This window comes from Pseudoflavonifractor intestinihominis (assembly GCF_040096055.1).
GTDB classification, from domain to species: domain Bacteria; phylum Bacillota; class Clostridia; order Oscillospirales; family Oscillospiraceae; genus Pseudoflavonifractor; species Pseudoflavonifractor intestinihominis.
Genome location: NZ_JBBMFK010000001.1, coordinates 1 through 113,647, shown reverse-complemented (window position 1 = coordinate 113,647; position 113,647 = coordinate 1). Strand labels below are relative to the sequence as shown.

Annotated in this window: 108 protein-coding genes, 4 tRNA genes and 1 pseudogene (1 of these 113 cut by a window edge); 56 read left to right on the top strand and 57 right to left on the bottom strand. The window is 62.6% G+C overall.

Going from position 1 to position 113,647, the window contains the following annotated elements:
• From WMO64_RS00570 to WMO64_RS00485, 18 genes are all read left to right on the top strand, one after another.
• Positions 1-826: the 3' portion of an AfsR/SARP family transcriptional regulator gene (locus WMO64_RS00570; RefSeq protein WP_349230656.1), read on the top strand. Its footprint begins 374 nt before the window's first position; the window shows 826 of its 1,200 coding nt (coding positions 375-1,200); its start codon lies off the left edge, out of view; its stop codon occupies positions 824-826.
• Between the two features lie 42 nt (positions 827-868).
• On the top strand, positions 869-1,633 hold the full coding sequence (locus tag WMO64_RS00565; protein WP_349230655.1) for a sortase: 765 nt from the start codon (positions 869-871) through the stop codon (positions 1,631-1,633).
• Positions 1,630-2,547: a transglutaminase-like domain-containing protein gene (locus WMO64_RS00560; RefSeq protein ID WP_349230654.1), complete on the top strand. Its 918-nt coding sequence runs from the start codon at positions 1,630-1,632 to the stop codon at positions 2,545-2,547. The genes WMO64_RS00565 and WMO64_RS00560 overlap by 4 nt, the downstream gene beginning before the upstream one ends.
• A 107-nt stretch (positions 2,548-2,654) precedes the next feature.
• A complete protein-coding gene (locus WMO64_RS00555; RefSeq protein WP_349230653.1) occupies positions 2,655-3,704 on the top strand; it encodes a type II secretion system F family protein in 1,050 nt (349 codons plus the stop codon).
• Positions 3,705-3,734: 30 nt separating this feature from the next.
• The gene (locus WMO64_RS00550; RefSeq protein WP_294518775.1) at positions 3,735-4,052 is read left to right on the top strand and encodes a hypothetical protein; all 318 of its coding nucleotides are present in this window, start codon (positions 3,735-3,737) and stop codon (positions 4,050-4,052) included.
• 41 nt (positions 4,053-4,093) lie between these two features.
• On the top strand, positions 4,094-4,591 hold the full coding sequence (locus WMO64_RS00545; protein ID WP_294518777.1) for a DUF4860 domain-containing protein: 498 nt from the start codon (positions 4,094-4,096) through the stop codon (positions 4,589-4,591).
• Positions 4,588-4,953: a type IV pilus modification PilV family protein gene (locus tag WMO64_RS00540; RefSeq protein ID WP_294518780.1), complete on the top strand. Its 366-nt coding sequence runs from the start codon at positions 4,588-4,590 to the stop codon at positions 4,951-4,953. The genes WMO64_RS00545 and WMO64_RS00540 overlap by 4 nt, the downstream gene beginning before the upstream one ends.
• The gene (locus tag WMO64_RS00535) at positions 4,950-5,330 is read left to right on the top strand and encodes a hypothetical protein (protein ID WP_294518783.1); all 381 of its coding nucleotides are present in this window, start codon (positions 4,950-4,952) and stop codon (positions 5,328-5,330) included. Before WMO64_RS00540 ends, WMO64_RS00535 begins: the two co-directional genes overlap by 4 nt.
• A gap of 13 nt (positions 5,331-5,343) precedes the next feature.
• Positions 5,344-6,408: a type IV pilus twitching motility protein PilT gene (locus WMO64_RS00530; RefSeq protein WP_294518786.1), complete on the top strand. Its 1,065-nt coding sequence runs from the start codon at positions 5,344-5,346 to the stop codon at positions 6,406-6,408.
• Between the two features lie 18 nt (positions 6,409-6,426).
• Positions 6,427-6,858: a hypothetical protein gene (locus tag WMO64_RS00525; RefSeq protein ID WP_294518789.1), complete on the top strand. Its 432-nt coding sequence runs from the start codon at positions 6,427-6,429 to the stop codon at positions 6,856-6,858.
• A 184-nt stretch (positions 6,859-7,042) separates the two neighbouring features.
• Positions 7,043-9,112 carry a single-stranded-DNA-specific exonuclease RecJ gene (gene recJ / locus WMO64_RS00520; RefSeq protein WP_349230652.1) on the top strand — a complete coding sequence of 690 codons (2,070 nt, stop codon included), beginning with the start codon at positions 7,043-7,045 and terminating at the stop codon, positions 9,110-9,112.
• Between the two features lie 45 nt (positions 9,113-9,157).
• Entirely contained in the window at positions 9,158-11,383 is a 2,226-nt protein-coding gene (locus tag WMO64_RS00515) for a RelA/SpoT family protein (RefSeq protein ID WP_349230651.1), read from the top strand.
• 28 nt (positions 11,384-11,411) lie between these two features.
• Complete coding sequence (locus tag WMO64_RS00510; RefSeq protein ID WP_349230650.1) at positions 11,412-11,615, top strand: hypothetical protein; 204 nt, start codon at positions 11,412-11,414, stop codon at positions 11,613-11,615.
• A gap of 39 nt (positions 11,616-11,654) precedes the next feature.
• On the top strand, positions 11,655-12,866 hold the full coding sequence (locus tag WMO64_RS00505; RefSeq protein WP_294518800.1) for a carboxylate--amine ligase: 1,212 nt from the start codon (positions 11,655-11,657) through the stop codon (positions 12,864-12,866).
• A 13-nt stretch (positions 12,867-12,879) separates the two neighbouring features.
• The gene (gene cuyB, locus WMO64_RS00500) at positions 12,880-13,587 is read left to right on the top strand and encodes a cysteate racemase (RefSeq protein WP_294518804.1); all 708 of its coding nucleotides are present in this window, start codon (positions 12,880-12,882) and stop codon (positions 13,585-13,587) included.
• A 100-nt stretch (positions 13,588-13,687) separates the two neighbouring features.
• Positions 13,688-15,211 (top strand): Mur ligase family protein, encoded by a 1,524-nt coding sequence (locus WMO64_RS00495; RefSeq protein ID WP_349230649.1) that lies wholly within the window; start codon positions 13,688-13,690, stop codon positions 15,209-15,211.
• A complete protein-coding gene (locus tag WMO64_RS00490) occupies positions 15,201-16,037 on the top strand; it encodes an epoxyqueuosine reductase (RefSeq protein ID WP_349230648.1) in 837 nt (278 codons plus the stop codon). The genes WMO64_RS00495 and WMO64_RS00490 overlap by 11 nt, the downstream gene beginning before the upstream one ends.
• Positions 16,038-16,174: 137 nt before the next feature.
• Positions 16,175-16,603, top strand: a complete 429-nt coding sequence (locus WMO64_RS00485; protein WP_294518816.1) for a CBS domain-containing protein — start codon at positions 16,175-16,177, stop codon at positions 16,601-16,603.
• A gap of 39 nt (positions 16,604-16,642) precedes the next feature.
• Here the strand turns inward: WMO64_RS00485 and WMO64_RS00480 are convergent, their stop codons facing one another.
• The 9 genes from WMO64_RS00480 to WMO64_RS00440 all read right to left on the bottom strand — a co-directional run bounded on the left by WMO64_RS00480 (position 16,643) and on the right by WMO64_RS00440 (position 27,051).
• Positions 16,643-17,182, bottom strand: coding sequence for a hypothetical protein (locus tag WMO64_RS00480; protein ID WP_349230647.1), 540 nt, complete (start codon positions 17,180-17,182; stop codon positions 16,643-16,645).
• Between the two features lie 3 nt (positions 17,183-17,185).
• A complete protein-coding gene (locus tag WMO64_RS00475) occupies positions 17,186-17,530 on the bottom strand; it encodes a helix-turn-helix domain-containing protein (RefSeq protein WP_349230646.1) in 345 nt (114 codons plus the stop codon).
• Between the two features lie 161 nt (positions 17,531-17,691).
• The gene (locus WMO64_RS00470; protein ID WP_349230645.1) at positions 17,692-19,551 is read right to left on the bottom strand and encodes a glycoside hydrolase family 13 protein; all 1,860 of its coding nucleotides are present in this window, start codon (positions 19,549-19,551) and stop codon (positions 17,692-17,694) included.
• 35 nt (positions 19,552-19,586) lie between these two features.
• The gene (locus WMO64_RS00465) at positions 19,587-20,177 is read right to left on the bottom strand and encodes a lactate utilization protein (protein ID WP_349230644.1); all 591 of its coding nucleotides are present in this window, start codon (positions 20,175-20,177) and stop codon (positions 19,587-19,589) included.
• Positions 20,178-20,233: 56 nt separating this feature from the next.
• Entirely contained in the window at positions 20,234-21,109 is an 876-nt protein-coding gene (locus tag WMO64_RS00460; protein ID WP_294518828.1) for a YitT family protein, read from the bottom strand.
• 59 nt (positions 21,110-21,168) lie between these two features.
• Positions 21,169-23,412, bottom strand: a complete 2,244-nt coding sequence (locus WMO64_RS00455; protein ID WP_349230643.1) for a DNA gyrase subunit A — start codon at positions 23,410-23,412, stop codon at positions 21,169-21,171.
• A 17-nt stretch (positions 23,413-23,429) separates the two neighbouring features.
• Positions 23,430-24,200: a DUF1266 domain-containing protein gene (locus tag WMO64_RS00450; RefSeq protein ID WP_349230751.1), complete on the bottom strand. Its 771-nt coding sequence runs from the start codon at positions 24,198-24,200 to the stop codon at positions 23,430-23,432.
• A gap of 15 nt (positions 24,201-24,215) precedes the next feature.
• Positions 24,216-24,992 (bottom strand): stalk domain-containing protein, encoded by a 777-nt coding sequence (locus tag WMO64_RS00445; RefSeq protein WP_349230642.1) that lies wholly within the window; start codon positions 24,990-24,992, stop codon positions 24,216-24,218.
• Positions 24,993-25,068: 76 nt separating this feature from the next.
• Complete coding sequence (locus tag WMO64_RS00440; RefSeq protein ID WP_349230641.1) at positions 25,069-27,051, bottom strand: DNA gyrase/topoisomerase IV subunit B; 1,983 nt, start codon at positions 27,049-27,051, stop codon at positions 25,069-25,071.
• A gap of 471 nt (positions 27,052-27,522) precedes the next feature.
• Here WMO64_RS00440 and WMO64_RS00435 point away from each other — a divergent pair, with 471 nt between their 5' ends.
• From WMO64_RS00435 to WMO64_RS00400, 8 genes are all read left to right on the top strand, one after another.
• Positions 27,523-27,774 carry a YaaL family protein gene (locus WMO64_RS00435; RefSeq protein ID WP_294521537.1) on the top strand — a complete coding sequence of 84 codons (252 nt, stop codon included), beginning with the start codon at positions 27,523-27,525 and terminating at the stop codon, positions 27,772-27,774.
• Positions 27,775-27,829: 55 nt separating this feature from the next.
• Positions 27,830-28,096, top strand: a complete 267-nt coding sequence (locus WMO64_RS00430; RefSeq protein WP_294521542.1) for a pro-sigmaK processing inhibitor BofA family protein — start codon at positions 27,830-27,832, stop codon at positions 28,094-28,096.
• 104 nt (positions 28,097-28,200) lie between these two features.
• On the top strand, positions 28,201-28,821 hold the full coding sequence (locus tag WMO64_RS00425) for an S-layer homology domain-containing protein (RefSeq protein WP_294521546.1): 621 nt from the start codon (positions 28,201-28,203) through the stop codon (positions 28,819-28,821).
• Between the two features lie 142 nt (positions 28,822-28,963).
• Complete coding sequence (locus WMO64_RS00420; protein ID WP_349230640.1) at positions 28,964-29,674, top strand: LytR/AlgR family response regulator transcription factor; 711 nt, start codon at positions 28,964-28,966, stop codon at positions 29,672-29,674.
• The gene (locus WMO64_RS00415; RefSeq protein WP_349230639.1) at positions 29,674-30,942 is read left to right on the top strand and encodes an ATP-binding protein; all 1,269 of its coding nucleotides are present in this window, start codon (positions 29,674-29,676) and stop codon (positions 30,940-30,942) included. Before WMO64_RS00420 ends, WMO64_RS00415 begins: the two co-directional genes overlap by 1 nt.
• Before the next feature lie 262 nt (positions 30,943-31,204).
• On the top strand, positions 31,205-34,156 hold the full coding sequence (locus WMO64_RS00410) for a glycoside hydrolase family 3 protein (protein WP_349230638.1): 2,952 nt from the start codon (positions 31,205-31,207) through the stop codon (positions 34,154-34,156).
• 4 nt (positions 34,157-34,160) lie between these two features.
• Positions 34,161-34,559: a hypothetical protein gene (locus WMO64_RS00405; protein WP_294521554.1), complete on the top strand. Its 399-nt coding sequence runs from the start codon at positions 34,161-34,163 to the stop codon at positions 34,557-34,559.
• A gap of 2 nt (positions 34,560-34,561) precedes the next feature.
• On the top strand, positions 34,562-35,749 hold the full coding sequence (locus tag WMO64_RS00400) for a hypothetical protein (RefSeq protein ID WP_349230637.1): 1,188 nt from the start codon (positions 34,562-34,564) through the stop codon (positions 35,747-35,749).
• A 160-nt stretch (positions 35,750-35,909) separates the two neighbouring features.
• Here the strand turns inward: WMO64_RS00400 and WMO64_RS00395 are convergent.
• The 10 genes from WMO64_RS00395 to WMO64_RS00350 all read right to left on the bottom strand — a co-directional run bounded on the left by WMO64_RS00395 (position 35,910) and on the right by WMO64_RS00350 (position 45,382).
• A tRNA-Gly gene (locus tag WMO64_RS00395) sits at positions 35,910-35,985 on the bottom strand.
• Positions 35,986-36,052: 67 nt separating this feature from the next.
• The gene (locus tag WMO64_RS00390; protein ID WP_349230636.1) at positions 36,053-37,318 is read right to left on the bottom strand and encodes a transglutaminase domain-containing protein; all 1,266 of its coding nucleotides are present in this window, start codon (positions 37,316-37,318) and stop codon (positions 36,053-36,055) included.
• A gap of 32 nt (positions 37,319-37,350) precedes the next feature.
• Complete coding sequence (locus tag WMO64_RS00385) at positions 37,351-39,444, bottom strand: penicillin-binding transpeptidase domain-containing protein (RefSeq protein ID WP_349230635.1); 2,094 nt, start codon at positions 39,442-39,444, stop codon at positions 37,351-37,353.
• 45 nt (positions 39,445-39,489) lie between these two features.
• Positions 39,490-39,999, bottom strand: coding sequence for a rod shape-determining protein MreD (gene mreD / locus WMO64_RS00380; protein WP_294521566.1), 510 nt, complete (start codon positions 39,997-39,999; stop codon positions 39,490-39,492).
• A gap of 12 nt (positions 40,000-40,011) precedes the next feature.
• Positions 40,012-40,854: a rod shape-determining protein MreC gene (mreC, locus tag WMO64_RS00375; RefSeq protein ID WP_294521569.1), complete on the bottom strand. Its 843-nt coding sequence runs from the start codon at positions 40,852-40,854 to the stop codon at positions 40,012-40,014.
• 60 nt (positions 40,855-40,914) lie between these two features.
• Complete coding sequence (locus WMO64_RS00370) at positions 40,915-41,508, bottom strand: Maf family protein (protein ID WP_294521572.1); 594 nt, start codon at positions 41,506-41,508, stop codon at positions 40,915-40,917.
• A 16-nt stretch (positions 41,509-41,524) separates the two neighbouring features.
• Positions 41,525-41,974 (bottom strand): dUTP diphosphatase, encoded by a 450-nt coding sequence (gene dut, locus WMO64_RS00365; RefSeq protein ID WP_349230634.1) that lies wholly within the window; start codon positions 41,972-41,974, stop codon positions 41,525-41,527.
• Positions 41,975-42,041: 67 nt separating this feature from the next.
• The gene (locus WMO64_RS00360) at positions 42,042-44,114 is read right to left on the bottom strand and encodes a U32 family peptidase (protein ID WP_349230633.1); all 2,073 of its coding nucleotides are present in this window, start codon (positions 44,112-44,114) and stop codon (positions 42,042-42,044) included.
• Between the two features lie 89 nt (positions 44,115-44,203).
• Positions 44,204-44,521, bottom strand: coding sequence for a cell division protein ZapA (locus tag WMO64_RS00355; RefSeq protein ID WP_294521579.1), 318 nt, complete (start codon positions 44,519-44,521; stop codon positions 44,204-44,206).
• Between the two features lie 222 nt (positions 44,522-44,743).
• Positions 44,744-45,382 carry a ferritin-like domain-containing protein gene (locus WMO64_RS00350; RefSeq protein ID WP_349230632.1) on the bottom strand — a complete coding sequence of 213 codons (639 nt, stop codon included), beginning with the start codon at positions 45,380-45,382 and terminating at the stop codon, positions 44,744-44,746.
• A gap of 190 nt (positions 45,383-45,572) precedes the next feature.
• On the opposite strand from WMO64_RS00350, the gene WMO64_RS00345 reads away from it, so the two are divergent.
• Both WMO64_RS00345 and WMO64_RS00340 read left to right on the top strand, forming a co-directional pair.
• The gene (locus tag WMO64_RS00345; RefSeq protein WP_294521586.1) at positions 45,573-46,310 is read left to right on the top strand and encodes an ABC transporter ATP-binding protein; all 738 of its coding nucleotides are present in this window, start codon (positions 45,573-45,575) and stop codon (positions 46,308-46,310) included.
• On the top strand, positions 46,307-47,224 hold the full coding sequence (locus tag WMO64_RS00340) for a SufB/SufD family protein (RefSeq protein WP_294521589.1): 918 nt from the start codon (positions 46,307-46,309) through the stop codon (positions 47,222-47,224). The genes WMO64_RS00345 and WMO64_RS00340 overlap by 4 nt, the downstream gene beginning before the upstream one ends.
• Before the next feature lie 58 nt (positions 47,225-47,282).
• Here WMO64_RS00340 and WMO64_RS00335 read toward each other — a convergent pair whose 3' ends face one another.
• Entirely contained in the window at positions 47,283-47,789 is a 507-nt protein-coding gene (locus tag WMO64_RS00335) for a SprT-like domain-containing protein (protein ID WP_349230631.1), read from the bottom strand.
• 210 nt (positions 47,790-47,999) lie between these two features.
• On the opposite strand from WMO64_RS00335, the gene WMO64_RS00330 reads away from it, so the two are divergent.
• The 8 genes from WMO64_RS00330 to WMO64_RS00295 all read left to right on the top strand — a co-directional run bounded on the left by WMO64_RS00330 (position 48,000) and on the right by WMO64_RS00295 (position 54,633).
• On the top strand, positions 48,000-48,569 hold the full coding sequence (locus WMO64_RS00330; protein ID WP_349230630.1) for a glycerol-3-phosphate responsive antiterminator: 570 nt from the start codon (positions 48,000-48,002) through the stop codon (positions 48,567-48,569).
• 125 nt (positions 48,570-48,694) lie between these two features.
• Positions 48,695-50,131, top strand: coding sequence for an NAD(P)/FAD-dependent oxidoreductase (locus WMO64_RS00325; RefSeq protein ID WP_349230629.1), 1,437 nt, complete (start codon positions 48,695-48,697; stop codon positions 50,129-50,131).
• Positions 50,124-51,380 (top strand): NAD(P)/FAD-dependent oxidoreductase, encoded by a 1,257-nt coding sequence (locus WMO64_RS00320; RefSeq protein ID WP_349230628.1) that lies wholly within the window; start codon positions 50,124-50,126, stop codon positions 51,378-51,380. Before WMO64_RS00325 ends, WMO64_RS00320 begins: the two co-directional genes overlap by 8 nt.
• Positions 51,377-51,721 carry a DUF1667 domain-containing protein gene (locus WMO64_RS00315; protein WP_294521599.1) on the top strand — a complete coding sequence of 115 codons (345 nt, stop codon included), beginning with the start codon at positions 51,377-51,379 and terminating at the stop codon, positions 51,719-51,721. Before WMO64_RS00320 ends, WMO64_RS00315 begins: the two co-directional genes overlap by 4 nt.
• Positions 51,722-51,751: 30 nt before the next feature.
• Positions 51,752-53,242 (top strand): glycerol kinase GlpK, encoded by a 1,491-nt coding sequence (gene glpK, locus WMO64_RS00310; protein ID WP_349230627.1) that lies wholly within the window; start codon positions 51,752-51,754, stop codon positions 53,240-53,242.
• A gap of 149 nt (positions 53,243-53,391) precedes the next feature.
• Positions 53,392-53,829, top strand: coding sequence for a hypothetical protein (locus WMO64_RS00305; RefSeq protein WP_349230626.1), 438 nt, complete (start codon positions 53,392-53,394; stop codon positions 53,827-53,829).
• Between the two features lie 197 nt (positions 53,830-54,026).
• Positions 54,027-54,239: a cold-shock protein gene (locus WMO64_RS00300; RefSeq protein ID WP_294522247.1), complete on the top strand. Its 213-nt coding sequence runs from the start codon at positions 54,027-54,029 to the stop codon at positions 54,237-54,239.
• 151 nt (positions 54,240-54,390) lie between these two features.
• On the top strand, positions 54,391-54,633 hold the full coding sequence (locus tag WMO64_RS00295; RefSeq protein WP_349230625.1) for a hypothetical protein: 243 nt from the start codon (positions 54,391-54,393) through the stop codon (positions 54,631-54,633).
• 150 nt (positions 54,634-54,783) lie between these two features.
• Here the strand turns inward: WMO64_RS00295 and WMO64_RS00290 are convergent, their stop codons facing one another.
• Positions 54,784-55,572, bottom strand: coding sequence for a peptidoglycan recognition protein family protein (locus tag WMO64_RS00290; RefSeq protein WP_294522242.1), 789 nt, complete (start codon positions 55,570-55,572; stop codon positions 54,784-54,786).
• 166 nt (positions 55,573-55,738) lie between these two features.
• Between WMO64_RS00290 and WMO64_RS00285 the strand changes: the two genes are divergently transcribed.
• From WMO64_RS00285 to WMO64_RS00250, 8 genes are all read left to right on the top strand, one after another.
• On the top strand, positions 55,739-56,872 hold the full coding sequence (locus WMO64_RS00285) for an aldo/keto reductase (RefSeq protein ID WP_294522239.1): 1,134 nt from the start codon (positions 55,739-55,741) through the stop codon (positions 56,870-56,872).
• 541 nt (positions 56,873-57,413) lie between these two features.
• Complete coding sequence (gene larE / locus WMO64_RS00280; RefSeq protein WP_294522236.1) at positions 57,414-58,166, top strand: ATP-dependent sacrificial sulfur transferase LarE; 753 nt, start codon at positions 57,414-57,416, stop codon at positions 58,164-58,166.
• Positions 58,167-58,171: 5 nt separating this feature from the next.
• Positions 58,172-58,966, top strand: a complete 795-nt coding sequence (gene larB / locus WMO64_RS00275) for a nickel pincer cofactor biosynthesis protein LarB (protein ID WP_294522233.1) — start codon at positions 58,172-58,174, stop codon at positions 58,964-58,966.
• A complete protein-coding gene (larC, locus tag WMO64_RS00270) occupies positions 58,963-60,330 on the top strand; it encodes a nickel pincer cofactor biosynthesis protein LarC (protein WP_349230624.1) in 1,368 nt (455 codons plus the stop codon). The genes larB and larC overlap by 4 nt, the downstream gene beginning before the upstream one ends.
• On the top strand, positions 60,323-60,850 hold the full coding sequence (locus WMO64_RS00265; protein WP_349230623.1) for an FmdE family protein: 528 nt from the start codon (positions 60,323-60,325) through the stop codon (positions 60,848-60,850). The genes larC and WMO64_RS00265 overlap by 8 nt, the downstream gene beginning before the upstream one ends.
• 96 nt (positions 60,851-60,946) lie before the next feature.
• Positions 60,947-62,068 (top strand): iron ABC transporter substrate-binding protein, encoded by a 1,122-nt coding sequence (locus WMO64_RS00260; RefSeq protein WP_349230622.1) that lies wholly within the window; start codon positions 60,947-60,949, stop codon positions 62,066-62,068.
• Entirely contained in the window at positions 62,061-63,137 is a 1,077-nt protein-coding gene (locus WMO64_RS00255; protein ID WP_349230621.1) for a FecCD family ABC transporter permease, read from the top strand. Before WMO64_RS00260 ends, WMO64_RS00255 begins: the two co-directional genes overlap by 8 nt.
• Positions 63,134-63,889: an ABC transporter ATP-binding protein gene (locus WMO64_RS00250; protein WP_349230620.1), complete on the top strand. Its 756-nt coding sequence runs from the start codon at positions 63,134-63,136 to the stop codon at positions 63,887-63,889. The genes WMO64_RS00255 and WMO64_RS00250 overlap by 4 nt, the downstream gene beginning before the upstream one ends.
• 51 nt (positions 63,890-63,940) lie before the next feature.
• On the opposite strand, the gene WMO64_RS00245 is transcribed toward WMO64_RS00250, so the two are convergent.
• Both WMO64_RS00245 and WMO64_RS00240 read right to left on the bottom strand, forming a co-directional pair.
• Positions 63,941-64,657, bottom strand: coding sequence for a Bax inhibitor-1/YccA family protein (locus WMO64_RS00245; protein WP_294522215.1), 717 nt, complete (start codon positions 64,655-64,657; stop codon positions 63,941-63,943).
• 136 nt (positions 64,658-64,793) lie between these two features.
• Positions 64,794-65,039: a hypothetical protein gene (locus WMO64_RS00240; RefSeq protein WP_294522212.1), complete on the bottom strand. Its 246-nt coding sequence runs from the start codon at positions 65,037-65,039 to the stop codon at positions 64,794-64,796.
• A 175-nt stretch (positions 65,040-65,214) separates the two neighbouring features.
• Here WMO64_RS00240 and WMO64_RS00235 point away from each other — a divergent pair, with 175 nt between their 5' ends.
• Together WMO64_RS00235 and WMO64_RS00230 are read left to right on the top strand one after the other, a co-directional pair.
• Positions 65,215-65,538, top strand: coding sequence for a PadR family transcriptional regulator (locus tag WMO64_RS00235; RefSeq protein WP_148318009.1), 324 nt, complete (start codon positions 65,215-65,217; stop codon positions 65,536-65,538).
• A complete protein-coding gene (locus WMO64_RS00230) occupies positions 65,535-66,911 on the top strand; it encodes a DUF2812 domain-containing protein (protein WP_349230619.1) in 1,377 nt (458 codons plus the stop codon). Before WMO64_RS00235 ends, WMO64_RS00230 begins: the two co-directional genes overlap by 4 nt.
• Positions 66,912-67,190: 279 nt before the next feature.
• Here WMO64_RS00230 and WMO64_RS00225 read toward each other — a convergent pair.
• The 9 genes from WMO64_RS00225 to secA form a co-directional block, all read right to left on the bottom strand.
• Positions 67,191-67,266: transfer RNA gene (locus tag WMO64_RS00225), tRNA-Val, on the bottom strand.
• A 35-nt stretch (positions 67,267-67,301) separates the two neighbouring features.
• Positions 67,302-67,376: transfer RNA gene (locus WMO64_RS00220), tRNA-Glu, on the bottom strand.
• 38 nt (positions 67,377-67,414) lie between these two features.
• A tRNA-Met gene (locus WMO64_RS00215) sits at positions 67,415-67,491 on the bottom strand.
• Between the two features lie 100 nt (positions 67,492-67,591).
• Entirely contained in the window at positions 67,592-68,281 is a 690-nt protein-coding gene (gene vanR / locus WMO64_RS00210; RefSeq protein WP_349230618.1) for a VanR-ABDEGLN family response regulator transcription factor, read from the bottom strand.
• Between the two features lie 92 nt (positions 68,282-68,373).
• Complete coding sequence (locus WMO64_RS00205) at positions 68,374-68,604, bottom strand: phage-shock protein (protein WP_294522206.1); 231 nt, start codon at positions 68,602-68,604, stop codon at positions 68,374-68,376.
• Between the two features lie 127 nt (positions 68,605-68,731).
• The gene (locus tag WMO64_RS00200; RefSeq protein WP_349230617.1) at positions 68,732-72,433 is read right to left on the bottom strand and encodes a phosphoribosylformylglycinamidine synthase; all 3,702 of its coding nucleotides are present in this window, start codon (positions 72,431-72,433) and stop codon (positions 68,732-68,734) included.
• 81 nt (positions 72,434-72,514) lie between these two features.
• A complete protein-coding gene (locus tag WMO64_RS00195) occupies positions 72,515-74,074 on the bottom strand; it encodes a peptide ABC transporter substrate-binding protein (protein WP_349230616.1) in 1,560 nt (519 codons plus the stop codon).
• Positions 74,071-74,889, bottom strand: coding sequence for a peptidoglycan editing factor PgeF (gene pgeF / locus WMO64_RS00190; RefSeq protein WP_294522535.1), 819 nt, complete (start codon positions 74,887-74,889; stop codon positions 74,071-74,073). The genes WMO64_RS00195 and pgeF overlap by 4 nt, the downstream gene beginning before the upstream one ends.
• A gap of 356 nt (positions 74,890-75,245) precedes the next feature.
• Complete coding sequence (gene secA, locus WMO64_RS00185) at positions 75,246-78,005, bottom strand: preprotein translocase subunit SecA (RefSeq protein WP_294522537.1); 2,760 nt, start codon at positions 78,003-78,005, stop codon at positions 75,246-75,248.
• Between the two features lie 314 nt (positions 78,006-78,319).
• Here secA and WMO64_RS00180 point away from each other — a divergent pair, with 314 nt between their 5' ends.
• The 8 genes from WMO64_RS00180 to WMO64_RS00145 all read left to right on the top strand — a co-directional run bounded on the left by WMO64_RS00180 (position 78,320) and on the right by WMO64_RS00145 (position 86,797).
• The gene (locus tag WMO64_RS00180) at positions 78,320-79,213 is read left to right on the top strand and encodes a DUF3298 domain-containing protein (protein ID WP_349230615.1); all 894 of its coding nucleotides are present in this window, start codon (positions 78,320-78,322) and stop codon (positions 79,211-79,213) included.
• A 24-nt stretch (positions 79,214-79,237) separates the two neighbouring features.
• A complete protein-coding gene (gene rlmD, locus WMO64_RS00175) occupies positions 79,238-80,599 on the top strand; it encodes a 23S rRNA (uracil(1939)-C(5))-methyltransferase RlmD (RefSeq protein WP_349230614.1) in 1,362 nt (453 codons plus the stop codon).
• Between the two features lie 17 nt (positions 80,600-80,616).
• A complete protein-coding gene (locus WMO64_RS00170) occupies positions 80,617-81,171 on the top strand; it encodes a GNAT family N-acetyltransferase (RefSeq protein ID WP_349230613.1) in 555 nt (184 codons plus the stop codon).
• Entirely contained in the window at positions 81,168-81,866 is a 699-nt protein-coding gene (locus tag WMO64_RS00165; RefSeq protein WP_349230612.1) for a LytR/AlgR family response regulator transcription factor, read from the top strand. The genes WMO64_RS00170 and WMO64_RS00165 overlap by 4 nt, the downstream gene beginning before the upstream one ends.
• Positions 81,867-81,871: 5 nt before the next feature.
• Positions 81,872-82,534 carry a sensor histidine kinase gene (locus WMO64_RS00160; protein ID WP_349230611.1) on the top strand — a complete coding sequence of 221 codons (663 nt, stop codon included), beginning with the start codon at positions 81,872-81,874 and terminating at the stop codon, positions 82,532-82,534.
• Between the two features lie 91 nt (positions 82,535-82,625).
• Positions 82,626-84,449, top strand: coding sequence for an ABC transporter ATP-binding protein (locus WMO64_RS00155; protein ID WP_349230750.1), 1,824 nt, complete (start codon positions 82,626-82,628; stop codon positions 84,447-84,449).
• Positions 84,439-86,310: an ABC transporter ATP-binding protein gene (locus tag WMO64_RS00150; protein ID WP_349230610.1), complete on the top strand. Its 1,872-nt coding sequence runs from the start codon at positions 84,439-84,441 to the stop codon at positions 86,308-86,310. Before WMO64_RS00155 ends, WMO64_RS00150 begins: the two co-directional genes overlap by 11 nt.
• A gap of 19 nt (positions 86,311-86,329) precedes the next feature.
• On the top strand, positions 86,330-86,797 hold the full coding sequence (locus tag WMO64_RS00145) for a GNAT family N-acetyltransferase (protein ID WP_349230609.1): 468 nt from the start codon (positions 86,330-86,332) through the stop codon (positions 86,795-86,797).
• A gap of 56 nt (positions 86,798-86,853) precedes the next feature.
• Here WMO64_RS00145 and WMO64_RS00140 read toward each other — a convergent pair whose 3' ends face one another.
• The 4 genes from WMO64_RS00140 to WMO64_RS00125 form a co-directional block, all read right to left on the bottom strand.
• A complete protein-coding gene (locus WMO64_RS00140) occupies positions 86,854-88,785 on the bottom strand; it encodes an S-layer homology domain-containing protein (RefSeq protein ID WP_294520301.1) in 1,932 nt (643 codons plus the stop codon).
• A gap of 286 nt (positions 88,786-89,071) precedes the next feature.
• A complete protein-coding gene (locus WMO64_RS00135; protein WP_294520305.1) occupies positions 89,072-89,290 on the bottom strand; it encodes a hypothetical protein in 219 nt (72 codons plus the stop codon).
• Between the two features lie 222 nt (positions 89,291-89,512).
• Positions 89,513-91,024 carry a hypothetical protein gene (locus WMO64_RS00130; protein WP_349230608.1) on the bottom strand — a complete coding sequence of 504 codons (1,512 nt, stop codon included), beginning with the start codon at positions 91,022-91,024 and terminating at the stop codon, positions 89,513-89,515.
• On the bottom strand, positions 91,011-91,553 hold the full coding sequence (locus tag WMO64_RS00125) for an RNA polymerase sigma factor (protein ID WP_349230607.1): 543 nt from the start codon (positions 91,551-91,553) through the stop codon (positions 91,011-91,013). The genes WMO64_RS00130 and WMO64_RS00125 overlap by 14 nt, the downstream gene beginning before the upstream one ends.
• Before the next feature lie 202 nt (positions 91,554-91,755).
• Here WMO64_RS00125 and rlmD (WMO64_RS00120) point away from each other — a divergent pair, with 202 nt between their 5' ends.
• Positions 91,756-93,207, top strand: a complete 1,452-nt coding sequence (gene rlmD / locus WMO64_RS00120) for a 23S rRNA (uracil(1939)-C(5))-methyltransferase RlmD (RefSeq protein ID WP_349230606.1) — start codon at positions 91,756-91,758, stop codon at positions 93,205-93,207.
• 235 nt (positions 93,208-93,442) lie between these two features.
• Here rlmD (WMO64_RS00120) and WMO64_RS00115 read toward each other — a convergent pair whose 3' ends face one another.
• The 14 genes and pseudogenes from WMO64_RS00115 to WMO64_RS00045 all read right to left on the bottom strand — a co-directional run bounded on the left by WMO64_RS00115 (position 93,443) and on the right by WMO64_RS00045 (position 104,032).
• Positions 93,443-94,297 (bottom strand): pPIWI-associating nuclease domain-containing protein, encoded by an 855-nt coding sequence (locus WMO64_RS00115; RefSeq protein WP_349230605.1) that lies wholly within the window; start codon positions 94,295-94,297, stop codon positions 93,443-93,445.
• 68 nt (positions 94,298-94,365) lie between these two features.
• On the bottom strand, positions 94,366-94,755 hold the full coding sequence (locus WMO64_RS00110) for a hypothetical protein (RefSeq protein ID WP_349230604.1): 390 nt from the start codon (positions 94,753-94,755) through the stop codon (positions 94,366-94,368).
• 106 nt (positions 94,756-94,861) lie between these two features.
• Entirely contained in the window at positions 94,862-96,526 is a 1,665-nt protein-coding gene (locus tag WMO64_RS00105) for a recombinase family protein (protein ID WP_122644337.1), read from the bottom strand.
• Between the two features lie 5 nt (positions 96,527-96,531).
• Entirely contained in the window at positions 96,532-96,729 is a 198-nt protein-coding gene (locus tag WMO64_RS00100) for a hypothetical protein (RefSeq protein WP_009249963.1), read from the bottom strand.
• A 253-nt stretch (positions 96,730-96,982) separates the two neighbouring features.
• Positions 96,983-98,281 carry a virulence-associated E family protein gene (locus WMO64_RS00095; protein ID WP_122644338.1) on the bottom strand — a complete coding sequence of 433 codons (1,299 nt, stop codon included), beginning with the start codon at positions 98,279-98,281 and terminating at the stop codon, positions 96,983-96,985.
• 24 nt (positions 98,282-98,305) lie between these two features.
• Positions 98,306-98,944 (bottom strand): annotated as a pseudogene (locus WMO64_RS00090) (CHC2 zinc finger domain-containing protein); the annotation flags it as partial.
• A 70-nt stretch (positions 98,945-99,014) separates the two neighbouring features.
• Entirely contained in the window at positions 99,015-100,607 is a 1,593-nt protein-coding gene (gene mobQ / locus WMO64_RS00085; RefSeq protein ID WP_101692542.1) for a MobQ family relaxase, read from the bottom strand.
• Between the two features lie 108 nt (positions 100,608-100,715).
• Positions 100,716-101,033 carry a DUF3784 domain-containing protein gene (locus WMO64_RS00080; protein ID WP_101692541.1) on the bottom strand — a complete coding sequence of 106 codons (318 nt, stop codon included), beginning with the start codon at positions 101,031-101,033 and terminating at the stop codon, positions 100,716-100,718.
• Positions 101,034-101,269: 236 nt separating this feature from the next.
• Complete coding sequence (gene rlmN, locus WMO64_RS00075; RefSeq protein WP_002590581.1) at positions 101,270-102,259, bottom strand: 23S rRNA (adenine(2503)-C(2))-methyltransferase RlmN; 990 nt, start codon at positions 102,257-102,259, stop codon at positions 101,270-101,272.
• Between the two features lie 123 nt (positions 102,260-102,382).
• On the bottom strand, positions 102,383-102,556 hold the full coding sequence (locus tag WMO64_RS00065) for a hypothetical protein (protein WP_164690050.1): 174 nt from the start codon (positions 102,554-102,556) through the stop codon (positions 102,383-102,385).
• Between the two features lie 332 nt (positions 102,557-102,888).
• Positions 102,889-103,209, bottom strand: a complete 321-nt coding sequence (locus WMO64_RS00060; RefSeq protein ID WP_087418069.1) for a transposon-transfer assisting family protein — start codon at positions 103,207-103,209, stop codon at positions 102,889-102,891.
• On the bottom strand, positions 103,206-103,505 hold the full coding sequence (locus WMO64_RS00055; protein ID WP_087418070.1) for a DUF3847 domain-containing protein: 300 nt from the start codon (positions 103,503-103,505) through the stop codon (positions 103,206-103,208). The genes WMO64_RS00060 and WMO64_RS00055 overlap by 4 nt, the downstream gene beginning before the upstream one ends.
• A complete protein-coding gene (locus tag WMO64_RS00050; RefSeq protein WP_101692539.1) occupies positions 103,502-103,840 on the bottom strand; it encodes a replication initiator protein A in 339 nt (112 codons plus the stop codon). The genes WMO64_RS00055 and WMO64_RS00050 overlap by 4 nt, the downstream gene beginning before the upstream one ends.
• A complete protein-coding gene (locus tag WMO64_RS00045; RefSeq protein ID WP_172455309.1) occupies positions 103,841-104,032 on the bottom strand; it encodes a hypothetical protein in 192 nt (63 codons plus the stop codon).
• A gap of 533 nt (positions 104,033-104,565) precedes the next feature.
• Here WMO64_RS00045 and WMO64_RS00040 point away from each other — a divergent pair.
• Complete coding sequence (locus tag WMO64_RS00040) at positions 104,566-105,378, top strand: helix-turn-helix domain-containing protein (RefSeq protein WP_101692538.1); 813 nt, start codon at positions 104,566-104,568, stop codon at positions 105,376-105,378.
• Between the two features lie 66 nt (positions 105,379-105,444).
• On the opposite strand, the gene WMO64_RS00035 is transcribed toward WMO64_RS00040, so the two are convergent.
• The 7 genes from WMO64_RS00035 to WMO64_RS00005 all read right to left on the bottom strand — a co-directional run bounded on the left by WMO64_RS00035 (position 105,445) and on the right by WMO64_RS00005 (position 113,524).
• Positions 105,445-105,711: a helix-hairpin-helix domain-containing protein gene (locus WMO64_RS00035; RefSeq protein ID WP_097786544.1), complete on the bottom strand. Its 267-nt coding sequence runs from the start codon at positions 105,709-105,711 to the stop codon at positions 105,445-105,447.
• A gap of 3 nt (positions 105,712-105,714) precedes the next feature.
• Positions 105,715-106,362, bottom strand: coding sequence for a flavin reductase family protein (locus WMO64_RS00030; RefSeq protein WP_101692537.1), 648 nt, complete (start codon positions 106,360-106,362; stop codon positions 105,715-105,717).
• A 33-nt stretch (positions 106,363-106,395) separates the two neighbouring features.
• The gene (locus WMO64_RS00025) at positions 106,396-106,815 is read right to left on the bottom strand and encodes a nuclear transport factor 2 family protein (RefSeq protein ID WP_015527898.1); all 420 of its coding nucleotides are present in this window, start codon (positions 106,813-106,815) and stop codon (positions 106,396-106,398) included.
• A gap of 18 nt (positions 106,816-106,833) precedes the next feature.
• A complete protein-coding gene (locus tag WMO64_RS00020; RefSeq protein WP_015527899.1) occupies positions 106,834-107,058 on the bottom strand; it encodes a helix-turn-helix domain-containing protein in 225 nt (74 codons plus the stop codon).
• Positions 107,059-107,194: 136 nt separating this feature from the next.
• Positions 107,195-110,221 (bottom strand): DUF499 family protein, encoded by a 3,027-nt coding sequence (locus WMO64_RS00015; RefSeq protein WP_349230603.1) that lies wholly within the window; start codon positions 110,219-110,221, stop codon positions 107,195-107,197.
• Positions 110,222-110,224: 3 nt separating this feature from the next.
• The gene (locus WMO64_RS00010; RefSeq protein ID WP_349230602.1) at positions 110,225-112,456 is read right to left on the bottom strand and encodes a DUF1156 domain-containing protein; all 2,232 of its coding nucleotides are present in this window, start codon (positions 112,454-112,456) and stop codon (positions 110,225-110,227) included.
• 30 nt (positions 112,457-112,486) lie between these two features.
• Entirely contained in the window at positions 112,487-113,524 is a 1,038-nt protein-coding gene (locus tag WMO64_RS00005; RefSeq protein WP_349230601.1) for a DUF8807 domain-containing protein, read from the bottom strand.
• Between the last annotated feature and the right edge of the window lie 123 nt (positions 113,525-113,647).

Here is a 113,647-nt window from a genome sequence, read left to right as displayed (position 1 = left end):
CAACGACGGCCGCCTGTCCGACGAGAGCCGCCTGTCCCTCTACCGCCAGGCCGAGCAGCTCTACCGGGGGGACTTTCTGCCCAAGCTGGAGGGCTCCCTGTGGATCATCCCCTACTCGGTGGAATACCACAACCTCTACCTCCAGATGATCAAGGACTACGCCGCCCTGCTGGAGAAAAAGGAGCTCTTTGAGGAGATGACCGAGGTCTGCACCCGGGCCAGCCATCTGGACTCCCTGGATGAGAACCTGCACATCCTCATCGTCCGCTCCCTGCTGCGCCAGGGCAACGACACCGCCGCCCTGGCCCACTACGAGTCGGCCACCGACCTGCTCTACCGCAACCTGGGCGTGCGCCCCTCCCAGGAGCTGCGGGAGCTGTACAACGAGATCATGAGCGTGGAGAAGTCGCTGGAGACCGACCTGGAGTCCATCCAGGACGACCTGCGGGAGGCCGCCGCCCGCCCCGGGGCCTTTGTCTGCGAGTACGGTTTCTTCCGGGAGGCCTACCGGCTGGAGGCCCGCCGGGCCGCCCGCAGCGGCACTTCGGTCCACATCGCCCTCATCACCGTCTCCCTGCCCGACGGGGGCGTGCCGCCCCTGAGCGTGCTGGCCGCCACCATGGATCAGCTCCAGGAGGTGCTCACCGGCAGCCTGCGCCGGGGCGACGTGGTGTCCAAATACTCGGGCGCCCAGTTCGTGGTGATGCTGCCCGCCGCCAACTTTGAGAACAGCACCATGGTCATGGAGCGCGTGGTCTCCGCCTTCTACCGGCAGCACCGGCGGAACTTCCTCAAGCTCTCCTACAAGATCCGGGCGCTGGACTGACCCCTATCCACATATTTCAGAACATTTCCAGGTACATCTGCCATGAAAAGACATCCCATCGGCGCCGTCATCGCGGCGGCGGCCGCCGTCGTGCTGCTGATTGCAGCGGCGGCGCTGTTCCTCTGGGGCAGAGAGCCCCAGTACGAGATCGTGGCGCCCTCCACAGCGCCGGTGATCTCCTCCACCCCCACGCCCTCCCCCACGGCGGAGGACTCCGAGACCCCGTCTCCCACCCCCACGGCCCCCGTCTATAAGGCGGTCCTGGAGGAGCCGGAGGACGGCCTGCCCACCGACAAGGTCTTTGTCACCGACACCCGCAAGAGCTACCAGAGCGGCGACCTGCGGCTCATCATCCCCAAGCTGGAAGTGGATGAGCCCATCCTGAACGGCGTGGACGAGCAGACCCTGCTCCAGGGCGAGGGCCTGTACGACTACGCCCAGCTCCCCGGCGAGGGCCGGTCCAACACCTCCATCGCCGGGCACCGCAACTGGATCCGGGGCGGCAAGATCACCCTGGACCAGCCCTTCTCCTACCTGGACACCCTGGGGGAGGGGGATTGCCTCTACCTGGTGTACGGGGAGAACATCTACCAGTACCTCTTTGAATACCAGGAGGTGGTGGAGCCCGACGACTGGGGCCCCATCTACAAGACCGACCACTCCTGCGTCACCCTGACCACCTGCACCCCCGTGGGCGTCTCCGACCACCGGCTCATCGTCCGGGGCGCCCTGGTGGACATCATTCCGTTGTCTGACGACTATGCTTATCCCGCCAACGCGGAAGAGGAGGCTTCACTCAATCCATGAAATTCTTCAAGTCCATGAAAAAGACCACCCGGATCATCTGCGCCGTGCTGGCCATCGTGCTGGTGGCGGGGGTGGCCATCCCCCTGCTGGCCCAGGCCGGCGTCATCCCCCACAAGGAGGCCGTCCAGAGCGGCGTCACCGTGTATAAGAACGGCAAGGCCACCGTGGATGCGTCCAACCTGGCCCTGGGCTTTGTGTCCGTGTCCTACACCGGCGGCAAGGACGTGCGCATCAAGGTCCAGATCACCAAAACCGGCGGCACCACCTACACCTACAATCTGAACAACAAGGGCACCGCCGAGACCTTCCCCCTCACCGAGGGCGACGGCAAGTACACTGTGAAGGTGTTTGAGAACACCACGGGCACCAAGTACGCCCAGGCCTACTCCTGCCCCCTGACCCTGAAGCTGACCAGCGAGTTCTCCCCCTTCCTGTACGCCAACCAGTACGTCAACTTCACCGACGACTCCAAGGTGGTGGCCAAGGCCGCCGAGCTGACCAAGGGTCTGACCACCGACCTGGACAAGGTGACCGAGATCTACCACTACGTCATCAACAACATCACCTACGACTACCAGCTGGCCGCCACCGTGGCCTCCGGCTACCTGCCCGACGTGGACAAGGTGCTGGAGAGCGGCAAGGGCATCTGCTTCGACTACGCCGCCGTCATGGCCTCCATGCTCCGCAGCCAGAATATCCCCTGCAAGCTGATCGTGGGCTATGCGGGCACCGTGTATCACGCCTGGATCAATGTGTACATCGAGGGCGTGGGCTGGGTGGACCACCTGATCTACTTCAACGGTGAGGACTGGTCCATGCTGGACCCCACCTTTGTCTCCAACGGCAAGAACAACCCCGCCGTGCTCCAGTACGTGGGCGACGGCACCAACTACACCGAGAAATACGCCTATTGATCCCTCTGCCCTGAGTCAGCGCTGCCGCGCGGGCTCAGGGCATGCGCCATTCCATCCGTCTCAGGCGGCAGGCCGCCTGGGTCATTTCCATCCGGAGGTGTTGCCCCATGGCAAAGCAACGGAGTACCGCACCCCTCAGCGCGGACGCGCTGTCGGTGTTCTGCTATCAGCTCTCCCTGATGATGCACGCCGGCATCGGCTCTGAGGAGGGCGTGGAGGTGCTGGCCGAGGACGCCGCCGACCCCGGCAGCAAGGCCCTGCTGACCGCTCTCCACGCCGACCTGCTGGACGGCGCGCCCCTGTCCCAGGCACTCAGCGCCAGCGGCGCCTTCCCCGGGTACATGGTGCGCATGGTGGAGATCGGCCAGGCCGCCGGCCGGCTGGACCAGGTCCTCTCCGCCCTGGCCGCCTACTACCGCCGGGAGTCGGAGACAGCGTCGGCCATCCGCCGGGCCGTCCTCTACCCCGCCGTTATGGCAGTGCTGGTGGCGGCGGTGTTCCTGGTGCTCATGACCCGGGTGCTCCCTGTGTTCCAGCAGGTGTTCCGGCAGCTGGGCCTGACTCTGTCCCCCGCCGCCCAGGCCCTGATGACCGCCGGCGCAGCCGGGCAGTATGTCGGCGGCGTGCTGGTGGCGCTGCTGGCCGTGGGCGCGGTGGTTCTGCTGGTGCTGTCCCGGCGGCAGAGCGCGGGGGCCCAGCCCATGGAGGCCCGCCTGCTGGGAAAGGGCAGGGCTGCCAAAGCGGTGGACCGGAGCCGCTTCGCCGCCGCCATGGCCCTCATGCTCTCCAGCGGCCTGCCCCTGGACGAGGCCATGGAGCGCACCGTCCACCTGCTGGAGGGCTCTGCCCTCTCCCCCGCCCTGAAGGACTGCCAGTCCCGCATGGAGCAGGGGGAGGACTTCTATAAGGCCGTCACCGCCTGCGGGCTGCTGGACGGCCTCCAGGCCGGGCTGCTGGGCGCCGGGTTCCGCTCCGGCGTGCCCGAGCAGGCCATGGAGGAGCTGGCCTCCCGCTGCCAGGAGGAGGCCGACGAGCGGCTGTCCTCCCTGCTGTCCCGGCTGGAGTTTGCCCTGGTGCTGCTGCTGTGCGTGGCCGTGGGCCTGGTGCTCCTGTCGGTCATGCTGCCCCTGCTGGGCGTGCTGACCGCCATCGGCTGACCGATCTCATCGTGAAAGGGGGTCTCCGCCATGGGCGGCAGACGTGCCTCATTCCTGCGGCGGGTCCTGCCCGCCGCCGTGTTCCTCATCGCCCTGGCGGCGGCCGGGCTGCTGTTCACCAGGGTCATCAGCGTCCGCACCGACGCGGAGGTCCTCGCCCTGGCCGAGGAGAGCGTCCGGCGGGCGGCGGTGGAGTGCTACGCCCTGGAGGGCTTCTACCCCAGGAGCCTGGACTACCTGGTGGAACACTACGGCGTCACCGCCGGCGACGACCGGTACATGGTCTCCTACCAGTACGTGGCCTCCAACCTGATGCCAGACATCACGGTGCTGGCCCTGGGAGAATAGGCTTTTCCCGTAAAAAACGCTTTTTGTAAGGGGGTGTCCCCATGAAAACCCATTCCGGCGGCGCCGGGCTGCGGCGGGTGGTCATCGTGTGTCTGGCGGCGCTGTTTGCCCTGCTGGCCATGGGCGTGACCCTGATGGGTACCGGCGTGTACCGCGCCGTGGCCGACGACGCCGCCGCCAACTCCGCCCAGCGCACCGCCCTGTCCTACGTGGTCAACCAGATCCGCCGGGCGGACGGGGGAGGCGTGGCCGTGGGCACCTTCGGCGGCGGGGACGCCCTGCGCCTCACCGAGACCGGTGAGGACGGCAGCGTGTACGTCACCCTGATCTACTGCTTTGAGGGCTCCCTCCGGGAGCTGTACATGGAGGAGGGCACCGGCCTGGCGCCCGAGGACGGCATGGAGCTGCTGCCTCTGTCCTCCCTGACCCTGTCCGTCACGGAGCGGGGCGGGCTGGACATCTCCGCCGGCGACGGGGAACACCAGTGGTCCGTGACCCTGTATCCCCGCACCGGCGTGGAGGAGGTGGGGACGCTGTGAAGGAATCGGGCAGCCGTTTTTCCCTCTTTCTCATGGAGCTGGTGATCGACCTGTTCCTCTTTGTGCTGTGCGCCGCGGTGTGCGTGGGGCTGCTGCTCCACGCCCGGAGCATGAGCCTGGAGAGCACCCGGCTCACCCAGGCGGTGTACCTGGCCCAGAGCGCCGCGGAGGCCCTCCGGGCGGGCGACGCCCTGCCCCAGGCCCCGGAGGGGTACCGGTGCCAGGTCAGCCAGGGGGAGGAGGACGGCCTCTCCACCGCTGAAATCGAGATCTTCTGGGGCGACACGTCCCTCTACACCCTGGAGACCAGCTGGGTCCCCGCCCTGGGCGGGAACAGCGGTGAGGAGGTGGCCCTGCCGTGAAGAAATCTCCGCCGCCCATCGGCATCGGCGTGGTGTCCATCATGACGGTGCTGCTGGTGCTCACATTGTCGGTGTTCTCCGCCCTCACCCTCACCTCGGCCCGGGCCGACCTGTCTCTGTCCCAGACCAACGCCGGCACAGTGTCCGCCTACTACGCCGCCGACGCCCAGGCCGCAGCGCTGTACGCCGGGTTTGCCGCCGGCACGGACGCCGAGCTGGACACCTATATTCCCATGACCGACACCCAGTCCCTCCACCTCCACCTGGTGCGGAGCGGGGACGGGGTGGAAATTCTCGCCTGGCAGACCGTCCCGGTGGAGGACGACGGCGGAGACGGGGACCATCTGCCCGTCTTTGACGGCACACTGCCGGAATAGGAAGGGGTTTGCCATGAATTTAGTTGATATTCTCACCCACGCGGTGGAGCGGGAGGCCTCCGACATCCTCCTGATCCCCGGCCTGCCCGCGGCCTACAAGATCAGCGGCGTCATCACCCGGGAGGGGGAGCGGCTCCTGCCCGACGCCCTGGACGCCCTGGTGCGGGAGGCCTACTCCCTGGCGGGAAACCGCTCCATGGACCGGCTGGAGCGCACCGGGGACGACGACTTTTCCTTTGCCGTGGCCCATCTCTCCCGGTTCCGGGTCAACGCCCTGCGGCAGAGGGGCTCTCTAGCCCTGGTCATCCGGGTGGTGTCCTTCTCCCTGCCCGACCGGACGGCCCTGGGCATCCCGGACAGCGTCATGAACTTCGCCGCCTGCTCCCGGGGTCTGGTGCTCTTCACCGGCCCGGCGGGCAGCGGCAAGACCACCACTCTGGCCTGCATCGTGGACGCCATCAACTCCTCCCGCAACCTCCACGTCATCACCATCGAGGACCCCATCGAGTACCTCCACCACCACAAGATGAGCGTGGTCACCCAGCGGGAGCTGGCCACCGATACCACCAGCTATGACGCCGCCCTCCGGGCCGCCCTCCGGGAGGCCCCCGACGTGATCCTGGTGGGCGAGATGCGGGACGCGGAGACCATCAAGGCCGCCGTCACCGCCGCCGAGACCGGCCACCTGGTCATCTCCACCCTCCACACCCTGGGGGCGTCCAACACCATCGACCGGATCGTGGACTCCTTCCCCCCGGAGCAGCAGCAGCAGATCCGCACCCAGCTGGCCCTGGTCATCGAGGGCGTGGTGTCCCAGCAGCTGGTACCCACCAAGGACGGCTCCCTGATCCCCGCCTTTGAGGTGATGACCGTCACCCCCGCCGTGCGCAACATGATCCGGGAGTCCAAAGCCCACCAGCTGGACAATGTGATCTCCTCCTCTGCCGCCGACGGCATGATCTCCATGGACCAGAGCCTGCTCCAGCTGGTGAAAGCGGGCCGTATCGGTCCGGACGCCGCCCTGGGCCACTGCGTCAACAGTGACTGGCTGCGCAAGCGTCTGGCCATGAATTCTTGAACAAGGGAGGTTTGATACATGTCCTTTTCCAACCTGAACAGCCCCAGCGCGGTCCTGCGGGTGTGCGTGGACCGCTCGGACAACGGCCGGATCTCCGGTATGGTGTACAGCCAGCGGCTCACCCGGCCCATGGCCTTCTCCGACATGGGCAGCCTGATCCTCCGGCTGGACGACGTGCTGGAGAAGCAGAACTTCCCCCAGGCCTTCCAGCACTCCCGCACCTTCCGGGAGCATGAGAGCCACGTCCCCGCCGCCGCCGACCCCAGCGAGGGCATCCCTCTGGATGAGGTGGAGGGCTCGGCCGGTTCCCTGGCCACCTTTACCCTGTGTGTCATCTCCCGGCGCAACGCCTCCTGGCAGGGCTGGGTGGACTGGATGGACGGCTCCCCCAAGCAGCAGTTCGCCAGCGCCCTGGAGCTCATCCGCCTGGCGGAGGAGCGTTTCCTCTGAGGCCTCGCTTTTCCATATCCTGTGCCCTGCCGCATCCGGTGCGGCAGGGCTTCTTTTTATCCTGGGTCAAATGACGGGGCGGAACCATTTCCCGCCGCGGGATATTTCCCGTTTCAACTTGTATCTTTCTGCTATCTTTGTTATAATGAAAAGTAATTTTCTATCCAATTTCGGGGGCACACCCATGAAGTACAGACAATGGAATCTACGCGCACCGTCTCCCGCGGCCCAGGCGGCCATGGAGGCGGATGGGGTCCCCCCGCTGGCGGCCGCGGTGCTCTGCGCCCGGGGCCTGGACACCGTGGACAAGGCAAAGGACTTTCTCCGCTCCGACGAGGGCCTGCTGTGGGACCCCTTTCTCCTGAAGGACATGGACCGGGCGGTGGGGCGTATCGCCGCCGCCCTGGACCAGCGGGAGCACATTGCCGTGTACGGCGACTACGACGTGGACGGCATCACCTCCACCTGCCTGCTCACCGACTACCTCCGCAGCCGTGGCGCCAAAGTCACCCCCTACATCCCCGACCGGATGGAGGAGGGTTACGGCCTGAGCTGCTCCGCCGTCTCCGCCCTCCAGGCCAAGGGCGTGAGCCTGATCATCACCGTGGACTGCGGCATCACCGCCGTGGCCGAGGCGGAGTTTGCCGCCTCCCTGGGCATCGACCTGGTCATCACCGACCACCACGAGTGCAAGGACCGCATCCCCGCCGCCGCCGCGGTGGTGGACCCCCACCGGCGGGACTGCGGCTACCCCTTCAAGCATCTGGCGGGGGTGGGCGTGGCCCTCAAGCTGGTGCTGGCCCTGGGGGACAGGGCGGAGGAGCCCGCCCTGCTCCGCCGGTACGCCGACCTGGCCGCCGTGGGCACGGTGGCCGACGTGATGCAGGTGGTGGGGGAAAACCGGACCATCATCCGCATGGGCCTGACCGCCCTGAAGGACACGGCCCGGCCCGGCCTGCGGGCCCTGCTCCATGAGGCAGGCCTGACCGAGCGGCCCCTCACCTCCGTATCCATCGGGTACACCCTGGCCCCACGGATCAACGCCTCCGGGCGGATGGGCTGCGCCGGACTGGCCGCCGAGCTGCTCCTGACCTCCGACCCGGCCCGGGGCGAGGCTCTGGCCCGGGAGTTGTGTGCCCTCAACCGGGAGCGGCAGGCCGTGGAGCTGGACATCTATGAGGAGTGCGTGGCCATGGCCGACGCCATGGCCCCCGAGGACCGGCCCGCCCTGGTCCTGGCCCGGGAGGGCTGGCATCAGGGCGTGGTGGGCATCGTGGCCTCCCGCCTGAGCGAGAAGTACTCCTGCCCCACCTTTATGATCTGCCTCCAGGACGGCAAGGGCAAGGGCTCCTGCCGGTCCTTCGGCGGCTTCAACCTGTTCGCCGCCCTGGAGCAGTGCCGGGACCTGCTGGAGGGGTTCGGCGGCCACGAGCTGGCCGCCGGGTTCACCATTCTGGAGGGGAATATCCCCGCCTTCCGGGTGCGGATGCTGGAGCTGGTCCGCTCCTCCACCGGCGGCGCGGCCATGGAGTCCTCCCTGGAGGTGGACGCCGAGGCCGATCCCGCCCTGCTGACCCAGGAGGGCGTGCTGTCCCTGGACCTGCTGGAGCCCTACGGCACCGGCAACCCCAAGCCGGTCTTCTCCATGTCGGGCTGCACCGTCACCTCCGCCACCGAGGTGGGCGGCGGACGGCACCTGAAGCTGAAGGTGTCCAAGGGCGGGCGCAGCTTTGACGCCATCTTTTTCTCTGTCTCCCTGGCGGAGGCGGGCCTGGCCCCCGGCGACCGGGTGGACCTGGCCTTCTCCCCCCAGATCAACGAGTTCCGGGGCTGGCGTTCGGTGCAGCTCCAGCTCATCGACCTGCGCCCCGCCCTCACACGGGCCCAGGCGGAGCGGGCGCTCTACGAAAAGCTCCACTCCGGCGCCGCCCTCACCCCCCAGGAGGCCGCCGCCCTCACCCCCAGCCGGGAGGAGTTCGCGGCGGTGTGGCGGTACCTGAAGAACCGCAGCTCCGCCGGACGGCTGGAGGAGACGGCGGGCCGCCTCTCCCGGAACATTGCCCGCTCCTTCGGCCTGCGGGAGACCTTTATGCGCACCATGGTGTGCCTGGAGGTGCTGGACGAGCGGGGCCTCATCCGGGTGGAGCACTCCACCGACCACCTGTGCATCGACCTGACCCCGGTGGAGGGCAAGGTCAACCTGGAGGACTCATACATCATGCGCCGCCTGCGCAAACTGACCGAAGGCGTGTGACCCCTTATGTTCCCACCCCCCCGCGACATTTTCGGAGGTGATTTTATGGACCCCATCCTGGAGCGCTATCAGGCGCTGGAGGATAAGATCAAATCCTATAACCCGTCTCTTGACACCAAGCGGCTCTTCGACGCGTTTACCTTCGCGGATAACGCCCACTCCAGCCAGCTGCGCAAGGACGGCTCCCCCTATATCACCCATCCCCTGGCGGTGGCCGAGATCGTGGCCGACCTGGGGCTGGACACCGACTCCATCATCGCCGCCCTGCTCCACGACACCATCGAGGACACCGGCGCCACCCATGAGGAGATCGCCAAGCGGTTCGGCCCCACGGTGGCCGACCTGGTGGAGGGCGTCACCAAGCTGACCCGGGTGCAGTACACCTCTAAAGAAGAGGAGCAGATGGAGAACCTGCGCAAGATGCTCATGGCCATGGTCAAGGACATCCGGGTGATCCTCATCAAGATCTGCGACCGGCTCCACAACATGCGCACCATGGAGTACCAGTCCCCCAAGAAGCAGCGGGAAAAGGCCCTGGAGACCATGGAGATCTATGCCCCCATCGCCCACCGGCTGGGCATGCAGCGCATCAAGTGGGAGCTGGAGGACACCTCCCTCAAGTACCTGGACCCCATCGGCTACCAGGAGATCGCCGACGAGCTGGCCGCCCGCTCCTCGGCCAACGAGGAGTTCATGGCCTCCATCCAGAAGAAGATCCAGGACCGGCTGGCCGAGGAGGGCATCAAGTGCACGGTGTACGGCCGGGTCAAGCACATCTACTCCATCTACCGGAAGATGTACGCCCAGAACAAGACCCTGGATGAAATTTTTGATCTCTATGCCTTCCGGGTGATTGTAGACGACATCCCGGAGTGCTACAATGTGCTGGGCTGCATCCACGACCTGTTCCGCCCGGTGCTGGGCCGGTTCAAGGACTATATCGGCACCCCCAAGCCCAACGGCTACCAGTCCCTCCACACCACCGTCATCGGCCGGGAGGGCATCCCCTTTGAGGTACAGATCCGCACCCAGGAGATGCACAACACCGCTGAGTACGGCATCGCCGCCCACTGGAAGTACAAGCAGGGCCTGGCCAACGAGAAGCTGGGCACCGAGGCGGCCTTCGAGTGGGTGCGCAAGCTGCTGGAGAACCAGCAGGACACCGACGCCGAGGAGTTCGTCCGCACCCTGAAGGTGGATATGTTCGCCGACGAGGTGTTCGTGTTCACCCCCCGGGGCGACGTGATCAACCTGCCCGCCGGCGCCACCCCCATCGACTTCGCCTACTCCATCCACTCCGCCGTGGGCAACAAGATGACGGGCGCCAAGGTCAACGGCCGCATGGTGCCCTTTGACACCCCCCTGAAAAACGGCGACATTGTGGAGGTCATCACCTCCAAGTCGGCCCATGGCCCCAGCCGCGACTGGATGAACATCTGCAAGTCCAACGAGGCCCGCAACAAGATCCGCCAGTGGTTCAAGAAGGAGAAGCGGGAGGAGAACATCGCCACCGGCCGCGCCTCCTTCGAGGCCGAGCTGAAGCGCGCCGGCATCACCCTGGCCCAGATCACCGCCGAAGACGCCCTCCCCTCCATTCTGAAAAAGGTCCGGTTCAACTCTCTGGACGAGCTCTACGCCGCCATCGGCTACGGCGGCATGACCGCCGTCAAGTCGGTGGTGCGCATCAAGGACGAGCTGACCCGCCTGGGCCGCCTGAAAGAGGAGAAGGCGGCGGCCGAGCGAGCCGCCAACGAGGTGGTCTTCCCCGCCTCCCCCGCCCCCGCGCCCGGCCAGGTCAAGGCCCCCCGCAAGTCGGAGTCCGGCATTGTGGTGGAGGGCCTGGACAACTGCCTGGTCAAGTTCGCCAAGTGCTGCACCCCCGTGCCCGGTGACCCGGTGGTGGGCTTTATCACCCGGGGCTTCGGCGTGTCGGTCCACCGGGCCGACTGCCCCAACGCCGCCCCCGAGAAGCGCCGCCCCGAAGAGGCCGGCCGCTGGGTGAATGTGGCCTGGGTGGGCAGCGATCAGGCCGCCTACCCCACCTCCCTGGAGATCTCCGCCAAGGACCGGGACTGCCTGGCCATGGACGTGACCATGGCCCTGTCCGCCGCCAAGGTGAAGGTGGACTCCTTCTCCGCCCGGGGCATGCCCGACGGGTATGCCTCCGTGTCCATCGTCCTGGAGGTCAAGGACCGGGACGAGCTCAACAACGTCATCAACAAGCTGGGGCAGATCTCCGGCGTGTACCAGGTCAAGCGGGTGTCCGGCTGACCCCGCTCCCGTCTCAGGAGGCTGGAATATGACTGATAGAGAGATCGCCGCCCTGGAGGCGGCCCTGTCCTCCGCCTTTCAGGGCGGAGAGCTGCGCCGGCGGGAGCTGCGCCTCACCGCCGAGGAGGCAGAGTACCTGGCGCTGCGGTGGGAGCGGGTGCGCCTCACCGCCATGTCCCCCTCGGGGGACAAGATGTGGTATACCGTGGAACTGAACGTTCTGCCCGCCTGAATCCCCCTGATCCATTATAATAAAAGGAAGTAATTCGACATGAGCCAACAGCCCTTTGTCCCCCTGCTGCTGGGGGCAGACATCAACGTGTACAGTATGGCCCGGGCCTTCCACGAGGCCTACGGCGTCAAGACCGTGGCCTACGGCATGTATCCCTCCGGCCCCTGCTACGGCAGCGACATCATCGACTACCGGGTGTGCCAGCACAACGACGAGCCCCAGGTGGTGCTGAAGAACGTCACCGAGGTGTCCCGGGAGTTCCCGGACAAGAAGGTCATCGTGCTGGGCTGCGGTGACAACTACCTGACCTCCATCGCCGTCAACCTGCCCAACTTCCCCGAGAACGTGGTGGCGCCCTACATCGACCTGGCCCTGATGGAGAAGCTCATCCACAAGGAGCGGTTCTACCAGCTGTGCGACCAGTACGGCATCGACCACCCCGCCACCTATGTCTACCACAAGGGGGAGGGCCACGGCTTCCAGCTGCCCTTCTCCGGCCCCTTCGTGGTCAAGCCCGCCGAGAGCGCCACCTACTGGGATCACCCCTTCGACACCCAGAAGAAGGCCTATGTGCTCCAGACCCGGGAAGAGGTGGACCAGGTCATCGACGACATCTACAACCACGGCTATGAGGACTCCCTCATCATCCAGGACTTCATCCCCGGGGACGACTCCTACATGCGGGTGGTCACCAACTACTCCGGTGAGGACGGCAAGGTGGAGCTCATGTGTGTGGGCCACGTGCTGCTGGAGGAGCACACCCGCCACGGCATCGGCAACCACGCGGTCATCATCACCGAGGAGGCCCCCGAGCTGTGCGAGAAGCTGCGGGCCTTCCTGGAGGACATCAAATTCACCGGCTTCTCCAACTTTGACGTGAAGTTCGACCAGCGGGACGGCAAGTTCAAGGTCTTTGAGATCAACTGCCGCCAGGGCCGCAGCAACTACTATGTCACCGGCGCGGGCCACAACCTGGCCAAGTACCTGGTGGAGGACCGGATCTTCCACCGGCCCGCCCCTCTGACCGTCACCAAGAACCGCCACCTGTGGCGGGTCATCCCGGCCAAGGTGGCCTACGACTACATCCCCAGCAAGTACCACCAGGAGATGAAGGCCCTCACCGCCGCCGGCGCCTGGGTCAACCCCCTCTTCTACAAGGCGGACCGGAACCTGATCCACAAGCTGCGCATCATCAAGGACCAGTGGCGGTACAAGGAGCGGTACGCCAGCTCCATGGAGAAGGCCAACTGAGAGGATTTACCATATGAACGAAGCAAAACTCGGCATCTTAGGCGGAATGGGCCCCCAGGCCACCCAGGATTTCTACCAGCGCATCCTGGACCGGACCGACGCGTCCTGTGACCAGGAGCACCTGCCCACCGTCATCCTCAGCGACACCCGCATGCCCGACCGCACCTCCGCCATCCTGGGCGGGGACGCGGAGGGCTGCTACCGCCGCCTCCTCCAGGACGCCAGGACCCTGGAGCAGGTGGGCTGCACCGCCATCGCCATCCCCTGCAACACCTCCCACTTCTTCGCCGACCGGCTCCAGGAGGAGCTGTTCATCCCCATCATCCACATGGTGCGGGAGACGGTGAAGGTGCTCTCCTCCGACCCGGGCGTCCACAAGGTGGGCATCCTGGCCACCGACGGCACCGTCCGCACCGGCGTGTACCAGCGGGAGTGCGAGGCACAGGGCCTGGTGGCCTACTCCCCGCCCCCCGAGGTGCAGAAGGTGGTCATGAGCATCATCTACGACGAGATCAAAAAGGGCGAGAAGGGCAGCCGGGAGAAGTTCGCCGTGATGGACAAGTGCCTGCGGCAGGCCGGGTGCGACGCGGCCATCCTGGGCTGCACCGAGCTGTCGGTCTACCGCACCTACCACCCCCTGCCCGACTTCTACGTGGACGCCATGGACATCCTGGCCGAGCGGTGCATCACCTACTGCGGCTACAAGCTGCGCATGGTGTGACCCGCGCCTCTCCCCAAGGGAGAGGCGCCCATAGTGCCGTCCCCACCCCCTATATTCCCCCGCCCCGCCGGCGCCCGGCGGGGCTATTTCCTCTCTGGAGGTGTTTGCCTTGTCCCGTCCCCACTTTCCCCTGGGCGACTACTACCAGTTGCTGCTGAAAAACGGCCTGCTCGCCGACGCCGCCCCCCTGCCCGCCGACCTGACCCGGGAGGTCCGGCTGGTGTCCTGCGACTCCCAGACCGTGGTACCCGGCACCCTGTTCATCTGCAAGGGCGCGGCCTTCAAGCCCCAATACCTGCTGGACGCGGCGGAAAAGGGCGCCTTTGTGTACGTCAGTGAGCGCCGGTGGACGGAGTGCGCCCTACCCTGCATCCTGGTGACCGACATCCGCCGCGCCATGGCCCTGCTGGCCGACCGGGCCTGGGACCACCCCTCCGGGCGGCTCCGCATCACCGGCATCACCGGCACCAAGGGCAAGACCACCACGGCCTACTTTCTCAAGTCCATCCTGGACGAGTGGCGGCGAAGCCAGGGCAGGCACGAGAGCGCCATTTTGTCCACCATCGTCACCGACGACGGCGTGGAGCGCCGTCCGGCCAAGCTGACCACCCCGGAGCCCCTGGACCTGCAGCGGCACCTGTGGAACGCGGCGGAGTGCGGCGCGGAGTACCTGACCATGGAGGTGTCCAGCCAGGCCCTCAAGTACCACCGCACCGGGGGTGTGGACTTTTCCGTGGGCGTGTTTTTGAACATCGGAGAAGATCACATCAGCCCGGTGGAACACCCGGATTTTGAGGATTATTTTGCCTCCAAGCTGATGATTTTCCGCCAAAGCGCCGCCGCCTGTGTGAATCTGGACAGCGATTTTGCCGAACGAATCCTGACCGCCGCAGAAAGTTGCAGCAAAATATACACATTTTCCACCAAGTTTTCCACAGCCCATATCTTCGCCAGCGAGATCCGCCGGGAGGGGGACGCCACCCGCTTCCTGGTGCGCACCCCCCGTTACACCCGGGAGCTGTCCATAGGCCTGCCCGGCTCCTTCAACGTGGAGAACGCCCTGGCCGCCGTGGCGGCTGCCGAGGCCCTGGGCGTGCCCGAGTCCGACGTGGCCGCCGGTCTGGCGGAGGCCGCGGTGCCCGGCCGGATGGAGACCTTCAACACCCCCGACGGCAAGCTGACCGTCATTGTGGACTACGCCCACAACGGCATGAGCCTGGAGGCGCTGCTCTCCTCGGTCCGGCGGGACTTCCCCGGGCGGCAGCTGACCGTGGTCTTCGGCTGCACCGGCGGCAAGGGCCTGGACCGCCGGGAGGGCATGGGCCAGGCAGCGGGCCGCTGGGCCGACCGGATCATCCTCACCGAGGACGACCCCGGCCCCGAGGAGGTGGCCGACATCTGCGCCGACATCGGCGGGTACATCGCCCCCTCCGGCAAGACCTGGATCGTCATCCCCGACCGGGAAGAGGCGGTGGAGCGGGCCATCCTGGAGGCCTCCACCCCCGCCGTGGTGGTGCTGGCGGGCAAGGGGGCCGAGCAGCAGCAGAAGCGGAAGCACGGCCCCGAGCCCTGTGTGCCCGACGGCCTGCTGGCCCGGCGGGCGCTGAAGCACTATGACCCCTGAGCTGGACAGGGCCTTTGCCGCCTGCGGCGCGGCGGCCTGGGGCGGGCTCGTCTGGGCGGACGCCCTTCCACATCTCACCCCTCAGGCTGTGGAAAAAACGCTGGCCCTCTGTCCCACGCCTGGGGCGGTGCTGGTGGCGGCCTTCCCCTACTTCGCCGGGGACGAACCGGGCAATCTGTCCCTCTACGCCCGTGGGCGGGACTACCACCTGGTTTTGACCGAAAGATTGAATACAATTTGCGATGTTCTTCGGCAGAAATACCCCTCGTATTCGTTTTTCCCCGGTGCGGACAACTCTCCCCTGCCCGAGCGGCAGCTGGCCTGGGCCTGCGGCATGGGCCTGCGGGGGCGCAACGGCCTGCTCATCCTGCCCCCCTGGGGGTCCTATGTGTTCCTGGGCACCATCCTCACCGACTGTCCCCTGGAGTTTTCCACACAGCCGCCCTCAAATGTGTGCATCTCCTGCGGAAAATGCGCCGCCGCCTGTCCGGGCGGCGCACTGAGCGGCGAGGTTTTCCACCTCTCCCGCTGCCTGTCGGACATCTCCCAGAAGAAGGGGGAACTCTCGCCGGAGGAGACCGCCCTGCTCTCCGCCCAGGAGTGCCTGTGGGGCTGCGACCTGTGCCAGCGGGTGTGCCCCTACAACGCCCATCCGTCCATGACCCCCATCTCCGACTTTCGGGAGGATTTGATCCCCTCCCTCACTCCCGCCGACCTGGAGGGCCTGACCAACCGCACTTTTCGGGAGAAGTACGGCCACCGAGCCTTTGCCTGGCGGGGCCCCGCCGTGCTGCGGCGGAACCTGGCCCTGAAAGCGCACGGATAGCAGCAGCGGAGCGCCGGAAAACCGGCTGCTCCGCTGTTTTTTGTCCCCGGATGTATCACCGCCCCATTTTCCGGCTATACTGGACTGTGAAGGGAGGCGGGCCCGCCTCCCAGCCTGAAGAAAGCGGTGGAATTGATATGCAGGTACGCGACCTGATGAGCAGCAGCGTGGTATCCATTGCGCCGGGAGAGTCGGCGGCTCTGGCAGCCCGGCTCCTGTCCCGGCACAACATCGGCTCTCTGCCGGTGTGCGGGGCGGACGGACGGCTCCGTGGGATTGTCACCGACCGGGACATTGTGCTCCGGTGCGTGGCGGCGGAGGAAAATCCGGCCAACACCCCGGTGCGGGACATTATGTCCCGCAACTGTGCGGTGGTCTCCCCGGAGGACGACCCCCGGGAGGCCTCCCGGATGATGGCGGCCGCCCAGGTGCGGCGGCTGCCCGTCACCGAGGAGGGCAAGGTGGTGGGCATGGTCTCCCTGGGGGATCTGGCCCTGAGCCAGGCCTACGACATGGAGGCCAGCAAGGCTCTGGCCGACATCTCGGACAACATCAAGCGGCTGTAAAAAAGCGCGTGGACGATATCGTCCACGCGCTTTTTGTATTTACTGGTCCCACAGGGTCTCCGCATTCCAGCTGTCCTCTGTAATATCGGAGATTTTGACCAGGGGCTGGGTGTACTGCCGGTCTGTCTTATCCAAAAATACCGCCGAGACGGTGAAGCCGCTGGCCACCTCCTCATCAGTGCAGATCATGGACAGGGTGTAGGCCGAGCTGTCATCCAGCTGAGATGCAGGGTGACTGCGGGCCGCCCCTCCGGGGCAGGTAATCTGAAAGCGTACCCGCATTCCCTCAGCGCTCTGAGCCGGAACCAAATTCAGCTTCAGGGCTCTTGTGCCATACTCCGTGGTCTCAATGGTGAAGTCTACATGGGAGACCAGGGGCAGGGCAGGGTCCAGTTCCGCCTCTGTCTGCCCGCTCTGGCTGCCGTCCGCCTGCTCCAGCCGGCTGATGCGGCTTCCCAGACTGCCCAACTGTCCGGTGAGGTTATCCGTCAGCTCCTCCAGCTGTTGGATCTTGGCCTCCTGGCCGGTGAGCGCATCCCCCTGCTCCTCCAGCTTCTCATTCAGCCGGAACAGCACCACGCCCTAGACGCACACCGCCACAGCCAGCGCCACGCACAGCGCTTTCCACCACCCGCTATTCCGACGGGGAGGTTCGTCTTTTTCCGGCGGGTTCTCTGCCTCTTCCTCCGGAGGCTGCTCCCCTGAGTCCTCCGGCTCCTCCCGGGGCGTCCCCTCCGCCTGGAGCAGGTCGTGAAGATTTACCGCAAAGAGACGGGAGAGTGCGATGAGCTTGTCCACCTCGGGCACCGCGCCGTCGGCCTCCCACTTGCTGATGGCCTGACGGGATACCCCTAACTTCTCTCCCAGGCCCTCCTGAGAGAGCCCGGCATCGTGACGCAGCGTCTGAATTTTCTGTCCCAGCGTCATGGCGTTCACTTCCTTTCATGGCCACATTCTAGCATCCGGACCCGTTTTCCGCAATCAAGCCGCCCTTACCCTCTGTCAACCGCTGGTTGCGGCCAAAAAAACAGCGCCCCCACGCCGATACAGGCCCGGGGACGCCGGTGATCCCGCCCTAAAAGCGGGTTTTATTTCTGTTCCGGTGTGGCCATGAACCGCCCGGTAAAGGGGGGCAGCTCCAGGGTGAGGACGCCGTCCTCCGCCTCCATGGCCTGGCCGCCCAGCAGGTCCACGGCCTCCCCCTCCCAGGGGATGGCCACAGTCTCGCTCTCCTGTCCGGCGTTGACGGCGCACAGCACCGTCTCCTCCTCCAGGGTGCGGGTAAAGGCCAGCACCCGGCCGGCCGCCTGCACGTACCGGATATCGCCCCGGCGGAGGGCTTTCCGGCTCTTCCGGGCGGCGCCAAGGGCGGTGAACAGCTCCACCAGCTCCTTGTCCTCGTGGCCCCAGGGGAAGGTGCGGCGGTTGAAGGGGTCCTCAAAGCCCTCCATGCCCGCCTCATCCCCGTAGTACACGGTGGGCGCGCCCGGGAAGGCGAACAGGATCATGGCCCCCAGGGCCAGCCGCTCCTTGCCCCGGGAGCGGTCGTGGTCGTTGAGCCGGGCGTGGGCCCGCCAGTCCCGGCTCTGGCCCCGCTGCTCGCTCTTCTCCCCCAGCAGGGTGAGGATGCGCATGGTGTCGTGGGTGCCCAGGGTGTTCATGGCCGAGTACCAGGCGAATTCCGGGTAGTTCTCCCGCAGGGTCTCCATGGAATCCCGGAAGCGCTCGGCCCCGCCCCCCAGCAGGTAGTCCACCACGGCGGTGCGGAAGGGGTAATTCATCAGCCCGTCGCAGTGGCCGCCCAGGATGTGCTTGCGGCGGACGCCATAGGCGATCTTATTGGAGCCGTCCTCCCACACCTCGCCGATGATCACCGCGTCGGGGTTCTCCGCCCGGGCGGCGTCGTGGATGGCGGCCACCACCCGGTCGGGCAGCTCGTCGGCCACGTCCAGCCGCCAGCCGTCCGCCCCGGCCCGCAGCCAGGAGCGGATTATGCCGTCCTTGCCGGTGATGTACTCCAGCCAGGTGGGGCTGTTCTTGTTGGTGGTGGGGAGGGAGTAGATGCCCCACCAGGAGGTGTACTGGTTGGGCCAGTGCTGGAAGCAGAACCAGTCGTAGTAGGGGGACTGGGGCCCCTGACAGGCGCCGGGGTTGGGGTAGGACCCGTCGCCGTTGAAGTATTTGCTGACAAATGCGGTGTGGTTGAACACGCCGTCCAGCATGATCCGCATGCCCATGGCGTGGGCCTGGGCGCACAGGTCGGAGAACTCCTCCTTGGTGCCCAGCATGGGGTCCACCTTCTCGTAGTCGCCCACGCCGTACCGGTGGTTCTCCGGGCCCTCAAAGATGGGACAGAGGTAGATGGTCTCCACCCCCAGGTCCCGCAGGTAGGACAGCTTGGAGCGGATGCCCGCCAGGCTGCCGCCGAAAAAGTCCCGGTTGCGGATCTCCCCGTTCTGGTCGGGGCGGTACTCCGGCTCCTCGTCCCAGCCCTGGTGGACCCAGCGTCCCCCCACCATACCGGCGGGGTTGGGCACCGACAGGCGGCAGAACCGGTCGGGGAAGATCTGGTAGGCCATGCCCTCGCCGAACCAGCGGGGCACCTTGTCGTTCTCGTCGTATACCGTCAGCTGATACTCCCCCGACTCCTTGCCCGACTTGCCGTCCAGCCGCTCCAGGCGGAAGGAGTACCAGATCAGGCCCATGTAGCCGTCGGTGTTCAGGGAGCCGGTGAACATATCCCGGGCCCCGTCCAGGCCGCTCCACACCATGGGCACCTCGATGCGCCTGTTGTCCCAGGACTCCAGCCGGGCGGTGAGCACGCCCCGGGAATAGCCCTCGGCCCGGAGGGGCCGGAGGGTGAAGGTCACCTCCGTGCCGCCGGGCACTGCGCCGTATGGGGTTTTGAAACGGAGGTCCCTTGCGTCATAAGTCTGTGGATCTATCATGGAATCATCCTAACTGGGTTCAGAATTGCCGCGCCTTACAGCCCCAGCTCCTGATTGATCAGGATCACTTCGGCGTAGGGGATGCCGTTGGGCTTTTTCCACAGCACCGTGAGGGCCCGGCAGATCCGCTCGGGGCTGTTGCAGTTGTAGCAGCGGTCCCCCTTCTGGGCGCAGGGGGTCTTGCGGCCCAGGCGCTGGGCGTTCTTGGGGGCGGCGATGTTCCGGGCACGCCAGAGGGCCTTGTCGTAGTCAGGCGCAATCTTGTTCACGCCCACCAGCAGATAGAGCGCCTCATGGCCGCAGATGGTGCCCACCACCCGGTTGCCGGTGCCGTCGATGTTGACGATCTCGCCGGTCTCAGCCAGGCCGTTGACCGAGCTGATGTATACCTGGGCCGTGGCGGCGTCCTGGGCGCTGCCCCCCAGCCAGTGCCAGTAGACGGTGTTGTGGGCGGGCAGCAGCTTGTCCAGACCCATCTGCTGGGCGGTCATGCACCCGCCGATGCCGATGCTCTTGCCGTCCAGCTTGCCGTCCAGATAGCGGGCGGCCTCCTCAGCCGTCTCAAAATAGCTGGTGGCAAAGCCGTTGTCCTCCAGATTCTTGCGCAGTTTTTCAATGTCTGCCATATGTACCGCTCCTCTCTATTTTATGCGCCCGGGCCGCAGCCCGGAACGCTTTTTTCTCACAGGTCGTTCTGCTTGTACTCCCGGAAGCCGTCGCCCAGCACCTCGTAGGCGTCGCAGACGATGATAAAGGCGGAGGGGTCCAGCTGCTTGACCATCCGCTTGATGGACACGATCTGCCGCTGCTTGAAGGCGCACATGAGCACCTTCTTCTCCGCCCGGGAGTAGGCCCCCTGGCCCTGGAGGATGGTCACGCCCCGGTCCAGGTCGTTGACCAGTGCGTCGGCGATCTCCTTGAAGTGGTCGCTGATGATATAGGCCACCTTGGCGCTGTCCAGACCGTAGAGCATCCGGTCCATGACGATGGAGGCGATATACAGGGCCACCAGGCCGTACAGGGCGCTGTAAATGCTGCCGAAGGCGATGGCGGTGGCCACGATGACCACCAGATCGGTGGCCATGAGCAGTCTGCCCATGGGCAGCCAGCTGATCTTCAGCTTGAGCAGCCGGGCGATCAGGTCGGTGCCGCCGGTGGTGGCTCCCTGCTGGAACACCAGCCCCAGGGAGGCGCCCATCAGAATGCCGCCGAAGATACAGGCCAGCAGGGAGTCCATGGGCTCAAAGGTCCAGAAGCTGTTCACCAGGTCGATGAACACCGAGGACACGGCCATGGCGTACAGGGAGGAGAGCAGCAGGTGCCCCCCGTACAGCCGCCAGCCCAGGATGAACAGGGGGATGTTCAGGATGATGACCACCGTGCCGATGGGGGCCCAGGGCAGGATGGCGTTGATGATCTGGCCCACGCCGGTGATGCCGCCGAAGGCGATGTCGTTGGGCATATAGAACCAGTTGAATCCCACGGCGTAGATGGCCGAGGCCACGGTGATCATGAAGTAAGACCAGAGCAGGGAAAGCACTTTGGATTTGGGTTTCATACATACCTCTCACAGGCGCCGGGGGCGTACCCGGCTGGGTTTATGGTTTCCACTTCGGCTCAGAGCAGGCTCATCTGCTCCTCGCCCCTGTCCTCTCCCTTCAGCAGGGCGCCGGCCACGGGCAGGCTGCGGGCCCGGTAGCGGGCGGTGTTGACGATGGGCGTCCGCTCCACCGGCTCCACCCGGTCCACGGAATACTTGGGCTTGAGGGTCATCACGTTGACGCCCTGGGTGGTGCGGGTGGCCTTGGGGGCCAGGAGGGCGGTATGGAAGATGAGGCAGCGGCCCTCGGTGGAGATCACCGCCAGCTCCAGGTCCTCCCGCAGCAGCAGAGCGGCGGCCAGGGGGGACTTGTCGGAGTAGGCGCCGGTGAGCTTCCGGCGGCGGGTCTGGGTCTGATAGGCGGAGAGCTCCACACGGGCGGCCTTGCCGTTGCGGAAGAAGAAGAGCAGGTTGCCCGAGTAGTCCCCGGGGACGCAGGCCCACACCACGCTCTCCCCCGCCTCCATCTCCAGCTTGGTGGGCAGATAGTCGCCCAGCACGGAGGCCTTGGCGTCGTCGAAGTCGCTCATGCGGGTCTTGTAGCACTGCTGTTTGTCGGTAAAGACCAGCAGCTCGTCCCGGTTGGTACACTCCCACTGGAGCCACGCCCCATCCCCCTCCTTGTACTTCTGCTCGCTGTTCATGCGCAGAGAGGCGGGGGTGATCTTCTTGAAGTATCCTTCCCGGGAGAGGAAGGCGGTGACCGGGTAGTCGGGGATCTCCTCCTCCGGCTCGGGCTCGGACAGGCGCTGGTGCTCGTAGACGATCTCGGTGCGGCGGGGCTGGGCGTACTTCTTCTTCACCGCCCCCAGCTCGGAGATGATGATCTTCTTGATGCGGGAGGGATTGCCCACGATGTCCTGGAGGTCGGCGATCTCCTCCTCCAGTGTAGAGGTTTCCTCGATCCGCTTGAGGATATACTCCTTGTTGATGTTGCGCAGCTTGATGTCGGCCACGTACTCGGCCTGGATATTGTCGATGCCGAAGCCGATCATCAGGTTGGGCACCACCTCGGCGTCCTCCTCGGTCTCCCGGATGATCTTGATGGCCCGGTCGATGTCCAGCAGGATCTTCTTCAGGCCCTTGAGCAGGTGGAGCTTCTCCTGCTTCTTCTTCATGACGAAGTAGGTCCGCCGGCGTACCCCCTCCATCCGCCAGGCCGTCCACTCCTCCAGGATCTCCCGCACGCCCATGACACGGGGCATGCCGGCAATGAGGATGTTGAAGTTGCAGGCAAAGGAGTCCATCAGGGGGGTGGCGCGGAACAGCTTCTGCATCAGCTTGTCCGGGTCAGTGCCCCGCTTCAGGTCAATGGTCAGCTTCAGGCCGGTCAGATCGGTCTCGTCCCGCATGTCGGCGATCTCCTTCACCTTGCCCGCCTTGATGAGCTCGGCCACCTTGTCCATGATGGCCTCCACGGTGGTGGAGTAGGGGATCTCGTAGATCTCAATGAGGTTCTCGCTCTTCAGGTAGCGCCACCGGGCCCGGACCTTGAAGGAGCCCCGGCCGGTGTTGTAGATCTGGGCGATCTCGGCGGCGTCGTAGAGCAGCTCGCCGCCGGTGGGGAAGTCGGGGGCCTTGAGCACCGCCGTCAGGTCGCAGTCGGGGTGCTTCAGGTACTCCACCGTGGCGTCGCACACCTCGGCCAGGTTGAAGCCGCACAGGTTGGAGGCCATACCCACGGCGATGCCCTGGTTGGCGGACACCAGCACGTTGGGGAAGGTGGTGGGCAGCAGGGTGGGCTCCTGCATGGTGCCGTCGTAGTTGTCCACAAAGTCCACGGTGTCCTGGTCGATGTCCCGGAACAGCTCGGCGCAGATGCCGTCCAGCCGCACCTCGGTGTAACGGCTGGCGGCCCAGGCCATGTCACGGGAGTAGACCTTGCCGAAGTTGCCCTTGGAGTCCACCAGGGGGTGGAGCAGGGCCCCGTAGCCCCGGGAGAGACGCACCATGGTGTCGTAGATGGCGGCGTCGCCGTGGGGGTTCAATTTCATGGTCTGGCCCACCACGTTGGCGCTCTTGGTGCGGGCGCCCCCCAGCAGCTTCATCTGGTACATGGTGTACAGCAGCTTCCGGTGGCTGGGCTTGAAGCCGTCGATCTCCGGGATGGCCCGGGAGACGATGACGCTCATGGCGTAGGGCATGTAGTTGATCTCCAGCGTCTCGGTGATGGGCTGCTCCAGCACCTCGGGCCGCAGGCCCATGACGTTGGGGTTGTTTTTGTGCTTCGCCCCCTCCTCGGGGTTTTTTTTCTTAGCCAATGGTGATCAATCCTCTTTCAGTTTCCGCCGGGCAGTCCGATCACGCCGTCGCGGAACAGGGTATCGTCCAGAATGTGGGCCATGGCCGGGTCCTCCAGGATGGTCTGATAGAGCTGGCCCCGGCTGGTCTGCCACACGTCGGACGCGGTCTGGCCCGACCAGTTCACCCAGCCGGTCAGGTAGTCCGTATAGGCCTCCTTCCAGCTGCCGTACAGCTGGCACACCTTGCGTGCCGCGGGCTCCACCACCTCCAGGGCCTCCCGGTAGGTCACAAAGCCCGCCAGATAGCCCCACTGTGCCAGGGTGCTCACCCGGAACAGGTCCCAGGCGTCGCTGCCGGTACTCAGCGTGCCGGCGGTGTCCAGCAGGGCGGCCCGGTCGGTGATGCCCCAGCCCTCCCGCAGGATCTTGCGGCCCATGTCCGGGCCGGTCATCCCCAGCTGGTTGGTGCTGGTTCCCCCCACCGGGTCGGTGCCGAAGCGCTGCTTGCCGCCGAAGAGCATGGCCTCGTGGGGGTTGTTCTCGTAGTTGAGCACGGCGCTCATGGCCAGGGCCCAGTGTTCCAGGTTGGAGCCCTCCGCCACGCTCTTGTCCTCGGTGATGCGCACGTGCTGCTGCTCCCCAATCCACTCCACCTTCTGGCCGAAGAACTCGGCGATGTAGCGGATGGGGATATAGGTCCGGTTGTTCTCGGCGTAGGGGGCCACGTCCATCTGGAAGGGAACGCCGTTGCGGGTGGCCTGGGTGCTGCCCAGGGTCATGACGAACACGTCCTCCGCCCGGCGGATGGTGATGTCCCCCGTCTAGGCGTCATAGTCCACCGTGGAGCCCATCAGCTCGGCCAGCCGTCGGACGGGGACCATGGTGCGCTGGTAGCGGGCCTGGGCGGTGGTGGTGTCCAGGTAGTCGGCGCTCAGGCGCACCGCCTTGGGGTGGACCACCGCGCCGTCCAGAGTGACGAAAATCAGGCTTTTGGCGTAGCTGAGCCGCTGGGCCGGGATGATGCCGGTGAGCACGCTGTTGTAGACGTCCTCCATGGTGAACTGCTCATAGGACAGCAGGTACTCCAGCGCCCCCACGTACACGCCCAGCCCTCCCTCCAGGCCGGTGGTGATATCCCGGGATGCCAGGGCCAGCCGGGCGTTCCACAGGTGGCATAGGTAGGTGGCGGGCTCCTGGCCGCCGGCGTAGGTGGCCGCCATCTCAAAGTCGGTGCTGTAGGGCACCTTCTCCCCCTTGGCGGCGGCGTTGAGGGCAAATTTGACCGCCAGCAGGCCCAGCTCGAACTGGACGCCCGGGTCCTTGGTCATCCGCTGGAGCTCCCGCAGCCGGTTGAAGAGCACCGTATCCACGCCGCTGACCGGCTCCAGGTTGCCCGCCGCCGCGTGGGCCCGCAGGGACAGGATTTTCTCCCAGGTGTCGGCCTCATAGGCCTGGCTGTCGGGGAACACCACGTACTCCTCCGCCGGACACCAGTCGGGCGGCGTGGGCTGCACATCGGCCGCGGAGGCGGTCAGGGACGGCGCGATCAGGGTCAGCGCCAGTGCCAGGGACAGGAACAGCGCGAGGGTCTTTTTCATCACAAAAATCTCCCCATTTCCGTTTGTCCTTTCGGTGACCGCTTCCCGACGGTCTGCTGTCTGTAAACTTGTCCCCTTAAGAAATATCCGCCAGCTCCAGATATTTATACCCGTTTTCGGCAATGTGGTCCTTTCTGCCCTGGAGATTGTCCCCCAGCAGCATATCGAAGACCTGGGCGGTGCGCTCCACGTCCTCGGGCATGACCTTGATCAGGCGGCGGGTCTCCGGATTCATGGTGGTGAGCCACATCATGTCCGGCTCGTTCTCGCCCAGGCCCTTGGACCGCTGGACGGTAAACTTCTTCCCCTCCAGGGAGGCCACAATGTCGTTCTTCTCCTTGTCGGAGTAGGCGAACCAGGTCTTCTCCTTGCAGTTGATCTCGTAGAGGGGGGACTCGGCGATATACACATACCCCCGCTGGATGAGGGTGGGGGTGAGGCGGTAGAGCATGGTCAAAATCAGGGTGCGGATCTGGAAGCCGTCCACGTCGGCATCGGTACAGATGACCACCTTGTTCCACCGCAGGTTCATCAGGTCAAAGGTAGCCATGTCCTTGGCGTGCTTGTCGTTGACCTCCACGCCGCAGCCCAGCACCTTCAAGAGGTCGGTGATGATCTCGCTCTTGAAAATTTTGGCGTAGTCGGCCTTGAGGCAGTTGAGGATCTTGCCCCGGACGGGCATGATGCCCTGGAACTCGGCGTCCCGGCTCAGCTTGACCGCGCCCATAGCCGAGTCGCCCTCCACGATGTAGAGCTCCCGGCGCTCGGTGTCCTTGGTGCGGCAGTCCACGAACTTCTGCACCCGGTTGGAGATGTCCATACTGCCGGTCAGCTTCTTCTTGATGTTGAGCCGGGCCTTCTCCGCGTTCTCCCGGGCCCGCTTGTTGATGAGCACCTGCTCGCCGATCTTCTGGGCGTCAAAGGGGTTCTCGATGAAGTAGACCTCCATCTGGCTCTTGAGGAACTCGGTCATGGCCTCCTGGACGAACTTGTTGTTGATGGCCTTTTTGGTCTGGTTCTCGTAGGAGGTCTGGGTGGAGAAGTTGTTGCTCACCAGGATGAGGCAGTCCTGGATGTCGTTCCAGGTGATCTTGCTCTCGCTCTTCTGGTACTTGCCCTGGGCCTTCAGATAGCCGTCGATGGCGGAGACAAAGGCGGAGCGCATGGCCTTCTCCGGGCTGCCGCCGTGCTCCAGCCAGGAGGAGTTGTGGTAGTGCTCGATGATCTGCACCGCGTTGGAGAAGCAGAAGGACACGGACAGCTTCACCTTGTACTCCGGCTTGTCCTCCCGGTCCCGGCCCCGGCGCTCGGTCTGCCAGAACACGGGCTGGGTCAGGGGATTCTCCCCCGCCAGCTCCTTTACATAGTCCTCGATGCCGTTGTCATATTTGAACTCGGTGGTCTCGAACTTGCTCCCCACCTGGTTGCGGAACCGGAAGGTGACCCCCGCGTTGACCACGGCCTGCCGCTTCATCACGTCCAGGTAGTAGTCCACCGGGATGTTGATGTCGGTGAACACGTCCAGGTCGGGCTTCCAGCGGAACTTGGAGCCGGTCTTTTTGCCGCTCCAGGGCTCCTTTTTCAGTCCGCCGATGTTCTCGCCCTTCTCAAAGTGTAGGGTGTACTCAAAGCCGTCCCGGTGGATGACCGCGTCGAAGTATTCGCTGGCGTACTGGGTGGCGCAGGAGCCCAGGCCGTTGAGGCCCAGGGAGTACTCGTAGTTGTCGCCGTCGTTGTTGTTGTACTTGCCGCCGGCGTACAGCTCGCAGAACACCAGTTCCCAGTTGTATTTCTGCTCCTTCTCGTTCCAGTCCACGGGGCAGCCCCGGCCGAAGTCCTCCACCTCGATGGACTTGTCCTCGTACCGGGTGACGGTGATGACGGTGCCGTGGCCCTCACGGGCCTCGTCGATGGCGTTGGACAAAATTTCAAATACGGCGTGTTCGCAGCCCTCCAGCCCGTCGGAGCCGAAGATGACAGCCGGGCGCTTGCGCACACGATCGGCGCCTTTAAGGGCGGAAATGGACTCGTTGCCGTAGGTTTTGCTGGCTTTGGCCATTGCTTTCTCCTCGCATTACACAGTTTTACATCATATTATTTTATCTCTAATTTGCCCCTCCTGTCAAGAAAAGGGCGGTATACCGGACCGGGAGCAAAAAGGCCGGCACCGTCTCCTATAGACGGCGCCGGCCCGGTGGGACATCGTCCGGGGGGAGGAGCCCTTGTCTCCCCCTCCGCCGGGCGGGACAGGGCTGCTTTTTCTGCGGGAGGGGCGGTCTTGCGGCCGCCGCCCCCCGGCACGTCCTGCTCTTTTCGCCTTTCGCCGTGGGGCAGGGGTCCGCCCGATTGGGCGGGCCCTGCCGGGCACCGGCTTAAAAAGAGAGGAGGTGCGCTATGCCTTGTCCGAGGGTAGTATGTGCGCCCTGCCGCCCGGTATGTATGGTTATTTTTGGTATAGAGCCTGTCATATTTGTCCAGAATGAACATACAATGCACCAGTACCTCACCATACGGAAAGGAGGCCGGTCTTATGGCCCAATCCGCCAGGACCCTGCCGTTCTGCAAAAAGCACCCCACCCCCCGGGAGGAGGAGCGGGACGCCCTGCTGGAGGGGCTCTCCCGCACCCGCACCCTCATCGCTCAGGCCTATTCCGGCTTCAACTCGGCCCGGGACCCGGACCTGATCGAATCCTACGTGTTTGAGATCAACTCCCTCCAGGCCCGCTACTCCTACCTGCTCCGGCGGGTCAAGGAGATGGACGGCGCACCGCTGAGAAGATAGGGGCTCCCCGCCCCGCCGCCCGGGTTCCGGCAGACTTTGCGCAGAGGTGAACGCTGTGGAATCCCTGGTGAATATGCTCCCCTGGCTCCTGGGCGGGCTGGTTGTGGTGGTGGCCATGGCCGCCCTTCAGAGGCCCCTCCGGGGCCTGGTCCGCCTGGTGGCCCGCACCGGCGTGGGGCTGGCAATTCTGTGGCTGCTGAGCAAGGTGGGCGGGCTCATCGGCGTGACCCTGGGGGTCAACCTGTTCAACGCCCTGGTGCTGGGCGTGCTGGGCGCGCCCGGCTTCGGGCTGCTGCTCATGCTCCCCTGGGCCCTGCGGTAGCCCCGCTCGACGGCGCGCCGACAAAATGCGCCGCTGTTCACAGAATTGTAAAATTGATGTGGTATGCTTGCTCTGATTTTAATGGAAGCAGGTGTACCACCCCGATGAAACGCAGAATTCTCTCCGCCCTGTGCGCCCTGAGCCTGGCGCTGTGCCTCACGCCCCTGGCCTGGGCTTCCGACTATGCCGATGTGAAGGACGGCTCCTGGTATGCCGAAGCGGTGCAGACCGTGACGGACAAGGGCCTGATGAACGGCACCAATTCCACCTCCTTCGCCCCCAACGCCTATGTGACCCGGGCCACGGTCATCACGGTGCTGTGGCGTCTGGAGGGCTGTCCCGAGCCCGCCAGCCAGACCGGCTTCCCCGACGTGGCGGCGGGCAGCTGGTGCGACAAGGCCACCCGCTGGGCCAGGGAGACCCAGATCGCCGACGGGTACAGCGACGGCCGCTTCGGCGCCGACGACCTGGTGACCCGGGAGCAGCTGGCCCTGTTCCTCAGCCGGTACACCTACTATAAAGGCCACACCCTGGCCCAGGGCGTGCTCAGCCTCTACCCCGACGGGGACAAGGTGTCCAAGTGGGCGGTGGACGGCATGAAGCACGCGGTGGGCGCCGGACTCATTACCGGCACCAGCGCCGGCACCCTCAGCCCCCTGGGGTACACCACCCGGGCCGAGCTGGCCGTGATCCTGGTGCGGCTGATGACCCCCGCCGCCGGCTGATCTCCCCTATTTTGTTTCCGAAACGCCCCGAAGGACGACCCTTCGGGGCGTTTTTCTTCTCCTCTCTCAAGTACGCTTGTGCTATTTTCTCTTCCATATTATAATATCGGCAGAGGATACAACGAGAGAGGAGGCGCTGATCTTGATTCGCGTTGCCATTGTGGAGGACGACCCCAAGGCGGTGGAGCTGCTCCGCTCCTACCTGGAACGCTACGAGAAGGCGGCGGGGATCGCCGTGGATGTGACGGTCTATTCCGACGGAGCCGAGGCGGTGGAGTGCTACACCCCCATCTACGACGTGCTCCTGCTGGACATCGAGATGCCCCATCTGGACGGCATGACGGCCGCGGGCCGCATCCGGGCGGTAGACCCGGATGTGATCATGATCTTTATCACCAATATGGCCAAGTACGCCATCAAGGGCTACGAGGTGGGCGCCCTGGACTTTGTGCTCAAGCCGGTGAGCTACTTTGCCTTTGCCCTGAAGATGGACAAGGCGGTGGCCACCCTGGAGAGCCGGGAGCAGCGGAGCCTGCTGGTGCCCACGGAGGACGGCATGCTCCGGCTGTCCACCCACGAGATCACCTACATCGAGGTTATCGACCACCAGCTCCAGATCCACACCGAGGGCAGGGTGTACACCATGCCTGGCACGCTGGCGGGCATGGAGGAGACCCTGTCCGGGGCCAATTTCGCCCGGTGCAACAAGGGTTACCTGGTGAACCTGCGCCATGTGGCGGAGATCAAGGGCAATTCGGTGGTGGTGGGCGGCGACGAGCTGCTCATCTCCCGGCGGCGGCGGGAGGAATTCCTGGCCGCCGTGGCGGCCTACTACGGAGGTGGCGGACGGTGATGCCTCTGGCGGACTTTCTGGACCGGTCCAAGTTCACCATGGAGCTGCTCTTGTGCTGCATGCTGTTCTTCTGGCCCCTGAAAAAGCGCAGCCACGCCCCCTGGCGGATGGGCCTGGGCTTTCTGGCCTGCGTGGCGGCGGTGGCCCTGCAGCCCCTCTCCTCCCTTCAGTTCCCGGTGGGCTTTCTGTTGGCGGGGTGCTATGTGCTCTTCTGCTGCGACATCTCCCTGACCGACGCCCTCTACTGCATGGCCTGCGCCTACGCCACCCAGCACTTCATGTTCCTCACCCACACCGTGATCCACTATCTCCTGGGCCGGCCCCAGCCCGGAGCGGAGGATCTGGGGCCCTGCTACTTCCTGGTGGCGGTCGTGGTGGGCGCGGCCTTTTATCTGCTCTTCGCCCGCAGGCTGGCCGGCGACGCCCGCTACCACCTGGACACCCGCCGGGTCCTCTTCTCGGTGGTGGTCATCCTGGCGGTGGTGCTGGTGCTCAGCCTGGCCGCCAGCCGGGCCGCCGCCGCCGGTAATCCGGACCTGCTGCTCATCTGCCGGCTGTACGCCATGTTCTGCTGCCTGTTCTTCCTGTGGGTCCAGGTCAGCCAGGTCAACCAGCTGCGCCTGGAGCGGGAGGTGGTGCTCCAGCAGTACCTGCGCAGCCAGCAGAAGGACCAGTACCGCATCACCAAGGAGAACATCGACATCATCAACCGGAAGTGCCACGACCTGAAGCACCAGCTCTCCACCCTGCGCCCCGGCGGCGGCGCCGACCGGGAGCGGTATCTCTCCGAGCTGGAGGAGTCCATCCACATCTACGACTCCACCCTGGAGACGGGCAACGAGGTGCTGGACACCGTGCTCACCGAGAAGAGCCTGTACTGCGAGGCCCACCAGATCAACCTGACCTGCGTGGCCGACGGCCGCCCCCTCGCCTTCCTGGACAGCACGGACATCTACACCATCTTCGGCAACGCCCTGGACAACGCCATTGAGAGCGTCATCCAGCTGGCCGACCCGGAGAAACGGGTCATCGCGGTGTCTGTGTGGGCCAGAGGCGGGCTGCTGCTCTTCCAGTTCGAGAACTACTACGAGCAGGCCCTCACCTTTGAGGACGGCCTGCCCGTCACCACCAAGGAGGACAACGGCTACCACGGCTTCGGCATCAAGAGCATCCGCTACACCGCCAAAAAGTACGGCGGACAGCTGTTTATCAGCACGGAGCGCAACCTGTTCCTGCTGCGGGTGACCATCCCCATCCCCTCCAAGTAGATCCTGCTTCCCAGCCCCCGGGCGGCCCCGTGCCGCCCGGGGGCTTTTGGTTTCGCCGCGCCGTTTCGGGGGAAATTGAGACCGTTTGCGGAGGATTCCAAATTTTTTCTCTTGAGGCTGATATACTTCTCTACGAAGTGTGCACGGACACAATCCGTCAGCGCCAGAGGGAAAGGAGGCGAAACACCGCAAAACATGCGGCACCCGTCCCCGCCGCACACAGGCGGCGGCGGACAAAAATTCCGGAATCTGGGAGGTTACTATGAAAAGAAAGGCATCCATCACACGCGGCCTGGCCGCAGTCATGGCATTTCTCATGCTCCTGACCATTTCGGCGTCCACCCTGATGTTCGAGTATGCCGGCGCCATCAACAGCGCCCTCAACGTGAGCACCAGCGAGATCATCACCGTGGACGACGGCACCGAGGTGGACACCGACTACTACACCAGCGAGTTCGGCACGGACTACACCAACAAGCAGTCCGCCCTCAAGCTGGAGATGGCCGTGGCGGCCGAAAACGTGCTCCAGGCCGAGGAGGGCACCGTCCTCCTCCGCAACGAGAACGCCGCTCTGCCTCTTGCAGCGGGCAGCCAGGTCACCATCTTCGGCAACGGCTCCTACAACTCCAACTCCAGCGCGTCCTCCATCTCCTCCATCCCCACCATGACCTTCATCTCCGCCATGCAGAAGGTCCTGGGCGCGGAGAACGTGAACACCACCCTGGCGGACAATGTGTACAGCAAGCTGAGTCAGACCACCAACACCGAGGTCATCGAGGCCCCCATCTCCGATGTGAAGGCCTATGAGTCCTCCTGGCAGAGCGGCTACAACGACGCGGCCCTGGTGGTCCTGACCCGAGTGGGCGGCGAGAGCAACGACAACGCCCTCTACGGCACCGACGGCAACCACATGCTGGGTCTGAGCACCAATGAGGAGGCTCTCATGTCCTACCTGAAGGACCAGAAGGACGCCGGCGTGTTCGGCTCCATCGTGGTGGTCATCAACTCCGAGGCCATGATGGAGCTGGGCTGGCTGGCCGACTACGGCGTGGACGCCTGCCTGCTGTGCGGCGACCCGGGCGCCGTGGGCTTTGAGGGCGTGGCCAACGTGATCGCGGGCAACGTGAATCCCTCCGGCCACACCGTGGACACCTACGCGGTCAACTCCCTGTCCGCCCCCGCCGTCACCTACGCCGGCGACAACACCCAGATGTGGGGCAACGTGGACGAGGTCAACGCCACCTGCACCGACACTACCAACGACGGCCGCGAGATCGACTACTACGTCATCTACGCCGAGGGCATTTACGTGGGCTACAAGTACTACGAGACCCGGTACGAGGACGCGGTCATGGGCAGCGGCAACGCCGGCAGCGCGGCGGGCTCCTCCACCGGCAGCGGCTGGAACTACGCCGACGAGGTGGCCTACACCTTCGGCCACGGCCTGAGCTACACCACCTTTGACCAGGTGCTCCAGGGCGTGGAGTTCGACGCCGACAGCGACAACTACATGGTGACCGTCCAGGTGACCAACACCGGTTCTGTGGCCGGCAAGAGCGTGGTCCAGGTGTACGCCCAGACCCCCTACGGCGACTATGAGAAGCAGAGCGGCGTGGAGAAGGCCGCCATCCAGCTGGTGGGCTTCGGCAAGACCGACGTGCTGGAGCCCGGCGCCAGCGAGACCGTCACCGTGCCTGTGGAGCGGTACTTCCTGGCCAGCTACGATACCAAGGGCGCGGCGGGCTACATCCTCTCCGCCGGCGACTACTACCTGTCCATCGGCGACGACGCCCATGACGCCCTGAACAACGTCCTGGCCGCCAAGGGCTACACCACCGCCGACGGCATGACCGCCGACGGCAACGCCGACAAGACCTACACCTGGAACCAGGCCGAGCTGGACGCCGAGACCTACAACCTGTCCCGGTTCACCGGCGTGGAGGTCACCAACCAGTTCGACCACGCCGACCTGAACTACTACGGCATCGACTTCACCTACCTCTCCCGCAGCGACTGGGAGGGCACCTACCCCGCTGAGCCCGTGGTGGTGGACGCCACCGACCAGATGATGGAGGACCTGAATCTGGACTGGTACGAGACCCCCGCCGACGCCCCCGCCGTGTCCGACTTCACCCAGGGCGCGGAGAACGGCCTGTCCTTCATCGACATGCGCGTGGTGGACTATGACGACGACGAGACCTGGAATTCCTTCCTGGATCAGTTCACCGTGGAAGAGATGGCCTCCCTCATGCCCGACACCTTCGGCGTGGCCGGCATCGACCGGCTGGGCATCCCCGCCCAGGCCCGCGCCGACGACTGCCGCGGCGCCGGCACCCTGACCGCCACCGGCGAGAGCTCCCTGACCTGGGTGTCCGAGCCCACCACCGCCCGCACCTGGAACACCGACCTGTGCTCCTCCCGCGGCCGCTACCTGGCCCTGGAGTGCGCCTTCTGCGGCCTGAACGAGCTGTGGTACGGCGCCGGCAACCTGCACCGCACCCCCTTCGGCGGCCGCAACCACCAGTACGTCTCCGAGGACGGCAACCTGTCCTACATCGTCACCTCCTATGAGGCCGCTGCCATGCAGGAAAACGGCGTCAACTACGCCGTGAAGCACTTCGTCCTCAACGACCAGGAGTCCCACCGGGAGAGCCTGGCCACCTTCACCAACGAGCAGGCCCTCCGTGAGATCTACCTGCGGGTGTGCGAGGGCGCCTTCTGTGAGGGCGGCGCCCAGAGCGTCATGACCGCCTTCAACCGTCTGGGCGTCATCTACGCCGCCACCGACAAGGCCCTGCTGACCACCGTGCTGCGGGACGAGTGGGGCTTCACCGGCCACATCACCACCGACGGCTTCTCCAAGAGCTCCCTCTACAAGACCCACTACGAGGAGATGTTCGACGCGGGCCTCACCTTCTTCTGCCTGGACCCCGGCGAGACCGCCGCGGCCATCCAGTCCTTCATCGACGCCGGCGACGGCTACATGCTCCAGTGCCTGCGCCAGATGACCAAGCACAACATCTACGTGGCCGTCAACTCCGTGTCCGCCAACGGCCTGAGCAGCAACAGCGTGGTGGTCACCGTGGTGCCCTGGTGGCAGACCGCCATGCTCTCCGCCACCGCCGTGTTCGCCCTGGGCTTTGTGGTGTGCACGGTGATCTGCGTGGTCTCCATCTGCAAGGACAAGAAGCGCACCGCTGTACAGGAGGGTTGAGTTTATGAGTAAAGTAAAGAGTCTGAGCGCAAAGGCCAGTCTCCTGAGCGCGGCATTGAACCTGGTGACCCTGGTCATCTTCTGCATCTACGGCGCCGTGTACGACTACTTCGACACGGTGGTGTTCCTGGCCCTGGCCCTGGGCGTGGTGTGCGCCGTGCTCTACGCCCTGATGGACAACAAGGTGGCCCAGGTGCTCAATCTGGCCGCTGTGTTCTGCGTGTCCTTCGGCGTGGGCCTGTTCTTCCTCAACAGCTACCCCGTCTGGGCCGACCGGCTCAACAACATCACCATGTACGGCTCCCGGGGCACCCTGTTCCCCGTCATCTCCATCATGATCCTGTGCTTTGTCACCGTGATCATCGAGATCATCTCCTGCTTCACCAGAAAGGAGAGAAACTGACCATGAAAAAGCGCAAGCTTCTCCTGGGCCTGCTGGCAGGCCTGCTGTGCGTGAGCTGCACCGCCTGCGGCTCCTCCCTGGCGGAGAACACCGAGACCTACTTCTCCACCACCTCCGCCATCCTGAAGACCCTGTTCGCCTCCGGCCAGACCGACAAGCCCGCCGCCACCCCCGGCGCGGACAGCGACGCCGTCCAGCTGGACGCCCCCACCGACTTCACCGTGAGCGAAGACGGCAGCTACTCCTTCACCGGCGTGGACAACGCGGAGTACTACCTCATCTACTTCTGCGCCCCCGACGCCACCTCCGACGACGACACCTTCATCTACACCAGCGACCCCATTGAGGCCAACGACAGCAACACCTACTCCGGCCTCTTCTCCGACGCCTTCCAGTACGCCTTCGGCGACTACCTGGTGAAGGTGTACGCCTTCCCCGACCTGACCGACAACACCCACCGGATGTCCACCGCCGCCACCGCCGAGTACGTCTACACCGGCGACCAGAGCGCCCCTGAGATCAACTACTACTGGAACACCTTTGACGGCACCATGGGTGTGCAGGTGGCCAATCTGGACGCCTACCTGTACGAGGCCTATCCCGACAAGGTGGACGTGACCTTCACCAACACCGCCGACAGCAGCGACACCGTCACCCTGACCATCGACGGGGTCTCCGCCGACAACTTCGGCACCGAGACCGACGCCCTCACCCGGGGCGCCACCTACTCGGTCACCGCCGTGGCCACCAGCACCAACAGCTACGTGCTCAACCCCACGTCGGACACCACCACCGTCAGCGACGGCCTGACCCTGGGGGACAACCATCTCTTTGTGGACGGCTACTCCTACACCGACGGCTTCGCCAACAACATCTTCAACTGGCCCATCATGGCGGAGAACTTTGACCTGGCCAACGGCGGCGAGGCCGGCCACGTGACCAGCCTCCGGGGCGCCACCCCCTTCATGACCACGCCCACCGCCGCCTCCGCCGGCTCCTCCTACACCTACACCCTTCAGGCCGGCAGCTTTGCCGCCGGCACCCTAGAGCTGTACCCCGACGGCACCTTCCTGGCCAATGAGACCGGCGGCGGCCCCGTCAACGCCAGCCACATCGGCGGCACCTGGACCGACAACGGCGACGGCACCGCCACCCTGAACTACGACCACAGCACCCTGGTCATCGAGTGATCCCCTCTCCTCCCTATTATAAAGCCGGACCCCCTCTGCTTCAGGCAGAGGGGGTCCGGCTTTTGCCGTATGGCGGAGCTGTGTTTTTCCCGGAATGTGCCGGGCTATCTCATGGAGAAATAAAAAAAGAAGGGCACGATTTCATCGTGTCCTTCTTTCCTGGAGCGGGTGACGAGGCTCGAACTCGCTACCTCCACCTTGGCAAGGTGGCGCTCTACCAGATGAGCTACACCCGCAAGCGACAGATGCTATTATAGCCGAAGCTCCTCCATCTGTCAACTCTTTTTTTCATTTTTTTCGAATTTATTTTTCCCGCTCTCCGGAGACCACGGACATCAGGGCGCCGCTCCCTCCGGACGGGGAGGCCTCGGCGGTCACCGGCGGCACATCGGTGGGCACGGGGATCAGGGGCACCGGGATGTCGGAGGGCAGGATGGTCTCCTCTGCCGCGGGCTGGAGGCCGCAGCTGGGGAACTCCTCCCGGTCCCACTGGTAGCCCTGCTCCGCCATCTCCGCGTCCTGGAGGGCAAAGCCGTCGGCCCGGGTGGCGTCCACGTGGCGGCTCTCCCCGTCGGACAGGGTGACGATGTTCCAGTACCAGTCGGCGCCGTCCAGGGTGCCGGACACCACGGTGCACTCGATGCCCGTGTACTGGCACAGCAGCTGGTAAGCCAGGGCCATGCCCTCGCTGTCCGCCCGGCCCTCCACCAGGGCGGCGTAGGCGGTGTTGGCCCTGCGGCCGTCCTCGTCCCGCAGGCTGTACTGGGCGGTGCTCCGCAGCAGGTCAAAGAGGGTCCTGGTGCCCGCCTGGTCGGCCTTCACCTCCAGGTGGGCGGCGGCGCTGCTGAGCTGGGACACCAGCTTCTCCTTTTTCTTCTGGAGCAGCTCCGGGTCCTCCGGGTAGCTGAGCTGGATCTCCACAATCCGCACGCCGCCGGGGGCGGTCTCCTCCCCCTCCGGCAGGCCGGGATAGAGGGAAACCGTCACCTCGGGCATGCCCAGGGCGGACTCGGGGGTGTCGTAGTAGGCCTGCCGGACCAGCTCCCGGATGAATTCCTCATCCTCGTTGAAATAGGTCACCCGCAGCACCGCCTCTGCGCCAAAGGACCGCAGGGTGTCCTGGAGCTCCTCCCGGATGGCGCTGGTGCCGGTGACCGAGACGATGCTCTTCACCTGGTCCTGGGTGCGGCGGTAGCTGATGTACACGCTGACCTCGTAGTAGGAGACGATGTAGGAGGTCTGGGGCTTGATATAGCTGACGGCGTAGGCCCCCAGGGGGTACTCCTGGACGGCGTAGAGACAGGCGGCGTCCACATCGGCCTCCACGTCCCCCCGGTCGGGGTCATAGTTGGACAGGTGGACCACCCCGTAGGACATGCCCTGGTCGATGAAGTAGATCACCGCGTCCTCCAGCTGCTGGTAGGTCTCGGCGGTGATCACGTCCCCGTCGGAGGTCGGACCGTCCTCGTGGGGCTGGACCACGGTGTAGTTGTGGTCCAGCATGGAGGCGCAGCCGCACAGCCCCAGGGCCAGCAGCAGGGCCAGGACCGCAATCAGTGCACGCTTCAAGGCCGCAGCCTCCTTTCCCGTTTCAATGCCGCTCAGTGGAGCAGCTGGTTTTCCCCGTCCACCGCCTCCATGGTGGTGCCGGTGCTGAAGTAGTAGGACAGGATCTCGGCGGCGATGCCCGCCAGGTCGGTGCCGCTGCCGCCGTGCTCCACCACCACGGAGACGGCGATCTCCGGGTTTTCGTAGGGCGCGAAGCAGACCAGCACGGCGTTGGACTCGCTGTCCACCTGGCCCACCTGGGCGGTACCCGTCTTGGCGCCCACCTCCACCGGCAGGTCGGCAAAGGCGTTCTTGACGCTGCCCTCGTTGGCCATCAGGTACATGCCGTACTTGACCGCCTCCAGGTTCTCCTGGCTGATGTCCACGCTGTCCAGCAGCTGGGGCTCGTACTCATAGACCACCTCAGAGAAGTCGCTGGACTTGACGTTCTGGAGAATGTGGGCGGAGTACCGGTTGCCGCCGTTGACCAGGGTGGCGACGTAGTTGGCCAGCTGGAGGGGGGTGACCTGGGTGTTGCCCTGGCCGATGGAGGCGGACAGCAGGTCGCCGCCGTACCAGGTGGTGCCCAGGGCCTCGCTGGTGGCGGGGCCGGCCACCCGGCCGCTGTACCCGCCCAGCTCAAAGCCGGTGCTCTCCCCCAGGCCGAACATGGCGGCGTACTGGTCGATCAGGTCAATGCCCAGCCGGTCGCCCAGGGTGAAGAAATAGATATTGCAGGAGTCCTTGATGGCGTGGGCCATGTCCTCCATGCCGTGGCTGCCGCCGTACTGGAGGTAGTACCAGCAGGCGGGATGGTAGTCGCCGTAGGGGTACTTCTCCCCCTCCGGGTACTGGAAGCGGCCGGTGTCCCGGATCTTCTCCGAGGGGGTGGTGAGCCCCTCCTGGAGGGCGGCGGTGCCCACGATCATCTTGAAGGTGGAGCCGGGGGAGTACAGGCCGTAGATGGCCCGGTTGTTAAAGGGCTTGAGGGGGTTGTTGAGGGCCTCGTTGTAGAGGGCCGTGTTGCTGTAAATGGTGGTCAGGTCGTAGGTGGGATAGGAGGCCATGGCCAGCACGCCGCCGGTCATGTCGGTCACCACCACGGCGCCGCCCTCGGTGTACTCCGACTCCAGGCCCTCAATGCCGTTGGCCAGGGCCCGCTCCGCCACCTCCTGGAGGCGGATGTCGATGGTCAGGCTCACGTTGCCCCCCGGCTCGGGCTCCAGCGTCTCGCCGGTCTCGCTGTCGGTAAGCCAGTACTGGGAGACGATCTTGCCGTTTGTATTGGTGTTGGTGGCCCGCTGTCCCGCGGTGCCCTTCAGGTAGGACTCAAAGGCCAGCTCCACGCCGTCCTTGCCCACGGTGTCGTCCATGGCATAGCCGTCGATGTTCTTGTAGTACTCCCACTCGTCGGGGTCCATGCTGCCCACCCGGCCCAGCAGATGGGCGGCGTAGGTGGTGTTGTACTGACGGACCGTGGTGGGCTCGATGGTGACGCCCACCAACCCCTCCTCTTTGACCCGGGAGATAAAGTCGATGTCCACGTCCTGGGCGAACACGTAGGAGGTGCGCAGGAGGTCCAGGGAGCGCATCTTCAGCTCGCACAGCACCCCCACCAGGGCCCGGCCGTCCTCGGGGGAGACGCTGTCGTCCACCTCAAAGAACTCCCGCATCTTGGCCAGCAGGATGTCGGGCCCCTGCGCCGCCGCGTCGGTCCACTTCATCTGCTCCAGAAACTTCTCATACCGGGCCTGGCCCGTCTCGGTGAGGGTGTCGGTGTAGGTAAAGGGCTCGGTCATGGAGATGGGCAGCACCTGGTCGGTCCACTCCACCCCCTCCTCCCGGCAGATCTGCAGCAGAGCGAGCAGATTGGGGTTGCGCTTGGCCTCCTCCCCCATGAGGGAGGTGTCCAGGGTGACCTGGTAGACCGTCTTGTTGGACACCAGCACCCGGCCGTACCGGTCCAGGATCTGGCCCCGGGCGGCCTCCACGGTCTCGGTCTTGGTGATGTTGCGGACGGATTTCTCCCGGTAGTCGGCGCCGTGGACAACCTGGAGGTTGTGGAGCACGGCGGTAAAGACCCCGATGACCAGCACCAGGATCAGGACGACAACACGGAGACGGGCATGGAACTGTCTGGCTTCCAAGGGGTACCTCCTTACAGGCGGCCCGGGACCAAGGGGTTCCCGGGATCAGAACAGGGTTGCGAACTGGGTCCGGCTCCAGACCCAGTGGAAGATGGCGTAGATCAGGGGGGTGAAGACGATGGAGAAGAGGAACTCGGGGACCGCCACCTTCAGCAGGGCGGTCAGGTCGGCCACCTGGAACAGGAGCCGCCACCCCACCCGGAAGAGTTCGATGATAAAGAGCCCGGCGGCGGAGCAGATGATGCTGCCCACCAGGTTCTGCCGCACCAGGTACTGGGCGGTGATGCCCGCGGCAGCGCCCAGCAGGGTGAGGGACAATGTCATGGCGCCGTTGGTGCCGTACACCGCATCGCAGATCACGCCCACGGCCAGGCCGAAGCCCGCGCCGGGGGCGCCCCCCTCCAGCACGGCCACTGTGATGGCCGCCAGGGGCAGCAGGGTGGGCGACACGCCGAAGAGGTGGACCCGGCTGAGGACGTACACCTCCAGAAACCACACGGGTAAAAGGGCCAGGCCGTAGATCAGCCATTTTGTGAGGAAATCACGCTGTGTCATCTGCCCGCCCCCTTACTCCACGATGTCAAAGTCGGTGATGACAAACACCTGCTGCAGGTCGTTCAGGTCGGCGGAGGGGGTGATGATGGCGTACCGGGTCATGCCCGAGTCGTCGGTGTGGACCGTGTCCACGGTGCCCACCAGCAGCCCCGCCGGGTACACGCCGCCCCGGCCGGAGGTGAGCACCTCGTCCCCGGACACCAGCTCGGTGTTCTCGGGCAGGTAGCTCAGCTTCAGCTTGCCCTCCCCCATGAGGGCGAAGTCGCCCTCCAGGATGGCGGCGGTGTCGGTGCGGGCCAGGATGCCGCCCATCTCGGTGTCCGTGTCGATGATGGTGGTGACGGTGGCCCAGTTCAGGCCCACATTGGTGACCACGCCCACCAGGTTGCCGTACTCGTCGATGACGCAGTCCTCGGCGGCGATGCCCATGTTCTCGCCCTTGCTGATGGTGAAGGTGGAGTACCAGTTGGTGGCCTCCACTGCGGTGACCGTGGCCGACTCCAACGTCAGGTCCTTCCGCTGCTCCCGCAGGCCCAGCAGGTTGCGCAGCCGCTCATTCTCCCGGCTGTCCTCCTCGGCCTGGCGGACCTTCTCCTCCATCTCAGAAATCTGGATTTTCAGCTGCTTGTTCTCCTCCACCAGCTGGTCGTACTGGAAGGCGTAGTCGTACACCCCCTCGGCCCAGCCCACAAAGGCGTTGATGCCGTTGCGCACCGGCGTGGTGACAAAGCCCACCGCGTTGGCGATGGGGTTGGCCGTGCCGCCCAGGAGGACGGAGGTCACCAGCGTGATCAGGGCCAGCAGCACCGCAATAATGAGAATCAGCACGCCGTTATGGCGGAAAAAGTCTTTCAAAGCAACCTCCACCCCCGTCAGAGCGGGGCTTTCCAGCAGTTGTGTTTCTGTGCGGGCGTCTTACCCCTGCCGTGCGGCCAGCTTGAGGCAGTCCACCCCGAAGCGGGCGAGCATGCCGCTCAGGCGGCACACCGGCAGGCCCATCACGTTGTAGTAGTCGCCGCTGATGCCCTGGATGAGCAGGGCGCCGTAGCCCTGGATACCGTAGGCCCCGGCCTTGTCCATGGGCTCGCCGGTGGCGATATAGTCCTCGATCTCCCGCTCGCTCAGCTCCCGGAAGGTGACGTCGGTGACCTCGTGGGCGGTCTGCTTCTCCCCGCCCCGGCACACGGTGACGCCGGTGTGCACCTGGTGGCGCACGCCGGAGAGGGCGGAGAGCATCTTGAAGGCGTCCAGCTCGTCGGCGGGCTTGCCCAGCACCGAGCCCTCCAGGGCCACCACCGTGTCGGCGGCGATGACGATGGCGTCCTCCCCCGCCTTGCCGGCCACGGCGGCCGCCTTCTCGGCGGACAGGCGGCGGACCAGCTCCTCGGGGGGCAGGCCGTGGAACGCGCTCTCGTCCACATTGGGGGAAATGGTCTCAAAGTCCCGGATGCCCATCCGCTCCAGCAGCTCTTTCCGCCGGGGGGACTGGGACGCGAGAATGATTTTCATAGTCTGACTCTCCTTTTTACTTTCCCGTGGAGCCGAAGCCGCCCTGGCCCCGCTCCGTCTCGTCCAGGCTGTCGCACACCTCCAGCTGGGCCTGGACCACCGGCATCACCGCCAGCTGGGCGATGCGGTCCCCGGGGGAGACGGTGTAGGGCGTGTCGGACAGGTTGGTCAGGCCCACCCGGATCTCCCCCCGGTAGTCGCTGTCAATGACGCCCACGCCGTTGGAGAGGGTAATTCCGTGCTTGATGCCCAGGCCGGAGCGGGCGAACACCAGGGCCACGTACTCCGCCGAGGGCAGGGCGATGGCGATGCCGGTGGGGATGGACACCAGGGCCCGGGGCGCAACCGTCACCGGCTCGTCCACACAGGCGCACAGGTCCATGGCCGCCGCGCCGGCGCTGGCGTAAAAGGGCGCGGGGATCTCCTTGCCGATCTTGGGGGATACATACTTGATTTTCAGGTTCATATTGCCTCCGGAGGGCTGCCGCCCTCATGTTTTAATAATTCCATTATACCCGGACAGAGGATTCCCTTTACTCCACGTCCCGGTAGTACAGGCCCCGGGTGTACTCGCCGGGGATCCAGTCCCCCGTCCCCCGGTACCGCTGGGCCACCCGGGCGCACTCGTCGGGGGTCTCGGTGGTGAACATGAGCCGCTGGGCCCACAGGCCGATACGCTGGTAGTCCCCCTGCCGGTCGGCCAGGAACAGCTTCTGGCAGTTGAGGATCTCGTTGCGGCAGCCCGGCGCCCTCACCACCGGGAACTGCTTGCCCTTCCGGTCGGTGAGCAGGTTCTGGTTCTGGCAGTTGCAGCGGCCGGACCGGTTCTTGATGACGCAGCTCTCCATGATCATCAGGGGCAGGCGGCCGTAGGTGATGAGCTCGGTGTCCATGGGCTTGGAGATGTCCCGGATCTGGGCCAGCTTCAGCTCAAAGGACAGGGTGGACGACACCAGGCCCATCTTCTTGAGCTCCTTGAGGGCCTGGGCGTTGTACACCTCCAGGCCGTAGTCCCCCCGGAGGGTGAAGCCCAGCTCCCTGGCGATGGGCAGCATGCCCAGGTTGCCCACCAGGGCGTCGGTGATGCCCAGCTTCCTGGCCTTCTCCAGCTGCTTCACCAGCTCGTCCCGCTCCCGGTCCCAGGCCACCCGTGGCAGGGTGACGGCCACCCGGCCCTTGGCCAGCTCCACAGTCTCCGGGTGGGCGTACAGCTCCCCGGCGGGCACGTAGACCAGGGCGGGGTCCTGCTCCATCAGCGCGGCGGTGACCTGCTCGGCCCGGAGGACCGACACGGTCAGCTCGGGGGCCTCCTTGCGGTTGTTGTACCGGACGCCGGCGTGGAACTCCCCGCTGCGCCGCTCCGGCACAGCAGTGCGCTGGTTGGACAGGTCCTCCAGCACCTCACGCCGCATGGCGTTGAGGGCGGACAGGGGCAGGGACAGCCCGTCCTCCACCAGGGTGCGCACCCTGTCGCACCGGTAGGGGGTTCCGCCGGTCTTGGAGAGCTGCTCCTCCACCTGTCCGGCGGTGATGGAGCGGGTGCGGGCGGCCTCGGGGACGGGGCCCTTGACGGTGGCCACCCGTCCGTCGCCGTCCTCCACGCCCACCTGGGCGGGCTCTCCGGGGCGGATCATGGCGTAGAAGGTGACGGGCACCCGGGGGTTCTCCCTCTGGTACATGGCCCGGGCCTGGGCAAAGAGCTCCTTGGGCTCCTTGGTCTCCTGCCGGACGCCGAACATGTCCGGCCCCTGCCTGTCCATATAAAACCCGTCGGTAAAGCCCTGGCGGGAGAAGGCGGCGGTGAGCTGCTCGATCTCCTCCGGCGTGGGCTCCCGGTTCTCCTTGATGGCCCTGGCGTAGATGGAGATGACCACGGCCACGTACTCGGGCCGCTTCATGCGGCCCTCGATCTTCAGGCAGGCCACCCCCATCCGCTTGAGCTCCTGGATGTGGCCGGCCATGGACATGTCCTTGAGGGACAGGGGGTTGCCGTCGGCCTTGCCGTTCCAGCCGTACTTCAGGCGGCAGGGCTGGGCGCACAGACCACGGTTGCCCGACCGGCCCCCGATCATGGAGGACATGAAGCACTGGCCGGAGTAGCACATGCACAGGGCCCCGTGGCCGAAGACCTCGATCTCGATGGGGGAGTTCTGGCAGATGTAGGCGATCTGGTCCCGGGACAGCTCCCGGGAGAGCACCACACGGGTCATGCCCAGGTCGGCGCACAGCTTCACGCCGTCCAGGTTGTGGACGGTCATCTGGGTGGAGGCGTGGACGGGCAGGTCGGGGGAGGCCTGCCGCAGCACCCGCAGCATGCCCAGGTCCTGGACCAGCACTGCGTCCACCCCGATCTCCCCGGCCTCGGCGGCCAGCCGGGCGCCCTCGGGCAGCTCCCGGTCGGTGAGCAGGGTGTTGAGGGTGAGGTACACCTTCACCCCCCGCAGATGGCAGTAAGAAACCGCCGCCGCAAATTCCTCCCGGGAGAAATTCTTCGCGTTGCGGCGGGCGTTGAAGTCACCGTATCCCATGTAGACCGCGTCGGCGCCGGCCTGTACGGCGGCGGTCACCGCCTCCATGGAGCCGGCGGGGGCCAGCAGTTCCAGCATAGCGTCCTCCTTGTCCGTTCTTTTGTGTGCAAATGAAAAGGGCCGCCGGTCCGACGGGATGACCCCGCCGGAGGGCGGCCCCTCTGTGCTTATTTCTTCTGGTTCTGGAGCTTGAAGATCTCCCGCTTGGCCTCGGACAGCTCCATCTTCAGCTTGGTGGCCTCCTCCAGGTACTCCTTGAGCTGGCGGCGCAGGTTCTCGCTGGCCTCCACCTCCTTGAAGTACTCGTCGGCGATGTTGACGGCGGTGAGCACCGCGCCGTCCACCAGAGACACCCGGGCGCCCTCCAGCACCTGCTTCATCTGGGTGTCCACATGCTGCGCCACCTTCTCCACATAGCCCTGGTCCTCGGTGGCCACAAGGGTATATTCCTGTCCGGCGATGGTGACTGTGACGCGGTTTTTCATGGCGACCCCTCCAACTGGATATTATCTCCGCCCGCCCCCAGGGACGGACGTCCGGACCGGCGGAAGCCCCTTCCGCAGGCAGTCTCCCCCTGGCCCGGTTCTGTAAACTTCATGATAAGCAGCAGTTTATTCAACGGATATTATTATAGCATACGCGCCAAGGTTTTTGAATGAATTATTTATAAATTTTCCGTCCCTGTCCCCCTGCTCCAGTGGTGGTTTTTACAGCCGCTCCAGGATGCCCCGGATGAGCCCCGCGTGGGCCTCCTCGTCCCCGGCCAGATCCAGGTAGAGCGTCCTCAGGGCGCTGTCACCGGTGCGCCCGGCGGCGGCGCGGTAGGCCTCCGCCCCGCGCCGCTCCGCCCAGTACCGCGCCCGCAGGGCCGCCATCCAGCCCCCTGCCGGCAGCTCCGGCTCCACAGGCGGCCAGAAACGCACCCCGGACAGCAGGAAATAGGCCGCAGACAGCCGTCCGGCGTGGCGGCGCTCGTCTGCCGCCACACCCATCAGGGTCCGGCCGCTGCCGCCGGGCAGGCGCCGGGCTAGGGCCTGGTAGGTCCGCCAGTCGGACAGCTCGTCGGCGATGAATTCCTGGAGGACTGCCCCGTCCCCGCCGGACTGCTCCGCCGGGACGGGGACCAGTTCGGTCTTCCGCTCCTCCGCGGGCTGGGCGGGGGCCGGAACCGGCGCGCCCTTCTGCCCCTCCATGGCCGGGACGGCAGCGTGCTTTTCCCCCTCCTCCGAGTAGAGGGTGAAGGGACAGTCGGGCCGGTCCTCCGGCATCACCCGCCGCCACACCCGTTCAAATACCTCCCGGTCCGCCCCGCACTGGCCGGGCCCCAGGTTGCTGTGCTCGCTCATTGGGCCTCTCCTCCTGTTATTTCAGAGTTTTCAGACCATACTATGCCCGGGGAGGAAAAATTGCGACCCATTGAACACTTGTATTCCTAGCTAAATAGTGGTATAACTATATCCAGACTTGTCCAAACACTCTAGGCAGGACCGCAGGCATAATTGTGCGGGGTTGCCTCTGTAAAGGAGTCAAACATATATGCTGGAAATTCGCGACCTCTGCTATGAGGTAGACGAGGCCGACCGCACCCTGGGCATCCTCCAGGGCATCAGCCTCACCATTCCCGAGCACAAGTTCGTGGTGGTCACCGGCCCCAACGGCGGCGGCAAGACCACCCTGGCCAAGGCCATCATGGGCATTGTGGAGCCCACCGGCGGCCAGATCCTCTGGAACGGCCAGGACGTGACCCACATGAGCATCACCGACCGGGCCCGGCTGGGCATCAGCTACGGCTTCCAGCAGCCCCCCCGGTTCAAGGGTCTGCGGGTGCGGGACCTGCTGTCCATGGCGGCGGGCAACGACAACATGACCCGGGACGAGGCCTGCCAGTATCTCACCCGGGTGGGCCTGTGCGCCAAGGACTACATCGACCGGGAGGTGGACACCTCCCTCTCCGGCGGCGAGGTCAAGCGCATTGAGATCGCCACCATTCTGGCCCGGAAGTCAGGCCTGATGATCTTCGACGAGCCCGAGGCGGGCATCGACCTGTGGTCCTTCGCCCGGCTGACCGAGACCTTCCGGGACATCCACGACCGGCGGGACGCCACCCTCATCGTCATCTCCCACCAGGAGCGGATCATCGACCTGGCTGACGAGATCATCATGATCTCCGGCGGCAAGATCGCCAAGCAGGGACCCAAGGACCAGATCTTCCCGGAAATTCTGGCCAATACCATCTCCGGATGCAGCTATCTCACTGAGGGGGCGAAGGCATGAATCAGGTAGACATTCAGCTTCTGCGGGAAATCGCGGACCTGGAGCGCACCCCTCAGGGTGCCTACAACATCCGCAAGAACGGCCAGCTGGAGGGGCGCTCCAACTCGGCCAACATCACCATCGACTCCAAGACCGACAAGCCGGGCATTGACATCCACATCGCCCCGGGCACCAAGCACGAGTCGGTCCACATCCCGGTCATCGTCACCCAGACCGGCCTGAAGGACCTGGTGTACAACGACTTCTACATCGGCGAGGACTGCGACGTGGACATTGTGGCCGGCTGCGGCATCCACAATTCCGGCTGCGAGACCGCCGAGCACGACGGCGTCCACACCTTCTATGTGGGTAAGAACGCCCGGGTGCGCTACGTGGAGAAGCACTACGGCGAGGGCGAGGGCACCGGCAAGCGCATCCTCAACCCCCAGACCGTGGTCTACCTGGAGGAGGGTGCCTTCATCCAGCTGGACACCACCCAGATTAGAGGCGTGGACTCCACCAAGCGGGAGACCAAGGTGGTGGTGGGCCCCCGGGCCGAGGCGGTCATCAACGAGAAGCTGCTCACCCACGGCACCCAGACCGCCGAGAGCGACATGGAGATCATCCTGGACGGCGAGGACGCCAGCGGCCGGGTCATCTCCCGCTCGGTGGCCCAGGACAAGTCCCAGCAGGTGTTCTACCCCCGCATGACGGGCAACGCCAAGTGCTTCGGCCATGTCCAGTGCGACTCCATCATCATGGGGGAGGCCAAGATCTCCTCCATCCCCGCCATCTCCGCCAACCACGTGGACGCCCAGCTGATCCACGAGGCGGCCATCGGCCGCATCGCCGGGGACCAGATCACCAAGCTGATGACCCTGGGCCTCACCGAGGAGGAGGCGGAGGAGCGCATCCTCAACGGCTTCCTGCACTAAGTACTTCACGATATGCAAACCGGGTCCCGGCGTATTGCCGGGACCCGGTTTTTTCTCTCTATTTGTCCTCCGGCCCTTTTTTCAGCGCCAGCTGACCGCCGCAGCGGCAGCGGTACCGCTCCGGGTGGAGCACCACGCTGGAGGCCCTGGCCCGTGGAAACTCCGCCCCGCACCGGGTACACACCAGCACGTACTTGGCCTTCTTCTGCTCGGGCAGACCCAGGGCCTCCCAGGTGCCGGTGCGGGAGATGTGGTAGCCCCAGCGCCGGTTCATCCGCTCGGCATAGGTCTGCCACCTGGGCCCGTGGTTGCCGCAGCCCCGGCAGGTGTGGAGCACCTCATGGGCAAGCACCTCACGCACCGCCCCCTCCCCCGCCGGCAGCAGCCGGGCGGAGATCTCGATGATATACCCTTCCGGGACCGGACGGCAGCAGCCCAGCCGGGCCACCGCCCGGGTGTTGAGCCGGACATGGGGATCGATGCGGTCCAGGGGCACCGGCACCAGCGCCTCTCTGGCCTCCCTCACCACCCGGGCCAGCAGGGCGTCCACTTCCTGCTCCTCCATGTCCGTTCCCTCCTTCCAAATATCGGCCCCCATTATACCATGCCCCGCCCGCAAGGAAAAGGCCCTTGCTTTTCCCTCTCCGGGCTGGTATAATCGATCTTGCCAAAGGATGGCGCAGATGCGCCGCCTTACTTGTGCACAGTGTCGAAGAGAAGCGCAGGGTGGCTGAAGGCCGCTTTGCGCCCTTTTTTATGTGAGAGGGGGAGCGGAATGGACGCCCGGGCGCTGTTTGACCTGCTGGCCGACGGGCCGGTGATCGCCGCCGTCAAGGACGGGGACGGCCTGTCCGCCGCCCTGGAGAGCAGCGTGCCGGTGATCTTCCTCCTCTATGGGGACATCCTCACCGTGGGGGATGCCGCCGCCCGGTGCCACGCCGCCGGCAAGGCGGTGTTCGTCCACCTGGACCTGGTGGAGGGGCTGTCGCCAAAGGAGATTTCCGTGGACTTCATCGCCCGGAGCACGGCGGCCGACGGCATCATCTCCACCCGCCCCGCCCTGACCCGCCGGGCCAGGGAGCTGGGCCTGCTGGCGGTACAGCGGATCTTTCTGCTGGACTCCATGGCCCTGCGCAACGTGGAGCGCCACTTCTCCCCCGACGCCGCCGACCTGATCGAGGTGCTGCCGGGGCTGATGCCCAAGATCATCCGCAAAATCTGCGCCACCACCGGCAAGCCGGTCATCGCCGGCGGGCTCATCTCCGACAAGGAGGACGTGACCGGCGCGCTGGGCGCTGGGGCTGTGGCCGTGTCCACCACCAACCCGGCGGTGTGGCGCATGTAGCGCCGCCGCAGGCGATTTAAATCGAATATCTCCCGTTGTTTCATGAGATTGAGAGCGAAACAGGGCCTGTCCCCGGCTGGGGCGGCTTTGTCTCGCTCTTTTTTGTTGCATTAGGAGGGATTATGTTGTACGACGTCATTATCATCGGCTGCGGCATCACCGGCGCGGCGGCAGCCTTCCATCTGTCCAAGTACAAGCTGAGCATCTGTGTGCTGGAGGGGGCCAACGACGTGTCCTGCGGCACCACCAAGGCCAACTCCGCCATTCTCCACGCCGGGTACGACCCGGAGCCGGGCACCCTCATGGCCCGGTTCAACGTGCGGGGCGCGGAGCTGGCGGCTCAGTTGTGCGAGGCGCTGGACGTGCCCTACCGCCGGTGCGGCTCCTTTGTGGCCGCCTTCACGGAGGAGGATGAGCACACCCTGCAAACCCTGCTCCGCCGGGGGCAAGCCAACGGGGTGTCCGGGCTGGAGATCCTCACCGGCGACCAGGCCCGGGTCCTGGAGCCCAACCTGTCCCCCCAGGTGCGGGCCGTACTCCACGCCCCCACCGCCGCCATCTGCTCCCCCTGGGAGTACTGCCTGGCCCTGGCGGAGACGGCGGTGGTCAACGGCGCGGAGCTGAAGCTGGAGCACACCGTCACCGGCCTGGAGCGGATAGAACAGGGCTGGCGGGTGCATACCAACTGGGGGGACGTGGAGGGCCGGTTCGTCCTCAACGCCGCCGGGCTGGGGGCCCAGGCCGTCCACGAGATGGCCGCCCCTCGGGACTTTGTGCTCCGCCCCTCCCGGGGCCAGTACTATCTGCTGGACAAGAGCGAGGGGGACCGGGTGGGCAGGGTCATCTTCCAGTGCCCCGGCCCTCTGGGCAAGGGCGTGCTGGTGACCCCCACCGTCCACGGCAACCTGATGGCGGGCCCCAACGCCGAGCCGGTGGAGGGGGACGACACCGCCACCACCGCCGCCGGGCTGGACTTTGTCCGCCGTACCGCCGCCCGCTCGGTGCCGTCGGTGGCCTTTGGGGCGGTGATCCGCACCTTCGCCGGGGTGCGGGCCGCCACCGACCACAGCGACTTTATCATCCGGGAGGCGGTCCCCGGGTTCTTTGACCTGGCGGGCATCTGCTCCCCCGGCCTCACCGCCGCCCCCGCCATCGCCGAGTACGCCGCCGGGCTGCTGTCCGCCGCCGGGCTGGAACTGGAGGAAAAGCCGGATTTTGTGTGCACCAGGAAGCGCATCCGCTTCAAGGAGCTGCCTCTGGCGGAGAAGGCGGCCCTGGTGGCCGCCTGTCCGGCGTACGGCCGCATTGTGTGCCGGTGCGAGACGGTCACCGAGGGGGAGATTCTGGACTGCTTCCGCCGCCCCATCCCGCCCCGCTCTCTGGACGGGGTAAAGCGCCGGGTGGGGGCCGGGCTGGGCCGGTGCCAGGGCGGCTTCTGCGGCCCGCGAGTGGCCGAGCTGCTGGACCGGGAGCTGGGTCTGGGCGGCAAAAAGCTCTTGCAGGAGAACGCCGGCAGCTGGATGCTGGCCGGGGAGACCAAAGGAGGGATGAGCCATGTATGATCTGATCGTCATCGGCGGCGGGCCCGCCGGTCTGGCCGCCGCCTGGGCCGCCTGGGAGAAGGGCCTGCGGTCCATCCTCCTGGTGGAGCGGGACAGGGAGCTGGGGGGCATTCTGAATCAGTGCATCCACAGCGGCTTCGGCCTCCAGTATTTCAAAGAGGAGCTCACCGGCCCGGAGTACGCCGGGCGGTTTATTAAGCTGCTCTCGGACACCGGCGTGGAGGTTCGGCTGGAGACCATGGCGCTGGAGATCGCCCCCGGCCCGGCGGTCCATATGGTGGGCCCCGGTGGCTACGCTGTGGAGGAGGCCAAGTCTGTGGTGCTGGCCATGGGCTGCCGGGAGCGGACCCGGGGGGCCATCGCCATCCCGGGCACCCGGCCCGCCGGTGTACTCACCGCCGGGGCGGCCCAGCGGTATGTGAATATGGAGGGCTGGCTGCCCGGCAAGCGGGTGGTCATTCTGGGCAGCGGGGACATCGGCCTCATCATGGCCCGGCGCATGACCCTGGAAGGGACGGAAGTGCTGGCCTGCGTGGAGGTCATGCCCTACTCGGGCGGCCTGAACCGGAACATCGTCCAGTGCCTGGAGGACTTCAACATCCCCCTCTACCTGTCCCACACGGTGACCGACATCAAGGGCAGGGACCGGGTGGAGCAGGTGGTGGTGTCCAAAGTGGACGAAAATCGCCGCCCCGTTCCGGGCACTGAGATGGTCTTTGACTGCGACACCCTGCTGCTGTCGGTGGGCCTCATTCCGGAGAACGAGCTGACCCAGCAGGCCGGCATTGAGATGGACCGCCGCACCGGCGGCGCGGTGGTGGAGGAGAACATGGAGACCTCCATGCCCGGCGTGTTTGCCTGCGGCAACGCCGCCCACGTCCACGACCTGGTGGACTTTGTCACCGCCGAGAGCGCCCGGGCCGGTGAGGCCGCAGCCGAGTATGTGCTGTCCGGCGGCGCCTCCGCCGGTGACGCTGTGACCATCACCCCCGGCGATGGGGTAAACTACACGGTGCCCCAGCGGCTGCGGTCGGACCGGGCAAAGGGGGGCTGCGGGGTGTTTTTCCGGGTAAACCGCATCTTGGGGGACAGCCGGATCGTGGTGTCCTCGGTTGGGAAAGAGCTGGCCGCCTTCCCCCGGCGGCACATGGCCCCCGGCGAGATGGAGCGCATCACCCTCTCCCCCGCCCTGCTGTCCCGGGCCGTGGAGGAGCTGACCATATCGGTGGAGGAGGCGACCGGGAGATGAAAAACTTAGTCTGCATCGTGTGCCCCAGGGGCTGCCGCCTGGCGGTGGACGAGGAGCAGGATTACGCCGTCACAGGAAACGGCTGTCCAAGAGGAGCGGAGTATGGTAGAATAGAGCTGACCAACCCCACCCGGGTGGTCACCTCCACGGTGCGCTGCGTGGGCGGCGTCCATCCCCGCTGTCCCGTCAAGACCGACCGGCCCATCCCCAAGGCGCTGGTGCGCTCTGCCGCGGCGGCCCTGGACGGCGTGACGCTGACCGCACCGGCGGCGCTGGGCCAGGTGGTGCTGCCCAATGTATGCGGCACCGGGGCCAATTTCGTCACCACCCGGGCCATCTGACGGACCATCAACTCGACAGGAGGCATCGCCATGGACAAGTATATTCTGGCGCTGGACCAGGGCACCACCAGCTCCCGCGCCATTCTCTTCGACAGCGAGCAGAACATTGTGGGCATCTCCCAGAAGGAATTCACCCAGATCTACCCCCGGGAGGGCTGGGTGGAGCACGACGCCATGGAGATCTGGTCCTCCCAGTACGCGGTGATGATGGAGGTCATCGCCCAGACCGGGGTATCCCCGGCGGACGTGGCGGCCATCGGCATCACCAACCAGCGGGAGACCACCATCCTGTGGGATAAGGCCACCGGGCGGCCCATCCACAACGCCATCGTGTGGCAGTGCCGCCGGACGGCGGAGATCGTGGACAGCCTGCTGGAAAAGGGCCTGGGGGACCACATCCGGGCCGTCACCGGCCTGATCCCGGACGCCTACTTCTCAGGCACCAAGATCAAGTGGATTCTGGACCACGTGGAGGGGGCCAGGGAGAAGGCCGGTCGGGGCGAGATCCTCTTCGGCACGGTGGACAGCTGGCTGCTGTGGAAGCTGACCGGCGGGGCGGTCCACGCCACCGACGTGACCAACGCCTCCCGCACCATGCTCTTTGACATCCGCCGCCTGGACTGGGACGACACCCTGCTCCAGGCCCTGGACATCCCCCGGGCTATGCTGCCGGAGGTGCGCTCCTCCAGCGAGATCTACGGCTATGCCGACATCCAGGGCGCCCGGGTGCCCATCGCGGGCATGGCGGGAGACCAGCAGGCCGCCCTCTTCGGCCAGACCTGCTTCTCCCCCGGCGACGCCAAGAACACCTACGGCACCGGCTGCTTCCTGCTGATGAACACCGGCTCCGCCCCCTGCGAGAGCAAGAACGGCCTGCTCACCACCATCGCCATCGGCCTGGACGGGGGCGTGCAGTACGCCCTGGAGGGCTCGGTATTCGTGGGCGGCGCGGTGATCCAGTGGCTGCGGGACGAGATGCGCTTCTTCACCGAGAGCCGGGACGCGGAGTACTACGCCCAGAAGGTGCCCGACAACGGCGGCGTGTACCTGGTGCCCGCCTTCACCGGCCTGGGGGCCCCCTACTGGGATATGTACGCCCGGGGCTGCATCGTGGGCCTGACCCGGGGCACCCGGCGGGAACACATCATCCGGGCGGCCCAGGAGTCCATCGCCTACCAGGTGGCCGACCTGGTGCGGGCCATGGAGGCGGATACCGGCGTGCCCCTCACCCAGCTGAAGGCGGACGGCGGCGCCAGCCGGGACCGGTTCCTCATGCAGTTCCAGGCGGACATTCTGGACCGGCAGGTCCGCCGGCCCATGATCCGGGAGACCACCGCCCTGGGGGCGGCCTATCTGGCCGGTCTGGCCGTGGGCGTGTGGAGGGACCGGGAGGAGATCACCCACCTCTGGGCCTGCGACACCACCTACACCCCCGACATGGACCCGGCCCGCCGCGCCGCCCTCATGGAGGACTGGCACCGGGCGGTGAGCCGCAGCCGGGGCTGGGCCTGCGGCGTGTAAGACCCCGTCTGACAGGGCCGCGCCCGCTCTCCCCCACATATTCTCCAGGTCCCGGGCGCTTTGCCCGGGACCTGCGCCATTTTTCCCCTTGTTCTCCCCCTCCTTTTGGAGTAAAATGGAAAAGGCAAGCTACAGGAGGCTGATGTTTCATGCGGGAAATCGATACATATTCCTACCGCTGCGGCGTGATGGACTGTTTTTGTGAGATGGTGCGGGCGGGAGTCAAGGCCCTGGCCCTGAGCCACCCGGTGGACAGCCGGGCGGAGTGGGAGGAGCTGGGCCCCTTTGCCGCTAAGATCGCGGCACAGTACGGCGTGAAGTGCTACCCGGAGGCCGAGCCGCTGGTGACCGACCTCTTTCCCCTCTCCGCCACCTGCGGGAAGTTCCTCTACCTGTTCTACCGGGCGGACCACGTGCTGGAGGAGTACCTGCGCCTCAAGGAGCGCAAGGCGTCCATGGTGGCGGGCCGGGCCTATTTCGGCGGCAACCGGACCCAGATCGCCCGGGAGTACGGCCGCCTGCTCTCCTACTCCCCCGAGACCGTCCGGGCCCTGCTGGAGGCCAACCGGGACCGGGAGCGGGTGTGATTTCCGCCGGTCCGGAAGACGGGCAATTTATTTCTGTTGACAACCTTACGGTTGAATGCTATCATATAGCGTGATCTTCTCTATGCACGACCTGAACTCACATTTTTGTAAGTCATCGTCTGCTCACTGGATGATGATAAACGGAAATGTGGGTTTTCTTTTTGCGCAGAGATCAAATCTTTTGAGGAGGTACCAGCATGTATCACGGTACTGTAAAGTGGTTCAATGAGACCAAGGGCTTCGGCTTCATCTCCAACGACGACGGCAGCGGCGACGTGTTCGTCCACTTCTCCGCCATCCTGGTGGACGGCTTCAAGACCCTCGCCGAGGGCCAGAAGGTGACCTACGACACCGAGCCCGATCCCAAGGACACCGGCAAGCTCCGCGCTGTCAACGTCCGTCCTCTCTAATCTGAGGGTATCAAAAGCCCCCGCCGCGCTGTGCGCGGCGGGGGCTTTTTTACGCTGTCACCCCCGGCGGCGCACGGACATATGCTGTACCGTGAGGCGGAGGCGGCGCCGCCGTCCCCGCCCCGCCAAATCTGTTTTGGGGGATACTCATATGTGCAATTGTTCCAACCGCCGCTGCTGTTGCTGCTGCGGGTGCTCCTGCGGCTGTTCCTGCGGGAACGGCGGCGCCGTCACCCTTCCCTCCTTCCCCGACCGTCCCGTGTGGGACTCCGACTCCTCCGGGGACAGCTACCCGGTCTATGTGGCCATGCCGGCCTTTATGACCCGGGGCTCCGCCAACCTGCAGGCCGCCGTGGAGCTGGATTCCGGCTCCTCCTGCCCCTGCCGGGGCTGAACGCCCACGCCGCCCTCCGGCGGCGTACTTACCGCCACAGAGTTCCCCCACCCCCGCCCCGGCTCCCGCCGGGGCGGGCTTTTATTGTCTTTTTACATAGGAAAGGGGGGACGTTCCCAAGAACGTCCCCCCTTTCCCGCGGTACTCTGGTCAGCCGCCCTGCTTCTGCATGCGCGAGAGCACCAGGGCCGCCTGCTCCCTGGTCAGGGCCGTCCTGGGGGCCGTGCCGTCGAACACGCCGCCGGCCTTGGCCGCCTTCCAGGCCTCCTCCGCCCAGGTGCTGACGGGCTGGGCCGCCTGCTCGGCCTGCCACGCCTCCATGGCGGCGCGGAACATCTGGTTGAATGTCTCCTGGGTCATCTCCTCTTCCCCTCCCTTCATCTCTCTGGCTACGTCGGCGCGGAACTGGTCCATATCCTTGCCGTGCTTGGGGAACCAGTGGCTCACGTCGGCGTGGTTGGAGGCGATGCCCAGAGCGCAGCCCTCCGAGTGGTCCACCACCACCCCCGGCTCCAGCGGGTCCAGCCCGTACCGGGCGCAGAGCATGGCGGTCAGCTCCACGGCGCCCCGGTACACCGCGTCAAAATAAGCGGCGTTCTTCTCCGCATCGTAGCCGATCATGGTGCCGCCCTGGTAGGTGTGACCGGCGGGCTCCAGGATCTCAAAGCTGATATGGGTGTTGTTGGCGGACACGCCGCCCCCCTTGGGCACGCCTGCGTGCCAGCCCCGCCAGTTCCAGGGCAGGGTCTGGATGACCCCATCCTTGTACACAAAGGCGTGGGCACAGGCCTCCAGACCCGGCTTGTTCCAGTTTTTCAGGAACACCTCCGGGTCGGGCTGTGCCACGCCGGTGGAGTGGACCATGACCCCCTTGGGGGTGATGGTGCGCCCCGCTTTCCAGCAGTCGCTGCCGGTGAGAATGCGTTCGGTCAGATTCATGTGCTTCCCTCCCCTCCAGACTATGCGGTTCCGGCCCGGTCTGTGGCATGTCCCCGTACACCTGGGGAAAAATCCAGGGCTTGCAGGCGCTCCCGGCCTGCATTATAATAATGGGCAGGGTACAACGTGAATTTCCGCCCGGGAGGCGGACCACAGGGAGGACAACATGGAGAAACGGCATTTCTCGTCCATCGGGGAGGACATCTCCCTGCTGGGCTATGGCTGCATGCGCTTTCCCACCCGCAAGAGCGACGGTATGATCGCTGTCCGGGAGAGCCGCCGCCTGCTGGAGCGGGCCCACGAGGCGGGTGTCAACTACTTTGACACGGCCTGGAACTACCACAAGGGGGAGAGCGAGCCCTTCCTGGGGCAGCTGCTGGCCAAATGGGACCGGAGGAGCTTTCACCTGGCCACCAAGCTGCCCACCTGGCTGGCCAAGTCCGCCTCCGACGCGGAGGATATCTTTACCCGCCAGCTCCAGCGCTGCCGGGTGGACTACTTCGATTTCTACCTGGCCCACAGCATCACCGCCGAGCACTACGCCACCTTCCAGGCCTCCGGGGCCTACCAGGTACTCTCCCACGAGAAGGCCCGGGGCCGCATCCGCCGGCTGGGCTTCTCCTTCCACGACCGGCCCGAGCTGCTGGAGCGCATTCTGGACGACCACCAGTGGGACTTTGTCCAGCTCCAGCTCAACTACCTGGACTGGGACCTGCAAAACGCCAAGCGCCAGTATGAGATCGTCACGGAGCGGGGCCTGCCCGTCATCGTGATGGAGCCGGTGCGGGGCGGGGCCCTGGCCAATCTGACCCCCGCGGCTCGGGCCGTGCTGGAGGAGGCCGCCCCGGGGAAGAGCGCCGCCTCCTGGGCCCTGCGGTACGCCGCCTCCCTGCCCGGGGTGATGACCGTGCTCTCCGGCATGTCGGCCATGGAGCAGGTGGAGGACAACATCGCCACCATGTCCCCCTTCCAGCCCCTCTCGGAGGAGGAGCGGGCCGTGCTGGCCAGGGCGGTGGAGGTGTACCGCTCCGCCGGCACCATCCCCTGCACCGGCTGCCGGTACTGCACCGACTGCCCCAGACATGTGGACATTCCCCGCATCTTCGCCATCTACAACCAGTTCTGCGTGGACGGCAAAAAGAGCTCCTTTGACAACACCTGGGACCTGATCCCCGAGTCCATGCGGCCCGACCAGTGCGTCCGCTGCGGCCAGTGCGTGGACCGCTGCCCCCAGCACATCCCCATTCCCGACCGGATCGCGGAGGTGGCCGCCGCTGCCGCCGAGGCCGCAAAGGGCTGAGGTTTTCCACCCTTCGGACGTATTCTGTGGACAAAAAAGCAGGATGCCCGGCGCACTGTGCGCGCCGGGCATCCTGCTTTTGATTTGGAAGAGAGAGGAATAGAAGAGGGAGAAATGAAAAACTAGCTTTTTATATGGAAACACGGGGAGCCGTGCTGTCTCTGGTCCGCCACAACAGCCCGAGGCGGTATCGGTGGATTTCCTTTGCTGTGACTATAGGATAGCACTGGGACAGAGGCAATTGTTGGACGGATTTTAAATAAGATATGAAGATTATGTAAACACCCTGATTTTGTTCCCCCCTCCCCGGCGCAGACGCGACATTTGTCTTGACTGCCTCCGGCCGGTCGTTTATACTGATTAAGTCGGAGGTCAAGCGGCCTCCCTGGGGCCCAGAAGGGCCCCGCTCACAGTCTTTTTTCCTCTCCCCGGCCCAGCGTGCGGCAGAGCGCCGCGCAGGATGTCAGAAGGCATGCCCCATTGCGGGTGTGTCTTTTTTTGTTGCCCCGGGGGAGGATATTCTTTCCTCAGGAGGATATTTATGACCCTTCAGGACTTTTTCCGGGAGAATCCCAGGGCCGCCCTGGCCTTTTCCGGCGGGGTGGACTCGGCCTATCTCCTCTGGGCGGCCAGGGAGTGGGCCCAGGACGTGAAGGCCTACTATGTCCACTCTCCCTTCCAGCCCGCCTTTGAGCTCTCCGACGCCAAGCGGCTGGCGGAGGAGCTGCGCATGCCCATGGCGGTGCTGGAGGCCGACGTGCTGTCGGTGCCCGGCGCGGCGGCCAACGGCCCAGACCGGTGCTACCACTGCAAGACCGCCCTGTTCACCCTGCTGAAGGGGGCGGCCCTGGCCGACGGGTACACTCTGCTCATGGACGGCACCAACGCCTCGGACGACGCCGGCGACCGGCCCGGCATGCGGGCGCTGGCCGAGCTGGCGGTCCGCTCCCCCCTGCGGGAGTGCGGCATCACCAAGGCTGAGGTACGGCAGCGCTCCAGAGAGGCGGGGCTGTTCACCTGGGACAAGCCCGCCTATGCCTGTCTGGCCACCCGGGTACCCACGGGCACGGCCATCACCCGGGAGGCCCTAACGGCGGTGGAGGGGGCGGAAAGCGCCCTGGCCGCCCTGGGATACCGGGATTTCCGGGTGCGGCTGTTCCACGGCGCGGCCCGGCTCCAGCTGACGGAGCGGGACTTTGCCCGGGCGGCGGGCGAGCGGGCGGCGGTCAAAGCCGCCCTCTCCCCCTGGTTTGAGACGGTGCTGCTGGACTGCGATACACGGACGGGAGGCTGACGGATATGGACAATAAACGAGAGATTCTCTCCCTGCTCCGGTCGGTGGCGGCGGGGGAGGCCACCCCCGAGGAGGCCCTGCTGGAGCTGAAGCTGTCCCCCTTCGCGGATTTGGGGTACGCCAAGGTGGATTACCACCGTTCGGTGCGCCAGGGCAACGCGGAGGTGATCTACGGCGCGGGCAAGACGCCGGAGCAGATCGCCGGTATTGTGGCGGCCATGCACAGCCGGGGCTGCGGCAACATCCTCATCACCCGTATGGGCCCGGAGGCGGCGGAGTTCGTGAGTCGGACGGCAGAGCTGGACTACCACGCCGACGCCAGGCTGGCGGTGGCCTGGCCCCGGACGGACACCCCCTCCCTGGGCCACATTGTGGTGGCCACCGGGGGCACCAGCGACCTGCCGGTGGCCGAGGAGGCCGCCCTCACCGCCGAGGCCATGGGCAACCGGGTCACCCGGCTGTACGACGTGGGGGTGTCCGGGCTCCACCGGCTGCTGTCCAGGCTGGACGTGCTCATGTCCGCCCGGTGCGTGGTGGCGGTGGCGGGCATGGAGGGGGCCCTGGCCAGCGTGGTGGGCGGCCTGGTGGACTGCCCGGTCATCGCCGTGCCCACCAGCGTGGGGTACGGCGCCTCCTTCCACGGCCTGTCCGCCCTGCTGTCCATGCTCAACTCCTGCGCCTCCGGCTCCGCCGTGGTCAACATCGACAACGGCTTCGGCGCCGGGTATCTGGCCAGCATGATCAATCAGATGGAGGGCCTGCCCTCCCAAGACCAACACAAGGAGGCTTCACCGCTGTGAAGATTCTGTACCTGGAGTGCAATATGGGCGCCGCCGGCGACATGCTCATGTCCGCCCTCTACGAGCTGCTGCCCGACAAGGCGGCCTTTGTCAGCACCATGAACTCCCTGGGTCTGCCCGGGGTGTCCCTCTCCCCCCTGTCCGCCAAGACCTGCGGCATCGCAGGTACCCGGATGGAGGTGACTGTGGGCGGTGAGGAGGAGGAATCCCACGACATGCCCATGGCCGCCGCTGAGGGGCATATCCACGTCCATCCCCACGGCCATGACCACCATGGCCACGACCACTGTCACCCGGAGGACCCCCACTGTCCCGGCCACGACCACTGCCACGAGCACCACCATGAGCATGACCACGAGCACGACCATGAGCACGGCCACGGCCATCACCACCATCACCACGCCTCTCCCGGCCACATCGCTTCTCTCATCGGCGGCCTGCCCCTGCCCGAGGAGGTGAAGGCCCACGCCCAGGCGGTGTACGATTCCATTGCCGCCGCCGAGACCAAAGCCCACGGCTGCCCGGTGGAGGAGGTCCACTTCCACGAGGTGGGGGCCCTGGACGCGGTGGCCGACGTGGTGGGCGTGTGCTACGCCATGTATCTGCTCTCCCCGGACAAGATCGTGGCCTCCCCGGTCCACGTGGGCAGCGGCTTTGTCCGGTGCGCCCACGGGGTGGTGCCGGTGCCCGCCCCCGCCACCGCCTTCCTGCTGGAGGGGGTGCCCTCCTACGGCGGAGAGGTGCAGGGGGAGCTGTGCACCCCCACCGGGGCCGCCCTGGTGGCCCACTTTGCCCAGGCGTTCGGCCCCATGCCCGTCATGACCACCCGCGCAATCGGGTACGGCGTGGGCAAGAAGGAGTTTGACCGGGCCAACTGTGTCCGGGCCTTCTGGGGCGAGACGGCGGACGCCGCCAACGGGGAGATCGCCGAGCTGGTGTGCAATGTGGACGACATGACCCCCGAGGCCCTGTCCTACGCCTGCGCCCGGCTGCTGGAGGCGGGGGCGCTGGACGTGTACGCCACCCCCGGCGTGATGAAAAAGGGCCGTCCCGGCCATGTGATTACCGTGCTGTGCGACCCGGCCATGGAGGACCAGCTGGCCCTGGCTGTCCTGCGGGAGACGTCCACCAACGGCCTGCGGGCCCGCCGGTGGGGCAAGTACTTTCTCACCCCCGGCCACGAGACGGCGGACACCCCCTTCGGCCCCATCCGCATCAAGACGGCCCAGGGCTGGGGCATTGCCCACCGGAAGCCGGAGTTTGACGACGTGGCCGCCGCGGCCCGCCGGGCGGGGGTCCCCTTCGCCCAGGTGTGGGAGGCGGCCCTGACCGGAACAAAAAAGGAGGAATCTTCCCATGAATGAGGCACTCTGGAACAAATGCGCGGAATTTCACGGCCACAAGTGCCCCGGCCTGGCCACCGGCTTCCGGGTGGCCACCGAGGCCATGGCAAAGCTGGGCCTGGACGCCCCGGAGGCCGACGAGGAGCTGGTGTGCGTCACCGAGAACGACACCTGCGCCGTGGACGCGGTGCAGGTCATCACCGGCTGTACCATGGGCAAGGGCAATCTCATCTACCGGGGCACCGGCAAGATGGTCTTCACCTTCTACTGCCGCAAGAGCGGCAGGGGCCTGCGGGTGGCGGTGAAGCCCGGGGACCGGACTATGGACCGGCCCGCCCGGCAGAACTGGCTCCTCACCGCCCCGGTGGAGGAGGTGCTCTCTTTCTCGGAGCCCACCCGGCCGGTGCCTGAGAAGGCCCGCATCTTCGGCAACGTGACCTGCGCCCAGTGCGGCGAGACCATCCCCGAGCACAAGGCCCGGCTCCACCAGGGCCAGCTGCTCTGCCTGGACTGCTTCCAGCCCTACGACCGGGGCTGGTGACCCGTCCGGCAAACGGCGGAAGCCGTCTGCCGGAGAAAGGATGCAGCCCCATCTTCAAAGCCTCTGACCTTCCAGACACTGCAAAGGAGTTTTCCCATGAAAAAGCAAACCCGTCTCACCGCCCTGCTGCTCTCCCTGCTGCTCCTGGCCGGATGCGCCGCCGCGCCCACCGCCACCTCTCCCTCCCCGTCCGCTTCTCCGGAGCAGACCGCCGGAACAGGCGGCACCCGCACCATCACCGACGCCGCCGGGCGGCAGGTGGAGATCCCCGAGACCGTGTCCTCCGTGGTGTGCGTGGGGGTGTGCACCCTGCGGTACACCACCTACCTCCAGGCCCAGAACCTGGCGGTGGGGGTGGAGAGCGACGAGGTGGGAGCGCCCATCACCAAGCCCTTCAGCTACTTCAATCAGGACCTGTTCGCCTCCCTGCCCGTCACCGGCAACAACGGCGAGACCTATGACGAGGAGATCCTGAAGGCCGATCCCGACGTGATCGTGGCCAACACCGACGCCGACAGCGCCCAGGCCCTCCAGGACAAGACGGGCATCCCGGTGGTGGTGGTGCCCCTCAACGAGGGCATGTTCGACGACAACGTGTTCCAGATCCTCTCCATCCTGGGGGAGGTGTACCACAGGGAGGACCGGGCGGAGGAGCTGGCGTCCTACCTGAAGGGCATCCAGGCCGACCTGGCCGACCGCACCGCCGGTGTGGCCGACGCGGACAAGCCCACGGTGTACGTGTCCGGCGTGTCCTTCAAGGGCTCCCACGGCTTTGAGGGCACCGAGGCGGGGTACGCCCCTCTGGCGGCCATCAGCGGGGTGAACCTGGCCGACACCACCGGCCAGACCGGCGCCTTCAGCCTGGACCCGGAGCAGGTGCTCACCTGGGACCCGGACGTGATCTTTGTGGACTTCAACGGCCTGTCTCTCATCAACGAGGACTACGCCTCCAACCCGGACTTCTACAACAGCCTGACCGCTGTGAAAGAGGGCCGGGTGTACAGCCAGATCTCCTTCCGGTACAGCGCCACCAACACCGAGCTGGCCCTGGCCGACGCCTACTACATGGGCAAGGTGCTCTATCCGGAGCAGTTTGCCGACGTGGACATTGCCGCCAAGTTCGACGAGATCTTTCAGACCATGCTGGGGGTGGAGGACGCCTACGCCCAGTACCAGGCGGCGGGCTACCAATTCAAGGAGATGACCCTGGGTGGCTAAGGGCGCGGACGCGGTGCGCCTGAGCGCGCCGGAGGCCTACTCCCGCCACCGGGCCAGAAATATCGGCGTCCTGCTGGCCCTGTGCGCCGTGCTGCTGGCGGCGGCCCTGCTGTCCCTCCGGGCCGGGTCCTACAACACGCCGGTGCTGGAACTCATCAAGGGCATCGCAGGCCGGGCGGAGGACAACAGCGTCAACATCGTGGTGCGCAACATGCGCCTGCCCCGGATCTGCACCGCCATTCTGGGCGGCGCGGGGCTGGGTGTGGCGGGCGTGGTGCTTCAGTCGGTGCTGCGCAACCCCCTGGCCTCCTCCAGCACCCTGGGCATCTCCCAGGGCGCCGGATTCGGCGCCGCCTTCGCCATCATCGTGCTGGGCGCCGGGCTCCAGGCCGGGGGCGGCGTCACCTTCTCCAACCCGGCCCTCATCGGCCTGTGCGCCTTCGGCGGCAGCATTGCCGTGTCGGTGCTCATTCTGGCCCTGTCCCGCCTGCGTCAGATCACCCCCGAGGCCATGGTGCTCTCCGGCGTGGCCCTCAGCTCCCTGTTCTCCGGGGCCACCACCCTGCTGCAATATTTTGCCGACGAGGTACAGCTCACCTCCCTGGTGTTCTGGACCTTCGGCGACCTGGGCCGCACCGGCTGGAGCGAGGTGGGCATCATGGCGGCGGTAGTGGCCGCCGCCGGGCTGTACTTCTTCTGCAACCGCTGGAACTACAACGCCCTGGAGAGCGGCGAGCAGACCGCCGTCAGCCTGGGGGTGAACGTGAGCCGCCTGCGCCTGGTCAACGTGCTCGTCTGCTCGGTGGTGGCGGCGGTGGTGGTGTCCTACGTGGGCATCATCAACTTCATCGGCCTGGTGGCCCCCCACATGGTCCGCCGCTTCCTGGGCAACAACTACTGCTATCTCATCCCCGGCTCCGCCCTCATGGGGGCCGTGCTGCTGCTGCTGGGGGACCTGGTGGCCCGGAACGTGGTGGCCCCGGTGGTGCTGCCCATCGGCGCCATCACCTCCTTCCTGGGGGCTCCCCTGTTTCTCTACCTGCTGTTCAAAGGACGGAACCGCTCATGATGACTGTGGAACATCTGAATTTCTCCTACCGCTGCGGCCGGCAGATTCTCCATGACGTGTCCTTTGAGGCCCGGAGCGGGGAGTGCCTGGCCATTCTGGGCAACAACGGCGCGGGCAAGAGCACCCTGCTCAAGTGCTTCAGCCACATCTTAAAGCCCCGGTCCGGTTCGGTGAAGGTGGACGGGACGGAGCTGCTCACCATGTCCCACGCCGAGATGGCCAAAAACGTGGCCTTTGTGGCCCAGAATCCCCCGGCCAGCCACCTGACGGTGTACGACATGCTGCTGCTGGGCCGCAAGCCCTACATGAAGTGGGGGGCCTCGGCGGAGGACTACCGCCTGGTGGACCAGATGCTCTCCGCCCTGGGGCTGGAGGACATGGCTGTCCGGCCCATGGACCGGCTCTCCGGCGGCGAGCAGCAGAAGATCATGCTGGCCCGGGCCCTGGTGCAGCAGCCCAGGGTGCTGCTGCTGGACGAGCCCACCAGCAATCTGGACCTGCACAACCAGTACGAGGTGCTCTCCCTGGTGCAGAAGCTGTGCCGGGAGCGGAACATCGCCGCCGTCATGGTCATCCACGACCTGAACCTGGCCCTGCGGTACTGCGACCGCTTTCTCCTGCTCCACAACGGCGGCGTCCACGCCTTCGGGGACGCGTCGGTAGTCAGCGAGGAGAACATCCGGGACGTGTATAACGTCAATGCCCGGGTCTGCCGGGTGGACGGCATCCCGGTGGTGGTGCCGGTGTGCTGAATACGCAAAAACGCCCCTGCGCCGCTGGGCGCAGGGGCGTTTTCTGTCTTGTCAGTTCCGCCGCCGGCCCAGGAAGCGGAGCAGGTAGAGGAACAGGTTGATGAAGTCCAGGTAGAGCTGGAGGGCGGCAAAGATGGAGGCCTTGGCCGCCATCTCGGGGTCATGGCCGTAGTAGGCGTGGAGGGCCTTGATCTTCTGGGTATCGTAGGCGGTGAAGCCCAGGAACACGGCGATGCCGATGAGGCAGTAGATCCGGTCCAGGGCCTGGAGGCCGGGGATGAACATGGAGATGAGGCCGAAGAGCACCAGGAAGATGAGCCCGCCCATCAGCACGGTGCGGATGCGGGACAGGTCGGCCTTGGTGACATAGCCGAAGACGGCCATGGCGCCGAAGTACAGGGCGGTGACGCCGAACACCAGCACCAGGCTGGCCACGTCAAAGATGATAAAATAGACCGAGAAGGTCACGCCGGTGAGGGCGGCGTAGGCGAAGAACAGGAACCGGGCCGCCGGGACGGACAGGCTGTTGACCCGGGCCGCCAGCACCAGGACCACCACGATCTGGGCCACAGCCAGGCCGATATAGGTGAAGGAGTTGAACAGGAGCCGGAAGCTGAAGCCGGTGATATACCCGGCCAGGGCCACGCCAAAGGTGACCGCCAGACCGGCGAACATCCAGAGGAAGGTGCGGGCGGTGTACCGGCCCACGGTCTCCACCATGCCGTAGCCGCCGTATCCCTCCTGGGTATAGTAGTTGTTTTCGTACACGGAGCATTCTCCTCTCCCCGTGGGAAAATTTCCCCCTGCGCGGCGCTCTGCCGGCGGGAGAGCACGGGATTCTGGCGTTAGTATACACGGTTTCCCCCTAAAAGAAAAGTGCCATTGGGGGAAAACTGTCCCCGCGTCAGACGCCGAACCGGCCGATGAGCCCAAGCAGGATGATGACCACGCCGGTCAGGTGCATGTACAGCGCCATTCTGGGGTTTCTGGCGCGCTCGGGCCACACCGGGTGGATGACAAACAGGAAGCCGTACATGATACAGCCCACGTTGGCGCACGCCGGTATTTTCGTGGCGGAGGCGCACGCAAAGCCGGCCAGCAGGATGGCCACGCCCAGGATGAGCTGATTTTTAAAGGTGAGTTTTTCCATTTTTCCGTCTCCTTTCCGTGTGAAAAGCGGTCTTTCTCCACTCCCTTTATACCATATCTATGCCCATATGGCAACGGCGCCGCTGTTTTCTCCATTTTGCCGCGTTGACTTTCTCGATATTCGAGTTATAATGGAGTTGGAGAAAACTCGATAATCGAGAAAGAAGGGAGACGCCATGCCCCGGGAGAAATTCAAGACCCTCACCGAGCAGATGTTTTACATTCTGCTCTGCCTGCGCCGGGAGCGCCGCGGGTCGGACATTCTGGAGGCGGTGCGGGCCCTGACCGAGGGCCGGGTGACCATCGGCTCGGGCACCCTGTACGACCTGCTGGAGCAGTTCCTGGCGGCGGGGGTGATTCAGGAGACCGAGGCGGCCGGCCGCCGCCGCAGCTACCTCATCACGGACAAGGGCCGGGAGATGCTGGACCGGGAATACCGGCGGCTCCGGAGCCAGACGGAGGACTATGACCGTGTTTTGAGAGAGGAGGCACAGGAATGAGCGAGACCAGACGCTGTTTTACCACCCTCTCCTTTTACGACCAAAAGGGGATTGAGAAGAAACTGGAGCAGATGGCCGCCCAGGGCTGGATGATCGAGCAGCCCGGCGGGCTGCTCTGGAGCTACCGGAAAATCCGGCCCCAGCGGCTGCGGTTTGCGGTGACCTACTTCCCCGACGCCTCGGAGTTTGACCCCAGCCCCAGCCAGCGGCAGCTGATAAAGGAGGACTTCTGTGCCCAGGACGGCTGGAAGCTGGCGGCCCGGTGGGACGCCATGCAGATTTTTTACACCGACCGGGCGGACGCCGTGCCCATCGACACAGACCCGGTGGCCCAGGTGGAGACCATCCACCGCACCATGTCCAAGCGGGTGCTCACCGCTCAGCTCCTGTCCCTGGCCCTCTACCTGTTTATTCTGGTGTCCCAGCTCCGTCAGCTGTGGCGGAACCCGGTGGATTACCTGTCCACTCCGTCCTATATGTTCTCCCTTCCCTTGTGGCTGCTGCTGGTGGTGTTCCCCGTCTACGAGCTGATCCACTACTTTCTCTGGCACCGGCGGGCAAAGCGGGCCGCGGAGCAGGGCGTTTTCCTGCCCGTCCACTCCAATCAGCCGTTGGGCTGGTGCCTGCTGACTGTGGCCGTCCTGCTCCTGATTCTCTCCCTGTCCGGCTCTGTCCGCAAGTTTTTGTTCCTGGCGGTGTGGCTGGCGGTCATCGTGGCGGTGGGTCTGCTGGGCCGCCGCCTGTCCAGATGGCTGAAAAAGCGGGGCGTCTCCCGCAGGGTCAATCAGGCGGCCACCATGGGCTGTATTCTGCTGCTGACCGTGGTGGGGCTGGCCGGTATCACCGCCGGCATTCTCACCGGCCTGCTCTCCTTTGGTGACAGCTGCCAGCCCGTGGGCAGCTACCAGTGGGGCAATATTACCTTGGACATCTACGACGACCCCATACCCCTGACAGTAGAGGACCTAGTGGAGACAGACACCCAGTACTCCAAGGAGGCCGACTGTCAGGAGACCTTCCTTCTCTCCCGGTGTGAATACGAGCAGCGGCCTCTCTTCAACCAGGAGGAGCGGGACTACCAGCTCAGCTACACCGTCACCGATGTCAAGCTGCCCTTCCTCCATGATCTCGTCGTGCAGAGCCTGCTGGAGGAGCATCAGGATGAGATCATCGACGACTATGTGTTTGTGGACCACTACGAGCCCATAGACGCCGCCCTCTGGGGCGCTCAGGCGGCCTATCAGGTCTACCGGGACGACGGTCCTCGGGATACCTACCTCATCTGCTGGGAGAGCCGCATGGTGGAGCTCACCTTTTACTGGACCCCCACCCCGGAGCAGATCCGCACCGCAGCAGAGCTGTTGGGCGGCTGATATGTCCCTGTAAGCAAAAAAGCACCTGAAGCCGTAGCTTCAGGTGCTGTTACTGGCGGTCGTCCGCCGAGCACGCCAACTCCTGTCTGCTTTCTGAAAACAAAAACAGCCACGTTGTTTGACGTGGCTGTTTTGCAGCGGAGACAGTAGAACTCAAATCTGCGGCCTGACCCGTTGGAGGCGGTCGCCCGCCGAACTTGCTGGCCCTTGTCCTTTTTCAGAAAAATAAATTTCAAAAAAACAAAAACACCTGAAACCTTTCGGTTTCAGGTGTTTTTGTGGTGGAGACAACAGAACTCGAATCTGTGACCTTCCGCGTGTGAGGCGGACGCTCTACCAGCTGAGCTATGCCTCCATATCTGGTATGTCCGGTCATGCCCCGTAAGGGGTTGGTGACCCGGACGGGAATCGAACCCGTGTTACCGCCGTGAAAGGGCGGTGTCTTAGCCGCTTGACCACCGGGCCGTCTGCACAGGACGGGAACCCATCCTGTTAGATTTTTATGGTAGCGGCACCTGGATTCGAACCGGGGACACTGCGGGTATGAACCGCATGCTCTAGCCAACTGAGCTATGCCGCCATGTAACCCCGTCGAACAGGGCAAGAGTTATTATATACGACACCCCCCTGTTTGTCAACGCTTTTTTCAAATTTTTTTGAAAAACTTTTTTGGTTCCCGTTCAGTCGATCTTATACCCCACGCCCCACACGGTTTTGATGAACCGGGGGCTGCGGCCGGGCTCCCCCATCTTCTCCCGCAGGCGTCGGATATGGACCATGACAGTGTTGTTCCGGTCCAGGTACTTCTCCCCCCACACGGTCTCGAACAGCTTCTCCGCGGAGATGACCTGCCCCCGGTTCTCGCACAGCATCCACAGGATGTCGAACTCCAGCGGGGTCAGGTTCAGGGGCTTGTCGTACAGGGTGCACTCGTGGGTCGCCCGGTTGATGACCAGGCCGTTGAAGTCGATGACGTCCCCCACGGTCCGGTCGTTCTCGTTGTAGTGGGTGTACCGCCGCAGCTGGGCCTTCACCCGTGCCACCAGCTCCAGGGGGTTGAAGGGCTTGGTCATGTAGTCGTCGGCGCCGATGGTCAGCCCGGTGATCTTGTCCATGTCCTCGGTGCGGGCGGTGAGCATGAGGACGGGAAAGTGGTGCTCCCGGCGGATCTCCCCGCACAGGGTAAAGCCGGAGATGTCGGGCAGCATCACGTCCAGGATGGCCAGGTCCAGCCGCTCCCGGTTCACGCACTGGAGGGCGTCGGTGCCGGTGCCGCACTTGAAGACGGTGAACCCCTCGCTCTTGAGGTAGACCTCCACCAGGTCGGCGATCTCGGGCTCGTCGTCCACCACCAGAATATTGGCCTTCACGGTCGCACCGCCTCCTTTCCTCCGATTATATCCGCCGGCCGGGACATAAGTCAAGGCCGGCGGGTATTCGTAAGGAAATGTTCAGATTCTCCTCAGAAAATCCAGCGGATGAGGCCGGAGAGGAGAAAGGCCACCACGGCGGGCATAAAGTTCTCCCAGCGCATGGGTTTTTCGGTGAGGGCCTTGACCAGCAGCACCACGCCGGCCACGGCCAGCACCCAGGGCGCCAGGGCCATGATGATCATCACGGGCACGCTGAGGATGGCCAGCACCACCGCCAGCACCACAATGGCCGCGAAGCAGCCCACGATCAGGGTAATCATACAGGATGCCTCCTTTGTTTTGTTGGGAAAATTGTACCACCGCAATGTTAAATCCTCCATAGGGGAAGGATTAAAAAAAGATAAAAAAGGGGCGCCGGGATACCGGCGCCCCTTGGACGGCATGTATTTACTTGAAGTACTCCGCGCCGCTCTCAAAGAGGGGCTGGTGCTTGTCGCCGGGGATATTGCGGGCGACCCAGGGGCCGCGGCGCTCGCTGTGGCCCATCTTGCCGAACACCCGGCCGTCGGGGGAGAAAATGCCCTCCACCGCCTCCATGGAGCCGTTGGGGTTGACGGAGATGTCCATGGAGGGCACGCCGGCGGCGTCCACATACTGGGTGGCCACCTGGCCCTTGGCGATCAGGTCCTTCAGCAGGCCCTCGGGGGCCACGAAGCGGCCCTCGCCGTGGGAGACGGGGATGGCGTGGAGGTCGCCCACCTGGCTCTTGAGCATCCAGGGGGAGTTGACGCTGGCCACCCGGGTGGTGACGTACCGGCTCTGGTGGCGGCCGATCAGGTTATAGGTCAGGGTGGGGCAGGTGTCGTCCATGGGACGGATCTCTCCGTAGGGCACTAGGCCCAGCTTGATGAGGGCCTGGAAGCCGTTGCAGATGCCCAGCATCAGGCCGTCCCGGTGCTTGAGCAGGTCGTGGACCGCGTCGGTGATGGGTCCGCTGCGGAAGAAGGAGGCGATGAACTTGCCCGAGCCGTCGGGCTCGTCGCCGCCGGAGAAGCCGCCGGGCACCACGATCATCTGGCTGCGGCGGATGGCCTCCTCCAGGGCCTGGGCGGACTCCCGGAGCTGAGCGGTGCCGCCGTTGCGCACCACCAGGATCTCCGGCTCGATGCCCGCCCGCAGGCAGGCGGCGGCGGTGTCGTACTCGCAGTTGGTGCCGGGGAAGACGGGGATGACCGCACGGGGGTGGGCCGTCTTGTGGGCGCACACCGCGGGAGAGCGACCGCTCCAGGAGATGGGCTCCACCTTGCCGGAGGTGCCGGCACGGGTGGGATAGACCTCCTCCAGCACGCCCTCGTTGATGGTCAGCAGCTGGTCCACGGTGACGGACTCGCCGCCCAGGACGATGGTGGCGGCGTCGGTGGTGTGGCCCACCAGCATGCCGCCGGGCACAGGGCCGTCGCACTCGGCCAGGATGGCGCCGCACATGCCGGTGTAGAACAGGCTGCTCTCGGCGGAGGGCTCGGCTGCAAAGCCCACCCGGTTGCCGAAGGACATCTTCATGATACCCTCGGCCAGGCCGCCGCTGCCCACTGCCCAGGCGGAGCACACCTTGCCCGCCCGGCACAGGTCATGGAAGGTCTCCCAGGTCTTCTTGATGCTGTCGTAGTCGTTATAGGTGACGCTCTGGAACAGGTAGACCGGGTGTCCGCCGGCCTTGAACTCGGGGGAGATGACCTCTCCGGCCTTGGCGGGGGCGATGGCGAAGGACACCAGCGTGGGGGGCACGTCCAGGTCCAGGAAGGAGCCGGACATGGAGTCCTTGCCGCCGATGGCGGCCACGCCCAGCTTCAGCTGGGCCCGCAGGGCGCCCAGCAGGGCCTGGAAGGGCTTGCCCCACCGCTCCGGGTCGGTGCGCAGCTTCTCAAAGTACTCCTGGAAGGAGAAATAGGCCTTTCTGTAATCGCAGCCGGAGGCCACCAGCCGGGCCAGGGACTCCACCACCGAGGCCTGGGCGCCGCCGAAGGGGTCCCGGGCCATGCGGTCGGGGTCAAAGCCCCAGGCCATGACGGAGCAGGTGTCGGTCTCGTGGCCGGGGCCCACGGGCAGCAGGGCGGCCATGGCCTGGGTGGGGCTGGTCTGGGCCGCGCCGCCGAAGGGCATGAGCACGCTGCCCGCGCCGATGGAGCCGTCGAACCGCTCCCCCAGGCCCCGCTGGGTGGCCAGATCCAGCTCGCCGGCCAGCTGGCGCAGGCGGGAGGGACGCAGCTCCTTCACATGGGCTTTGCGGGCGGGGACGGTGACGGTGATATGCTTGTCCGCGCCGTTGGAGGACAGGAAGGCACGGGACAGGCTGGCCACGGTCTGGCCGTTCCAGGTCATGACCATGCGGGGGTCCTGGGTGACGGTGGCCACCTGATAGGCCTCCAGGTTCTCGCTCTCGGCGGCGGCGATGAAGGCGGCGGCGTCCTCAGGGGCCACCACCACGGCCATGCGCTCCTGGCTCTCGGAGATGGCCAGCTCGGTGCCGTCCAGGCCGTCGTACTTCTTGCGCACCGCGTCCAGGCTGATGGCCAGGCCGTCGGCCAGCTCGCCGATGGCCACGCTGACGCCGCCGGCGCCGAAGTCGTTGCATCGCTTGATGAGTCGGGTCACCTCGCCCCGGCGGAAGAGCCGCTGGATCTTCCGCTCCTCGGGGGCGTTGCCCTTCTGGACCTCGGAGGCCATGGTATCCAGGCTCTCCAGGTTGTGGCTCTTGGAGGAGCCGGTGGCGCCGCCGATGCCGTCGCGGCCGGTGCGGCCGCCCAGCAGGATGACCACGTCGCCGGGGGCGGGGCACTCCCGCACCACGTGCTCCACGGGGGCGGCGGCCACCACGGCGCCCAGCTCCAGGTGCTTGGCCACGTAGCCGGGGTGGTAGAGCTCGGACACCTGGCCGGTGGCCAGGCCGATCTGGTTGCCGTAGGAGGAGTAGCCGGCGGCGGCGGTCTGGGCGATCTTGCGCTGGGACAGCTTGCCGCTCAGGGTCTGGTCCAGGGGGGTACGGGGGTCGCCGCAGCCGGTGACGCGCATGGCCTGGTACACATAGGCCCGGCCGGACAGGGGGTCACGGATGGCGCCGCCGATGCAGGTGGCCGCGCCGCCGAAGGGCTCGATCTCAGTGGGGTGGTTGTGGGTCTCGTTCTTGAACATGAGGAGCCAGTCCTGCTCCTCGCCGTCCACCGTGGCGGTGACGTGGACCGAGCAGGCGTTGATCTCCTCGCTCTCGTCCAGACCGGTGAGCACGCCCCGCTTCTTGAGCACCTTGGCGCCCAGGGTGGCCATGTCCATCAGGGTCTGGGGCCGGACGGCGGCCTTCTCGGGGCCGTAGACCTCCTCGCGGGCGGCCAGGTACTCCTGATAGGCCTGGGCCACCTCGCTGTCCAGGATCTCGGCGCTGTCGATGTGGGTGCCGAAGGTGGTGTGGCGGCAGTGGTCGGACCAGTAGGTGTCCACCACCCGCAGCTCGGTGACGGTGGGGTCCCGCTTCTCCTCGTCCCGGAAATAGGCCTGCATGAACTTCAGGTCGTTCAGGTCCATGGCCAGGCCGTACTCCCCCAGCATGGCGTTGAGGGCGGTCTCGTCCATGGCGGTGAAGCCGTCGATGGTCTTGACGGCCGGGGGCATGGGGTAGTCCTGGGCCAGGGTGGCGGGCTTGTCCATGGACGCCTCCCGGCACTCCACCGGGTTGATGAGGTAGCCCTTGATCCGCTTCAGGTCCCCCTCGGTGAGCTCGCCCATGAGGACGTAGACCTTGGCGCAGGCCACACGGGGCCGCTCGCCGCCGGTGAGGAGCTGGATGCACTGCTGGGCGGAGTCGGCCCGCTGGTCGTACTGGCCGGGCAGGGCCTCCACTGCCAGGATGGTGCACACGCCGCCGGGGGCGGGCATATCCTCCTCATAAAAGGTGTCGCACTGGGGCTCGGAGAACACCGTGTCCCGGGCGGCCTGCCAGGCGGCCTGGTCCAGCCCGTCCACGTCGTACCGGTTGAGAATGCGCACGCCGGTGAGGGCGGCAATGCCCAGCTGCTCCCGCAGCTCCCGCATGACCCCCATGGCCTCCACATCAAATCCGGACCGCTTCTCCACATAGCAGCGGAAGACCTGTTCCATCTTCAATTCCTCCAACAAATCAATTCTCTCTGGTTCTCTGATTCTCTATGTTCAATGCCCCTGGGGCAGTGAATCCTCCGGTCAGCCCATCTCCCAGCCGGTCAGGCCGTAGAATACGTTCTGCTGGGTGGGAGAGAGGCCGGTCAGGCTGCCCCAGTGGGTGAGCACCGACCAGTTTTTAAAGCAGATGGGGGTAATGGGCGCCGTCTCCGCCAGGTGGGCGTACAGGGCGGAGGCCGCGGCGGAGCGGCCGTCCTCTCCCGCCGCCCGGAAGGCGGCCAGCAGGGTCTGGGCGTCGGCGTCGCTGTATTTGCCGTAGTTCAGGGCCCCGGCCGGGGCGATGAGGGCGGTCAGGTCAAAGTCGCCGGTGAGTTTGACCTCCCCCAGGTACAGGTCAAACTCCCCCGCCGTCAGGGCGGCCACATAGTCCTCCCAGGCCAGCTTGTCCAGCTGCACCGTCACCCCCAGCTTCTCCAGCCCCTGGGCCAGGTACTCGGCGGCGGACACCTTGTAGGTGTTGTCCGTGTTGACAATGAAGCGCAGGCTCAGGTTCTGCCAGCCGTTGGTGCGCAGGCCGTCCGCCCCCAGGCTCCACCCGGCCCCCTCCAGCAGCTGCTCCGCCGTCTGGGGGGCGTACTCCAGGGAATCGGCCAGGGTCTGGTCGTACAGGGGGCTGGCCGGGGACACGGGCAGGGCCGCCGCCCGGGCGTGCTGGGACAGGATGGATTTGGTCACCGCCGAGCGCTCGTAGCCGTAGGACAGGGCCTTGCGCAGGCCCTGGTCGGCGCAGGGGCCGGAGGCGGTGTTGTACCCTATGTAGAGCATCACCGATGTGGCGTAGTCCCACACCTCGTAGGTGCCCGAGTAGCCCAGGGCGTTGGAGCCGGTGATGTCCACGGTGACCATGGAGATGTCCTGGGTGTCAAAGGCGTGGATCATGCCGTTGGCCTCCCGCACGTCGTGGAGGGGGATCCGCGCCAGCGGCACCGTCTCCCCCTTCCACCAGCCGGTCCTGGCCTCCAGGGCCAGGCTGTCCCCCTCTCCGGTGAGGACGTAGGGGCCGGTGCCCAGGGGGGTGCCCCCGGTCTCCTTGACCACGGGGACGTCCAGCAGGGCGGGCAGGGCGCCGTTGGGGGCGGACAGGGTGACGGTCACCGTGTTCCCCTCCCCCGCCGCCACGCCGGTGATGCCGGAAAAGCGCCCGGCGTAGGGGGAGTTCTCCCCCATGGCCAGCTGGAGGGAGTACACCACGTCGGAGGCAGTCAGCAGGCTGCCGTCGGAGAAGGTGACCCCCTCCCGCAGGGTGAAGGTCCAGATAAGGCCGGTCTCGTCGGTCTGGGCGGAGGCGCACAGCACCGGCGATGGGGTGAAGCTCTGGTCCAGCTCATAGAGCCCCTCATACATCAGGGGGGCCAGGGTCAGGTTGGTCCGGTTGCCGCCGGTGATGGGGTGGAAGGACTCGCAGGCATAGCAGGGCAGCACGAATTCCCGCTGCTCGGTCTGGGTCTGGGACTGTCCCGCCGTCTCAGTGGGGGCGGGCGTGGTGGGGGCGGGGGTCTCCTCCGCCGTCTCCGGGCCGCAGGCGGCGCAGGAGAGCAGCAGGACCCCGCTCAGCAGCAGGGCAGACAGGCGCTTTTTCATCGCTTCCCCCATTCCAGGGCGATGGCCGCCCCCTGGCTTCCCCGCTCCCCCTTGGTGAAGCGGTGGGACCAGTACTTGTCGTGGAGGCAGACGGTGCAGTCGGGGGACACGGCGATGTGGTCCTCGGTCAGCCCCTGCCGGCGGAGCCGGAAGGCGTTGATGCCCTTCAGGTCCACCCGGAACTTGCCGCCGGGATGGGCGTCGATGAACTCCAGGGCCTTGAACCCCAGGGCGGATGTCATGGCGTTGGGCACGTCCTCGCCGGTCTCAAAGCAGCAGCGGGAGATGCCCGGGCCGATGGCGGCCCGGATGTCCTCGCTGCGGCAGCCGTACAGGTCCCGCATCTTCTCGCAGGCCCGCTCCACAATGCCGTTGGCGGTGCCCCGCCACCCGGCGTGGACGGCGGCCACCACCCGGCGCACCGGGTCGTGGAGCAGGATGGGCAGGCAGTCGGCGGAGAACACCACCAGGCACAGCCCGGGCACGTCGGTGATGAGGCCGTCGGCCTCATAGTCCGGCTTCCGCGCCAGGCCGGAGCCCGCGTCGGCGGCGGTGCACACCCGCACCGTGTCCCCGTGGACCTGGCAGGAGAACACCATCTTGTCCACATCCGCGCCGATGGCGGCGCAGAAGCGGCGGTAGTTCTCCTCCACGGCCTGCCGGTCATCCCCCCGGTTCGCGCCCAGGTTCAGGGAGGCGTAGATGCCCTGGGACACGCCCCCCAGCCGGGTGGAAAAGCCGTGGACCACGCCGGGGCCCATGTCCTCGCCCTGGCCGAAGGTGACTCCATTTACCGTTTTCTCTGTAAACTTCATACATTCCCCTTTAAAAGAAAAGTGAAAAATGAAAGGAAAAACCAAAAAGGCGGTCCCGGAGGGAGGGGGTCTTCCCCGCCTCCCTCCGGAGGTTCTCAGCCCTTATTACGTTTCACTTTCCATTTTTCACTGCTGCCGGGCCTGGCCCGGTGTGTCGGTTATTGGGAAAATTTCCAGTCGCTTACTGCTGGTCGGGGTGGTACTCCTTGCAGGTGCACTTCTTCAAGGCGCGGGCGCTTCCTGCGGGAAGCGCAGTATGACGGCCGCGCCTTCCGGGGGGCACCAGTTCCCCCCGGAGACCCCCCCTCCGCTCTCCGAGGGGAATTTTCCTTCGGTGCGGAGGTTACCCCACGGCTTTACTGCTGGTCGGGGTGGTACTCCTTGCAGGTGCACTTCTTCCACTTCAGACCGCTGCCGCAGGGGCAGGGGTCGTTGCGGCCGATCTTAACCACTTTCTTGGCGGGCTGCTTCTTCACGGTGCCGTCGTCGGCGCCGCTCTCGCCGGTGACCTTGGCCACCCGCTCCCGCTTGACCTCGCCGCCCACCTTGACCCGGGCCAGGAACAGACGGCGCACCGTCTCCTCCTGAATGGCGGCGATCATGTTCTCAAACATCTCGTAGCCTTCCCGCTTGTACTCCACAACCGGGTCGTGCTGGCCGTAGCCCCGCAGGCCGATGCCCTGGCGCAGCTCGGTCATGGCGTCGATGTTGTCCATCCAGTACTCGTCCACGACCCGGAGCATGATGACCCGCTCCAGCTCCCGCATAAGGGGCTCGCCCAGCTCCTGCTCCTTGCGGGCGTAGAGGTCCCGGGCCTTGCCCAGCACCAGCTCCACCAGCTCTTCGGCGTTGTAGCCCTCCAGCTCCTTGTCGGTGAGCTTGAGCTCCTCGGGGTGGAGGAACACGCCACGGAAGGGGGCCACGGCCTCCCGGAACTGCTCGGCGTCCATGTGCTTCTGCTCGCCCATGTGGCCGTGGATGGCGTTGGACACCACGGTGTGCATCATGTTCTGGACAGCCTCCTTGAGGTTGTCCCCGTCCAGCACTTTGCGGCGCTGCTCGTAGATGACCTTGCGCTGGGTGTTCATCACGTCGTCGTACTCCAGCACCGTCTTACGGGTCTGGAAGTTCTTGGACTCCACCCGCTTCTGGGCGGACTCGATGGCGTTGGTGAGCATCTTCTGCTCGATGGGGGTATCCTCGTCCACGCCCAGGGACTCCATCATGTTCATCACCCGCTCGGAGCCGAACAGGCGCATGATGTCGTCCTCCAGGGACAGGTAGAACCGGCTCTCGCCCGGGTCGCCCTGACGGCCGGCACGGCCGCGGAGCTGGTTGTCGATACGGCGGGACTCGTGGCGCTCGGTGCCCAGGATGAACAATCCGCCGGCGGCGCGGACCTTCTCGGCCTCGCCCTTGATGGCCTCCTTGTACTTGGCCTCGGCCTCGGCGAACATCTTGCGGGCGTTGAGGATCTCCTCGTTGTCGGTCTCGGCGTAGCCGGTGGACTCGGCGATGAGCTCGTCGGACAGGCCGGCCTTGCGCAGGTCGTTCTTGGCCAGGAACTCGGCGTTGCCGCCCAGCATGATATCGGTACCACGGCCGGCCATGTTGGTGGCCACGGTGACGGCCCCCAGCTTACCGGCCTGGGCCACGATCTCGGCTTCCTTCTCGTGGAACTTGGCGTTGAGGACGTTGTGCTTGATGCCCTTGCGGCGGAGCATCTCGCTGAGCTCCTCGGACTTCTCGATGGACACGGTGCCCACCAGCACGGGCTGGCCCTTGGCGTGGCACTCCTCGATCTGCTTGACCACGGCCCGGAGCTTGCCGGCCTCGGTCTTGTAGACCACGTCGTGGTGGTCGATACGGGCCAGAGGCCTGTTGGTGGGGATCTCCACGATGTCCAGCTCGTAGATTTCGTTGAACTCGTCCTCCTCGGTCATGGCGGTACCGGTCATGCCGGAGAGCTTGTCGTAGAGGCGGAAGTAGTTCTGGAAGGTGATGGTGGCCAGGGTCTTGGACTCGCGGGCCACCTGGACCTTCTCCTTGGCCTCGATGGCCTGGTGCAGGCCCTCGGAGTACCGGCGGCCGTACATCAGACGGCCGGTGAACTCGTCCACGATGATGACCTCGCCGTCCTTGACCACGTAGTCCTTGTCCCGGCGCATCAGGCCCCAGGCCCGGATGGCCTGGTTGATATGGTGGGAGAGGGTGGTGTTCTCCGGGTCGGCCAGGTTCTCGATGTTGAAGGCCTTCTCCGCCTTCTCGATGCCCCGGGCGGTGAGGGTGACGGTGCGTGCCTTCTCGTCCACCACGTAGTCGGCGTCGATGTCGGGGTCCTCCTCCTCCTTCTCGTCCACGCTGGCCACCTTCTTGGGCTTGAGGCGGGAGACGAAGGAGTCCACGATCTGGTAGAGCTGGGTGGACTGGTCGCCCTGACCGGAGATGATCAGGGGGGTACGGGCCTCGTCGATGAGGATGGAGTCCACCTCGTCCACGATGGCGAAGGCGTGGCCCCGCTGGACCATCTCCTGCTTGTAGATGGCCATGTTGTCACGCAGGTAGTCGAAGCCGAACTCGTTGTTGGTGCCGTAAGTGATGTCGGCGGCGTAGGAGGCGTGGCGCTGGGCGGGGGACACGTCGTGGATGACCAGGCCCACGGTCAGGCCCAGGAAGCGGTAGACCTTGCCCATCCACTCGCTGTCGCGCTTGGCCAGGTAGTCGTTGACGGTCACGATGTGGACGCCCTCGCCGGTGAGGGCGTTGAGGTAGGCGGGCAGGGTGGCCACCAGGGTCTTGCCTTCGCCGGTCTTCATCTCGGCGATGCGGCCCTGGTGGAGGATGATGCCGCCGATGAGCTGCACCCGGTAGGGGCGCATGCCCAGCACACGCCAGGATGCCTCCCGGCAGACGGCAAAGGCCTCGGGCAGGATATCGTCGGTGGTCTCGCCGTTCTTCAGGCGGGCCTTGAACTCGTCGGTCTTGGCCCGGAGCTCCTCGTCGGTGAGGGCCTTGTAGGGCTCCTCCAGGGCCTCAATCTTCTTTACGATGGGCTCGATCTCCTTGAGCTTCCGCTGGGAGCTGGTGCCGAAGATCTTCTTGAGCAGGTTAGCCATTTCTATCGTTCACCTTTCTTCCGTGCATTGGCAAAGGCCCGGGGCAGGCGGCTCCCGGCCGGAATTTCCTAAGTTAGCAGTATACCATAAACCTCCTGAATAAAAAAGTAGAAATTATGAACAAACCAGCGGGAGGAAAAAGTGTTTTTGTCGCCCGCGGCCGGGAATTTCCACTGAAAAAAGGTCGGTTTGGAAATTCTGTCCGTCCCGCCCTCTCGCCGGCGCTTTTTTCTTTCCCCATTTACGCCGCTTTTCTTTGGTGGTACAATGTATTCTGTATTGGTATCCGCATTTTTGCCGGAAAAGGAGCTGCTATGAAACGCCGCATTCTCTCTCTGGCCGCCGGACTTCTGCTGGTGCTCTCCGCCTGCGCCCCGGCCGGCCCCCAGTCCTCTGAGGAGCTGATCTACCCCACGTCCCACCCCTCGTCCACCCCGCCCCCCACGGAGAGCCAGGCCGTCCAGACCACGCCCGAGCCCTCCGCCTCCTCCCCCGCGCCCACGCCCACTGAGAGCCAGCCTGTCCAGACCGCCCAGGCCGGTGCGCCGGTGTGGGGCGTCCAGGAGAGCGAGTGCTCCCAAGCCGACGATGAGGACAAGAACGTGCTGCTGGTCCAGGGCAAGTTCTCCCTGCCCCTGATCGAAAACGCCGAAGGCGTGGCCGCCTATGAGGCCATCAACCAGTGGTACATGGACCTGTCCGCCGGGCTGCGGAGCGACACCCTGGCCAATGCCGGCCAGGCCGACGCGGACTACGCCCTGTCCAAGTCCATGGGGTACGCCTTCACCTACTACACCGACGAGGAATCCTACGAGATCACCCACCAGACCGACCGGATGGTGAGCATCCTGCGCACCCACTACGGCCACACCGGCGGCACTTACCCCACCCTGCTCTACATGGCCGACCACTTTGACCTGACCACCGGCGAGGTGCTCACCTTTGACGACTTCTTCACCGACCCGGACGCCGCCGCGTCCATCGCCCTGAAGGAGGTGCTCCGCCAGGCCGCCCAGGGGGACGCAAACGGCACCACCTACGACGCCGCCCTGACCGAGAGCCTGTTCGACCGGGAAAACTTCTACCTCACCGCCGACGCGGTGGTCTTCTTCTACCAGCCCCAGGACCTGGCCCCCAACGCCGCCGGCGCCCCCACCTTCCCGGTGGACCGGAGCCTGTTCGGGGACCTGCTGGCGCCCTGGGCCTGACAACTTTGACGATTTGGTGATACTATGCTCAACTGCAACGTAAAGGTAAACGACGTGTGCCGCCTCATCATCGAGGGGTACACCGCCGACGGCACCGGCGTGGCCCGGCTGGACGGGATCGTGGTCTTTGTCCAGGGGGGCGTACGGGGCGAGGAGTGCGACGTGCGCATTGAGAAGGTGGGCCGGAGCAACCTGTTCGGCAAGGTGGTGCGGGTGTTCCAGCCCTCCCCCGCCCGGATCATGCCCCAGTGCATCCACTACACCAAGTGCGGCGGCTGCCAGTTCCGGCACATGAACTACGCCGAGGAGCTGGAGGCCAAGCGCATCCGGGTGGAGGACTGCCTCCAGCGCATCGCCGGGCTGGACGTGACGGTGCCCGTCATCCACGGGGCCAAGGACACGCGCCGCTACCGCAACAAGGTCCAGTTCCCGGTCCAGCCCGGGCCGGAGGGCCCCCGGGTGGGCTTCTACCGCCAGCGGACCCACCAGGTCATCTCGGTGGAGGACTGCCTCCTCCAGCCGGAGACCGCCGCCCGGCTCCGGGCCGCCGCGGTGTCCTGGATGCAGTGGAACAACATCTCCGCCTACGACGAAAAGACCGGCCGGGGGCTGGTGCGCCATGTGTACGTCCGGGTGAACCGGGTGGGACAGTCCCTGTTCTGCCTGCTGGTCAACGGCAAGTCGGTGCCCCATGAGGACGCCCTGGTCCAGGCCCTGCGCAACGTGGAGCCCGGGCTGGTGGGCGTGGTGCTGGGGGGCAACGAGAAGAAGAACAACGTCATCCTGGGCGACTCCTACCGCACCCTCTGGGGCCGGGACGCCCTGGAGGACACCCTGTGCGGCTTCACCTTCCGGCTGTCCGTGCCCTCCTTCTACCAGGTCAACGCAAACCAGGCCGAGGTGCTCTACGGCCGGGCCCTGGACTTTGCCGGTCTCACCGGTAAGGAGACCGTGCTGGACCTGTACTGCGGCATCGGCACCATCAGCCTGGTGATGGCCCGGCAGGCGGGCAAGGTGTTTGGCGCCGAAGTGGTGCCCCAGGCGGTGGAGGACGCCAAGGAAAACGCCCTGCGCAACGGGGTGGACAACGCCGAGTTCCTCTGCGGCGACGCGGGGGAGGCCGCCCGGGCCCTGGCCGCCCGGGGCGTGAAGCCCGACGTGGTGTGTGTGGACCCGCCCCGGAAGGGCCTGGCCGAGGACGTGGTGGACACCATCGCCGCCATGGCTCCGGAGCGGGTGGTGTACGTCTCCTGCGACCCGGCTACCCTGGCCCGGGACGTGAAGCGCTTCACCGCCCTGGGCTACACCCTCCGCAGGGTCGAGGCGGTGGACATGTTCCCCCGCACCGCCCACGTGGAGAGCGTGGTGCTGCTCACCAGGGAATAAGTCAACAGGAGGCTTCCATGATCTTTCTTGAAACGCCCCGGCTGATGCTCCGCACTGTGGCACCGGAGGACGCCGCCGCCATCCACGGCTGGCGCAACGACCCCCGCTGCGTCCGGTACCAGCGGGGACAGGTCCGGGAGTACGGAGAAATCGCCGCTCTGGTGGAGGAGCACAGGGACGACGTTTTCTCTGTGGACGCCCCTTTTATGGCCGTGATGGCGCTCAAGGACATTAGCGAGCCGGTGGGCGAGATTGTGGTGATGCCCCAGGACGGCGCCATCTCCCTGGGCTTTACCGTCTCACCTCTGCACCAGCGCCGGGGCTACGCCTTTGAGGCCCTGACCGCCCTCACGGAGCTGCTGCACACCCGTTTCCCCCACTGGGAATTTCTCTGCTTCACCGACCCGGAGAATGTGCCCAGCATGGCGCTGCTCACCAGGCTGGGCTACCGTGACCTGGGCTATGTGCCCGCCATGGACTCCCGGGTGTTTGGCAAGTGGGTCACCGGGCAGACGGAAGCGGAAATTGCCCGGGCGGCGGAAGTGTCGCCCGGATCACCGGAGGAATCATGAACTGCAAGATAGCCATTTGTGACGATTCATCGGCGGACCGGCAGTACCTGTCCGCCCTGGCGGACCGGTGGGCGGCGGACCGGGGCCACACCATCCGGACCGCCTTCTTCTCCTCCGCCGAGGAGTTTCTCTTTCACTACGCCGAGGAGAAGGACTACGACATCCTGCTCCTGGACGTGGAGATGGGGGCCATGGACGGCGTGACCATGGCCCAGAAGCTGCGCCGGGACAACGAGACGGTCCAGATCATCTTTGTCACCGGCTACTCCGACTACATCGCCGAGGGCTACGACGTGGCCGCCCTCCACTATCTGATGAAGCCCGTCCGGGAGGACAAGCTGTTCTCCGTGCTGGACCGGGCGGTGGAAAAGCTCTCCCGGAATGAAAAAGTGCTCCACTTCGAGGTGGGCGGCGAGATGGTCCGGGTCCCGGTCCACCAGATAAAATACGCCGCCGTGTCGGGCAACTACGTGACCATCCACGCCGCCGGGGAAATCACCGTGAAAATGACCCTGGGGGAGCTGGAGGGGCAGCTGGACAGTCACTTTTACCGGGCGGGGCGGTCCATTCTCGTGAACCTGACCAAGATCAGCCGGGTCACCAAGTCGGAGATCAGGCTCAGCGACGGCACGGCCATCCCTCTGCCCAGAGGGGCCTACGAGGGCGTGAACCGGGCCATTATCAACATGGGGTGAGGGGCATGGGGCTCTTTTCCAAGCGAATCGACCGGCAGATCGCCTCCTACCAGCAGGATCTGGTGGAGACCCACTACCGGGAAGTGGACAACATGTACCGGCAGATCCGGGGCTGGCGGCACGACTACCGCAACCACATCCAGACCATGAAGGCCTATGCCGCCGCCGGTGACTGGGAGGCCATCAAGCGGTACCTGGACCTGCTGGACCAGGACCTGACCACCGTGGACACGGTCATCAAGACCGGCAACCCCATGGCGGACGCCATCCTCAACTCCAAAATTTCCCTGGCCCGGTCCAAGGGCATCCAGGTGGTGGCGGACGCCTCCATCCCGGTGAAACTGAAGTCGTCGGAGATCGACCTGTGCTGCATCCTGGGCAATCTCTTTGACAACGCCATTGAGGCCAGCCTCCAGCTGCCGGAGGAACGGCGGCTCATCCGGGTGTACATGGACATGAAGAACACACAGCTCTACATCTCCTTCACCAATTTCACCGCTGGGAAGAAGCTGAGCAAGGTGGGGAAGCTGTTCCGCACCACCAAGGGCGAGGGCCACGGCTTCGGGCTGGTGCGCATCGACGCCATTGTGGAGCGGCTGGACGGGTACATCAGCCGCAACAGCGAGGACGGCGCCTTTACCACCGAGATTCTGCTCCCCCAGGCGTGAGGTCTGCAATTCGTCCCCCCAGCATAACGATTCGTCCCCAGAATATTCTGGGGACGATTTTTTTGGTAGGATGGTACCAGAGGTGACCAAGATGGAAGAAAAGAAGAAATCCCCCTACAACATGTGGCAGAACACCGGCTTTATGCTCTCCGCCGCCTGGCGCAGCTGCCCCAGCGTGATTTTTCTGTGCATCGCGCTGGCGGTGGTCACCGCCGCCCAGACCGTGGCCGAGCTGCTCATTGCCCCTGCGGTGATCGCCAAGGTAGAAGAATCCGCGCCGCTGGAGTCCCTGCTTCTCACCATCGCCGGGTTCTCCCTGCTTCTGCTGCTCCTGTCCGGCCTGAAGCGGTATCTGGACACCAACACCCTGTTCGGCCGGGTCCATATCCGCATGAAGCTGGCCCGGAGCATCGGCCTGAAGGTCTCCCAGACCTCCTACCCCAACCTGATGGACGCCCAATTCAGTGACATGGAGTCCAAGGCCATTGACGCCTGCGGCAGCAATGACGACTCCACCGAGCAGATCTGGACCACCTGGACGGCCATCCTCACCAACCTGCTGGGCTTTGCCGTCTATCTGGCCATTCTCTCCGGCCTGCATCCTCTTCTGTTCTGCGTCATCGCCGTCACCGCCGCGGTGGGGTATTTTGTGGACAAGAAGGTCAGCGGGTGGGGCTACCGGCACCGGGAGGAGGCCGCCAAGCCCATCAAGGAGATGCGCTATATCCGCCAGACCGCCACAGGCCGCCCCCACGCCAAGGACATCCGCATGTTCGGCCTGGGGCCCTGGATGAATGAGGTGTGGCGCAAGTCCATGTCCCTGTTCCGGGCCTTTCTCCGCAGGCGGGAGTCGGTCTACCTGTGGATCAACCTGACCGACCTGCTGCTGACCTTAATCCGCAACGGCGCGGCCTACGCCTACCTCCTGTGGCTCACCCTGACCACCGGCATGAGCGCGGCGGAATTTCTGCTCTACTTCACCGCCGCCAGCGGCTTCACCCAGTGGGTCACTGGCATTCTGGACATGTTCAACCAGCTCCACCGGGAGAGCCTGGACATCTCCATGGTGCGGGAATTTCTGGACTACCCGGAGCTGTTCCGGTTTGAGGATGGGGAGCCTCTGCCCAAGGACCTGGCCACCCCCTGCGAAATCAAGCTGGAAAACGTGTCCTTCCGGTACCCCAAGGCGGAGAAGGACACCCTCCGGCACATCAACCTGACCATTCATCCTGGGGAAAAGCTGGCCATCGTGGGCCTCAACGGTGCCGGCAAGACCACCCTGGTGCGGCTGGTCTGCGGCTTTCTGGACCCCACCGAGGGCCGGGTACTCCTCAACGGAGAGGACATCCGCCGCTATGACCGCCGGGCCTATTACGAGCTGTTCTCCGCCGTGTTCCAGGACTTCTCCGTGCTGGAGGCCAGCGTGGCGGAGAACGTGGCCCAGCGGGTGGAGGGCATCGACACCGACCGGGTCATGGCCTGCCTGGACCAGGCCGGTCTGACGGAAAAGGTCATGTCCCTGCCCAAGGGGGTGGCCACCGCCATCGGCCGCCAGGTCTTTGAGGACGGCGTGGAGCTGTCCGGCGGCCAGACCCAGCGGCTGATGCTGGCCAGGGCCTTGTACAAGGACGGACCCATCCTGGTGCTGGACGAGCCCACCGCCGCCCTGGACCCCATCGCCGAGGAGGACATTTATCGGAAGTACAGCGGGATGACCGGGGGCAAGACCTCCCTGTTCATCTCCCACCGGCTGGCCTCCACCCGGTTCTGCGACCGCATCCTGTTCCTGGAGCAGGGGCGCATTGCCGAGGAGGGGACCCACAGTGAGCTGCTCACCCGTGGGGGCGGCTACGCAAAGCTCTTTGACGTACAGAGCCAGTATTACAGGGAAGGGGGCGAACACCATGGCGAATAAGGAGAAAACGCTGGGCTATCTGGCGGCCTGGAAGCTGAATCTGCGGGCGTGGGGCATCTGGCAAAAGCTCTGTCCCCAGGTATTTGTCTCTCTCCTGCTCTCCTCCGTGGTCAAGGCCGTCACGCCCTATGTGACCATTTTCCTGTCCGCCCGCATCATTGACGAGCTGTCCGGGGCCCGCAGGCCGGACCAGCTGCTCCGGTGGGTGGTTCTCACTCTGGCCTGTACGGCGGCGTGCGCCCTGCTCCAGGGCGTGCTCACCCGCTGGTCCAACTACGCAAAAGGCTGCGCCGGACAGCTGGACGACCAGCTCTATATGGACAAGATGGTGGCGCTGGACTACGCCGACGTGGACCGGCAGGCGGTGTTCGACCTGTACTCTCAGATCCGGCAGAACGAAAATTGGGCCGGCTGGGGCCTCCCCAAGACCATCTCCTTTTTTGAGTCCTTTGTCACGGCGGTGGTGCAGGTTCTGGGCGGCGTGGGCCTGTCGGTCAGCCTGTTCCTCTCCCCCGTCCCCCCGGGCAGCGGCCTGGCCTTCCTCAACCATCCCCTCTCCGCTGTCGCCATCCTGGGCCTGATGCTGCTGGCCGCCGTGGTCTCTCCCATGTGCGCCAACCGGGCCAACCGCTACTGGACCGACTACGCCGCAACGGTCCGCCTGGCCAACCGCATCCTGAGCTTTTACCCCTTGTTGGGTATGCAGCGGTCCCGGGCGGCGGACGTGCGCATCTACAAGCAGCATGAGAATGTCTGCGAGCCCTTTCTGGACCGGAACGACAACTTTGCCCCCGACTCCTATATCAGCCGCCTGGCAAGAGGCCCTATGGGGCTGCTCAACGCCCTGTCCCAGTGCGTGACCGTGGCGCTCACCGGTCTGGTGTACGTCTTTGTGTGCCTGAAGGCCTGGGCAGGCGCCTTCGGCGTGGGCTACATCACCCAGTATGTGGGAGCCATCACCCAGCTGTTCCAGGGCCTGTCCGTCCTGCTGGAGACCATGGGCCAAATCCGGGCCAACGGGGAATTCCTGCAGCTCAATTTTGAGTATCTGGACCTTCCCAACCGGATGTACCAGGGCAGCCTGACCACCGAGAAGCGTGCCGACCGGAAATACGAGGTGGAGTTCCGGGACGTGTCCTTCCGCTACCCGGACACCGACCAGTGGGCCCTGCGCCACGTCAACATCAGGTTCCGGGTGGGCAGCCGTCTGGCTGTGGTGGGCCGGAACGGCAGCGGCAAGACCACCTTCATCAAGCTGCTCTGCCGCCTATACGACCCCACCGAGGGGGAGATCCTGCTCAACGGCATCGACATCCGCAAGTACCGGTACGACGACTATATGCGCATCTTCTCCGTGGTCTTTCAGGACTTCAAGCTGCTGGCCCTGCCCCTGGGGGAGAACGTGGCGGGCGCGGCGGAGTACGACCGGGCCCGGGCGGAGAAGTGCCTGAAGGACGCCGGGTTCGGCGAGCGGCTCTCCGCCATGCCCAAGGGGCTGGACACCTGGCTCTACAAGGACCTGAACGAGGACGGCGTGGACATCTCCGGCGGCGAGGCCCAGAAGATCGCCATCGCCCGGGCGCTGTACAAGGACGCCCCCTTCCTCATCCTGGACGAGCCCACCGCCGCCCTGGACCCGGTGGCCGAGACGGAGATCTACTCCAGGCTCAACGACATCGTGGAGGACAGGACCGCCGTCTACATCAGCCACCGGCTGTCCTCCTGCAAGTTCTGCGACGAGATCGCCGTGTTTGAGGGCGGGCAGATCGTCCAGCAGGGCACCCACGACGCCCTGGTTGCCCAGGAGGGCGGCACCTATTCCGCCTTGTGGCACGCCCAGGCCCAGTATTATAATGAGTAAAACCTCAGGAGGTGGGCAGATGGTAGCACTGGTTCAGGACAAGCAGGAAAAAGCGCGCATTGCCCGCAGGGTACTGGAATCCCTGCCGGAGTGGTTCGGCATTGAGGAGTCCCGGGAGGCGTACATCCGGGAGAGCGTGGACCAGCCCTTTTTCGCCTGCTATGCGGACGGGGAGCCGGTGGGCTTCCTCTGCCTGAAGGAGACGGGAAAGGCCACCGCGGAGCTGGCGGTGATGGGGGTCATGCCCGCCTTCCACCGGCGGGGCCTGGGCCGGGCCCTCTTTGACCGGGCCAGGGAATATGCGGAGGACCACGGCTACGCCTTCCTCCAGGTCAAGACCGTGCAGATGGGCCGGTATGAGATCTACGACCGCACCAACAAGTTCTATCTCAGCCTGGGCTTTCAGGAGTTTGAGGTGTTCCCCACCCTGTGGGACGCGCACAACCCCTGCCAGGTGTACGTCATGGCCCTGCGTCCCCCGCTGTAAAAAACACGTCCCCCGGGAGCGCTGTCTCCCGGGGGACATGTTCTGTTTCAGGCTGTTCAGCCGAACTTGCGGTACAGGAAGGTGAGGATCTCGCCCCGGGAGCACTCCCGGTTGGGGGTGAAGGTGTTGTTCCCGGTGCCGTTGGTCAGGCCGGTCTTGACCGCCCACACGGCGGCGTCGGCAAACCAGTCTCCGGCGGGCACGTCGGTGAACCCGGCGCTGCCGCCCACGCTGGGAGAGCCCGCCAGACGGTAGAGGAAGGTCACCGCCTGAGAGCGGGTCACCGTCATGTCGGGGCTGAAGGTGGTGGCGGAGGTGCCGGTGGTGATGCCGTTCTCCACCGCCCACTGGATGGCCCACAGCTCGGTGCGCCGGTCCAGGTGGGCGGGCAGGTCGGTGAAGTAGGGGCCGTAGATGTCCTCCGGCTCCGGGCCGCCCATCAGCTGCCACAGGTAGAGCACCAGCTCCAGCCGGGTACAGGGCGTGGCCGCGCCGAAGAAGGTGGTGTCCTCGCTCTCCGCCATGTTCTGGCAGTAGGCCCAGGTCACCGCGTCATAGCAGTAGTCCCCCTCCTTCACGTCGGTGAAGAAGATGGGCTTGCCGGTGTAGGAGTCCACCACCCGCACATTGATCCGGTTGGTGAAGGCCCCGTCTGGGGTGGAGACGGTGATGACGGCGCCGCCGTTGGCAATGGCGGTGATGACGCCGTTCTGGTCCACGGTGGCCACCTCCGGGTCGCGGCTGGACCACACCACCTGCTGGTCGGCGGTGCTGGGCAGCACATAGCTGCGCACCCGCAGCTGCTGGCCGGGCACCATATCCAGCTCCTTGGCGGTGACGGAGACGCCGGTGGCCGCGGCGCCGCTCCCCCTGGCATACACCGTCAGGGTCACCGAGGTGGTAAGGTACTGGCCGTTGACGGGCTGGGCGGTGGTAGCCTTCAGGGTGGTGGTGCCCGCCTTCAGGCCGGTGATGGAGACGGCGGTCTTGTCGGCGGCGGTGGCCTTCACGGAGGCGATGGAGGGGTCGTCCACCTGCCACTCGATGGCGCACTCAGGCGCGCCGTTGGGCTGGAAGCTGACCATGGTGTAGATGGTGTCCCCCACCTTCACGTTGAAGCCGTCCGCAGGCTTCACCAGGCTGATCCCCTCCAGCAGGACGGCCTGCTTCACGGTCACAGTCACGGTGGTGCTGTGTCCGCCGAAGCCCAGGGTCAGGGCGGCGGTGCCCGCCCCCACGGCGGAGATGCACACACCGCCGTTCTCCATGCTCAGGGAGACCACGGACTCGTCGCTGGTCTCAATGATGGTGGGCACCACGGGGGCTTCGCCGTTGGTGACGTACACCAGGGCCTTTTCCCCGGTCTCCATGGACTGGGGGGTCTGGATCACCTGGACGTTCATGTAGGCCTCCGCCACTTCCACGGAGAAGAAGTAGCGCTCCGTACCGGAGGACGGGGTGGACTCCGGCGTGGCGGCGGCGGTGGTGAAGTTCTGCACCCAGTAGGTGTTGCCCCGCACGTCCCGGACACAGGCGATGCCCACGGACTGATAGTCGCCCAGCATGTTGGCCCTGTGGCCCTCGGAGTTGTACCACTCCTCGGTGGCCTTGGAGGGGCCTATGCTTCCGCCGCCAAAGAGCAGGTTCTCACCCATGCCGCTCCCCTCATAGGGGCTGCCCGCCGGCCGGGCGGTATCAAAGCGCTGGCCGTTGGGTCGGGTATGGCTCAGGTAGACCGCGCTCTCCGCGGCCCGGAGCAGGGCCATCTCCATCATGTTCTTGTCCATGACCAGGTCGCCCAGGCCGTTTTCCCGCCGCACCTCGTTGAGCATCTCCAGCTCCTGGTAGGCGGCGGAGTAGTCCACCGTCAGATCGATCTTCACCGTGGCGGTGGAAGCGGCCAGCGCTCCCACGGGCAGCAGCCCCATGCTCAGGCACAGACACAGCAGGAGGGCCAGAATTCCTCGTTTTGTTCTTCTTTCACTCACACAATCTCCCCCATTTCGCCGCAATACGCGGCATTATCAGATGTTTGGATTGTACCGCCGCAGCAGGTCCCATGAGCGGCACATAAATGCCGGATTTTCTTAGCGTTTCGAAGCTTTTGCTTATTATATCACCCTCCATTTTTTCCTGTCAATTATATTTCTGGAAGTTCGTCCCTTGTAATTTCTCTCTTCTTTTTTCTGAAAGGCGGATTCCATGCCGGCAGGAAAAGGCGGTATATCCGCCGGCCTTTTGGCCGGTAATATACCGCCCTGCCGTCTTGTCCCGTCAGGCCGCCGTCCGGTCGCTATGGGCCGCCGGGATAACCTGGCGGCGGGTCTGCCGAAGGGCGCCGGGGAACTTCCGCAGGGTCCCCAGGTTCGCGTTCCGCTGTATGTACCCAGAGCAGATCCCCATCCGCTCCAGCCCCCGGCTGTCCGGCCGGGCGCCCACCGTGAGCCCCACCCCCAGCCCGGAGGCCGCCAGAAATGTGGTCCGACTGTACATGCGCATCCCCCTCCCCGCATCTGTCCGCTGCCGCCGGGCAATCCCCCAGCTTGTGAGAGACAGGATACGCCTTTTTTCTCTTTTTTACCTTTCAAAAAAGATGCAACCTCTCCCCCGCCCCAAAATGATCAGGACGGGCATCCCCAATATGGACGGAGCCGCTGCGCAGAACGCCGCCGGTCCGGCAAATGCCGGACCGGCGGCGTTTTTTCCTTCTGTCGGCTATTCTTTCCCCAGAAATCCGGTCTGTCCGTCGCTGGGCGAGAACAGAATCTGAAACTGGACAGTGCGGAAGGCCCCGTCCACGTGCCAGCCGTCCTTCAGGTGCATCTCCAGGGCGGTGAGCACCGGGTACTGCCGCCAGGAGGTCTGGTGGACATAGTTCATCCAGGAGTCCAGGAGGTACCCGGCCCCGTTCTCCGCCGTCACATAGGTCACGTAGCCCCGGGCGTTCTCTCCGTCCCTGGGCAGGGAGAAGGAGGCGAAGATGTCCGTCTGGTCCTGTCCGCTGGAGAAAAATCCGCTGGAGGTGTAGGTCACAGGCCCTAGGAAGGCATAGGGCGCGGTCCAGGTCCGGCCGTCCCGCTCGCACAGGAGCCGTCCGGTGACCGCTTTGTCCTGACTCCAGCCCATCTCAAGATTCCAGGCGGGCCAGAGCTGTATGGCCTCGGTGCCCCACCAGCCCGGGTCGGCCACCCACCGGAAGTGGTGGAACACCTTCCACCGCTCCCGCTCGCCGGGCAGCTTTACCGCCACGCCGGTGATCCGCAGCTCCTTTACGTCGTAGACCGTACTGTAAACGGTGGTGTTCCCCTCCTGGGTGACAATCTCCCGCCCCTGGTTGACGGGGTAGTCGTCCTGGTCCCACACCACCGCCAGCGCGCCCCGGCACTCCTCCAGGTCCTCTTCGCTCAGGTCGGCCAGCACGGTCTCCGGAAAGCCCAGGCCGGCCAGTTCCTGCCGGATGTCCTCCGCCTCTGCCGCGGCTGTCTCCGCCAGGGGCGTCCAGTCCATGGGCAGCTGCCCACCCCACAGCCAGCCCGCCGCCAGACCGGCGGCCACAACCGCCCCTGTGATCACAGCCAGCGCCCGGTCGGACAGCCGGACCGCCGCCGGACGGAGCGCATACCCCGCCTCCTCCATCTCCCTGGACAGGCGGAACAGGCTGTGGAGAATCATGCCGTAGGCGGCCACCAGCACCAGGCCCAGGATGAGTCCCCCCTGCCAGCCCACAAGGCCCAGCAGAATAACGAGGATGTTCCACACCAGCAGAGCGCCGCCCGCTCGCGCGCCGGGCTCCAGCCCGGCCCGCTGCCGCACCGCCCGCAGGCCCCGCCACAGCCAGAAGATCTGGAGCATCTGCAGGCCGTAGCTCAGCACCGTGACGCCTTTGTCCACGCCGTCGGGCCAGCGGAGGATGGTGGCGCCCTGAATGATCAGGACCAGCACCAGCAGCCCCCGGACCACAACCGTCCACCAGCAGGCGGCCAGCTGCCGGTTCTCCCGGCGCATGGGCCGCAGGCCCAGCACCAGCAGAAAGGCGCCCACAGCGGGCAGGATATAGTTCAGGCCGCTGGCGTTGATGGTGATGTTCTCCAGGGCCAGACCGGCCAGCGCCAGGTACATGCTCCGCCGCCAGGGGGAGACCTGCCTGACCACGTCCTCGGGGGGCAGCTCGGGCAGGCTGTCCCGGAGGAGCTCATCAAACTTCTTCCGCCGCTCAGGTCCGTCCATGGCCGTCACCTCCCAGCTGCTTTCTCAGCCGCTCCCTGATGCGGTACAGCCGCCCCTCCACCGCCCTGGGCGTCAGGCCCAGCTCGGCGGCGATCTGCTCCGTGGACTGCATATAGTAGTACTTCCGGTAAAAGAGCCGCAGGTCCTTCTCGGGCAGCCGGGCGATGGCCTGCCGCAGTTCCTCCCGCCGCTCCCGCTCCAGCAGGGCCTCCTCCGGGGGCGGCTCCGGCGCGGGTGTGTGCTCGGAGAGGGCCTCCGTCCCCCGGCCGCTCTTCCGCAGGCGGTTGAGGGCGGTGTTGCGGGTGACGGCCGTGAGCCAGGCGGTCCAGCTGCCCCGGTCCGGGTCGTACCCGCCGATGCCGTCCCACACCCGCATGGCCGCCTCGGACAGGCACTCCTCCCGGTCCTGAGGGCTGGCCAGAATGGGCTCGATGATGTACCGCATCAGGGGGCCGTAGTGGCGCAGCAGGTCCTCCGCCCCCTGCTCCTCCCGGTCCCGGATGCGCTGGATGAGCTCCTTCTCCCCCACGGCCTTCCCTCCCCTCTCCGGCGGTCTTTTCTTCTATCTTATCATACACGGCTTTTCGTAAAAACCCACGGCAAAAAGGAGAAAAATTCGGGGAAACTATTGTGGCATTGGGGTTGGATATCTGCTATACTTTGAGACGTATCAGCTTTGAATTTTGCCCGGGAGGCGGATGTTTTCCGGGCTGTTTGGCAGGAGTGTGGACATGGGCGCACAGATGGAAGGGATCAACGGAGGGGCGGGGCACTGTTCCCTGGAGAAGCGGGGCTGCGGCGGCTGCCCCATGCTCTCCCTGCCCTACGATGAGCAGTTGAGGCGGAAGCAGGCGCGGCTGGAGGAGCTGCTGGGAGAATTTGGCCCGGTGGCCCCCATTCTGGGCATGGAGCACCCCTGGCACTACCGCAACAAGGTCATCTCCTCCTTTGCCTGGGGGCCGGGCAAGGCCCTGGTCAGCGGCATCTACGCCCAGGGCACCCACCGTGTGGTGCCGGTGGAGCAGTGCCTCCTCCACCGGGAGGAGCTGGACCAGGCGGTGGCCGCCGTGCGGCAGGCCGCCCGTGAGTTCCGGTACCAGCCCTTTGACGAGAACCGCCGCACCGGCCTGATCCGCCATGTGCTCTGCCGCCACAGCCTGACCACCGGAGAGGTGCTGGCCGTGCTGGTGACCGCGTCGCCGGTGCTGCCGGGGGCCAGGGCCTTTGCCGCCCGGGTGAAGGAGCTGTGCCCCGCCGTGGCCACCCTGGCCCAGAACGTCAACCCCAGGCCGGGCAGCGCCGTGCTGGGGGACCGGGAGAAGATCCTCTACGGCCGTGGGTACATTGAAGACGTGCTCTGCGGCGTGAAGTTCCGCATCTCCCCCTCCAGCTTCTATCAGATCAACCCGGTGCAGACCGAGGTTCTCTACTCCGCCGCCATCTCCGCCGCCAAGCTCACGGGGAAGGAGCGGGTACTGGACGCCTACTGCGGCGTGGGCACCATCGGTCTGTCCGCCGCCGCCCACGCGGGCAGCGTGGTGGGCGTGGAGCTCAACCGGAGCGCCGCCGCCTGCGCCGTGGACAATGCCAGGGCCAACCACATCCCCAACGCCCGTTTCCGCTGTGGGGATGCCGCCGCCTTCCTGGACGGCATGGCCGCCCGCGGGGAGATGCTGGACGTGGTGTTCCTGGACCCGCCCCGGGCGGGCAGCACCCCCGTGTTTCTGGACGCCCTGTGCCGGGTGTCCCCTCCTCGGGTGGTGTACATCTCCTGCAACCCGGAGACCCAGCGCCGTGACCTGGACTATCTGGTCCGGCGGGGCTGGAAGGTGGCGTCCATCCAGGGGGTGGACATGTTCCCCCACACAGAGCACATCGAAACGGTAGTATTATTGTCCAAACTCAATACCAAGCAGCATATTGAGGTGGAGCTGAATCTGGACGAGCTGGATTTGACAGCGGCGGAGAGCAAGGCTACCTATGAAGAGATTAAGGAGTATGTGCTGGAAAAGCACGGCCTGAAGGTGTCCAGCCTGTATATCTCCCAGGTCAAACGGAAGTGCGGGTTGGATGTGGGGCAGAACTATAATTTGTCGAAGAAAGAAAACGCTAAAGTGCCGCAGTGTCCGCCGGAGAAGGAAGCGGCGATTATGGAGGCATTGAAGCATTTTCAGATGATCTGATATTGAAACCATGGATGATTTGCCAACCGGCGATCAACTTCGCATCAAATTTCGATATATTTCAAATGCAAGCTAAAAAGACGCCACACCGTCCACTGAACGTCAGCGAATGATGTGGTGTCTTACTTAGTATTATGTCGATTTTATGAGCTATTCCGGTTTCTGATGCCAATAGATTGAACTGGACTTAAAATCCTCACACATTAGTGTTAGCGCTGAGGTTGTCATCCTCTAATTATTTGGATATAGTACAGAGAAAATTGATACCCTGTTCAACACGTTTCTTGACTTGAAGCAATTTATCAAATTCGTAACGACCGGCTGCTCCATGTGTGCCATCGCTCAAGACATGGAATAGTTCCAGAATATTATTGATGTCTTCATCGGCAAAATCAATCACACAAGATTCCATTTGCTTGTCACGCATCATGTACCTTATTTTTTCTTTCCTTGTTGCATTTCCACGGTCTGTTCGTGCGCACGATGGATTAAAGCGAAAAACAGCATCGTCTGGAGCCTTCATTTCAATAAACTCAGTAAAGATTTCTCTTGCGCTTGTGCAGAAATGTCGAGCAGCGTCTGGATTGTTGGGATTTAATGCAAAAACGGCCCCCTTCCATCTGTTGTCTAAATCAACCGAAACAAGATGTAACTTGTCGCCTATCTCTTGGTCTTCGGTGTTCTCATCAGGATATTCATTGTTTTCAATGGCGTTCGCAGTAATGATGCTATTAGCCTGTTCTGATTCAATCAGATTAAGGATTTCATCTTGCTCAGAAGAAACAGGGCAACCTTCCGCATAGAGGGAGCTAACATCTAAATAATGTTGCTGCATAGTTTGAACAGACGTGTAATATGTACTATGCGAAGATGTATTCAATTTTCTTATTTCTCTTGAAATTATCTGTTTGTTTTTTCGCACAGATGAATTATATTCTCTAACAAAGCGGTTATAGGCATCAACCGCCCTTTTGAGCTGTGAATTATACTTATTTACAGCACGATTGTAATCATTCACATCTTTGCGTATCTTCCGTTCAGCCTGTCGCAGTTTGGATTTTAACTGTGATGTACTAATACGTTTGGCCATTCCTTACCTCCTGAAAGCAAATTTGTGTGATGGGGAGCCAGACGAGGTACTGGTTCCCCATCACAGTATCAATTATCCTCAAATCCAAAATTCTGAATCTTCAAAGTACGGCAGTTCTCGGATACCGTTCTTACAGTTGTAGAAGGAATCCCTCCCGGTGCATTAACGCTAACCTCCAATGTCAGCTCAACGTCCGCGCCGTCCACTGCCATCAGATGCTGGATAACCTCGGTAAGATAGTCGTTCACGTTCTTGTTCACACGGGTATTATCCAGCTTGGCAGACATAAAGAACCGTGTATTTTTCGGAGCGGCCGCGTCTGATCCGTCTGTTTGAGCCGATGTGCCGCCCGACTGAGGCCGCCCCTGACCACCCCCAAAACCGCCGATTTCACTTGAACCGCCACTGCTGTTAGGCATACTGCTGCTGTCCGGCGTATCCGACTTCCGTTCTTCCATAATCTGTTTTATCCCCAAATAGGTGTAGGAAAACGGCTCGATGGCGGGCGGCGGCGTGTCAAGAAATATCTATGGAGTTTTTAAGAACCGCCCCGGCGGGGGCAGGTCAGGCCGTGACCTGCTCCACCTCCGGGATGGGTTTGAGATTGAAATGAATTTCGATAGAAATGTGTCTTGTCTTATCGCTGTCTATGCTCTCATGGACAACGATTTCTTTAATCAGGCGGTTAAGGGTGGCGGCGTCCAGTTCCGTGATGTCGGCGTATTCCTGAATGGCTTCCACCCACTGGCGGGCGTCACACGCAAGCCGGATTTCATCGGCCAGCTTCTTCCGGCCTTCCTCAACCTTTGCCTTCAACTCGGCCTGTTCCGCCTGTGTCTTTTCCATCAGCAGATTGAAGTTCGCTTCGCTGATACGCCCGGCAACCATATCCTCATACAGCCGCAGCACCATCTTTTCCAGAACGTCAATCCGTTCCTCGTCTTTGGTAAGGGAACGCTCCAATGCTTCCCGCTGGCCTTTCTGCTCGGCTTCGCAGGTGTCGGTCAGCTTCCCGGCAACGGCTTCCCCGTCCATCAGGGCGGCTCTGGCGCACTCCCGGATTTTGTTCAGCACAAGGCTGTAAAGGGTGTCGTACTCAACCCGGTGCTGGGTACAGTGCTGCTTGCCGTAGGCATTGTAGGTTTTACAGGAATAAATCTGCTTCGGGTGCTTGTCGTTGGTGTAGCGGATTGTCAGTGACTTTCCACACTCGCCGCACTTGATAAGCCCCGCAAACAGGCTGATTTCCCCGGTCTGGCGGGGGCGCTGCCGGGATTTCAGCTTGCGCTGCACGATGTCAAAGGTCTTGCGGTCAACAAGCGGCTCATGCTGGTTCTCCACTACAATCCAGTCCTCCGGCTTCTTCTCCCCGATGGTGCCGATTTTGAAGCGGTATTCCTTCTTCTGGGAAGCGATAGCGCCGGTGTAGACGGGGTTCATCAGGATGTCCTTAATCACGGAGAAGTCCCACATATACCGCCCGTTGACCGGGTCTTTCTTTTCCCACTTGGTTGACACGTTCCGAAAGCCCCGCACCCGGTTCCAGTAGGTCGGGCATGGGATTTTTTCTTCTTCCAGCCTGCGCCGGATGTAGTTGGGGCCGTGTCCTTCCAGCGCCCACGCAAACAGACGCCGGACAATGGGGGCCGTTTCCTCATCAATCAGCAGATGGTTTTTGTCCTCCGGGTCTTTCCGGTAGCCGAAGGGGGCAAGGCAGCCGGTAAACTGGCCTTTCTGCGCTTTCAGCAGATAAGAGGAATGAACCTTCTTGGAAATGTCCTTGCTGTACATCTCGTTGAGGATGTTCTTGAACGGCGCAATGTCGTTGTTGTCCCGCATGGTGTCGATACCGTCATTCATGGCGATATACCGCACGCCGTTGCGGGGGAAGAAATCTTCAATCAGGAAGCCGGTCTGCAAGTAATTCCTACCCAGTCTGGATAGGTCTTTCGTGACCACAAGGTTTATCTGCCTGCGCTCGATGGCTTTCAACATCCGTTTCAGGTCGGGGCGCTCCATGTTCAGCCCCGTGTAGCCATCGTCCTGATAGACTGCAACAACCTCCCATCCCTGCTTTTCGCAGTAGGTTTCCAGCATAGCCCGCTGGTTTGCGATACTGGCGCTCTCCCCGTCAAGGTCATCGTCCTTGGAAAGCCTGCAATAGATAGCCGCCCGGAAGCTGCTTGCCAGTACCATGTCCATGCCTGCATATTCAAATCCGTTCATCATAACCGTTACCCGCACAATCCAGACGGAACACGGTCACTCTGAACCTTGTCTTTATTATATCCCAAATCTTGCTTTTTCGCAAGATATTCTTTATCATTTCTCTGGCTGTATTTCTGTGCAATCAGGCTCACGAAAACGTCCGTAGCGTCCAGTTCGCCGTCAAATACCGTTGTGACATGGATTTCAGTTTTGTTTTTTGCCATAGGCAGTTACCTCCATAAATGAAATAAGCCAGACAGGAGAGGGTCGGCAACGAAGTCCGGCAACGGGCGCGGGAAAACCTCGAAAACAATCTCTGTCTGGCGGTTGGGTTATTTATTACTTTTTCTTTTATTTTTCTGTTGCTTTGGTTGTCAGAGGGGAGAAAAGCCCGCAGTTACGGGCTTTTTCCCGGCAACCGGCCCAGCAACGGGATAGCAACGGGGTCGGCAACCGGCTGTCATTTCCCCGGATTTTTCAGAAGGGAAGCTCCATCTGCTCCGTGACTTCCACAAATCCGTCCGGCGTTTTTTCACGCCCGTTGTCAGCGCCCGTTGCCGGTGCTTCCCGTTCCCAGCCCTTCTGCCTGCCGTACCCTTCAAATATCCGGGGATTGGAGAAATACTTCCATCCCGTGATACCGTGGTTCATAATGTCGTTGACTTCCCGGATTTCCCATTGTTTCGGCTCGTCAAAGGGATGGTTTAAGGCTTCCTTGAAAAGCTGCTTGGAGCATACGGCGCTGCCGGTGTAGCGGTCAAGGTACGCCTGTATCATCCCGGCCTTGGTGTCCTCCGGCATAAAATCCCGCTGGTGTTCTTTGAGATACTGTATCATTTCGGGGGTAAAAGACAGCTTAAAATCGCCGCTTTTGTAGGTTGTCATGGCTTCCGCCCATACCTGTTCGATATAGGCTCTGGAAGCGGCTTCATCGTCCAAAATGTGTACCTCGGCCCGTTCGGGGTAGACCATGACCGGCAGGAAGCGCCGGTTCCCGGAACGGTCAAGGGGCAGGAAGTCCAGGGCGTTGGAAGTCCCGCCGAACACGCACTGCCGCAGCCTGTCCTCCGGGTGGGTTTCGTAGGGGATTTTATAGACCTCCTTCTGGCGGCTTAAAAATGACTTGATTTCCTCTATGCTCTTGGCGTTGGCGGTGGCAATCATCTCCGACATTTCAATTATCCAGTGGCCTTGCAGCTTGCGGTACACGTTATCATCGTCCAGCTTCCGCAAATCATCGGAAAACCATTCGTCTTTCACGGCCAGCAGCCGGAAGAAGGTGGATTTCCCGGCTCCCTGACCGCCTACCAGACAGAGCATGACCTCAAACTTACAGCCGGGGCAGAACGCCCGGTGGATGGCTCCCAGCAGGAACAGCCGCAGCGATTGGAAGGTGTAGTTGTCTGTATCGGCTCCCAGAAAGTGCCGCAGGCAGTAGCGGATACGCTCTTTCCCGTCCCAGACAAGGCCACTTAGGTAGTCCCGGATGGGATGGTAGCTGTTGGCGTCTGCGGCCAGATCGGCGGCGTCTGCTATCTTTTTCTCACTTGTCAGGCCGTAGGTCTTTTCCAGATACAGGCGGATATATTTCATATCCGTGTCGGTCATGGCCTTGCTGCCGGTTCTGCGTTTCCTGCCGATGGGCTTTAGAAGGTCAATGCGCTCGGTCAGGAGATTTTTCGCCACCGCCCCGGAAAGTTCGGGGTCGTGCTGGAACACGGTCAGGCAGTTTTGAATACTATTCCGCACGCCGCCTTTCTCGGTGCTTTCCAGCATGGCCTTTACTTCCTCAACACTCCGGGCGGCGGGGCTTCTTGTATGGTCTGTTCTACGGCCTGCCGCAGTTCGGGCGGCAAAGTCTGCCATTCTCCGCTCAAGGTTCCTCACTTCCTTTCCGTAGCTGGCAATCAGGGCAGCCCGTTCCTCCATATCGGAGAACAGCAGCACATCCAGCAGATATTCCACATGGGATTGTTTCTGCAAGGCTTCCACGAAAAGCGGGTGCCATGCTTCCTCCGGCGTCTTGGGGGCATAGTCCCGCTTCCAGCGGCGCAGCAGATTGTGATAGTCGGACAGTACCCGGAAGCAGTAGCGCTCCATGCGCTTGAATTGCTGTTCCGGGCTTTCCTGCCTTTGTCTTGGCTTCGGGCGGTGGCTCCTGCTTGGCGGCTCCCTGTCCTCATAAGGGATGGAGAAGTCCTGCGCCAGCATGAGGGCGGCTTCTTTGGGGCTGACATTTTCCAGACGGGAAACAAAGTCAATCACATCCCCGTCTGCCTGACAGCCGAAACAGTGGAAGCGCCGGTCAACCTTCATGCTGGGGTTTTTATCGTCATGGAAAGGGCAGACGCACATCCCGTTTCTTCCCACCCGGACGCCGTAATGCTCGGCGGCCTGCCGGGTGGTAACAGACTGCTTCACGGCTTCAAATACGTTCAATAGGCAAATCCTCCTGATACAAGAAAAGCGCCTGTCATTCTCACGGGGAAAATGGCAAGCGCCTGATGGGTTAAAGTTCCATATCCTGTTTTTGCTGGCGGTGGGGCTGCTGGCGTTTCTGTTCTTCCCGCTGTTTTACGCCCTCAATCTTCCAGCTTAATTGTTCGTTGATGGACGGCTTCTTTCCCGGCTCCGGCACAACCCGGCGCTGGTCGGGCGGCAGCACATGGTTTATCCAGTAGCGCACATCCCGCAGCAGCTTCATGTCCTCCTGAACCGCCTGCAATCCCTCATTCTTTTCCGATAATTCCCCGGAAAGCTGCGCCCGTTCCTTATTCAGTTCTTTCGTATCAAAGGGCAGTTCCTCCTGATGGGCTTTGAAGAAACGCTTTGCGGCAAGGTAGGCGTCCAGTTCCTCCCGGTGTTCGGCGGCAAACTTCTCCTTCCGTGTTTTCCAGCCGATGGAAGCGTATTTCTTGTAAACCTCCTTGTAGGCTCCGTGGTTGGCGATATGGGAAAGGGTGGTGTCGATGGCCTTTATCCGGCGTTCTGATTTTCGGATGTCGGTCTTGGCGGAAAGTATCTCCCCGCTGACCTTATCCAGATAGGCGTCAAGGCTCTCCACGGTGGAGATCTCTTTCTGCCGCAGGAAGTCAAGGGCTTCCATGACCTTGTTGAAATCGCCAACAGTGCCTTTTAGCTTCCCCTTGGAAGTCCAGCCGGTGCGTTCCTCGCTCCGCATATCCAGATACCGGGAAAGCAGTTCGGGGATGGTCGGCTCCTTTGCCTGTTCCAGTGCTTCCAGCAGCGCCGCCTTTTTCTCTTTCAGGCCGGACAGCCAGCCCTTTAAGCTGCGTACCATCTGCCGGATAGACTGCATGAGGGAATTGGCGGCTTTGATGTCCCGGTTCAGGTTGCCGATGTTGGTCTGTATGCCTTTACGTTCCAGATAACTGACCGCTGGCCCCATGTGGACGGTGGGGATTTTGTCTATCCCCTGACGCTCATAGGAGCGAAGGTCAAGGCGTTCCGGGCTGCCGATGGCTTCCAGATAGCGGTTCGCCGTGTCCTGCCACGCCTGCCGCCATATCTCCCCGTACTTCTGGTCGTTCCAGTCCACGGTGTCCTCCTTGTGGCTTTTCCAGTTCCCGGACGGAAGCCGGATACGCTCGCCGTTCTCGTCAAGGTCGTAGACCTTCCGGCTCTTGGGGAGCCACCTGCCCTGTTCGTCCATCCCCCGCATGGTAAAGAGGATATGGGCGTGGGGGTTGCCGTCCCCCTTGTCATGGATGGCAAAGTCGGCAATCATGCCCTTGGAAACAAAAAACTCCCGGCAGTAGTCCCGGATAAGGTCGGCTTGCTGCTCTGGGGGAATATCCCTCGGTATGGCAAGCACCAGTCTCCGGGCAAGCTGGGAGTTCCATTGTTTTTCTATGGCTTCGGCGTCGTTCCACAAGGTATTGCGGTCTGCGTACTCCGGCGGGGCGTGGGGCGGCAGCATGATTTCGGTGTGGACGATTTCGCTTTTATGGGAATAGTATTTCTGTTTCTGGTCGTATTCGGAAAACAGCCGTTCCCCGCTTTGGTAGGCGGCGGCAGCGACGGCAGACTGGCGTTTGCTGCGCTGGACGATTTTCAGGTCAAAGTGCGGGCATGGTGGCATGACGGATTGTGGCCTCCTTTCTCCCGGCGTCCGGGCAAAGAAAAAGCAGGAAACCGTTCATGATTTCCTGCTTGGTGGTGCCGCCGGTGGGCGGCTGGTATTCAGTTATCAAAATAGACCATGATTATATTTTACTTGTGCATAAACTATAATAATCAATCCTATACAAAAAGCAATTCCAAAAATCCACCAACCATATAAGGTATGTGTTATAAAATCAATGACACCTGTCAGTATAATTCCAACGCCAATAATCAATAGGGATTTCCCCATTATTGTTGTATATGCTTTTTTATCTGAGTCTTTTACCTTTTTATGGTGGTAATCGTGTATTAACGAGATTTTTTCTTTTTTCCATATTTCCCAGCCTAAGCAGAAAAACAAAATGCCTACAATGAGTAAAAAAAACAATTCAAACCATCGCATAAAATCACCTCCGCAAAAAGAAATTTCCCATTAGTTTTATCTAAAATAAAAAGAAACGGCGGCTTTGATTTTTCAAAGCTGCTGCGGAAATCAAAGAACGACAAGCAACAGTTCTGATTTTGCTCCAATATGGTTATTGGGGGCACAAATTAAAATCAAAAAAGAGCCGATAACAGCAGTATTTCAAACTGCATATTATCGGCTCTGCGTCTGTGCGTCTGGCTCTTTTAATTAAATTATTTTTGTTGTTTTTTGGCTTTATTATATGTATTAGCTAATTGTCCACAAGCTGCTTTAATCTCTCTACCATGAGAAACTCTCATGGTAACTTCAAGTCCTGTTTGCTCTAATTGATGTTTGAACGCAACCATTTCTTGTTTTTGTGGTGCTCTAATTTTTGAATTACTCGTCGGGTTGTATTGCAGCACGTTAATCATAACATTTTTGCCCTTAAACCATTTTGCAAGTTGCCTTATATCTGAGGAACGGTCATTTATACCTGGTAAAAGTAAATACGCAAATACCACTTTTCGATTATGCCTTTGTGAATAGGACAATGCTTGCTTAACAACATCTTCAATAGCGTACATGTGCATATGAGGAATGATACAGTTTCTCGCAGCCTGTGTTGCTGCATGTAAAGATATTGTCAACTGAATTTTTAGATGTTCTTCGCGCAATTTTTTTAATTGATTAACTGGACCAACTGTTGATACGGTAATGCCGTCGGTTGGAAAGTTAAGTCCATTTCTATCTCGAAGAATATGGATTGCTGCAATCAAGTTGTCGTAATTGAATAAAGGTTCTCCCATTCCCATAAAAACGATACGATTTACTTTTTGACGTATCAATATGACCTGCTGCACAATTTCAGACGGTGTTAGATTACGAACAAAACCATTGCGTCCGGACTCACAAAAAATACAGCCAACAGAACAACCAACTTGCGTACTTACGCAAACAGTCCCACCATCTCGCCGTTTAATAAAAACCGTTTCGATATACCTGTTGTCTTTCAATTCATAAACATACTTTTCAGTATCGCTACTTTTATAGACTTTTTTTGTTGATATTGATAGATTTTTTTTGTGAAATGGCTGTTTATATAATTCCGTATATAAGGCTCTTGCTTTATCCTCTCCAATTACTTCCGACATTTCTTTGTAAGTAAATCCGTATGGGTCATTCAATATTTCCGTAGGTGTACTTTTAGGTAAGTGTTTCATTTAATATCCTTCCTTTTCAAAATTAAAAAGTTTGTTTTTCAGAGTTTTTGATTATGATTTCTAATTTTTCAACATCAACGATATGTGTTAATTTACAACATCTGTTTTCCGTTGAAATCAGAATTAAAGCAGGCTACCTTTTAATCCTTTCTTGAAAACTAACACGGCTTTCTCCGTTCCTAAAAACGACATGGTTTTAATATGATAGCTTTCCTTTTCCATTTCTGTTACTTTTTCGTTGATTTTTTGCTCCACATTTTCAGTTGTAATTCCTTCAATCAATATAGTTCTATACATTACGCATACCTCCGTAAAACTCGTTTTTGTCAGTCTCATTATACTACGGTAGTTTTCTCTTGAAAATAGATGAATTGTAAAACTTGCTGGACGGGAACAGCTTGCAGCGCAAGGTGTTTCCGGGCGGCAAGTCCACAAAGGGGTAGCTGGCGGCAGCCAGCGCAGGGGAAGTGTAGCTTCCCCTGTGATGATTGGCAGGAGCCGGAACGCTGCGGGCAATCATCCGCTTTCCGCAGGAAGCCCCCGGCAGGGCGCAACACACTACCTTCAGGTGGTGTATAGTTGCGCCCTCTTTCAGAGGGGCAGTCCACGGGTTGCGGCTCTGAAAGCGATTATGACCGTTCCCGGTCTGGCTCTTTTCTCTTGGGATGTGGCTTTTTCGTCCTCGCCTGTGCCTTGGCTTCGGCAAGCCTGCGCCGGATGGAATTGTCCCGATTCTGGATAAACCGCTGCTTCGTATCAGCGATAAAGCGGCGGCACTCCGGCTCCGGGATGGCGTCCAGCTTTCGGATGGTATTCTCCACAATATCCCTTGTCTGCCGGTCACGGATAACCGGCACGATTTCTTTCAGCCCCGCAAGGGTGTCCTCTTTTGTACCGGCGGCGTACTGATAGACCATAGCCAACTCGTCTTTAGAAAAATTCATCTTCATTCTGCGCCCTCCTTCTCTGTGCCGTTTCCGGCAAACACTTTTTCCATAAGCTGACGGGTGCTGTCTTTGTGGAACAGCAGCTTCAAGAATAGACTGACCTGTTCATCCGTGATGGCTTCTGGGTGGGGAAGGTAGCTTTCCAGCATGGCGGCTCTGGTGCAAAGCCGATGCGTCCGTTCCTTCCGGGTCAGCGCCTTGGCCTGATGGGTCAGACGCTTTTCCTCCTGTTGCGCCCAGCGCAGCTTCTTTTCCGTTTTCTCTATCTCCTGATTGAGTGCTTCCAGCTTTTCATTCATAAGCGGCTGTCCTCCTTCTTGGGAATGAGTACATATATCTTGTTGGGTTCCCCGAAGCCCTGACGCACCCGCAGTATCAGTCCGGCGTCCTCCAATTCATTCAGGGAACGCTTCACGGTCATGGTGCTGCGGGCAAGTGCCGCCGCCAGTTCCACGATGGGGAAATGGATAAATAAAATCCCGTTGGTGTCCTCTATGCCGGACAGGAAAACAATATCCAACATCCGGGCGTACATGACCTTGGCGGTGCTGCTGATCGGGAGCCGCAGCATGGCTCTCGGCAGCGGCATACAGGGCGGCAGGGTGGTGTCTGCGGTCATAAATTCAACTTCCATTCAATCGGTGTCCTCCTTTACTTTTCGTTTTGAGCGTTTGGAAAGATAATGGGGGCAGTCCACAATGACCGCCCGGAAACTCTGCTTGCAAGTACGCTGACATTTCCGGCAAAGGTCGTTGTACGTTACCCGCCCCCGTTCATTGAGGAAGAAGGACAGTTCCAGCTTCCTCTTTTTCGGCATTCTCGGCATGGTGCCTCCTTAAACAAAAATCCGCCCATTTCAGCCGTAACAGCCGCAATAGACGGATAGCAGATTTTAGTGTCGTGTTTCGGGGCGATTTTCAGGGAAAAAGCGGCCATAGAACCGCCCGGAAATCCCCCGTAGTATTACGGATAGGGTAGACTACGCCCTATCGGATGGTAGTGTTTCGGTATCAATTCGGTGTTCATTTTCGCCGGTTCTCCCTGATGTCGTTCCTGCCCCTGGCTCTCACAACGGCGTTTCGCTCCCTTTGGTACGCTCGTTGCGGTCAGGGTTCCTCCATTTCCCTGCCGCAAGTCGTTGCGCTACATCGCCGGGGAGCATATCCCATACAGGCCGGTCATTCGATTGGAATAATCCATCGATGAACTACCTGTATCATAGAACATTTTTGTTCCCTGTGCCGTATATCCACAAAGTAGGATTTCGGGGCGAAAAACGGAAATTTCCACGATTATGGAAAGTATGGTATAATCCAGTTAGCGGCAGGAAAACAGCCGCCGGAAAGGAGTGAGCGCCCTATGCTGAAAGCGACTACCATACAGGAACGCCTTTGGGAGTTACGCAAGGATAAAGGCTTAAATCTGGAAGAACTGGCGCAGCAAACCGGCATTTCAAAGTCAGCCCTCGCCAGTTATGAAGCCAACGACAATAAGGAAATCAACCACGGCAACCTTGTCACGCTGGCGGATTTTTATGAGGTATCTCTTGATTATCTGTTCTGCCGGACAGAAAACCGGGAGCAGATAAACACGCCCCTGATGGAACTGCACCTGAATGATGAAATGGTGGCGCTGCTAAAGAGTGGCCGTATCAACAACCGGCTCCTGTGTGAGATTGCTACCAACGATAAATTTGAGCAGCTTATGACCGACACGGAGATATACATAGACGGTCATGCAACCTCCACCTTTCGCACCCTGTATGAGACTTTGGAAGAACAGCGGCAGACCATCATCCAGAAATACAAGCAGGCGGAAAATGATTTCTATTCAAAGACCATCCTTGCCGCAGAGGTAAAGGAAGAAGATTTCTTCTGCCATGTGACGCACAAAACATGGGACGCCATTCTCCATGACATACGAAAAGCCCATGAACATGACATTGACAGCACGCCGGATTACTCTGCCGCAAAGAAAGTGGCGATGGATATTCGGAAAGCCATTCAATCCTCCGGGGATTATCTGGGAAAGGTGTGGGCGGTCATTTTCAATACGCTCGGCCTTGACTTTTACAAGCTGCCGCCGGATGAACAGAAGATATTAAAAAAGATATTGTCAAAAGCGCCGAACATCAAAAACAGCCCCTTCAACTTCCGGCGCAAGAGAAAATGAAAACTGCCGTTGTGGGAAGGAGTGTTCCTGCAACGGCAATTAGTTTAGGGGATGATATTCACTTTTTTATTCTTTGTCCGGATATTCTTTATCTTTCCAATACCACCATTTTAATTTTTCTGCTTCATGGGTTTCATGTTCGGCAAAATACACGGCAAGGCGGAAAACATAAAGCTGGCACTTATCTTCCTGAAATCCTTTGTATAGACAATCCTGCAAATACAATTCTTCTGGTTTCTTTCCTTTTAAATCAGAAATCTCTCGTATGCCAATGTTTATTAAATCTTGTTCAATATTTTTTCCAACTCCGGGAATTTCCTGCAATTTACCCATTTTCTAATCTAACCTTTCTATCTTTACCGTAGCAATCGCAGATTGGTTTGGTTCCCCGGTGACAAGGTTTTGCGGTGCCGGTATTAACATCATAAAACCATCTTTTCCATATCTCTGCTCATAGCCTTGTGCATATTCTTTCTCAACAGAAATGTGCTGCACTTGGCCGATAACCATAGCTGCTATTCCTGCGCCGCTTAAATCCTGTGTTTCCTTCAAGGTACATTCCATATTGATAAATGCTTCTTGGATGATTGGCGCATGAATGGTTTTTGCATTGGAAAGCGTAAAATGACCTACTGCAAATTCGTCTGTTTCCATATCGTTGTGTTTAATTGTGTCTACCAACTTATCATAATAGCTTATCGGGAGAAAGTTGATACAAAAGCATTTTTCCCTTTTGATATTGGCATAGGTGTGGGTATGCTGATATAGATTTCCCATTACTGCGAAGAAAGCAGTTTTATCCCCATGAAAGCAACTCCATGAATGGAAGCAGACATTTGGTTTCCCATTTTCTTTCCATGTAGTAATTGCAAACAAAACGGTTGGTATTCCTGCGGTCACTTCAAAATGTGAAAACAACTCAAATTCTTCTGGATATGAAGGTTTGAAATACTGTGGGAAATCTTTTTCAATTTCTATCTTCATTACGTCACCTCCATAAGTTAAAGCATGACTGTATTAAAACCACTTTGCATTTTCATCTCTGAAACGTGGGATATCGCCATCTTTATAAGGGTCGTACCGATTTTCGTTACAACCAAATTCTTTTAAGAGGGCAATTTTATCATCTGATGTCCACTTAATCAGCGACATTCCTTCAAATGCTTCTACGTTACCGGCGTTCATCTTATTTTTGAAATACCATTCAACAATGGTCTGGTTGCCTTTATGGAAAAATTGCTTGATGTCCCATTGCAAGACAGTTCCACGGGTATTCCATTCCTCAAACCAAAGTTTTATTTTCTTGGAGCCGTGGTACTCTGGCCCCCAACTTTCAATATATACGGCATTATCAGAAAATACATCAAATATACCTAAATCTTTTTTTGCAAGCCACATATCAAACCAAAGTCTGATAATTCGTTCTCTATTGTCCATTTCGCAATACCTACTCCGTCAATTTAATATTTCCGCTTCTTCGTCCTGCTCCAACTCAATCACATCCAAAATTCCACAATTCAGGGCTTCGCAGATACGAACCAGCGTCTCCATGCTGATATTTTTTCCCTTACCCATGTTGGCAATCATATTTGTGGTAAGACCGGCGGCAAGCCGCAAGTCCTCTTTCCTCATGTTGCGCTCAACCAGCGTGTGCCAGAGGGGTTTATAGCTTATGTGCATTTATCCTCCTGCCTTTCTCCCGGTTCCGGGGTTCCTGTTCCCATTATATCAAAGTTCTTGCCATTCCACAAACATTTCTTGACACAACCGCCGGTTCCGTCTGGATTGTGCTTTTCCTTTCTTTTCTTGATTACATCTACTTAGCCATAAGCTGCTTCATGGCAATCGACGGCTTAACCAGCAAATCTGACTGGTTAATGGAGAACACCGTCTCATTCAGTTTCAGGTCAAGATAGCGTTCGCCAGTATATCCAGCAGCAATGCCAAAGAATTCCGTCGAATGAACGCCCTTCGCAATCGCATCCTCCAAGACAGAATAGCTTGCAAGCCTTGGCAAATAACAATAAGTGCAAAGATATTCCCACAGTTTCTTGATGGTTATGTCATCAGAATCCTTCCAGAGCAGCTCGTCCAAGCTCATTTTTAGCAACGCCGGTGCCCATGTAGTGATGATTTGTTCGCCCTGAATCATCTTCTTCGTAGCTTTGGAAACAATCTCGTCGCCGCCGCCGCCCAGATTGCTGATTTCCCACTGTATGGTTTTAATATCTTCGTACTGGTCGATAAACGGCACCAACAGCCAGCAATAGGTTTCTTTCATCCGGGTCTCCACTGATGAATTGCTTCGATTCAGGCTGCTTTCCGCTTCCCGGAGCTGGCCTCCATCCAGATTCAAATCGTCCTTATCAGAAAGAATCGATTTCCATGCGATAAATCGCTTCACTTCGGTTTGGAGGTCACGGAGCTTATCCTGGTCAGGGGCAACAAAAGCAAGCATATTCCGATACACACGAGGGGAAGCTCCTCGCGTATTCAGAAACTCCACAACCGTAGTCAGAGCTTTGCCGCTGTCTTTCCCGTTGGCACGTCTGAAGTTGTCTTCCGGCCGGAGGATGACCAATCTTGCAGCCTGTTCGTCCGGGATGTCGTTAGAAGATACCGGACAGATATGCAGGCCGGAGAACGGATTTTCTCTGCGCAGCTTTCTAAGCCTCGTTTCAATCTCCACCACAACATCCGCCTCAGAAACCTGTGAAGCGCGGTCTTCCGAAGTCTTTCTGAGAGTAGGCTTCGTATCATACCAGTAACGTGTACCATTCTGATTATTATACAGGTACGACAGGGAGCCATGAAGCGTATTCAGCGCATCGTTAAAGTCAGCAATACTCTCGCCCGGCTGAACGACACCTAAGCGGATTCTGGATGCCTCTAATCCCCGAATCGTCTGGTCGCGAAGCGCAGATGTACTCGGCGCACTGCCCAGCATAATGGTTCTTGCCACACGGCGGGCAGCCAGCTTATGACCATACCGGGCAGTAGATTTATCTTTTTGATAGGGGATAGAATCCTTACCATCTACCTCACGGTCAATAATGCTGTTCCAAGTATCCGGCAAATGGCGTACCAATTCATCCCGTACATTCGGCACATTCAGAGGAATCGACCCAGGCATGATCATGGGACTGGAATCATTCGCCATCCAAAGCTCATGGATGACAGCGGCCATCAGGCGCAGAACGCCACGGGTACGCTGAAAGCGCTCCAGCGTTGCCCAATCCCCATACAGCCGGTCAAAAATCTCGGGATGAATCGGGTAGCAGGATACCATACGGTTCCTATACTCCACTTCCTTAGCCTCCATAGGAAAATCAGAGGCATTCTCCTGATACATATTGCTGAAAGCGTTGCAGACCATATCTCTGGCATCCGGGTCTTTACAGTCGAGGAACAGTCTGCGGCGTACAACTTCAAAGCCCTCATTTGCTGCAACAGGCTTCCAGATAGATTCCATTCGTCCAAATGTATGCTCAATAGTTTCCAACGCCATCTTACCAGCGTCACCGCCAATTTCAATATCTGATTCCGGGATAGACGCAACTACAATGCTGTTTTCGCTGGCTCTGGCCGCCTCCGTGATTTCCTGAATGAATGTAATAAAGTTATCATAGGAGCCAGCGGGAAGTCCATCAACACCATATATTTTCTTGGCATACGCAACCAGCTCATCCATCAGAATCAGGCAAGGACCGCAGGAGTTGAGCAGGGTCTTTAACGCCTCAGAGCCGGGAGAGACACCACGCCGGTCAGAATCACTCACAATAGCATAGAGGTCAGGCTTTCCGGCAGAAGTAACAAGCTGATAGGCCATCTCGCCCCAAATCGTGTTTACGGTATACTTGGGAAGGTTCGCCGGATTCTTTTTGCGGGTCGGGTCGAGAGCCGTACCAACAAGAACCGCTACATTTGCTTTCGGCAGCGTTTGAAGTCCAGCTCTTTCCATAATCGGCTTCAAGCTGGGAATATGGTCAACTCGAATTCCTCCGCGCACCATGTGATAGAGCGCCAGCATACTGTGGGTTTTGCCGCCGCCGAATGCAGTTTTAAGCTGGATAACCGGTTCGCCGCCCTGGCCGGAAATCCTCTGGAGCGATTCTACCAGCAGCCCAGCCATGCCTTCCGTCACATAGGTACGGGCAAAAAACTCTACAGGATCTCGATATTCAATCGCACCCTCGCCACGGGAAACCTGTGCCAAATCCGCTGCAAACTCAGCGGCACGGTAACGCCCTTCCGCAACATCAGGATGGGGCTGCATAACGTCACGCCAGCTTGGAAGATGCTGCCCGAAGGAGTGCGTCATGACACCATCGTTCGCCTTGGCTTTGGACGTCTTGGTCTGTGTAGGAGCAGCAACCGTTGCTGCCGCTACGGAGCCTTCCTCGGAGCCATAACGGAGCTTACGATAAAGAGCGCGGATTTCCTCTACGCCATCGGCGTCAAAGGCTTCACAGAGAAGTGCCATCGTGTCCAAAGCTCTCTCCGCATAACTTTTGGAAAAATCCTGCCCGCCAATGTGTGCTGCTTTATTGCGAACACCTACCAGCTCTTTCGACCATGTGCGATAATCCAATGACAGCTTCGTGCGGAACACTTCGTTCCAACGCCGGTCAATCAGACGGAGGCAATTCATCACATCCAGAGAATCAATCAGTTCGCCGTAGTCCCCGGATGTTGGCAAATCATACTGGTCACTGAGCGCATTCAGAATTTCCTGCCACCAGTCGTTTTTATAGACACGGCTAAACTCTTGACCGATATATCCGGCCATCAAAGGATGCAAAACGCGGAAGCCTTTTTGCACCAATTCATAGTTCTCCAGCATACCTTACTCCTCCTTTGATTCAGCAGCATTTTCGGAAAATGCCGCTTTTCTTTGTTCGATATAGTCCTCGCATTCTAGATAGATAACCTGTAATGCGTCATGTACACTCATTGCGGAGCCGTCTGCATTTAACACGGATTCATAGGCTGAGAAAACCGACAAGCCTTGTCCCAGACAGGATAGAAGCTCATCCTCTGGCTGCACATGACCGAGCCATAGCCTTGCCAGTTTCTCAGGAAGTTCCCGCTTGAGCGTATTGATAAACCCACGCCTTGTTATCTGCCCCCGGCGGTCAGTTCCCTTCCTTGCCACAATCAGTACTCTCGTAGAATCTGCTTTTTCTGACACCGGCTCCGAACGCATTGGCCACACGGCGTTAATCCTGAATCCCGCAGTAAGCAGGCTGTCCAACATAAACTCCCACGCCGATGGGTTGCTGCCTGTGCCGCCATGCTTCATGCACGCTAAATCATTTTTACGGAAGCAGTAGAACAGCAAGGCCGGATACTCCTCCGTACTGCTGGCATATAACTTCTCATAGAGCATTTTCATGTCAGCGCGGTATTTTGCCTCTGCATCTTCCTTCGGTACGCCATAGTAAGTCGATACTGTGGATAGCTCCTCTTTAGGCGTGACCATTGAAAGGAACATCTGCGGGTAAGTCTCTTTCAGACTACGCCGGAGCCAGATATAGAAGAAATCTGACAGGTCAGCATATCCTATATCCCGGTAGTATGGCAGTTCTGTGCATATCATGACGTTTTGCGGATGCTCCATCGAGAGAGCATTTTCCTGTGACACAACTGCCGCACTGCCGCAGCCCAAATTTTCGACACTTTCTGCCACGCTGCCAAGCAAAGTCTTGAAGTTGCCCGACACGCTGGAAAAGGGATTCCCCTCCGCAAAAGTCCAGACCATCGGGATAGCCTGACGGCCAAAGGTGCTGCGGATATTGCCCCCAGCCGTCCGCCAGGAACACATGGAGCTGTTATAGTCCGCCATCTTGTTCACCACGAAGGCCAAGTAAATGCCAATCGCCTGACCATAGGCCAATGCGCCGATTCCTCCGGCCTCCAGTGAACCGCTGGTCTCGCTCATGCCTGCCGCCAGTGCCGAAGAAGCAGCCATATCCTGCGCTTTGCGTACCAAGTCGCTGAATGTACACAGCATCTGCATCTGCCGTGGGGTGAACAAATCTGCATATTCTGTAATGCCAAAGCCCGGGGGCGAGAACCAGTGCGCGTTTGTCGGAATCGCTCCCGGGGGGATTTCTTCCGGCATTTCTACCTCAGCAGCCGCCTTCTGTATTTCGCTGGGAACCAAAAAGCACTTTTTCCCGTTGGTGTTTGTCACCACGGCCAGCATCTGTGCACCAAGCGCATGGGCTGCGCCCATTTTCTTGATATATTCGTCTGTGGTAATCTCACCACAGGCCGGGCAGCGGAATCTGGCACCGTTGCCGGAAACTTTATTGCTTTCCTTATCTTTTGGGCATTCTCCCTCGTGAATCTCGAAATTCAGCTCGCCGTTCTCCATCACCGGCTCCGCCCAATACTGAGCCGTTTTGGATTTACTGAGGATATAAGAGCTTCCCAACGGGATGTGACAGTTACAGGCGGGATTGGGACATTTGACCGTCCGCACCCAAATCCATGCAAAGGGTATCTCGCCACTTTCCGTCTGAGGATAAGCATCCGCCAGCAGCTTCAGCGCCTGATTCTCCAGCCATTCGCCGTAGAACTGCACATCCTCCGCAAGTCCCTGTGCGCCGGAATAAGCAGTGCGTTTTAGCTTTCCCGGATGCACCGGCGGCTGACCGGCGAAACGTGCAGGAATGTCTGCCGCAGCTCTGGTCAGCATGGTTGCCACAGGATTCAGGTCATTGGCGACTACGCGTAATCCAAGCTTTTGTGCGGCAATAGGGATTCCGCCGAACCCGGCAAAGGCATCCCAGACCGTTGGCAAGCTGCCTCTTTCCCTCAGGCTGCTGCGGATTGCTTCCAATGCCTCTTTATCGCCGGAGACGGTCTTTGCAATCAATGCCAAATCGCGCTCCGAAGTCTCTGCTGTGAAATCCATTACAGCAGCGGTCAAAGCAGCGAGGGAGGACGTTTCCGGGCTGCGCCCCCACCACATATGAAGGTTTGCGGGGTGCCCCCGCTTGCCTGCCTTCTCCCGAATTGCTGCATCGTTGATTTCTGCCAGTGGGAGCGCAGTCTCTATGTATTTATGCATGGGAGGCCATGCCCCCTTTCTCTATCAAAATCATGTATCCAACATCCCAGTGGAGAACAAATCTAACTGTTCCGGCTCAATTTGCTTCAGAACAGCAGCTCTGGCCTGAATATCCGGCCACGACACCACAAGGGCATTATAAGCGTAGGCTTCATTCGCCCAATTCTTCCGCTCGGCAATGGTATATAGCCGGTAGGCCAAATCTTTTGCCCGTTCGCCGTTGGAGCCGAACATATTTGCCACGATTTTCGCACAGGCTTCCACGCCGCCTTTGGCCATAGCCTGTGTGAGCTGCTGGGTCAGCATCCAGACACAGCTTTCCCCGGTATCCACCGTCTCCGGCAATTCTGAGCGCTCAAACAGGTGGACGATGCCGCCCTTGGCGTAGAGAATGCCATGAGAAGCCATCATGGGGATGGATGTGCTTTTGGCGGTGGCCAGAATCTCCGCTTCACCGTACTTGATGTCGTTGAAGGCATTCTGGGTGTACAAGTCTACACAGAACCGGCTGGCGGAATCCATGTCGCCCACCTGCTCGTTGAAGTACAGGTCAATTTCCTCGTTGATGATTTTCAGGGCGCTGCGCACTGGCATGGGCGTACCGTCTGCCTCCAGCACCTGTTTGAACCGGGAAAACACGCTCATACCGGGGCCGATAGCCGACTGCGCCAAATCCACCGGGGCGATGTTGCTGTCCTGAAGTTTTTTTAGGGCGGGCCGCAGCTCCCGGCGAAGGATATTGATGAGATTCCGCCGGGTGGTCTGGGGCGCATCTTCGGGTCGCTTGCGGCAGACCAAGACAATTGATGAAGCCAAAGCATTTACCGATGATTTGAAGCCAGTTTCTCTTTCTGTGTGTATTGGCCATGTACCAGTAATGGCAAACCCTGCATGAATTATTGCATTGAGCATTGTCTCCCAGCCTGATGAGGCAGAACCATCAACGTCAGCATCGCTTTGTTTATACGCGTAGTATATAGTAACAGGATATCTATCACTAGCGTAAAGGTTCATTTTCCTACAAACAGATAACATTCCATTTTCAAAGAACATCTTTGCAGAATCCATATTTCCGTCATGTCGATAAGGCGTTGCAATTAACTCCTCGGCCTTTTGTTTTCGGTAAAATGAAAATGTAGCAAATGGTACTCAAAAAGTGAGCACCCCAATGGCAAATAAAAAGAGCCATTG

Excerpts from the sequence above, each read along its gene's own strand:
- WMO64_RS00510 (WP_349230650.1), top strand. The coding sequence starts at position 11,412 with ATGACTGATAGAGAGATCGCCGCCCTGGAGGCGGCCCTGTCCTCCGCC.
- WMO64_RS00440 (WP_349230641.1), bottom strand. The coding sequence starts at position 27,051 with ATGGCCAAAGCCAGCAAAACCTACGGCAACGAGTCCATTTCCGCCCTT.
- WMO64_RS00005 (WP_349230601.1), bottom strand. The coding sequence starts at position 113,524 with ATGGATTCTGCAAAGATGTTCTTTGAAAATGGAATGTTATCTGTTTGT.
- WMO64_RS00370 (WP_294521572.1), bottom strand. The coding sequence starts at position 41,508 with ATGAAAATCATTCTCGCGTCCCAGTCCCCCCGGCGGAAAGAGCTGCTG.
- cuyB (WP_294518804.1), top strand. The coding sequence starts at position 12,880 with ATGAACGAAGCAAAACTCGGCATCTTAGGCGGAATGGGCCCCCAGGCC.
- WMO64_RS00110 (WP_349230604.1), bottom strand. The coding sequence starts at position 94,755 with ATGGAAGAACGGAAGTCGGATACGCCGGACAGCAGCAGTATGCCTAAC.
- WMO64_RS00160 (WP_349230611.1), top strand. The coding sequence starts at position 81,872 with ATGGGGCTCTTTTCCAAGCGAATCGACCGGCAGATCGCCTCCTACCAG.
- WMO64_RS00180 (WP_349230615.1), top strand. The coding sequence starts at position 78,320 with ATGAAACGCCGCATTCTCTCTCTGGCCGCCGGACTTCTGCTGGTGCTC.
- WMO64_RS00355 (WP_294521579.1), bottom strand. The coding sequence starts at position 44,521 with ATGAAAAACCGCGTCACAGTCACCATCGCCGGACAGGAATATACCCTT.
- WMO64_RS00060 (WP_087418069.1), bottom strand. The coding sequence starts at position 103,209 with ATGAAGATGAATTTTTCTAAAGACGAGTTGGCTATGGTCTATCAGTAC.
- WMO64_RS00425 (WP_294521546.1), top strand. The coding sequence starts at position 28,201 with ATGAAACGCAGAATTCTCTCCGCCCTGTGCGCCCTGAGCCTGGCGCTG.
- WMO64_RS00525 (WP_294518789.1), top strand. The coding sequence starts at position 6,427 with ATGTCCTTTTCCAACCTGAACAGCCCCAGCGCGGTCCTGCGGGTGTGC.
- recJ (WP_349230652.1), top strand. The coding sequence starts at position 7,043 with ATGAAGTACAGACAATGGAATCTACGCGCACCGTCTCCCGCGGCCCAG.
- WMO64_RS00515 (WP_349230651.1), top strand. The coding sequence starts at position 9,158 with ATGGACCCCATCCTGGAGCGCTATCAGGCGCTGGAGGATAAGATCAAA.
- WMO64_RS00335 (WP_349230631.1), bottom strand. The coding sequence starts at position 47,789 with ATGGAGGAGCAGGAAGTGGACGCCCTGCTGGCCCGGGTGGTGAGGGAG.
- WMO64_RS00205 (WP_294522206.1), bottom strand. The coding sequence starts at position 68,604 with ATGATTACCCTGATCGTGGGCTGCTTCGCGGCCATTGTGGTGCTGGCG.
- WMO64_RS00100 (WP_009249963.1), bottom strand. The coding sequence starts at position 96,729 with ATGGCAAAAAACAAAACTGAAATCCATGTCACAACGGTATTTGACGGC.
- WMO64_RS00250 (WP_349230620.1), top strand. The coding sequence starts at position 63,134 with ATGATGACTGTGGAACATCTGAATTTCTCCTACCGCTGCGGCCGGCAG.
- dut (WP_349230634.1), bottom strand. The coding sequence starts at position 41,974 with ATGAACCTGAAAATCAAGTATGTATCCCCCAAGATCGGCAAGGAGATC.
- mreD (WP_294521566.1), bottom strand. The coding sequence starts at position 39,999 with ATGACACAGCGTGATTTCCTCACAAAATGGCTGATCTACGGCCTGGCC.
- WMO64_RS00050 (WP_101692539.1), bottom strand. The coding sequence starts at position 103,840 with ATGGAAGTTGAATTTATGACCGCAGACACCACCCTGCCGCCCTGTATG.
- larB (WP_294522233.1), top strand. The coding sequence starts at position 58,172 with ATGGACAATAAACGAGAGATTCTCTCCCTGCTCCGGTCGGTGGCGGCG.
- WMO64_RS00295 (WP_349230625.1), top strand. The coding sequence starts at position 54,391 with ATGTGCAATTGTTCCAACCGCCGCTGCTGTTGCTGCTGCGGGTGCTCC.
- larE (WP_294522236.1), top strand. The coding sequence starts at position 57,414 with ATGACCCTTCAGGACTTTTTCCGGGAGAATCCCAGGGCCGCCCTGGCC.
- WMO64_RS00485 (WP_294518816.1), top strand. The coding sequence starts at position 16,175 with ATGCAGGTACGCGACCTGATGAGCAGCAGCGTGGTATCCATTGCGCCG.
- WMO64_RS00465 (WP_349230644.1), bottom strand. The coding sequence starts at position 20,177 with ATGGCAGACATTGAAAAACTGCGCAAGAATCTGGAGGACAACGGCTTT.
- WMO64_RS00055 (WP_087418070.1), bottom strand. The coding sequence starts at position 103,505 with ATGAATGAAAAGCTGGAAGCACTCAATCAGGAGATAGAGAAAACGGAA.
- WMO64_RS00555 (WP_349230653.1), top strand. The coding sequence starts at position 2,655 with ATGGCAAAGCAACGGAGTACCGCACCCCTCAGCGCGGACGCGCTGTCG.
- WMO64_RS00170 (WP_349230613.1), top strand. The coding sequence starts at position 80,617 with ATGATCTTTCTTGAAACGCCCCGGCTGATGCTCCGCACTGTGGCACCG.
- WMO64_RS00065 (WP_164690050.1), bottom strand. The coding sequence starts at position 102,556 with ATGTATAGAACTATATTGATTGAAGGAATTACAACTGAAAATGTGGAG.
- WMO64_RS00030 (WP_101692537.1), bottom strand. The coding sequence starts at position 106,362 with ATGAAGATAGAAATTGAAAAAGATTTCCCACAGTATTTCAAACCTTCA.
- WMO64_RS00305 (WP_349230626.1), top strand. The coding sequence starts at position 53,392 with ATGCGGGAAATCGATACATATTCCTACCGCTGCGGCGTGATGGACTGT.
- WMO64_RS00490 (WP_349230648.1), top strand. The coding sequence starts at position 15,201 with ATGACCCCTGAGCTGGACAGGGCCTTTGCCGCCTGCGGCGCGGCGGCC.
- WMO64_RS00360 (WP_349230633.1), bottom strand. The coding sequence starts at position 44,114 with ATGCTGGAACTGCTGGCCCCCGCCGGCTCCATGGAGGCGGTGACCGCC.
- WMO64_RS00155 (WP_349230750.1), top strand. The coding sequence starts at position 82,626 with ATGGAAGAAAAGAAGAAATCCCCCTACAACATGTGGCAGAACACCGGC.
- WMO64_RS00150 (WP_349230610.1), top strand. The coding sequence starts at position 84,439 with ATGGCGAATAAGGAGAAAACGCTGGGCTATCTGGCGGCCTGGAAGCTG.
- WMO64_RS00530 (WP_294518786.1), top strand. The coding sequence starts at position 5,344 with ATGAATTTAGTTGATATTCTCACCCACGCGGTGGAGCGGGAGGCCTCC.
- WMO64_RS00260 (WP_349230622.1), top strand. The coding sequence starts at position 60,947 with ATGAAAAAGCAAACCCGTCTCACCGCCCTGCTGCTCTCCCTGCTGCTC.
- mobQ (WP_101692542.1), bottom strand. The coding sequence starts at position 100,607 with ATGCCACCATGCCCGCACTTTGACCTGAAAATCGTCCAGCGCAGCAAA.
- WMO64_RS00230 (WP_349230619.1), top strand. The coding sequence starts at position 65,535 with ATGAGCGAGACCAGACGCTGTTTTACCACCCTCTCCTTTTACGACCAA.
- WMO64_RS00470 (WP_349230645.1), bottom strand. The coding sequence starts at position 19,551 with ATGATAGATCCACAGACTTATGACGCAAGGGACCTCCGTTTCAAAACC.
- WMO64_RS00550 (WP_294518775.1), top strand. The coding sequence starts at position 3,735 with ATGGGCGGCAGACGTGCCTCATTCCTGCGGCGGGTCCTGCCCGCCGCC.
- WMO64_RS00015 (WP_349230603.1), bottom strand. The coding sequence starts at position 110,221 with ATGCTGGAGAACTATGAATTGGTGCAAAAAGGCTTCCGCGTTTTGCAT.
- WMO64_RS00320 (WP_349230628.1), top strand. The coding sequence starts at position 50,124 with ATGTATGATCTGATCGTCATCGGCGGCGGGCCCGCCGGTCTGGCCGCC.
- WMO64_RS00475 (WP_349230646.1), bottom strand. The coding sequence starts at position 17,530 with ATGACGCTGGGACAGAAAATTCAGACGCTGCGTCACGATGCCGGGCTC.
- WMO64_RS00195 (WP_349230616.1), bottom strand. The coding sequence starts at position 74,074 with ATGAAAAAGCGCCTGTCTGCCCTGCTGCTGAGCGGGGTCCTGCTGCTC.
- WMO64_RS00560 (WP_349230654.1), top strand. The coding sequence starts at position 1,630 with ATGAAATTCTTCAAGTCCATGAAAAAGACCACCCGGATCATCTGCGCC.
- WMO64_RS00025 (WP_015527898.1), bottom strand. The coding sequence starts at position 106,815 with ATGGACAATAGAGAACGAATTATCAGACTTTGGTTTGATATGTGGCTT.
- WMO64_RS00040 (WP_101692538.1), top strand. The coding sequence starts at position 104,566 with ATGCTGAAAGCGACTACCATACAGGAACGCCTTTGGGAGTTACGCAAG.
- WMO64_RS00020 (WP_015527899.1), bottom strand. The coding sequence starts at position 107,058 with ATGCACATAAGCTATAAACCCCTCTGGCACACGCTGGTTGAGCGCAAC.
- WMO64_RS00045 (WP_172455309.1), bottom strand. The coding sequence starts at position 104,032 with ATGCCGAGAATGCCGAAAAAGAGGAAGCTGGAACTGTCCTTCTTCCTC.
- WMO64_RS00010 (WP_349230602.1), bottom strand. The coding sequence starts at position 112,456 with ATGCATAAATACATAGAGACTGCGCTCCCACTGGCAGAAATCAACGAT.
- secA (WP_294522537.1), bottom strand. The coding sequence starts at position 78,005 with ATGGCTAACCTGCTCAAGAAGATCTTCGGCACCAGCTCCCAGCGGAAG.
- WMO64_RS00240 (WP_294522212.1), bottom strand. The coding sequence starts at position 65,039 with ATGGAAAAACTCACCTTTAAAAATCAGCTCATCCTGGGCGTGGCCATC.
- WMO64_RS00145 (WP_349230609.1), top strand. The coding sequence starts at position 86,330 with ATGGTAGCACTGGTTCAGGACAAGCAGGAAAAAGCGCGCATTGCCCGC.
- WMO64_RS00300 (WP_294522247.1), top strand. The coding sequence starts at position 54,027 with ATGTATCACGGTACTGTAAAGTGGTTCAATGAGACCAAGGGCTTCGGC.
- WMO64_RS00330 (WP_349230630.1), top strand. The coding sequence starts at position 48,000 with ATGGACGCCCGGGCGCTGTTTGACCTGCTGGCCGACGGGCCGGTGATC.
- WMO64_RS00315 (WP_294521599.1), top strand. The coding sequence starts at position 51,377 with ATGAAAAACTTAGTCTGCATCGTGTGCCCCAGGGGCTGCCGCCTGGCG.
- WMO64_RS00080 (WP_101692541.1), bottom strand. The coding sequence starts at position 101,033 with ATGCGATGGTTTGAATTGTTTTTTTTACTCATTGTAGGCATTTTGTTT.
- WMO64_RS00415 (WP_349230639.1), top strand. The coding sequence starts at position 29,674 with ATGCCTCTGGCGGACTTTCTGGACCGGTCCAAGTTCACCATGGAGCTG.
- WMO64_RS00350 (WP_349230632.1), bottom strand. The coding sequence starts at position 45,382 with ATGAGCGAGCACAGCAACCTGGGGCCCGGCCAGTGCGGGGCGGACCGG.
- rlmD (WP_349230614.1), top strand. The coding sequence starts at position 79,238 with ATGCTCAACTGCAACGTAAAGGTAAACGACGTGTGCCGCCTCATCATC.
- WMO64_RS00405 (WP_294521554.1), top strand. The coding sequence starts at position 34,161 with ATGAGTAAAGTAAAGAGTCTGAGCGCAAAGGCCAGTCTCCTGAGCGCG.
- WMO64_RS00505 (WP_294518800.1), top strand. The coding sequence starts at position 11,655 with ATGAGCCAACAGCCCTTTGTCCCCCTGCTGCTGGGGGCAGACATCAAC.
- WMO64_RS00095 (WP_122644338.1), bottom strand. The coding sequence starts at position 98,281 with ATGCTGGAAAGCACCGAGAAAGGCGGCGTGCGGAATAGTATTCAAAAC.
- WMO64_RS00265 (WP_349230623.1), top strand. The coding sequence starts at position 60,323 with ATGAATGAGGCACTCTGGAACAAATGCGCGGAATTTCACGGCCACAAG.
- WMO64_RS00115 (WP_349230605.1), bottom strand. The coding sequence starts at position 94,297 with ATGGCCAAACGTATTAGTACATCACAGTTAAAATCCAAACTGCGACAG.
- WMO64_RS00545 (WP_294518777.1), top strand. The coding sequence starts at position 4,094 with ATGAAAACCCATTCCGGCGGCGCCGGGCTGCGGCGGGTGGTCATCGTG.
- rlmN (WP_002590581.1), bottom strand. The coding sequence starts at position 102,259 with ATGAAACACTTACCTAAAAGTACACCTACGGAAATATTGAATGACCCA.
- WMO64_RS00130 (WP_349230608.1), bottom strand. The coding sequence starts at position 91,024 with ATGGACGGACCTGAGCGGCGGAAGAAGTTTGATGAGCTCCTCCGGGAC.
- WMO64_RS00345 (WP_294521586.1), top strand. The coding sequence starts at position 45,573 with ATGCTGGAAATTCGCGACCTCTGCTATGAGGTAGACGAGGCCGACCGC.
- WMO64_RS00165 (WP_349230612.1), top strand. The coding sequence starts at position 81,168 with ATGAACTGCAAGATAGCCATTTGTGACGATTCATCGGCGGACCGGCAG.
- pgeF (WP_294522535.1), bottom strand. The coding sequence starts at position 74,889 with ATGAAGTTTACAGAGAAAACGGTAAATGGAGTCACCTTCGGCCAGGGC.
- WMO64_RS00435 (WP_294521537.1), top strand. The coding sequence starts at position 27,523 with ATGGCCCAATCCGCCAGGACCCTGCCGTTCTGCAAAAAGCACCCCACC.
- WMO64_RS00410 (WP_349230638.1), top strand. The coding sequence starts at position 31,205 with ATGAAAAGAAAGGCATCCATCACACGCGGCCTGGCCGCAGTCATGGCA.
- WMO64_RS00340 (WP_294521589.1), top strand. The coding sequence starts at position 46,307 with ATGAATCAGGTAGACATTCAGCTTCTGCGGGAAATCGCGGACCTGGAG.
- glpK (WP_349230627.1), top strand. The coding sequence starts at position 51,752 with ATGGACAAGTATATTCTGGCGCTGGACCAGGGCACCACCAGCTCCCGC.
- WMO64_RS00285 (WP_294522239.1), top strand. The coding sequence starts at position 55,739 with ATGGAGAAACGGCATTTCTCGTCCATCGGGGAGGACATCTCCCTGCTG.
- WMO64_RS00290 (WP_294522242.1), bottom strand. The coding sequence starts at position 55,572 with ATGAATCTGACCGAACGCATTCTCACCGGCAGCGACTGCTGGAAAGCG.
- WMO64_RS00105 (WP_122644337.1), bottom strand. The coding sequence starts at position 96,526 with ATGATGAACGGATTTGAATATGCAGGCATGGACATGGTACTGGCAAGC.
- rlmD (WP_349230606.1), top strand. The coding sequence starts at position 91,756 with ATGGGCGCACAGATGGAAGGGATCAACGGAGGGGCGGGGCACTGTTCC.
- WMO64_RS00200 (WP_349230617.1), bottom strand. The coding sequence starts at position 72,433 with ATGGAACAGGTCTTCCGCTGCTATGTGGAGAAGCGGTCCGGATTTGAT.
- WMO64_RS00035 (WP_097786544.1), bottom strand. The coding sequence starts at position 105,711 with ATGGGTAAATTGCAGGAAATTCCCGGAGTTGGAAAAAATATTGAACAA.
- WMO64_RS00445 (WP_349230642.1), bottom strand. The coding sequence starts at position 24,992 with ATGAAAAAGACCCTCGCGCTGTTCCTGTCCCTGGCACTGGCGCTGACC.
- WMO64_RS00565 (WP_349230655.1), top strand. The coding sequence starts at position 869 with ATGAAAAGACATCCCATCGGCGCCGTCATCGCGGCGGCGGCCGCCGTC.
- WMO64_RS00235 (WP_148318009.1), top strand. The coding sequence starts at position 65,215 with ATGCCCCGGGAGAAATTCAAGACCCTCACCGAGCAGATGTTTTACATT.
- WMO64_RS00400 (WP_349230637.1), top strand. The coding sequence starts at position 34,562 with ATGAAAAAGCGCAAGCTTCTCCTGGGCCTGCTGGCAGGCCTGCTGTGC.
- WMO64_RS00135 (WP_294520305.1), bottom strand. The coding sequence starts at position 89,290 with ATGTACAGTCGGACCACATTTCTGGCGGCCTCCGGGCTGGGGGTGGGG.
- WMO64_RS00460 (WP_294518828.1), bottom strand. The coding sequence starts at position 21,109 with ATGAAACCCAAATCCAAAGTGCTTTCCCTGCTCTGGTCTTACTTCATG.